Source organism: Candidatus Uhrbacteria bacterium CG10_big_fil_rev_8_21_14_0_10_50_16, from assembly GCA_002774875.1.
Classification (GTDB): domain Bacteria; phylum Patescibacteriota; class Patescibacteriia; order UBA9934; family UBA11717; genus UBA11717.
Genome location: PCYM01000002.1, coordinates 1 through 102,167, shown reverse-complemented (window position 1 = coordinate 102,167; position 102,167 = coordinate 1). Strand labels below are relative to the sequence as shown.

The window sequence follows — 102,167 nt, the reverse complement described above, 5'->3', positions numbered from 1 at the left end:
AAAGATTGGGTCGACGCCCAACACGGATTATTTAGAAGCAACGTACCTCGCTCCTACATTGCTAGATTCCTTCACCGACGAAGTCTGAATCAAATCAAATCGTGAGCAAAATCGAGAGTTCTCTCTGCGTGTCCCCACGAGTACGCCGTACAGACCTTGGCATAAACGAAGCTCTTCTGTAGAGCGAAGCCGTGTAGCCAATTGAAGATTCAACATGAATCGCCACAATTGGCACACATCTGCAGCGACGCGGAGTGATGACAGAGGTCTTACGGCGCACGCAGTGCAGACACGATGCTTTTTGCCTCCTTTTTGGCGAAACAAAAAGGAGAGAGAAAGAATAAATAGATTGTTTGCTGAATAAATAAGATTACTTCGTGAAACTCGCAATGACGACCGAGACTGTTCTCCGCTTTGCTGTAACGAGGCGCAATGGAAATCAAGCTATCTGACCCCAATTAATGAACAGGGGAATGTTTCACGTGAAACAGCACAAATGAAAATTTCTTCATTTGACAAGGATTGTCTAGACAAACACAAGGTTATTCACTCTTTGGTGTTGTATCGGTGGATAAGCTGTAGATAACTAAGGTTAGCAGAGAAATGTTGACGCCAAATTGTCGTCAACCCTATACAATTATGCTAATATTAGCAGTATATAGGGTTGACTTTGGGCCTATTTTCTGCTAATATAGAGGAAGCAATGCATATGAAGTGGTTACAAACAGCCCTAACTGTGCTTATTCTCATGGTTGTGTTCACTCCCGACGCTGGGGCGCTCATGACCTCTACGAATTATCGGCTTTACGGTGATTCTCTAGGTTCCGTTGGAGGAAGGGGGACAAGTACAAACTATTTACTCGACGGCACGGGTGGCGAGTCCACAATCCCCGGCGAGGGTTCGAGTACAAACTATACGTTGCTGGCCGGCTTCCAGTCTCTCGCTGAGCACCCCACGTTCACGTTTTCTCTTTCTGTGAGCTCCCTGAGCCTCGGTGCACTCACTGTAGGCTCCGTAAATACGGCATCCTATACTGCAACTACGTCTACAAACGCTGCCCATGGGTTTACAACCTATGTCTATGAGGATGGAGATCTACGATCTGGTGCAAACACGATCGACGATGTTGCAGACGGATCCGTGACCGCAGGATCCGAGGAATACGGAATTGCAACAAGTGGAACGTACGCATTGCTCGGAGCAGATACGGCTATTACCACCTCATCACTTGCTACCGCAAGCTACACAAAGTGGATTAATGGTGCAGAAACAACCATTACGCATAAAGTTGCTCGCGGAACGGGAACGTTGGCGGGCACTTACTCACATATAATTACGTATATGAGTGTTGGAAACTTTTGATACGTGGTCTCGGGAGTCCATGATACATGGGTTGCCGAGACACCGTATCGACCTGTCCAAAGGGTCCTTGCCTTGTCGCCTACGTTGAACGTAGAAGATGCGTTCCTTCCACAATCTTTACATTGTTGCCTGTTCGTTTCCTTGTCTTGCGTGGAAGGGGACCGAGCAAGGCGACAATGCTCAACAGGAGAATCCTTGTATTCTGCATGTGCAAAACACAGAGATTCGTCCGCTGAACAGACAGACTTCACATAAAAACGAAAAGAAATCAAATCAAAATTCGTTGTCGGTGGAGCACGTCTCAAAAGAAAACAAAAAGAAAATCGTTTCGATCATTTACACGCTGTATGCTCGTTTTAGGAATCCATTATGACCACACGATTTACAATCTTACTGCGTATTGCAGGTGTTGTCCTATTTGGAGCCGTTATGTTTCCAACTGGGGTGTTTGCGTTAACATTCACTCCGGAGCGGTATGTAACAGAGGTGTCTCCGGGTGTTCCTCAAGTGGAGGAACTCACACTTCTTAACGAGACAGGCGAGTCTGTTTCCGTTGTACTCGAACCCGTCGATCTAGACACGAGTATGGCAGCTGAGGGTAAGGCTACTTTCCTTCTCAATACTGCAGGTTCTCTGGCTACATCATGGATTTCCGTGTCTCCCGATCAGTTTGTGCTAGGGCCGGGGGAGTCGAGAAGCGTTGATGTCACGCTGACTGCACCCGTAACATCTACGGGAAGCTTATACGCTGGTATTGCGACTACGTTTCGTCCTGTGCGCAGCGACGAATTGGGTGACGTATCTCTTGTGAGCGTCACGGGACCATTGATCTTTGCCGCGGTTATGCAGAATGACAGTGTGCGAGATGGATCCGTTACAGGATTTACGACGCGTGGTGGGTCCACGTGGTTCTCTCATCTCCCTGTTTCTTTCGAGGTTTCATTTGCCAATAAAGGAACCGTCTATCTGGTACCCAAGGTTACACTCGAAGTACGCGACGTATTCGGTCGCCTAACCGAACGTATTGATTTGAATGAGGGTCAATACATTGTACTTCCACATACGAGTCGCGACATCACACTAGACTGGGATACGAAGTTATCAGAGGAGCGTATCTCAGGAATTGGCCGCGAACTCGCATCACCCCTCATGGGGCCGTTCACCGTAACGGCGCAGGTGTCCTATGACGAATCAGTTTCCGACTCTGTTCAATTGACGCTCTGGTTTTTTCCTTGGAGGCTCTCGTTCTTGTTGCTGCTCTTACTTGTAGGGGTCGTCGCTGTGCGAAGACGATTGCGTCGCGTATGAACTGGCGATCTCTACAAGCGTTCTTGCTAACACTCGTTGTCATTGCAACACAGTCGATGTTCATCGCTCCTGTGCAGGCAAGTATTCTAACGAGTGCAACATTGCAACTTTCAACACACGCAATTAGTACGATCGCAGACCATACGTTTGCCTTTGTTACGCCCTCGGGTGTTGAATCGTCGACGGATACGTTGATTGTTGATTATGCAACTGGGTTTTCTCTTGGGTCTGTAGCATTTGGGGATATTGATCTTGCCGTAGATGATGATGGCGCCTGTGATGGTCCTTGGGGTGATAAAACATTAGCGTCCTCTGCGGGCGCTGGTACCTGGGGTGCTTCTGTCGCAGGACAAATCATTACATTTACAGCGCCAACCGATGCTGCCTTGGGTGAGATCACTGCGGGACGCTGCGTACAAATTCAGGTGGGTACGCATGCCTCTGGTGGTGTTAATCAAGTAACAAATCCGGGGTCCGCAGCTTCTTACGAAGTTGATGTATACGGGACCTTTGGAGACCATGCGCTCTATGCCGTAGGAATAACAGGAACTTCTGGTCTTCCTGTGACGGCCGTCGTTAGTTCTGGTGGTGGGCCATCGTTGCCACCGCCTGTCGGTGATACAACCGGGCCGGTTATCTCTAACGTGCTCGTTTCCAATATCACGACAACCTCGGCGACCGTCACGTGGTTGACCGATGAGGCTGCTTCTCGCGTGCTCTCCTATGGAACAACACCATCCTACGCATTAGGAAATCTGACGGACGGTGCATTCCGCACGGTTCACACGCAATCGTTATCAGGATTGCAAGAGAATACAGGTTATCACTTCCGTATTCTTGCAACGGATAACTCGGGGAATGCAACAACGAGTGGAGATTATACGTTTTCGACACTCGACCTGACGCCGCCTGTGGTTACCGTTTCTGTCATTAATATTACAGAAACAACAGCCGACATCGTTTGGACTACAGATGAAGCGACGACAGGGGTTGTGACCGTAACGGATGCAGGCACTTATCCTGACGCATCGCTTTCAACGGCACACACGGTTTCTTTAACAGGTCTCACTTCTGCAACGACCTACAATGTGCAAGTTGCCGCTCAGGACGCGTCAAACAACACGACCGTTAAGAACACAAGCTTTACAACACTCACCGATCTCCCACCTTCTAACGTAATGAATTTTACGGCGACGGCAGGAGACACGGTTGTAACACTTGCATGGACAAGCCCAACCGACGCCGATTTTGCGGGAGTAATACTTGTTTATCGCACGGACCGGTTTCCAACAGATCCAGCCGACGGAACAAGTATCTATACAGGGTTTAATACGTCATTCCTTCACACAGGATTAACGAATGGTCAGAAATATTTCTATACCATTTTTGCAACGGACGCAGCTCGCATGCTTTCTTCAGGAGCTACGGCTTCCGCGACGCCATTTACGACGGCTACACCCATAGATACGACACTTCCACCTGGTGACACAACGTTACCTGTTGGTGACACGACACTTCCACCCGGTGACACAACGTTGCCACCTGGAGATACGACTCCTGTTACTCCGCCCGTCGTAATAGTGCCAGGTGATACGACGCCACCGTCGGTGCCTGTGATTACTCCGGAACCAGATTTGCCAGAGCCGGAACCTTCCGTTCTGATTCCTGTGAGTGAAGTAACATTCATGGTTGCACGTGATGCAATTATGTTGCGGCCAAGTAATGATTTACTCCATGTGTTGGGTGGGCGCCCCTTAGCAATCTCACTCAACGTTGCAAACGCCCCTTCGACAATCACATCGGTTGACCTTACGGCTTCCAATGGGTCCTTTCTCATGAATCCAGCGACGCTTCTCGTAAGCCGATTTGATACAAGTCTTGTCGCCGTGGAAAATGAGTCGTTGTATGTTGCTCGCGTGGTGACACCTCTTGAATCTGGACCGTTGACGATCGCGATTCATTACGTGACAGGTGAGACGCAAGTACTTACCTATCAATTAAACGTACGCGCAAATGGAAGTGTGATTGCCGATACGAGTAAGGAGTATCTCTCTGACGTTGCTGTGTCGCTCTATGAGCGTCTTGGCAATTGGCAGTTATGGAATGCCGTAGAGTATGCACAAGAAAATCCGTTGCAAGTCGATGGAAATTACGCTTGGTATGTCCCAAATGGAACGTACCGCGTGCGTGCACTCAAAGAAGGTTATAGCTCCGTTGACACAGTTGCCTTACAGATCGAAGACAACATTATCAACGTGCCGATTGTGTTAATCGAATTACTGCCGCCAGTCGATACCATGATTCAAAATGGAGCATCTCCCTTGTCGGCAACCGTTCAACAGCTCAATCAGTCAATTCGTATCCTGCGACAAAATCCTGGCGTGATCTCTGTATCTCGCTATGCGACGCCGGTGGTTGCCGTGTCTGCCGCTTCAACCGTGGGAATTGTGCTCGCAGCCTTTAATGGCCTGCCGTTCCTGCAGTATCTCTTTACCGCTCCGTTTCTCTTGTTTAAACGACGACGCAGAAAGCAGTGGGGTGTGGTGTATGACAGCTTACGCAAAATACCTGTGGATCTTGCAATTGTTCGTCTCTTGGACGGGCAGTCAAAGCGTGTGCTCAAAAGTCAGGTAACTGATAGACAGGGACGCTACCTCTTTATTGTAAAGCCAGGTGTGTACCTTCTACAGGTAAGCAAAGAAGGATTTACCTACCCAACAGTCATCCTTGCGGATCTCAAACGAGACGGAGAGTACTTGGACCTCTATCATGGAGAACCTATTTCCGTTACCGAAGCCGATGCCGTGGTTGCCGCCAATATTCCTTTGGACCCAGCGGGCGAAGGAGTAAAGACGCCAGCAAAAATCAAGCTCGATCGTTTGGCACGCCGTGTCATGTACGCTCTCTCGTTGATAGGTCTTGTGGTCGCTCTCATTGTCGCGTTCCTTCATCCAACGACGTGGACCGTGGCCGTCGCGTTGATTCAAGCTCTTTCCTTTGTCTTGTTTGTTCGCATGGCGATCCCCGCACGTCCTAAGAGCTGGGGCATTGTCTACGATCGACAGACGCGGAGACCACTCATAGATACGGTCGTTCGCATCTTTGATCCTACGTACAACAAATTGTTAGAAACGCAGCTTACGGATAGCCGTGGGCGATACGCGTTCCTCGTAGGACCAAACGAGTACTACACAACGTACGAGAAAGACAGCTACACCAAGCTCGAGGTGAGGCCGATCGATCGTACAGATACCAAGGAAGCCTCTTACGTCTCGGTAGACGTCGGGCTGACCAAAAACACACCATCTTAATATGAACATTCAGCACACAATCCAAACAGCTTTCCGGCGCGTGGCCTTTACGGTCTTGCTTGGAGTGTTTGCATTGTTGTGCTTGTCGCTGTCCGTGTATACCACGCACGCCGCGTTGGATGTTCCGCAGATTCTTACGTACCAAGGTCGGCTGACAGACGATAGCCGTATTACCGTTGACGATGCGACGATTACGATGAAGTTTGCGATCTATGATGCATCTTCTGGCGGAAACTGTTTGTGGAGCGCCGGAGATAATGATGCGAACAGCGCGACAATTGATTGTACGAGTAACACGCCGGATCTCGGTATCAGTGTTCCTGTTGTCGATGGGATGTTTACCGTGTTGCTCGGCGACACAACAGCGAGCATGAATGCATTGCCCGACACCTTGTTTGATAATAACTCGACGCTCTACCTCGGAGTTACCATTTCTACGGATTCAGAAATGACGCCACTACGTAGAATTGGATCTGCAGCGTTTGCCATCCAGGCAGGGAATGCAGATTTGCTCGACAATCTTAATACAGTCAATAGTGGGTGTACAACGGCCTGCGTTCCTGTAACAACGTCTGCCGGAAATCTTGTTCTTACGGGTGATCCACAAAGCACACTTGTAAGTGGTGGAACGCTCTACATCAATCCTGCTACGGCAGGTGCGGGAGAGGCGCTGTTTGGTATTGCGGACAACGGTACAACACGATTCCTTGTCGATACGGAGGGAGATACAACCATTAAAGGTCATCTTGGTATCAGTGGGTCGGCATCCTCGGCGAATTCCGTTCTCAATTTTGGAACAACCTACATGGTAGCTGTTGCTGGAAATCTTAATGGGGCAATATCTGATCTTACGTTCGAAGGAGACTTGAGTACGGATACAGCCATTGGCATTGAAAGTGACATTACCGTAAGCGACACTGTTGCAACGGATCGCCTCAGTGCTGTGCGAAGTTTTTATGCAAATGATCAATATTCCGGAGACGGCACGACCGGCTCTTGGACATCTTTTTATGGTGCGCTCAATGTTTCCAATGGTACTGTTACCGATGCACAAGGTGTGGATGCAACGGTGACGGCCGACGGGGGCATTATCACAACCGGACGTGCGGTGCGCGGAACTCTTGCGCAAACGTCTGGGACGCTTTCTACCGGATACGGAGGGGCTTTTTCTACCAGCGGCACCATCGCAACGAGTTATGGTGTGTATGGAGACGCGAGTGCCACAGCTACGTCTAATTACGGTGGTTATTTTAAAGCAACAAACGGATCAAAGGATTACGCCATTTATACGGCTGAAGGTCTTGTTCATATTGAAGGAGACTCCGTCGCAACATCGCCTAACACCTCAACCACCGATGGAGAGTTGTACGTGTTTGGTGATATTGAGAACGATGGAAACATCGACACAAACGGTCACTTGGCGCTTGTAGGAGACACACCGAGCACAACGAGCATTATTTCTGCAACAGAAACCTTTACAGGTGCTTCTGAATACCGTGGCTTAGACCTCGACATCACTGCCGAGAGTGCACAGGCGCATTCCGGTGTGCGTGTAGATATTGGGATCAATGGTGCGCTAAACAGTGGAGGACGTGTAAACGGAGTCGCGTCTGTTGTAAATGTGGACGTTGATTCGGGCGCCTCGAACGACGCACAGGAAATTAATCAGTTCAATGGGTCGACAAGCTATCTCGGCACAGGGCTTACTGATGCGATTAGCGGATTTAAATCTGCCATTTCTCTTGATGCAACGGGTGATGCGACAACGGTGTATGGTGTTAACTCCTCCGTGACAACGACCAACGCGGGCGCAGCAATTACGAGCGCCTATGGTGGGTACTTTAGCCTCGTTGCCGGTACAGGATCTATCGGAAAAGCCTTTGCCCTCTATGCAAAGGCCTCGGGTGCTACGACAAACTTCGCTGCCTACACTTCTAACGGACAGGTCTGGATCGAGGGAGACGACACACCAACGACAGCTACGTTCAACGATGTTGCAACTCATGCAGACGGAACACTATTCGTGCAGGGAGATACAGAAATCTTTGATGGTTCGCTGTGTGTGGGAGATGGTGGTGCGGGTGCATCAAGTCCTGGAGGAAACTGTGCAAACGCTGCAGGAACGGATGGGGTGATCTACTCTGTCAACACGAGTGTTACACAGCATGACGTTGCCGAGATGTTTCCTTCTTCCCAGTTTTTAACGGCGGGAGAAATTGTCTCTGTTTCGTCGACCAATACAGAATTTGTTGAGCGAACGGTTGGAAAGAAAATAGTTATCGGTGCTATCTCTACATCCCCAGGACTTACACTCGGATGGGAAACAGCACAAGATAATTATTACCCTGTAGCTCTTACCGGTCGTACACCAATTAAAGTAAACGGAGAAGGTGGAGCAATCGCGATTGGTGATCGTATCGCTATGAGTTCAGTCGCAGGAATTGGAAAGAAGGCAACAGAGGCGTCTGAGATTGTTGGTATCGCCATGCAGGCGTTTAACGGAAAAGGGCAGGGTGCCATTGTCTCGTTTGTGCAGCCACACTATTGGGACGGTATTGATCACACAAGTGTTGCCGAGAAGAAACCAGAGCCTAAAATCAACACATCCGCTGTGCTCGTGATTGAGGGAAATGCCATGAGCAACATCGCATCACTAAAGGGATACAACTGGTCCGTGGATATGAACGGAGTTTTTGCAACGGAAGGGTCCTACCAGGTACTTATTCGTGGCAATGACGCACATAAAACAACCACCTATTCCACACTGAGCTCGCAACAGTTCGTAACGCTTGCGGGAACAACGAAAATCTCAGGGATGATGACGGAAATCAGCTTTGCCAAGGTTGATCCGGCGTTTGCGAATACAATTCAAGCGGACGCTCCAATTGTTGTTACGGCAACCATGTCCAATGGTAGCGGAAACGTATGGATTCGTGAGAAATCGACTAACGGATTCCAAATTTGGCGTGATGGTGGGTCGGGTGATGAGGTTGATTGGATCGTGATGGCGTATAGGAACGGGGTTGTCCCAGAAAAAGTAGAGGAACCTGCAGAAGAACCGGTCGTAGCGCCAGCTGAGGATTCCGCACCAGTTGTTGAGAATGATCCAATCGACGCCGTGGATGAGACGTCTGCAAGCGATGCGGAAGAGGTTGCTATCGAGCCAGTCGATATGAAACCAATAAAGGTCGTAGAGCCGGTTGTTGATGAATCGGACCCAGTGGACACCTCCGTTCTTGAGCCTGAAGTAGACACAACTACAGACGACACAGAAACAGTTGAGGAAACGGATGCATCGATAGAGGTGGTAGTCGATCCTGTCGATGTTGTCCCTATAGAGACGCTCCCAGTTGAACCGAAAACCGTTACAGAGACACTTACGGAGAATCTCTAATCCGCAAGAAGCAAAACACACCGTACAGGTGTGTTTTTGTTCGTGTTATACTTTGATTATCTATGCCTACTACCAACAAAAAACTACATGCGTTACGTAACCGCCTTCTCTCGTGGACGGAGGGCGCACGCGCGAGCTCTTGGACGCTTATTACGCTCCTTGTTTTGATGCCTGTAACGGTCATGCCGATTTTTGCGGATTTATTTGGGCCAATCAAACTTGTCCTACTTTATGTTCTTACGTCATTTGCCGCTTTTGCCTGGATGGCACATGTCTACAGAACGCGCGCGTGGTTCCATCGGGCCGGATGGATGCTGTGGTTGCCAGGGTTCATGTTTTTTGGCGTCGTAATCTCTGCTATTGCTTCTTCTGCAGGCTTTGCTAGCTGGATTGGTGCTACGGGTCAAGGATTTACCTCCGTTGCGTCCGTGCTCTGTTTATTATTTGTTTATTCGTTAGCATTAGCGGAAGGAGAAGGTTCTACGTATATTCGTCGATATTCACTTGCAGCCATGGTTGGCATTCTGCTTGCCTGGGTTGTTTCCTTTCTGGCGATTGCGGGTGTGCCTGTGATTGGTATGCAAACGTTCTCTGGGTTTAGCACAACAGGCACGTTTGAGTCGCTAACACTGCTCGGCGTTGCTCTCTCGTTGCTTGCTGTTGGTATTTGGGTTTCTCAAGATACAAATACGCGTGACACATGGCTGCCAACACGTGGATGGCGGATGGCATTTGGGATTGTAGGCGGGGGGCTACTCATTTGTACTGCAATTGGCATGATCCTCACGGATACGTTGCCTACACAGGTCGCTCTGCTTGTTGGAAGTGGCGTCTTTGTGGCTCTTGGACTCTTTGATCCAAAATCATTTGCAAGGCCTGCGCGTGTACTGGCTCCGATGTTGCTCTTTGCATTCTCACTTATCCTACTCATTGTTCCAGTTCCATGGACAAGCAGTATTCCTGTTGAGGCAATGCCAAACTACGTCACAACGGCAGCTATTGCGATAGAAACATTAACGGTTGATGGGCCGTTTGGATCGGGCCCTGGAACATTTGGGAATGATTTTTCCCGCTTTAAACCAGGATTTGTCAATCAATCACCGTTTTGGAATATTGCGTTTGACCATGGTGGATCTCATCTTCTGACACTGTTAGCAACATGGGGGCTGATCCCGTTTTGTCTCCTTGTACTGTTTCTTGGCTGGGTCTTATCCAAAACGCTCGTGGCCCTTATTTGGAAACATAACAAGGAAGATTGGCAAACCATCGCGGTTCTCGCGAGCGTTTGGATAGCTCTTACAACAGGTCAGGTTCTGTATGCTTCGGATTTGCCGATTCAACTCGTGTTCTGGCTTGTTACCGGATTACTTTTGGCGCACCTCATGAAGAAAACGACCGTCATCCAAGTGCAAGCGCATAGTCGAAGGGCATTGCTTGTTGCATTTGGCTTTATCGGCTTGGGCGTACTCTTTATCTTTGCACTTTTCTCCTCTCTTCAATGGATGACGAGTGAGGTATTGATTGCGCGTGCCATACAGGTACAACGTTCCGGGGGTTCAGCAGAGGAACTTGTGAGTCTCGTTGGAAGCGCAGCTGGCACAAGCCGTTGGAATGCTGGATACACGCGCGCACTTGCAATAGCACACGTGAGAAATCTCAATACACTTGCGGGGGGAGACGTGACGGAAAACGCAGAGGCCATGACGCACGCCGCTCAATCGGCAATCGCGATGGCACAACAGGCGATTGCTTTAGACCCGGCAGATGTAAGAAATGTTCGGGTAGCTGCAGATATTTACACGGCATTAATACCGATCATTGCCAATTCTGATGTTAAGGCGGTGAATGCACATCGTTATGCACGTAATCTTGACCCAGCGAATCCGTTACAACATCTAGCACTTGCACGGGCTCTCCTGACTGTTGTTGATCGGGCTATAGACTCACTGCCTGCGGGTGAGGAAAAAAATCAGCTCCTTACGGATCTCCTTGTAGAAGCAGAACATGCCGTTAATGAATCGCTCACCCTACGTCCAACTTCTGCTGGCCTGTACACGCAAGCGCTTGTCTATGATCGACAAGGTAGACTGCCGGAGGCGATAAAGCAGATCGAGGTACTTATTTTACAAACACCAAACGACGCTGTTCTCCGTTTTGAACTCGGTGTGGTTCAACTGCGTGCTGGGAATAAGGTAAAAGCAATACAGGCGTTTGAAGGGGCGTTGAAATATGCGCCGACTTATGCGAACGCAAAGTGGTATCTGGCCGGGCTGTACGAGGAAGAGGGGAGAGTTGACGAAGCTATAACACAGTTGCAAGATTTGCTTGTAATGAATCCCGAGGATCGAACGGTAAAGGATAAACTTTCCTTGCTCGAGCGTGGCTTGGCGGAGGCAATGGTTGTCGAAGATCTTGAGCCGCTAGTCGTTGAATAGATTGATTGACGAGATCAGTTAAGAGCACCAGCATTGCAAGATGTTGGTGTTTTTAGTCTGCACATGTCTGTGTGTTGGATCTCATTTAAGCCGGATTTGCCACGATCGTATGCATTTACACGTAAATTATTTTGTGGGTGATAAGAGAACAAGTGATCAATAAAGCTGTCTTCCGAGTGCGAAGGGTTCTGGCAAACGTTGTGACGAGGGTTTTGTATAAAAAGGGGCTCAGTACTTTAAGTGAGCATGCATCATCTAGTAATGTAGAAGCGAAGGGTTGTGTTTAGAAAAAGGGACAATCATATAGAGACGTACAAGACTTACTCCTGACCAGCTGTCTTCTGAGTGCGAAGGCACGAAGACGTGTCTCTACTTCCGAGTCCTTTGTAGACACAACCCGAGCGACCCTTGATTTGTGCCCCCAATCTGCTATACTCCTGCGGTATGTTATCAGTCGGCATCGTCGGACTACCAAATGTTGGCAAGTCTACACTCTTTCGTACACTCACAAAAAAGCAGGTCGACTGTGCCAATTTTCCGTTTTGCACCATCGAGCCTAACGTTGGCGTGGTAGAAGTGCCTGACGAGCGACTAAAACCTCTTTCGAATGCATCAAAGTCTGAAAAGTGCATTTCGGCGGCCATTGAGTTTGTGGACATTGCCGGTCTTGTGCGTGGTGCGTCTAAAGGCGAGGGGCTTGGGAACAAGTTTTTGGGTAATATTCGCGAGGTCGACGCTATTTGCCACGTGGTTCGTTCGTTTATAAATGAGAACGTGGTACATGTAGACGGAGCGGTAGACCCTGTGCGAGACGTCGAGACGATTGAGTTGGAGCTTGCACTTTCTGATCTTGAATCAATGGAGCGTCAGATTGATCGTCAAAAGACCAAGATGAAGAGCGGGGCAGACAAGGATGAAAAGAAACGTTTGGAACTCATGGAGCGTATCTATGCGGTGCTCGCAGAGGGACGTATGGCCACAACCGTGGAAATGACGGATGAGGAACGCACTATGGCAAAGTCTCTCTTCCTTCTCACGGGCAAGCCAGTGATTTATATTGTGAACGTGAGTGAGCAAGACGCTGCAGACCCAAACTGGGTGTCGCCGTTGGGAGAAGGCCGAACGGCATTACCTATCTGTATTCAGTTAGAGTCGGATCTTGTGGAATTGTCTGAGGAGGAGCGTGTAGAGTACTTAGAGGCGGTTGGTCTCAAACAAACAGCGCTCGATCGTCTCATTCGTACCGCATTTGAGACGTTGGATTTGATCACGTACTTTACGTCGGGCGAAAAAGAGACACGTGCTTGGCAGATTCCACGCGGGCTTAAGGCCCCACAAGCCGCAGCAGTGATTCACACGGATTTTGAGAAGGCGTTTATTCGCGCCGAGATTATTTCTTTTGAGGATTATGTTACGCTTGGTCGTGTTGGATCGCGAGAAGCGGGACGTGAGCGAATTGAAGGCAAGGAATATGTGATGCGCGATGGAGACGTCTGCTATTTTAGATTAAACAGTTAGTATGGATGCCTTCTTTATCCTTGGAACGCAGCGAGACATTGCGCGCGCCGAGATTCAAACAATTGTTGGCGATGTGACCACGGTTGTAGACGTGGAGGATGTTCTCATTGTCGGCGGATTTAGCGGCAACCTCACGGTTTTGCAGAATCAATTGGGCGGCGTTGTAAAAACAGGAGTGATTCATGCGTCGGCTAAGGATCAAGATGAGTTGATAGATGTTCTCACGTCGCTTATTGCAACCCTGCGACCGGGGGACACAAAAATTAAGTTTGGTGTGAGCGTATATCATGGCGGACATCGTGGAAAACTGACGGCATTACGCACGCAATCAGAACGTATTGGCCTAAAAGTAAAGAATGCCCTTAAAGCACAGGAGCGATCCGCGCGTCTTGTGACATCTAAGATTCCGGTATTGTCCTCCGTTATCGTCAAGAAGCAAAAGCTCATGGAGGAGGGGATTGAGTTTTGTTTGTTCCCACAGGCGGAAGGGATTTTGGTCGGTATCACCGAATCTGTGCAGGACTTTGAGGAGTGGGGAGCACGCGATTTTGGTCGCCCAGAACGTCACACAAAACGTGGCATGTTGCCGCCAAAACTTGCGCGATCTATGATCAATCTCGCAGGTGGAAATGTGGAGGATACGTTATTGGATCCATTTTGTGGTGTTGGAACGGTGTTAACCGAGGCGCTGGCGCTGGGATACAAGCACCTTATTGGAAGTGACGTGGACCCATTGGCTGCAGAGGCGACACGCGTTAACGTGGCGTGGGAGTCAGAGCGTACGGGTGTGGAGGCAGATACACGTATTTTGCAAACAAAGGCAGAGGCGATTGGAACGTTTGTGGCGCCAAAGTCTGTGAACCTGATTGTGACAGAAGTGTTTTTGGGCAAGCCGCGCACAGGGCACGAGGATCGCATCTCGCTTGAGAAGCAGTTGGATCAACTCTTGGAGATTTACACAGATAGTTTCCGTGCGTTTACATCGATTTTAACCGAGGGTGCCAAGGTGGTGATTGCACTGCCTGCCTATGTGGTGAACGGAACCGTCATTGAACCGCGTTTTGTGGAGCGAGCACAACTGTTTGGCTTTGAACTGTTGCCGTTTAAAGGTGTAGAAACAACTCGATTTGGCGCATTGCGCTACGGACGAGAGGATCAGTTGGTGTTGAGAGACATCTATCGATTTACCTTTAAACAATAGGGCGCCTTCTGGGCGTTCTTTTGTTGCGGCATGTATTTATCTCCCATCTCTCCTACCAGACCCCGCCGACTTGACAGAAAAGGCCAAAAAACGTATTCTCCCACCGACTATTACTAGTCCATAGCCTCGTTCGCGAGGTTTCCTACGACCCTTAAGCCCGTAGGACGAACATTTACTATGATGACGTACGAACTCATGTACATCATCCCGGCTACCAGCACGGAGGAAGAGGTTGGGAAGCTCAAGGATGAAGTGTCAGCACTCGTCGCAAAGCATGGAACAGAATCCTTGCGAGATGAGTCCTTTGGTAAGCGTAAACTTGCCTATCCGATTCGAGGTATTCGATACGGATACTACGTACTGGTCTGCTTTACGGCAGAGGCAAGTAACGTAGCCGCATTAGACGAAGAATTGCGTCACGATGCCCGTGTGCTCCGTCACATGATTGTAAAAGCGCTCCCAGGTGCCGAGAAGGCGGAAGTAGCTTTGCCCGAGTACGAGATTCCAGAGATGGGACGACGTCGTAAGCCGGGTACATCTAGTGATGCACCCGCACGCACGAAGAAAACAGAAGCGGAGGTAGAGAAGGCCGTTGAAGAGACAAAAGAAGTAACGGAAGAAGCCCTCGCAAAGAAGATCGACGAGATTCTCGAGTCAGACACAGAAAAACTCTAACCGTTTCCGTCTCAATTCAATAACCTCATTCTTACAACTATGATGAGCCTTAATCGCGCGCAACTCATTGGTAACCTCACACGCGATCCAGAATTGCGCACAACGCCTTCTGGTCAGTCGGTAGTGAACTTTGGTGTTGCAACCAACCGAGCCTTTACCGATCGTGAAGGAAAGAAGCAGGAGCAAACAGAATTCCATAACATTGTTGCTTGGGGAAAACTCGCGGATATTATTTCGCAGTACTTAACCAAGGGACGCAAGGTGTTTGTAGAGGGACGTTTGCAAACGCGCGAGTGGGAAGGACAAGATGGTGGAAAGCGTCGCACCACAGAGATTGTGGCAGATAGTATGATCATGTTGGGTGGTGCAGGTGGTGCGTCTACAAACCTGTCAGCTGCAGCCGGATCCACACCGTTTGACGATTCCCAAAGCGAGCCTACAAGCTCTGCGCCTTCTCCAGACCACATTGAGGAAATCCAAGTTGAAGATATCCCATTCTAATATGAACAAAATTCCAGGAAAGAGCGTGCGCAAGCCGTTCACCTGTCCCAAAGCGGACGAAATTGATTACAAGGACATTGGTCTTCTCCGACGTTTCCTTTCTAGCTACGGAAAGATCGTTCCTCGCCGTCGTTCCGGTATCTCGGCAAAGCAACAGCGTGCAATGGCCCGTGCCATCAAGCGAGCACGTATCATGGCGCTCGTCCCATTCGAGAACAAATAAGCATGACGGCCCTCAGCGGGCCGTTTGTTTTTCATGAATACAAAAGACAAAATCATTTTACGCGACAAGGTAGATAAAACGGTTCGAGCGTTTTTTGAGTCGCGTTGTTATTTGGAAGCTCAGACCCCGCGATTTGTGCCGTGTCCGGATATTGAACCGACATTGTCGCATTTTGAGTCTACGCTGGTAACGGCCACGGGCGAGATGTATAAGGGTGCCATGATCACCAGCCCGGAGTACGCACTGAAGAAGATTGTGTCGGCAGAGATTCCGCGAATATTCGAGTTTGCACGTGTCTTTAGAAATCATGAGCCCTTGGACAAGACACACAATCACGAATTTACCATGTTGGAGTGGTATCGATTGGGCGCAACACTTGCCGAGGGAATTGAGGAGACTATTCAACTCGTTGACGCAATGACGTTTGCCATTACAGGCGGACATACCATAAAACGGGATGAAAAAACGATCTCCATGAAGCCGGAAGATTGGACGATTATAGATGTAGAGGAACTCTTTAGACGTCACTGTGGGATGGAGACACTGTCGCAGGTCACGAAGCAGGATTACCAAGCGGCGTTGGATAGGTTGGACATGGACTGGCAGCCAGACGACACGATCTCAGATCTCTTTCAACGTCTTATGCTGAATCGTGTGGATCCGGTGCTGCGCGAATCGTCTGTGCCGATCATTATCCAACATTACCCGTCGCATGAGTCGACACTTGCACAGATTAATGCAGAGGGGTATGCCGAGCGGTTTGAGGCCTATATTGCCGGATTAGAACTGTGTAATGGCTATGCAGAGCTTACCGATCCGGTGGAACAGCGTCGCCGATTTGTGGAGGAACAGCGAGAACGCGAACGGTTAGGGAAAACATTGTTCCCAATCGACGAAGCTTTGTTGGAGGCGTTGAAAAAGATCGATCAGCCGCTCTTTGGAAACGGTCTCGGGTTGGATCGGTTGATTATGGTGCTGGGTGGGTATACGAGTATCGAGCAAGTGCTCTTGTTCCCGGGGATTCAACTCTTTCCTCCAAGGAATGATTGAGGCGATGATCATAAATAATTAGCATGAGTGTATGGCAAACGTATCAGAAATTGGAAAAGGATCTGTCATTCGATGGAAAGATGATTTGTGGGTAATTAACGAGTTTCAACATGTGAGCCCCGGAAAAGGGTCTGCCTTTACGCGCATTAAGCTCAAAAGTATTGCAACAGGGAAGACCGTAGAAAATACGTTTAAAGCTACCGAGCAATTGGAGTTTGTGGATGTGCAGCGTAAGACCATGCAATACCTTTATGGAGATTCCGAGGGTGTGACACTTATGGATTTAGTGTCGTACGATCAAGTTGTCGTTGGAAATGATATTTTGGGAGACGACAAAAAATACCTAATGGAAGGATTACAAATCAGTGTGTCCATGTACAACGACCAGGCGATCGCCATTCAGCTTCCAAAGAAGGTGGAATATGTGGTGGAACAGACGCAACCGGCAGTAAAAGGGGATACAGCTTCTGGAAATGTGCAAAAGGACGCAGTGATGACCAATGGATTACTTGTGCGTGTGCCAATCTTTATTAAAGAAGGAGATAAATTATTGATCAACACAGACACGTGTGAGTATTCTGAGCGCGTAAAATAGACAAAGTGATGCCCCGGCCTTGAGAGAGGTCGGGGCTAGTTTTTTTCCTCCAGAGACACGAGCCAACGATCAATTTGCTGCCAGCGCTCCGTGAGTTGGGGTCCGTAGGCGCTGGCGGAATCGGGAAGTTGCCCGTTCACGAGGGTGACGTGCGCATGATGTGTGCTGCCCACTACTCGCCAGGCGTCCAACTCCGTGTGCTGAGGCCGGGTCATACCGTGGGCTACTTGTATGCGCAGGGGAGCGTAGCCGAGAACCTCTTGCAACAGGGAACAGATGGTCCAAGATCCTCCAGGCCTAGGTTGCAGGACGCGTTGCCAGTTGGCGCTCAGTTGCATGTTCTGTTCCTGTCGCTTGGCATCGGTCGGACGTGTGCCGTCGCAGAGAATCACGTAGACGCGGTCTCGTGAAGCTTGTCCTTGCTGGTGGATGTAGTCCTGGATGGCGCCGAGCGCCTGTGTGCGGTCGCTGCGGTCGATCAAGATGATACGACCGATCTTCTGCATCGTCCGGACGATCAGCCACTTGGCCAGCCAGTGATCCGTCAGCTCGATCTTGCCCACGAGCACTACGTTCCTGGAAACGTACTTGAGCGCCGTATGGAACCCTAGAAACATCTCCATGAACGAGCCGTGATTCATCTCCACGACTTTGGACGTCTGCGTGGCGAGAGCATTCGCGTCATCTTGTACGCGGCTGGCGATCCCCATACACACGCGATAGACAGGCAGAGCGATTGATTCCAGCCACAGAAACGGCACGAGTACGAACGGGCTGTCTCGCGAGGTGTCGCGGACAAACCTCTCCCTCACAGGGACTCCTACCAAGATGACGGCGGCGTAGAACGCGGTCACGAGGACTCCTACGGTCAGGCCAACGCACATACGAACAAACGCACAAAGTAAGCGAATTGTTTTCATGTTACCTCCGTCGCGAACGTACCAATTTTAGTCACATGCGTCAAGACATATGGGTGCCTTATTGATTCAATACAAACCAAAACACGGGATGATTCCCGTGTTGGTGTGCACGACAAGGCTAGTAGCGGTTTAGGCGTCTTCGTTGCTGGTCTCCCCTGCTTCTTCCTCTGAAGGCTCTACCATGTCTTTGATCGCCTTCTCTGTGGCAATACGCACCTCCTTTAGAAGTTTTGGATTGGCGCGCAAAAAATGCCGTGCGTTTTCTCGTCCTGTTCCTAATTTCTCCTCTCCAAACTTGTAGGTGTGTCCTGATTTTCCAATAGATCCGTACTCGACTCCCAGTGTAAGCAAGTCTCCCGACACGGAAATTCCTTCGTTATACATGATGTCAAACTCGCAGGCTCTGAATGGTGGAGCAACCTTGTTTTTGACAATCTTACATCGTACGCGGTTGCCGATAATCTTCTCTCCTTGCTTAATTTGTGCCGCACGTCGAACCTCAATACGAATCGACGAATAAAACTTAAGAGCGTTTCCACCCGTTGTGGTCTCTGGGTTTCCAAACATCACGCCAATCTTCATGCGGATCTGGTTAATAAAAATCACGGTTGTTTTGGACTTGGAGACGATACTTGTGAGTTTACGTAGCGCCTGACTCATAAGTCGCGCCTGTAATCCCATGTGGTTTTGTCCCATGTCTCCCTCAATCTCGGCCTTTGGTGTAAGGGCGGCCACGGAGTCAATGACAATAACGTCCACCGCGTTGGATCTAACAAGCGTCTCTACGATCTCTAATGCCTGCTCACCCGTATCGGGCTGGGAGATGAGCATCTCGTTAATATTAACGCCGATCTTTTCTGCATAATCTGGGTCAAGCGCATGTTCTGCATCCACGAACGCAGCAATTCCTCCTTCCTTCTGCACCTCTGCCACAATGTGCTGTGCAAGCGTGGTTTTACCAGAGGATTCTGGTCCGTAAATTTCAATGATTCGACCACGAGGAACACCTCCAACGCCTAATGCTAAATCAATACTTAAACACCCTGTAGAGATTGCGTCGACCTGAGAAATTTTCGCTTCACCAAGTCGCATAATGGATCCATCGCCAAATCGTTCGCGGATTTGAGAGAGTGCCTCTTCTGCCGCTTTAAACTTAGCTTTTTGGTCCTCCTTTTTGTCTTTTTGTGCCGTTGCCATATGTTTGTTATGTGTAATGGGGAGGGTCTTTGTCGATACTTTACAGCAAAACCCCCGACCTCCCAAGGGGAGAACGGGGATAACCTCTGTGTCAAGATCGTGGTTGTGAATAAACTCCTCTACGGCGCGCGGGCGGATCCAATATCTTCTAAGAAGACAGTACGGCGGATTGTTTGGGGTTGTCCGTACTTCTTGCGGGCAATAACTTCTATGGTATTGAGCCCGCGAGTAAGAGTGAGCCGTGTCTCAAATCTTCCAGTTGGATCGGTGAGTACGGGATCGTTGTTGACGGTAATTTGTACCTCGCTGTCCGTCTGACCGGCTACGGTAAGTGACGCAATGGTTGTCTGAATATCTTGTTGAGGTGTGTCGAGCAAGAGGTTTGGAGGTGCAAGTAAATTGTGCAGTTGGAACCCGATGTAGAGAAATAAGAGTCCAATGACGCAGGCAAATCCGGCGGCCTTTGCCCATGTTCGCCATTTGCGAAGAAGACGTTTTCCGGTTCTTTGGCGCGGAATGCGGAGTTGATCAGTGACCGCCGAGCAACTCCCACACTCCTCCTCGTAGCGCGCAAGAAAATAGGTAGCGTCGCCATGGATCGCAAGGACGAAAAGCTTTAAGAAGTGTTTTGCGTAGAGAGGGTCGGGTAACAGGTGATAGGCATCCGCCTCAAATGCCTCCAAATATTTACGTTGAATCTGTGTTTGTGCGGCAACGACGTCCAAAGAGATTCCTTGTTTTTTTCTCAAGGATTTGAGAGCTGCACCCGTTGAGGCGGTCGATAATTGTCGGATCAAAAAGGCCATATATTGTTTCGTTAAGAAACAATCTTAGCGATCATCCTCATCCTCGTCTTCCTCCTCAAACGCATCGTCTTCATCGGAATCTTCTTTATCTTCATCCTCATCTTCAAACCGTTCATTTCCACCCAAATATTCGTCGTCTGTGTCGGAATCCTCATCGGATTCTTCTGTATCTTGATCATCCATAAACACGCCGTGCGGCTCCTCTTCCGTGTTCGCGTCACCTCCATATAATTCATCGACAGAACTGATAAGCACTTCACGTGGCTTGGACCCTTCTTGCCCGCTGATTGCCCCGCGATCCTCTAAAATATCCATAATGCGTGCGGCACGAGAATATCCAATCTTGAGTCGTCGTTGCAACAAAGATGTGGATGCTTTGCCGGATGCAATTACCACCTCTAGTGCATCCTCGAGCAATGGATCATTATCCTCTCCATCCAAGACTGTCTGGCCGTTTTTATGATCTTCCGTAATATCGTAGTTATAATCTGGTACGGATTCATCTTTCAGCGCTTTAACAACCGCCTTAATTTCCTTGTCGGACAAGAAAGCGCCCTGCATACGTCGAGCTTTAGACAAACTTGGACTCATAAAGAGCATATCTCCGCGTCCAAGCAGCTTCTCTGCTCCGGCATAATCTAAGATCGTGCGTGAGTCTGTTTGCGAGGCCACGGCAAAGGCGATACGCGTTGGAATGTTGGCCTTAATGGTCCCCGTGATCACATCAACGGATGGTCGCTGGGTTGCAAGAACAAGATGAATTCCAACGGCACGTGCCATTTGCGCGATTCGCACAATCAACGCCTCCACATCTCGGGACGCCTGCGCCATGAGGTCCGCTAACTCGTCAATCACAAACACGATGTAGGGCATCTGCTCGTCATGTTTTTTGTTGTAGTCGGCGATGTTGCGCATACCGGCGAGGGACAAGACGTCTAATCGACGTTCCATCTCGCGCACGGTCCACTTAAGCGCATTAATTGCGTCTTCCGATTTTATGATCGGTGGCACGAGCAAATGTGGGATGCCCGTGTAGGCAGGTAACTCCACACGCTTTGGGTCCACCATAATAAACTTAAGCGTGTCCGGTCCGTGTTGATAGAGCAAACTCACAATAATATTATTCAAACACACAGACTTTCCAGACCCTGTCGCACCCGCCACGAGTAAGTGAGGGGCCTTCTCCAATCCTGCCACCCAGGCTTTTCCGGTAACGTCCTTTCCGAGCGCAAACGTGAGGTCCGTGTCAGCTTTTCTAAATGCCTCCGAGTCAATGAGACTGCGAAGAGAAACGGGAGCAATGGTTTTATTTGGTACTTCGATTCCAACGAGTGAGCGCCCAGGGATCGGCGCTTCAATTCTAATAGGATGTGCTGCAAGTGCAAGCGCTAGGTCATTTTGAAGCGCAACGATGCGGGCGATTTTAATCCCGTGTGCGGGTCGTAATGCATATTGTGTAATGGTCGGACCAATAGCCACATCCACCACCTCTACCTCAATGCCAAAATCGGCAAAGGTCTTCTCCATGATTTCCGTATTCTTCTTAATGTTTCCAGAATCTGGCTTCTTGGTGCGGTCCTCTAATAAATCAAGGGGGAGCTCCGTACGTTTTATGCGCTTTGTTATAAGCACGGTCTCTTCTGCGCCCTTTTGTGCGCGTGCAACAAGTGCTTTGAGACGCCCTCCTTTCTTGACAGGGGCGTCGTCCTCCAACTCTTCCTCATTGTCTTCTGCCTCCTCCAATTCTTCTTCGACGAATTCCTCAAACGGCTCCTCTTCTTCGTCCTCTTCCTCTCCCTCCTCATCTTCCCGACGGAAGCTTGCAAACAAGAGGGCAAGATCTTCCCAGGACGCATGCAACATGAGCACGAGACCACCGGCAAGGAATGCGCACGCCACCACAAAAGTTCCCCAGAATCCAACGGCCATCGTGCCGAGTTGCTGTACAACGAGTCCTAGGTATCCGCCACTTGCGGCGAGCACTTTGTCACTAATCTCTGCATGGTTGAGGGTAAAAAGATCAATAATGCCGGTAAGCCCGAGGAAAAAAACAATACCACCCACATAAGTCCACGAGGTGACACGCTCGCTATTTGGCATAATCAAACCAAAGGCAAAAAGAACAAGTGCCAACGCTGCTACGAGCCGCGTCCATCCAAACAAAAGTGCCATGGCCTGGTCAATGTATCCGCCTGCAAGACCCGCAAGTTGGAAGGCGGATAAGATCATAATCACGCCGGTTGTAAGGAGCACAATAAACATGAGGCCACGCTTTGTTCCGTTGGATAACTGGCTAAGGAATCCTCCACGTGATTTTGATGAGCGTTTTCGGCGTCGTTTTGCCATAGACAATAAGAGAAAGAGAGGTGATGGGGTAAATGAAGATCCTCGTAATGTGCGTATTCTAGCAAAATTTTGCGCGAGCAGAAAGTGTGTCAACAACTATCTATAATACTTCTACGATCAAATTACTTCGCCAGGCACCCTTATCTTCAAACACATGCGTTTTGAGAAGATTCGCGCTGTGGCTCCGTCTTTCAAAACACACGTGTTCTCGGGTTGCGACAGGGCTGGATTTGATCTGATCAGATCGTCTGTAGAATCTTGCTAAATAAATAGGATGACTTCGCGGAACTCGCAATGACAACCAACACAAAACGAAGCCCCCTCACTGCAGTGCAGGAGGGGGCCGGTCGTAGTCTGATCTGACTCAACCCAGGACGGGGAGCCTGTTCTCTCGCACGTGATCAGGATCGTGCGGAGGTTGGGAGCGGCTGGGGGCTCAGGCCTCGTTGTTGGGCTTGGGCTTCTTGCCCTTGCCCTTCTTCTTGGCGGCGGGCTCGTTGGACGAGCCCGCCGACTTCTTGGTCCCCCCGATCATGGCGTTGGCCATGATCCCGAACTCCTCGGGCGACTTGTGCTCCCAGGACTCGATCAGGCGGTCGGTGACCGACATTGGAGTCCGTGCTCGGAGCCGGCGGGTGGTCTTCTTGGACCCCCCGCCCTTCTTCTTCTTGCCCCCGCCGAGCGCCTTCCTGGCATCGGCGTCGGAGCGCTCCTCCTTGAGCTTGCGGGAGCTCAGGGAGACGCTCCCCTTGCTCTTGCGAGGTGAGGCGGGCTCGAGCTTGATGCTCTTGTCCGCCACGAACGAGACCGTGGCGGAGAACCGCGTCACGATCTCCCACCTCTGCCACACTTCCCAGTCGGTGGGGAGGATGGAGAGGTCCTCCAGGAGGGCGTAGCCCACCCAGGGGCGGAGGGGGACGTAGCCCATTTCCTCCACCAGTTGGGCGGGATCACTCCCACCACGGGGGGCGTAGACCAGGAAGTGGAAGGCGCCCCCCTTCTGCTGGGGGATCTCCTGCCCGCTGATCGGGCAGGTGCCGTCCTGCTTCAGGATCCGGTCCACCCGGTAGGCCCCCTCGGGGGTCTGCCGGGTGTTGAAGGGGATCAACTTGACCCCGTTCACGGACCGGTTGGCCCAGTTGATGTCCTGGAGCACCTTGGCCTGTTCTTCCTTGCGGCCCTCGTCCGTGAGCTCCGCGGCGACGGCGACCACCGTCGTCTTGTCGTAGTCGGTGGCGTCCAGGCAGAAGGCCCAGTCGCCGATGAGGGCAATGTGGCCCCAAGCCACCTTGCGGCCCTCGAGGGATTCCTTTCCCTCGAACTTGTCGTGGAGCCTGTCCCAGTCCACGCCCCCGTTGGGGTGGCGGGCGATCTTCCGCCCGCCCTTGACCACGGCGCCGCCCGAGAGGCGGCGGCGAAGCTCATTCTTGAGCTTCGTGTAGCGGGCGACGCCCACCAGCTCGTTCCTGAGCCGGTCGGTGACGGCCGAGGCCACTGGCGCCCACAAGGGGAGGATCCAGACCTTCCCCTTGGGGTTCCGGTTGATCAAGATCCGATCGTAGTGCACGGCATGGGGGCCGTGCAGGACCATCGCGTCCACCATCCCCCGGAGGGGGTGGTTGGAGTTGAGCGCCCGGAGGGCGTTCAGGATGGCGCGGCCGTCCATGACGACCGAGTTCTCGATGGTCTCGATCCCCTCGGCCACCACGCGGGTGGCAAAGGGGCCGGACTTGACGTAGGCCTCCTCCAGGAAGATGCCGGCCATGTGGCCGCCCTCCTTGAGGAACTCCTTGGCCAGCGCCACGAGGGCGACGACCAGTCCGGGGATGATCGCGGCCCGGGCCGCGAGGTTGGCCGCGTGTGCGGCGGCCTTCTTCTCCCGTTCCAAGCGGGCCTCGTCCTCGACGATGTCCGCCACCTGGGCGGAGCCCGTCTTGATCTCGATCTTGGCCGCCGGGGGCGCGGTCGCGGTCTGGACCACCTCGGCCTTGGGTGCCGGGACGGGGACGGAGGCGTCCACCGCCAGCCGCCCCGAGGGGACGGCGACGGATCCGCCGAAGATGTCCGCCACCTGGGCGGTCACCCTCGGCTCCTTGGCCGCCGGGCGCGCGGTCTGGACCACCTCGGCCTTGGGAGCCGGGGCGGCCGTGCTCACGGGCGCGGTCTTGGTGATGAACCCCAGGCCGGACTCTGTCCGGACTACCTCGATCCCCGAGGGGAGCGCGAGGCGCGTTCCGATCTCGGCGACCTCCAGCAACCCGAGGGTCCGGATGTCCCCGAACGAGAGCCCGGTGGGCATCTCCTCGCTGACCTCCTCGTTGTCCGCCAGGCGCAGGCGGATCGGCATGGTCTTGCTCATCTCCCTCTCCTCTTCCACGGCATTGCCGCAAAACGTGCCGTACACGCGGCGACGTATCAAAAAAGCCAACTTCCCCACCACGGGGTTGCAGGCTAAATATGGAAAGAACGCTCGTTCTCCCACCTCAACACAGAAAATCGCCAAAAACGACAGGTTTCTGGGGTGAAGCGGGAAACGCCTGCTGTATCACAGCAGATTGAAGGGGATGAATGTAGGTTTACCAAGGTAATCTACATTCGCGAGGCATCTGTTCGGAGAGAGTGAGTGAGACCCAGTTTCACCGATAGATGACTCAAGAACACTGTCGCCATGCTAAACGAATCTAGCCGGTTTCCAACGCTCCTCTTCCTCCTTCAATCTAATGTTATACAGGTTTTAATGAACGGCCGAATGTACCAGAAAAAGCAGATTTTGTCAAGGTATAGTTATTCGCCTAGTATTAGCTAAATATTGATTGTTCTTGACAGAATACTTGCTCATGTTTGACAAATGTGTCTTTTCGCTATAGTATTGCAACGCTCTTGACGGATCTGTCTTGGTCTGCTGATCCGAGCGGACTCAGGTCAAAACTCACTAAATCCTAACCCCCATTCAGTGAGTTTCATCCCCATGCTAAACGCTCTATCCGCTTTCGTGGCGAAACGGATATTCAGCGTCGCTGCACCAATATTAGGCAAGTAACAGCTGTTTTCCCTTGTTGAAAACAGGTTTTTTGTTGTTCTGTCCACCTTTTGGTGGATGGACATGCGTAGAGCGTAGGGTGCCACCGGTAACTCATAACTTAAAGCCCGGTATGATTTTTAAACGTCTTCCTATTCAGGAAGCAGATCGTCGTGTATTCGGAGCGGCTCCAGATGCCATGGAATTGCCATTTTTGGCAAGTATCCAGCGCGATTCTTACGAGTGGTTCCTGACCGACGGTATTGCGGAACTATTTAAAGAGATTAACCCCGTCACGGACTTTATTGGCCGAGACCTGGAGTTGACTCTCTTGGATCATTATCTCGACGAACCAAAATTCGACGAGGTTACCTCAAAAGAGAAAAACGTAACGTACGAGGCTCCTTTGCGTGTGCGTGCGGTGCTTAAAAACCTTCGTACAAACGAGGAAAAGGAGCAGGAGATTTATTTGGGTGACCTTCCTGTTATGACAGGTCGTGGAACCTTTATTGTTAATGGTATTGAGCGCGTAATCGTTTCACAACTCGTGCGATCAAGTGGGGTCTTCTTTACCTCCAACGCAATTCGCGGACGTCGCTACTACGGTGCAAAGATTATTCCAAACCGTGGTGCTTGGCTCGAGTTCGAGACAGATGCAAACAACGTGATTTGGGTAAAAATCGACAGAAAGCGTAAGGTGGCTGCCACGGCCCTCTTGCGTGCTTTTGGAATGGAAGATGATGCGACGATTCTCAAAGCGTTTGAGGCCGTAAACACGCATCCAATGGCGGACTACATCGAAGCAACCATTAGTAAGGATGCTTCCAAAAACGGGGATGAGGGGTTAAAGGAGGTATACAAGCGTATTCGACCGGGAGACTTGGCAACCGTGGACAATGCCCGTCAGTTGATCCATTCCATGTTCTTCAACTTTGATCGTTACGACTTTGACAAGGTGGGACGTTACAAGTTTAACGTACGTTTTGGAAAGTCGACTGCCAAGGAAGACGTCGCGCCAGAATCAAAACGTATTTTGTCGTTGAATGACTTATTGGAAGTATTGAGCGAGATTATTCGTCTTAACATTACGCAAGATCCACCAGATGACGTGGACCATCTTGGAAACCGTCGTGTGCGTGCTGTGGGAGAGTTGGTGCAAGGACGATTCCGTATCGGTCTTGCGCGCATGGAGCGTATTGTAAAAGATCGCATGTCCACACATGACATTGATACATTGACTCCTGCTCGGTTGATTAACGCACGCCCTGTGATTGGTGCGGTTCGTGAGTTCTTTATGAGCTCGCAGTTGTCTCAGTTCCTAGATCAGGCAAACCCATTGGCGGAGTTGGAGCATAAGCGACGCTTGAGTGCCATGGGACCAGGTGGACTCACGCGTGAGCGTGCTGGATTTGAAGTTCGTGACGTGCATCCTACGCACTACGGACGTATTTGCCCAATTCACACACCTGAGGGTCCTAACATTGGACTTGTGGGTCACTTGGCAAGCTATGCGCGTATCAACGAGTATGGATTTATTGAAACGCCTTATCGAAAAGTTGTCCAAGACAGTAAGGGTGCACGTGTTACAGATGAGATTGAATATTTGAACGCCTTTTCTGAAGAAAAGACGGCAACAACCATCGCGACCACCAAGATGACGGAGGATGGTTACATTATTAAAGACTACGTAGAGGGTCGAGAAGGTGGAGAGCCTCGATTGATTGCACGCGAGCGTGTGCAGCACATGGACGTCTCTTCCAAGCAGATTATTTCTGTTGGAACAGCGTTGATTCCTTTCCTCGAGCACGACGATGCAACGCGTGCCTTGATGGGAACGAACATGATGCGTCAGGCTGTGCCTACCGTGCGACCAGAAGCCCCTATTATTGGAACGGGCGTAGAGGCGCGAGCCGCACTAGACTCTGGTCACGTGGTTCGTGCAACAGCGTCGGGTGTTGTTACAGAAGTAAGTGGCTCGCATGTCGTTGTAAAGGGAGATGAAGGGGACACGCGCTACCGCCTTGCAAAGTTTGACCGTTCCAACCACTCGTCTGGCATGAACCAGCGTCCGATTGTGAACGTGGGAGACAAGGTTGCAACAGGTGCGCCGCTAGCAGATGGTGCTTCAACCAAGAACGCGGAGTTGGCATTGGGTCAAAACCTCCTTGTGGCCTTTATGGCATGGGATGGATATAACTTTGACGACGCCGTGATTGTGTCGAGTCGATTAGTAAAAGATGACACGCTTTCCTCGCTCTATTTGTCACGCCACACGTTAGAATTGCGCGACACCAAGTTGGGACCAGAAGTGCTTACGGCCGACATTCCGAATGTGAGTGAAGAAAAGATTAAAAACTTGGATAGCGAAGGCATTATTCGCGTCGGAGCAGAGGTAAGTTCTGGAGACATTCTTGTTGGAAAGATTACGCCAAAGGGAGAAACGGAATTATCCGCAGAAGAAAAATTGCTCCGTGCGATCTTTGGAGAGAAGGCGCGTGATGTGCGAGACACCTCACTCTACCTAGACCACGGTGCCCATGGAAAAGTGATCGACGTTAAAATCTTCACACGTGAAGATGGAGATAAGTTGGCACCAGGGGTGATCCGATCCGTTGAGGTGACGATTGCAAACTTGCGAAAGATTCAGGTTGGAGACAAGGTGGCTGGACGTCATGGAAACAAGGGAGTTATTTCCCGCGTGGTTCCACAAGAGGACATGCCATTCTTGCCAGATGGAACACCGGTGGATGTGATTTTGACCCCGTTGGGAGTTGTGTCTCGTATGAACTTGGGTCAGATTTTGGAAGTTCACTTGTCGCTTGCGGCAAATGCACACGGTTACCAAGTGGCGACGTTGCCAATGAACGGCGTAAAAGAGCACGAGATTCGATCCGAGCTCGAGCGCGCAGGATTTAACGAAAACGGACAGCAGACGCTCTACGACGGACGAACAGGTGTGGCATTTGAGCACCAGGTGACGGTTGGATATATGTATATGCTTAAACTCGGACATATGATCGAGGACAAGATGCACCAGCGGTCCATTGGTCCGTACTCGCTTATTACACAGCAACCGCTTGGAGGAAAGGCCCAGCATGGAGGTCAACGATTTGGAGAAATGGAAGTTTGGGCATTGGAGGCCTATGGAGCCGCACATACGTTACAAGAGATTCTCACTATCAAGTCCGATGACGTTCCGGGGCGATCAAAAGCGTATGAGTCTATTATCAAGGGAGATAGTGTTAAAAAGGTCAACATCCCAGAGTCGTTCAACGTGTTAACACGCGAGTTAAAGGGATTGGGATTGGACGTGGAACTCCTGCGAGACGGTACTAAGATTCTTGAGCCGCACGAGCGTGATCAAAACGATCATGATCGTGACCGAGCCTAACCCCCATCACTATGGCGATGTTTAGAGAAACATTGAAGGCGACGGACTTTGATTCGATCCGATTACGCGTGGCGAGTCCAGAGGTCATTCGTGAATGGTCCTATGGTGAGGTAACAAAGCCGGAAACCATCAACTACCGCACACAAAAACCAGAAAAAATGGGATTGTTTGCGGAAGAAATTTTTGGACCTTCTAAGGACTGGGAATGTTATTGTGGAAAGTACAAGAAAATACGATACAAAGGAATTGTTTGCGACAAGTGTGGCGTAGAGGTGACCTATGCATTAGTGCGACGTGAGCGTATGGGTCACATTGAGCTTGCTGTTCCTGTATCACACATCTGGTTCTTGCGTGGCGTGCCTTCCAAGATTGGAACGATTCTTGATTTGTCCGTTCAGCAATTAGAGAAAGTGATTTACTTTGCGCAGTTTGTGATTACCGACGTGGATGAGAACGCGCGCACCATGGCCTTGGAGGAATTACAGGCAGAGTACAAGAACAAGCGCAAGATGATCGAAGGAGAGTACAAGCGCGATTTAGATCGTGCGAAGACCAACCTCGAGGGAACACCAGATAAGCTAAAATTAGAGGATGCGCGGTTGCTTGAAATTCGCGACCACAAGTTGGAAGAACTGGAAGGAGACTTTGTGATCGTGGACAAGGAGCTGAAGGACATGCGTCCCATGCAGTTGATTGGTGAGACCACCTACCAAGATTGGTCCATTCGCTATGGTCACATTTTTGAAGCGTCTATTGGTGCAGAAGCAATCCGAAGCTTGTTGCAACGCATGAACCTCACTGAGACGATCGCGTTGTTAGAACAGGAAGGGAAAGAGGCTGGAAAAGCAAAATCGGATCGTATTATTCGTCGAGTAAAGCTTTTAAAAGCATTGGAGATTAACCATATCCGCCCAGAGTGGACCGTCATGACGGCTGTTCCTGTGATTCCGCCAGATTTGCGCCCAATGGTGCCGCTGGATGGCGGGCGATTTGCAACGTCGGATCTCAACGACTTGTATCGACGTGTGATTAACCGTAACAACCGTTTGCGACGATTGCAGGGATTGAACGCGCCAGAGGTGATTCAACGTAATGAGAAGCGCATGTTGCAGGAGGCGGTAGATGCCTTGTTGGACAATAGTGCGCGTCACAGTAAGACAGTAATTGCCGCAACAGGACGTAAGCGTCAGCTTAAGTCGCTCTCAGATAACCTTAAAGGAAAGCAAGGTCGCTTCCGACAGAACTTACTTGGAAAGCGTATCGACTACTCGGGACGTTCCGTGATTGTTGTAGGGCCACATCTTAACTTGGGAGAGTGTGGAATTCCAAAGCGTATGGCATTGGAGTTGTTTCGACCGTTTGTAATCTCCAAGTTGATTCAACGCGAGTACGTCTATAACATTCGTAGTGCAAACCGCTTTATTGAAGCGGATCGATTGGAAGTTTGGGATATTTTGGAAGAGATCATTCGTGATTCCTATGTGTTGTTGAACCGTGCTCCGACGCTTCACCGTTTGGGAATTCAAGCCTTTCGACCTAAGTTGATTGAGGGAAAGGCGATTCAGGTGCATCCATTAGTGTGTGACGCGTTTAACGCCGACTTTGATGGAGACCAAATGGCCGTGCACGTGCCACTTACAAAACAAGCACGTATGGAGGCCAAGCATTTGATGCTTGCATCAAGTAACTTGCTTAAGCCGTCTGCGGGAGAACCGATTACGCGTCCTGGAAAAGACATTGCTTGGGGATGTTTCTACCTCACCATGATTTTGGACGAGGAACAGAAGCCGGAAGGCGAGCGTAAAGAATTTGCCACGCCACGAGATGCGTTCTACGCGCAGCAAGCAGGAAAAATTGGCATGCGTGAGTTGGTGACCATGGTGGTTCCAGGATACGGGCGTATGGAGACAACCGTTGGACGGTGGTTGGTGAACCAGTACATCCCAGAGGTCATTGGTTATCGCAATGAGACGCTTGGCAAGAAGCAATTGTCCGCAATTGTCCGTACGGTTTTGGAGAAAGAAGGAAAGCCTCGAACCGTAACGTTGCTTGATGGTCTTAAGAACCTCGGATTTAAGTATTCAACACTCTCCGGATTTAGCTGGGGAATGGGAGAATTGCCAGCGATTCCAGAAAAGCCAGAGATCCTTAAGGAAGGAGAGCGAAAGGCATTGGAGGTGGACGAGCATTTCGCACAAGGACTACTTACACACTCTGAGCGACACAGCGCGATCGTAAAGATTTGGACGGACGTAAAGGATCAGATTGAGATTTTGTCACGCGACGTGCTTCCAAAGCGCGGATCGGCGTACACAATGATCGAATCTGGTGCCCGTGGAAGTTTGGGACAGTTGACGCAGATGATCGGTATGAAGGGATTGGTGTCGTCGGCGTCTGGAGAAACCTTGGAGCTACCTGTCAAAGGATCTTTTAAAGAGGGATTGGATGTAATGGAGTTCTTTATCTCCTCTCATGGTGTGCGAAAGGGACTTACGGACACGGCGCTTAAAACGGCAAACGCCGGATACCTCACACGTCGATTGGTGGATGTGGCGCAAGACGTGGTTGTGGTGACGGACGATTGTGGAGATACAGAAGGTGTCGTGCTCACCAAAGAAGAATCAGATGAGATTGGAGAGCCACTTACGGTGCGTATTCTCGGTCGTTACGCATTGTCTGATATCAAGAAGCCGGGAACACGTAAAGTGGTAATCAAGGCTGGTGAGTTGGTGGTAGAGGATCATATCCGTGAGATCGAAGAGGCAGAGGCCGAGTTACAAGAGGCACATGTGCGATCCGTGGTGAGTTGTCAGCGACGTCGTGGATTGTGTATCAAATGTTATGGATATGACCTTGCACACAACAAGGTCGTGAAGATGGGAACAGCGGTTGGCATTATTGCCGCGCAGTCCATTGGAGAGCCTGGAACACAGTTGACGATGCGTACCTTCCACATGGGAGGAGTTGCCGGTAAGGACATTACGCAAGGTTTGCCACGTGTGGAGGAGTTGTTTGAGGCACGAACGCCAAAGCATCGCGCGCTTATGACAGAGGTTCCAGGAACCGTGGAGATTGTGACCACAAAGCGTGAGGTTCTGGAATCCAAGACGGGTCAAAAGATTGTAGATACGCGACCGGGACAAAAGATCATTATGATTCATCACGCGATGATGGACGTAAAGATTTACAAGTGTGGTCGTGGTGGAAAGGTAAAAGTTAAGGATGGCGACACGGTAAAGGCGGGAGACGTGGTTTGTGAGAAGCCAAACGGTGAGCAGCACGTTTCTGAGGTTGATGGAGTTGTGAAGATCGAAAAAACGCATGTGCACGTGATGTTTGAATCACAGCAGTCGCGTGAGTACTTGGTCCCAGCTGGATTTACCGTGCTCGTGAAGGATGGAGATGAAGTAGAAGCGGGTGACGAGTTGACCGAGGGTCACTTGGACCTCCAGTTGCTCTATGCAACCAAGGGACGTAACGCCGTTGAGCGCTATGTGTCTAAGGAAATTCAATTCATCTACGCGTCACAGGGACAGAAGCTCAACAACAAGCACATTGAGGTGATTGTGCGACAAATGTTCTCGCGTGTGCGTGTGGCAGATCCTGGGGACACCGATTTGTTGCCAGGCGAGATCTATGAGCGTTCTACGTGGTTGATTGCAAACGATCAGCTCAAGAAGAATCAGAAGCAAGCGACGGTTGAGGAGATGTTCCAAGGAATCACCAAGGTCTCGCTTTCTACGGACTCATGGCTGTCTGCTGCATCGTTCCAAGAAACATCACGCGTGTTGATTAACGCCGCCGTTACCGGAAAGGTGGACGAGTTGCGTGGACTTAAGGAGAACGTGATTATTGGAAAACTCATCCCAGCAGGTACAGGCATGCTGCCACTTGAGGAAGATCCAGACTTCATGGAAGATCCTGAGTTGTATGAGGTTGTGACACCGGAGCCTCGTGCGGGAGACGTGATCGCCGTTGCCGATGAGATCATGGAGGCCACAACCAAGACGATTGGTGAGTTACCGGAAGGTGAGGTTTCTGATGTAGAAGACGTCGTAGAAAAGGACGTCGAAGAGATTGAGGAAGATACAGAGGACGACGAGGAGCCAACAGAAGAGGTACTTGCGTCCGTGGACGAGGAATAAAACAAAGAAGCGCTTCGGCGCTTCTTTGTTTTGTGCAAAAGACCACGTCGCTCCCGGTTGATCTCAAAGTTTGATACAATGAAACCATTATGGAATCATTTACACCCCCAACATCAGCATCGCATGGCGCACCGTGGTACTTGGTGATTATTCTCATTGTGCTTGCGCTTAGTGCGACGGGTGCGGCCATCTGGTTTGGTGTTCACCAATCGGATTCCTCAGATGTCGTTGTCACATCCTCGAATCCGCGATCGGAAGAATCAGATGCAACAAACGAGGTCGCATCGGATATCGTGGAAGAAGGGTCTACGGAATCCGACAGTACACTCCCTGGATTGGGAGAGTTGTCGGCAACAGGGCTTGATATTACGTATGATGTTGACGCACAGACGGGTCAGGGATATAAAACGGCGATGCAAAAGCTTGTGGCTGGCATGTTCGAACAGGCGCGAACGTGTGAAACATCTTCTGTCTCATCTTACGGTCTACCGTTTACAATAGCGGATGTTGCACAAAACAACTATGTGCCTAGAATCAATGATGCGGTCTTCACACAAAAAATCGTAAAAACGGCTAACAACCTGAACGGTAATCAGATTCAACTTTGTAAGTTTGGTACGGAGGTTTATGCCTTTGTCAAAAACGGAGAAGGATATGGCCATCCGATGATGTGGAACGGAAATATATTTATTCGTTATCAACCGCTCAGTGGTGTTATGGAGGATGGGTACTTTTTAGGTGACTTCCTTCCTCATCAAACCGTCGTGGGAACAAGTCGTGGAGACATGAGAAATGTTTGGTGGAGCTACTACATCCTGGATAGTGCTACACAGGCAACGGATATGGTAGAGACGTGTGTAGACTCACCGGCGACGGATACGTCCGGCAACGAGATTATCGGTAAACGACACATGTCGTGCGAACGCGTTTGGAATCAGTAAGAGTAAACCCCGCGCCTTGTGCGTGGGGTTTTTGGTTGGAGTGACAGAATAGCCGCAGATTGGTAGGATACAACCACTATGAAAGCATTTTCCAACAATATTGTGTATGTGGATACAGAGTTTACGGACCTCAACCCCTACACAGGTGAGATTTTATCGGTGGGCATGGTTAAGCCAAATGGGGAGGAATTCTATGTGGAGATTGCCTATGAGGGAGAGATACATCCGTGGGTTCGCACCAATATTTTACCAACGCTCACGGGAGAGAATATCTCGCGCGACGAGGCAAAAAAGAAGATTGCAGATTTTTTGGGAGCAGGGAAACCACACATGGTAGCATTCGTCCCGCAGTACGATATGGTGTACATGGTCAAGCTTTTTGGAACAGAGTCACTTCCCTTTCATTGGATGCCGATCGATTTTGCCTCCATGCTCTTTGGCGATGGGCAAGACCCGGGTCAAATGCGATCCGAGCGCCGCGGCGTGTTGATGCATTATTTGGGATTAGACGGTAACGACTACCCAGAACATCACGCGCTCAGTGACGCACGCGCGCTCAAAGATGTTTGGGCAGCCATGGTGCAGTAACATTTCTATTCATTGTTAACTCCTCGCTATGTCTGGACATAACAAGTGGTCCAAAATCAAGAATAAAAAGGGGGCAGCCGACGCAAAACGTGCGGGTGCGTTTACAAAAATTGCAAAAGCGATCGCGGTGGCCGCGCGTGAAGGTGGGGGAGACATGAGCATGAATTTTAAGCTGCGCATTGCGGTCGACTCAGCCAAGGCGGCCAACATGCCAAACGACAATATTGATCGCGCGATTAAGCGTGGAACTGGTGAGGGTGAAGGCAACGTGATGGTGGAGGGATTGTATGAAGCGTACGGCCCAAAGGGTGTCGCGTTTGTCATTTCGACGTTATCGGATAATAAGAATCGAACTGTGGCAGAGGTTCAAACGGCGCTTAAGAAGTCGGGAGCTACGCCCGCAGAACAGGGGAGCGTGTTGTTTAATTTTGATCGAAAAGTCGTGGTGGTTGTAGCTCGTAACGCCGAGGTTGTCTCACCCGAGGACATGGAGATTGCGTTGATTGAGGCGGGCGCAGAAGATATTGAAGAAAGTGATGAAGGGTGGATTGTTACGGGTGCGATCGATACGTTTAAAGCGTTGATCGATGCGTTAGAAGCTATGAACATTAAGCCAGAAGAGGCGAGTTTGCAGTACGTGTCCAAAATGCCCATGGAGGTAGATGAGGAAGCACATGAAAAAGTGGAGAAGATCACCGACGCGTTGGAGGATTTGGATGATGTGCAGGAGGTGTTTACGAATATCAAGTAGGGTGTTGGCCAATAGAATGAACACAACACCTAAAGTTACGCTCGGGATTGATCCAGGATACGACCGCATGGGGTATGCGGTTATTGTTGGTGATGTGGGACAGGAAACGTTGTTGGATGTGGGGTGTATTCAAACGGAGAAGACGGACACGCATGCAAAGCGATTGAGTGTGATTGCAAGGGAGGTTCGCGGGTTGTTTGATACACATCACCCCACGCGCTTGGCGATTGAGACATTGTTTTTTTCTAATAATCAGACCACGGCTCTGGCGGTGGCCGAGGCACGCGGCGTGGTGTTGGCAATCGCCGGTGCGTTTACAGTAGAGGTGATTGAGTTGGGACCTGGGCAAGTTAAACAGTCCGTCACAGGCAATGGAGCAGCAGACAAGCAGCAGGTTCAGGAAATGATAAAGCGAATTTTGCACCTAAAGGAGATTCCAAAACCAGATGACGCTGCCGATGCTGCAGCTATTGCCTGGGCTGGGTTGGTTGGGTAGTGATTGTTAAAAATGGCGCCGTTTTAGGCGTTTTTTTATTGTTTTATACGCGAACTATTGACAAAATGGTATTTTAGGGTATAAAGGTTAGGTCGAACGGAAGGAGGACAGTATGAATCTATGTATGTAGGCAGCGGAAGCTCTCTCCGCAAACGCCTACACCCCCCCACTCGACATCTTCGACCACACCTTCCGCGCACGGCTCGCGCCGCGCTGAAGGTGAAAGAACTACCGACCTTGGACAAAGAGGATCATTTGAGGTGAGAAAGCACCTGCGGTAGTTAGTCCACACGGGGTACGTTGGTTGGTCAGCCACGTACGGAGAGACCTGTGGAGCGCGCGACTTTTGTATGAAACGCGCTTAGGGTATTGCAGACGCTAGGTGACCATCGGAAAGGGCGTGCGAGGTCCTGGTTACTCAAGCGGGTAGGGTGTAAAAAGCCCAAATCTATGTCAACGTACGTGAACGGCGGCCATCCGAGGCTGCCGTTTCACTTTTTTATGAGGGATTGGCAAAATGGCTCTCTACGATGAGTTACCTCATAAGAACAATGAATAGTAAGGCCAACTGGATCAACTCTTGCAAAAAAATGACCTATTTGTTATAGTTGCCTACGAAAAAGAACATGCGGGTATAGTATAGTGGCTTATTATGCGAGCCCTGCCTGCCGGCAGGCAGGCTTCCAAGCTTGAGATGAGGGTTCGGGGATTTACATCTACGAAAACAAAATCCGAGCTATGATAACTGTCTATGCGCTGGTGAGTGAATTTGATGGGACTCTGTACATAGGAATGTGTAAAGATCTTGATCGACGATTAAGTGAGCACAATTCCGGAAGAAATCGATCAACAAAACACAAACGGCCGTTCCGTGTTATTCTAACGGAAACTCATCCTGACTTTATAGTAGGTCGCATTCGAGAAAAGTGGCTGAAGTCGGGAGAGGGAAGAAGGTACATTAAACAATATGCGGGTATAGTATAGTGGCTTATTATGCGAGCCTTCCAAGCTTGAGATGAGGGTTCGATTCCCTCTACCCGCTCCAACGAAAGGCACCCCGAAAGGGGTGTTTTTCGTTGCAGGGTGGGAGAGCATATGCCATTAGTCTTTGTGCAACACGTTGGATTTAAACACACGTACGATTGTTGATTCTCTTAGGAATTTTTCCTCTCCGAGCTCGATAAGTCTGCGTACAAGATCAATATTAGACACACCCGACATCTTCCAGTTGTGATGGTAGAGACTCCCGGGGAGCGTGTTCACCTCGTTAACGAATATGTGCTCTCGCTTTGAGTTAATAAGGAAGTCAACGCGTGCGGTGCCCGTGCATCCTAGAACGCGATAGACTTGTTTTCCCAGCTCTTCTACTTTGTGTGCAAGATCTGATGATATTTTTGCAGGGACTTCACTATAAGCGCTGTTACCTCCCGATCCTTTTTTCCCGCCAGACAGATATTTGTCTTCAAAGTTAAAAAACTCTGTCTTGTTCAAAGGTCGCTCAATGCTGGCAACCTGGGGCTGGTCATTCCCCATGATTGGAAGCGTGACCTCAATGAGATTGTCTACACTCTCCTCAACCAGCACTTTGTCGTCATAATGAAATGCGACTTCAATAGCGCGTTTGAGTTCTGTTTGATTCTTTACTTTTGTAATAGCAATAGATGAGCCAAGGTGTACCGGCTTTACAAACAGTGGCCACGTTAGTCCGGCGGTCTTCTTGATGCAAACGTCCATATCGGATAGCCATTCTTGTTTGGTAAACCAAACATACGGCACAACTGGGATGCCTTCTGCTTCTGCAATTTGCTTGGTGAATACCTTGTCCATGGCAACGGCAGATGCGGCAAGATCGCAACCGACGAACGGAACGTTTGCCATGCGCAGAACCCCCATGAGACTCCCATCTTCGCCGAACGTTCCGTGCATAGCTGGAAATACAATGTCGACTTTTACAGTCTTCGGGATGATGCCTGGAAAAATAATAGACAAAGCATTCCCGAGTGACAGTTGAAGAGGCTTTAATTTCTTGAGCTTGCCTTCAATACCACCTTTCCTAAAGTAAGCCATATCGTTCATTGCTTCATCGGAATACCAATCACCGTCCTTTGTAACATAGATAGGTAGGATGTTGTACTTGCCCATAGCAACAAGTGACTGGATGATGGGCGTGTGGGCCGTGATAATAGAGACGTCATGCTCGGCACTTTTCCCACCAAAGATTACTGCGATTGTTTTCTTGTTAGGCATATTGATCGGGCCAATCGTTTTGAAGAAGAATAATGTCGCCCTTCACGGTCATGCTAGGCAAGGTTGCGTAGGCTTTGAGAGCATCATCGAACCAAATAATTTCTCCCTTGTAGTTGGCTTCTCGCAACCCTTGCTCAATATAGGGGGTGACAGAGTTGCTTATTAGTACGACGCGCTCTATCTTCGCGCTAGCGAGCTGATGGCCAATCTTCATGTGAACCTCTTTTGAGCGCGAGCCCATCTCCACGAGCCCGGGCGTTACATAGAATCGACGACCCTTGAGGGTTTTAAGAAAGTCGATGACGACACGTACTCCGTCGGGGTTACCGTTATAGCTGTCGTCAAGCGTTGTAATACCGCTTTCATCAACTCTTGGTTCGAGGCGATGCTCAAATGGTTTTGTATTGGCAACGCCGGACTGAATGTGTTCGTTTGTTAGGCCGAGCTTGTGAGCGATGTCGACTGCCGCGACTAATGGACCAATCTGATGCATGCCGAGAAGTTTTGATTTGAGCTTGATCTGTTGGTCATCCTTTGTGAGCGTGAAAGATGTGCCCGATAGGTCTGTTGCTGGATTATGTACGTGCCAGCTCCCAATTCCATTTTGGTCATAAAGGATGTGAGATTCTTTTGCATATGTGCACGCAATTTGACTCTCTCCATTTATATAAACTGGTTGCGATGGTAACGCCTCGGCTAACTCAAAGATCGTTTTGGCGGTTTGCTTTAATGTTTTAAATTTCTGCAGGTGTGCCTCATTGATTCCAGTAATGACCCCGATGTCGGGTTGCACGATCTTGCAAAGCTTTGCTACATCACCCGGGTAGTATTCTCCCAGCTCAAAGATCAACACTTTCTCATCTCCTTTGAGTGTTTTAACAAAAGCGCTAACGCCTAGCGGCGTGTTGTAACTATGTGGAGGGGCTGCAACGTGCTTACCCTCAGACAAAACGGTGTGGAGCATTTCTCTCATGGATGTTTTTCCGTAACTACCAGCAATAGCAATTTTTACCCCTTTGTGACGTGCCATTGTTTGCGTCGCACGCCAGATTATGAGTGCTTCGATGGGTTTTTGTACAAATAGTTTGAGAATAAATAGGGGGATCGTGATTATGTACGCCAATAGAAACGGAGACAGCATGAGTACGAGGATGCCTAAGAGTTTTGTAGCAATAGCTGACCCATAAACAGAAAGAGAAGTGCCTAACAGTATGAGCGCGAGCCAAAGAAGTCTGCCAAGGTACAGGAGAGCAAGCGCTTTGTGCGATTGCTTAAGTTGCTTGCGCTTCTCGACCTTACTAAAGTCACGCGTTCGGTGGAGCCAGTTGATGTAATCACCAATGTTGTATTCCGTGGCTTGGAGCATGTATACGAGTGAGCGTAAGAATCGAGGACGATAGCGAGATAGAAAAGAGGTAGTCATAGGAAATGTTTTATGGCTCTTGCGACGGTACGGGACTGTTCCTGAAAGACAAAATGACCGGCGTTTGGAATAATGCAAAGCTCAGAGTTGGGGATACTCTGCTTGAAGGCGTTTGCCTCTGTAAGTGGTGTTTCGGCGTCCTCCTTACCCCAAATAAGCAACGTTGGAGTACGTACTTTCTTTGCATCTGTTCCAAGATGTTCATTGACTACATTAACGAACGTGTCTTTGAGCGCACCGGCTTCCGTATAGTCCTTGCTTGCACGTGCGCGTCGCATTACGCGCTTCAACGTATTTCGTGCAATCGAAAAAGGCGGGATCGAAGTGACGATCTTTCCGATCTTTATGATTCCCGTTGCCAAGTATGCGTGCTTGGTCTCCTCTGCCAATCCAGCAGAAGCAATTAACACTAGTTTCTTGGGAGAGATTTTGAGCGTTGCAACTGCCTTAACGGCGATCCTACCACCAAATGAATGTCCAATAAGGACATCTGGATTGTCTATGTCGAGCTTTATTAGAAACTGACGAACAAACGCAGCGTAGTCCTCAACTGCCCATGCCTTAGGAGGGTTCTCGCTCTTTCCGAAACCGGGCAAAGAAAGAGATATGCACCTATTGTTGGAGCTTAGGATATTTGTGAGTGAGCTGAACGAACGCGCATTTGTACCCCAACCGTGTAGCAAGAGGATTGTTGCGCCTGCTCCGTTATCCGTATATTCCGTATCAAGGTTATTTACAATGATCTGCATAGATTAATAGTCCCTTGATAACGGTTGTGAGCTGCTATCAAGTCTTGTTACTTGTATTTAATTGTTTCCAAATCTGCTCAAACATCCAGCGCTGCGCATCTGCAAACTCCTTTGACTGAATAATAAAGCCAATAACGCCAGTTTGCTCATTGAATGAGAGCATCGCGACCTTATTGCCGTAGATGTAGGTTTCATTATTAAATGGGGCATCACCTTCTATTACAAGAGTTTCACGATGATTTTTTGCATCGGAGCTTTGGATCTTGCGTGCCTCGAGAGAGTCTGTCGCAATGAGACGCAGTGTGATGTTTTGCGAGAGTCGCTGTTGAATAAAGCTGTCATGCTCCTCTCGTGAAAAAACCTCAGCCTCCTCACGGAAGTTGGACATGAGGAGAAGCTCAAAGCCCGAGCCCGACAAGATATCGTTCTTTATCTGATGGAGACCGTCGTTTCCAGTAAATACTTGCAGAACGGGGCGGTCATTACGACTGCCATACTGTGCGAGGAGTTCCGGCATTGCTTCTTCGATAGACTCTACCTGCCTTCGCATGCGGCGGATCTCGGTGCGTAGACGAGCAATGACGGCCTTTGGTTCGCGTGTCCAAACCACCTTTCGTCTGCCAACCGTCTCCTCCTCCATGAGACCTAGCTCTTTGAGTTGCTCGTAGGCGATGTATGCCGAAGACCTATCCATCTTGGCGGTCTTGGCAATCAGTCCAACGGAAGAACGACTCAGCTTGTAGCTCGTTAGAAAGAACGAAATGGCGTTCGGGCTTGCATGCAGGTGTTGTAGCGCCGTTTTGATTGTGTTGAGCTCACTCATAAGATAGGGGATTATGCTCACTTGGGGAAATAAAATCTACTTACTCATGTATGTAACTTAGCAAAGTACTGAAAAAAGGGCAATGCGTGCTTATCGAGATGTAGAGGATAATTCTACGGCATAAGTCATTAGTGATCACCTGGTAGAAATACTCAACCTATATCACTATCCTCTCAAATATTCGCCTGGCGTATCAATGATGTTTACTGCGAGACGAACAAAAACAAGAACCGCCCACCGAGTGACGTCGCCCTTCATCGACGTATCGATGGGGGTCGGTTCTTGGTTGGGCGGTCAGATGTATCTCATCTTCTTCACCCGTCGCATCTCCTCACGCAGGAAAACATGTTAAAAAAATGCGGGTGTTTAAGAGAGACAGCTATTTTAAAACGCAAAACCCCGGACCTCCAGACCGTGATTTTGCACGGGGGTGGTTCGGGGCGTAGGTGGAGACATGTAGCAAGACATGTGCTCCGAAGGGTTCCTGCTTGCTCAGGATTTTTTTGGGGGGCTAGTAGCGGGCGCCGTAGAGCCGACGATCGAGCTCGAGCTCGATCTTCTCGCAACGCCGATCGTTGGCGGTCTTCCTCCAGTCGCGGCCGAACGCCGCCACGAAGGCGGAGTTGGCGGCGACGCGGGGGCCGCTCACCCCCGTTCGGTAGAAATACCCACCGAACTGCCCGTAGGCGTATGTCCACCGACCGAAGTCGGCGGGCTCGGCCAGGTCCGCCTGCAGGAGCTCGTGGATGAGCTCCTGCCGGGCCGCCTTGTAGGCGGCCTCGGCGTGGCGGGAGGCCTGTCGTCGCTCCTGGTAGGCGGCCTCGGCCGCCTCCCGGGTGACGACATCCACGCGGCCGTCCAGACGGCCCCCCAGGCGGAGGGTGGCCCGGATTCGGCCGTTGATCAGGAGCTTGCGCTCCCCAACGGAGCCCCCGATCTCAAACCGGCCGTCCACGAGGAGGACGCACCCGGCCTTGTTGGCCAGACGGTCCTCCATCCTCTCGTTGGCCGGTGAGCGACCCATGGCCACCCTCAGAGCGGTCCTGGCGGCATCGCGCCGCCGCCCCTCCTCCTCGCGGGGGGCTCCGCTTGTTCTGCACCACTCCCACGAGGGGAGATCTGCCTCTGCGGCGAGGACCTCCTTGATGAGGATTTCCCATTCTCGCGCCGGGAGGCGCACCATGACGTTGGTTTCCTTTTCCATCATCACTCCGTGGGGTGGTAAGCCCCGTTCATAGGTATCTCGCTTGCACGAGACCGATCCGTTATCGTCTTTCAGAATGCTGTATGAATCAGCGTTCCGGATCGTCTGCGCGTTAGGTGAACCTATTCCACCTTTGGCGTAACAATCTTATACCATAAAAAACACCTTTTGTCAAGAGGTGACCATGGAAAAATGGCTAATTTTAGCCTAAAAGAAAAATAAGATAATCAAGTCTCAGGTCGTATTGTTTATAAATAAATGCCGCCGCCCTAGGTTTGTTGGGCGATGAAAATTAAATAGAAATGTAGCAAAAAAAGCCAAATCCCACCAGAAGAACAGATGGGATTGACGTAGGGATTTTGGCTCAACCCGAGAACCGGGGAGCTGGGGAGCACGATCGTCTTCTTACAGCAGGTTCAAGAGAAACTGCCGGAAGGCATCCGCGTCCAGGGTGTTTGCGTCCGGAGTGCCGCGCTGCCGGAGCTCGCTCAGGAGCAGATCGTCATTGCGACGGATCTCCTCGGCAACGTCTTCGAGCCGTCTTGAGGACGGGAGGACGTCGCGGATCCACCACAGCAGATCATTCTCCCCGATGGGGCAGATCTCAAAGCGGTCTCGCCACCGGTCCCGCTGGCTCAACCGCGACGCGTCGCAAAAGCTCCACGTGATCGCCAGGTTGCCGATCCAGACCGTCTCGCTGCCGCCGGAGCGCTTGGCGAAGGAACGGTGCACCGTGTACGCGGGCACTCCTTGCTCCACGAACGCGAGCAGCCGAGGATCCTTGCGGACCTTCCGCGGTGCCTTCTGCAGCCACACCTCCAGATCAATCTCCGTGGGAACACAGCTCTTGTCACACGGCTTCACACGGGCAGACACCCACCCCTCCGACCGGGACAGGAGCACGTGCTTGCCGTTGATGCAGACGTACAGATCCATCGCATCGTAACAGTCAGAAAGTCCGAACAGGCGCATGGTGACCTCCAAAAGTTGTAGACTCCATACAATCCTCGTGCAGCAAGGACTCTATGCAGTGCCCGAGAATCAGTTGACCTCAGGCAAGGGGGCGCGTGACCGCCCGGAGCGATGGCTTACCCCGTTCTGGACGGGACCCGATTGCGTGGCTCAAACGCAAGGGGTCTGCTCGCGAGGGCGAGGGGTGGAACAGCCTTTGCCGCGTGTTCCGATCGCGGGCTGGGGTTTACGTTCTGCGTCGGATCACCCGCCGCCCTCCTGTTGCCGCCACGTCCACGTCGCTGTGCCGTCCTCCTCGGCGCAGCTCATCGGCGCGGTCAAACACGGACCGGCGAACGGGGGTCGTCTCGGACTCGGCCAGCTCCTTGGCCCGCACCGGCAGGTTGGTCTCAACGCGCAGCGTGAGGCCGTCTACCGTAATGCGGACATAGAGCTTGCCGCAGGTGAAGCTCAGACCCTTGCCATTACGAAGACCTATCTCAACCACATTGAGCTTGTTCATCGCACACCTCCCAATCTCTTGTTGCGTACATTGATTAACTCTCAGAATCCTTTTCTGCCTAGAATTCTGTAGAGTGCCCGAGAAGTGAATCTTCTCAGGCCTCGTACGTATACCTCCTACTGGCAGCCGCGACGCATTGCTGTTCGTCTCTTTTGTGACCAATTTGTGCTGGTGAGAGCACATGGTCGTGAGGCGCCAGAAGTGCCGTCAATACCACCTGGGGTATTTGACACTTCCTTTCCTCCATAGAACCTTCGTTTTGCAAAGACTCTATGCAGGGCCCAAGAAGCGATTCTCCTCAGGCCACGGAAGCACCTCCTTTCAGTAGAGACTTGGGTTTTCTCGGATGTCCCGCTGAAGCTGAACGGTGGCAGACACCACGCCGGGAACCTCCTCCTGTCCAAACCGCGCGCGAACGCGGTCGAGCATTTGAGGCATGGTTCCCTGCGCCACGACCAGGTAAACCTGATCGGGGAACATGCGCCGGAGCCACTTCAGGTACCGCGGGGTGCCGACCTCGAACGTCCTATCCAGCTTCTTGATCCTTCTCCCGGAGGAGGGGATCTCGAGCTCAGATCGACGCCAGCTACTGAACAATGTGTATCGACGCATGGAACCTCCTCGTTCTCCTCCGAGAACAGTAAGTGAGTTGTATCCTCCACAAAAATGCCATACAGGATCGCGCCTTTGTGGAAGACCCGAGCAGTGCCCAGGTCCACGTTGTGCAGGAATTTTCAATCAAGATGGGACCTGCAGCCCGGGGGTTTTGCCTGGCTAGGGCAGGGTGTTTGCGGCACCCTTTTACGCTCGTGTGACCCACGAGCGTATGAGGACTACCGGTGCGCGCGGCGGCGGATTACGACACAAGGTCGCTTCGCCTGCAGCTCGCGATCGGCCTTTTCACGGGCCTCACGCTTGAGCTGCTGCGGGCTGGTGGTAAACCAGACCGCGCCGTGACGCACCACTCCGTAGCTGGGGGTGATGGCCATCGCTCCTCCTCCACGAACAGCTCGAGTTACTCAAGCAGTTTGTGGAGCGTCCGAGCAAGCAGAATTGCAAGCTCGGGCGCGAAGATAAGGTGGGAATAAGTAACGCAAGTGCTTACTCCCGCGGCTGGTTGCCTTCTCAGGCTGTGCGAGACGGTTGCGACCGCCAACCAGTCTTTGACCCTTCCGTGTGTCTTCCGCCCGTCTGAGCGGAAAAACCCGATGGAATTCGGTCGGCTGATGGGTGTCAGCCTTAGGAGTATGCAAGTTCTCAACTTCAGAATCCTGGCTGGCCGGCCTGGGACTCCTGGTTGAGCGGACGGAATGGGGGGCGCCCAAACCATCCGCCTTTTTATCCGGATCATCGCCGTGCAGATGACTGACACGAACGATTCACCGGTTAGGCCCTTCCTTGCATACAACCTGATCGCCATTGCCCCAGCAAACCAACCCGGTGGTTGATTGGTCGCGCCACTCGGGCGCGATGCCGGTAACAAAATGGTTGCGATCAGTTGAGGGCGTAGCCCAAACCATTGCTGTGCAAACGTGGATTGGAGAATCCACTGTCCGCACTCACTCTTGCAGGGTTCCAACCCGCAAGCACCTATCAACTCCAGTACCGATCCTGGAGGGGTCTCCCGACCCAACGTGGATACGTCATGATAGGCGTGGCGCTATGAATGCTTTCGCATCCCCATGGTGTTACCGCCATGAGTTTCCTCCTGTTACCAGGAGTTATCTTTGACCAGATGGTCTGGGTGTGCCAAGCACCCACCCTGTTTTGCCGTCCCACCGGCAACAGAGTTCTTGTGCGGATTGGACAGGTTGCGTCCTCTGCCGCGGATCTCCCGCTACCAGCTATAGCATGGCGTCTATGTGGTGCTAGCGAGAGATCCGCGGCGGGGCCGCGTGGCGGGGACACATGTGTCTCAAACGGTGTTGTAGACCATGGATCCAGCCTTTTTAATCCAGATTGCCGTACGTTGTAGTGCCGTTACATGAAATTTCCTACAGCCATACGCACATTCCAGGAGAACGATCCATATCGATCGTCCTTTGTTCTTGCAACGTAGTTGTTACAAGCCCTGTTTCACTGTTTGTTTGTAAGATGCATGGATCACTGAGGCGTTGTGCTCTATCAGTGAACAAAGCAGATTAACATGGAAGAGGCATTGTGTCAATCCATTGTTGCCAGAATTAAAATAAACCGCTTAAGTTAGCGGTTTATTTTGTACGCTTTTGGCGGACAACTCACAGTAAATTTAAGATTATTTAGTACGTCGCAGGCGAACAAACACGCCTCTTACGCTTGACAAAGCCGCAAAATTGTGGTATAGATGGTTTTGATTGAACGCGCTCATGCGTTCATCAAACCTGGAAAGGGGTACGCCATGTTCGGCGGCTAGCCCCCCCCACAGCCCTCCGCCGGGTGAAAGACCCGGCCGGAAGTCGCGTACCACGCGACTCCAACCACGACGCCCCCTCGGCGTCGCATCTACAAGGACAGGTCTTCACAGAGACCTTAACTTTGTTGGAAGAATAGCTTCACCAGCCATGGCCACAGGAGGGCACCATGAACGGCTGAGAAGCGCGGAGAGCGGGGTGCGGCGTCGGTTCTCCGACGTCCGCGCCCCGCGATCCGCCAGATCTTGTGACCGCGATCCGCCCACCTGGCAGGTCGCGGTTTGTTATTTGCTTATAGACCAGGCGGCTTCAAACATGACACGGGCAGTTTGAGAAAACATTTCACTTTGAATGATAATTGCCATAATGGATCCCTTAAATGAGGTGAACACAACTCGGTCGCCATAAATCCAGATGTCGCCGTGAAACTCACCAAATGAATTGTTCAGTTGTCGAAACGCTACGCCTTTACGATGTTGATAATTTTCTCGTACATTTCCCGTATGTAGGAGACGTATATCTTGCCGTGATGGATCTGATACATTGTGAGCTTCGGCAAATATTTTTTTAACCTCTGGTGTCCCGTCGTGCACGGAATGATACACATCCTGAATATTTACAAACTCGTAGATGGAAGGAGGATTGACGGCCTGTACGTCCGCAAATAAGTTGCGCAATGCCTCGGGTCCCTCGTAAAATCGAATAAACGGCTTCTCCCCAGGTGAGAGGCTTTTCATTTCCGGCACGGCCTCTTCCATGAGTTCAATCTTATCTCGCATTTGTCGCGATTGTTTGCGGAAGTAACGCAGCGCGTCCTCAGGCTGCTCGATTGTGAACACCGTTTTTGCTCCCTTTTGAAACGTCGATAACAATCCCTTCCCTTTGAGCGCATTAATCGCATCGTACGTGGCCGTGCGTGAGACACTCGCCTTGCGTGCTAATTCTTGCGCGCTCGTGGGCCCCAACTCCAACCCCGCAAAGTAGATTTTTGATTCCACTTCACTCAACCCAAGTTGAATAAACGTGTTGATCCATTTGTTTAACATAGTAGGCTCAGTATAACAGAGACGGTGAGGTATACTAAAGCTATTATGTCACAAAGACTTATCCAATGGTTCGTACAGCTCGTCCAGTCCTATTTCTTTCTTATTCTTTTGGCTCTTGGAGCAGGCTTGCTTCTTCCTGATTCCGCAATAATTTTCGCACCCTTTGCGACGCTTCTTTTGCAAATCATCTTTTTTCTCACGAGCCTCAAGCTCAATCCAACAGAGATTTTCCGCACGGTCAGAAATACAAAGATGTTGATTGCGGCAAACGTGTTTATGCTCTTGCTGTTGCCGTCCGTTGTGTATCTGTTGGCGCAATGGATTGTGCCGGAATTTGCGATTGCGCTCATGCTTCTTGCGGCAATGCCAACGGGCATGACAGCACCTCTCCTCTCGGAGGTTGTAGGAGGTAAAACAGATGTTGCACTTGTCCTTACTCTCACAACGTCCTTGCTAGCACCGTTTACGATCCCGTTTGTGATTGGTATTTTTGCGAGCACTGCCGTTACCGTGAGCGGTGTGACGATGTTTTGGAGTTTAGTGAAGGTGATCGTTATTCCGTTTGTTCTCGCACAGGGTGTTCGATCGTTTTTTCAAAAGCACATTCAGAAAATGGCATTTACCTTTAAGCCGATCTCGCTTCTGCTACTCGGCATGTTGATTGCGGGCGTTGTGGCAAAGCAATCGCATGTCATTTTGACCAACCTTGATCAAACACTCCTCTCACTCGTTATCGCTTTGTTCTGTTTTATTAGTTTGCTACTGGTGGCGGGCTACTTTGTGGCGTACTGGCGTCCTTGCAATGATCGTACAGCCGTTTCCATTTGCATGACGTTTATGAACTTTACACTGGCTATTTATCTTGCTGGTCTCTACTTTTCCGATCCAAACGTACTCCTTGCAACGGTGCTCGTAGTATTCCCGTGGGCAATTATGTTGCTGCCGTTTAGATTTGTGGTCCATAAGTATCTTTGTAAATAAAGAATTTTGAACGTGTAATGTATGAGTGAATACAAAGGTGGGTCATCTGAGGAAGAGCGATTGCGTGCCATGGGGAGCGATCGTCTTTTGGCAGATCTTAAAAGTAAATATCGACAACCGGTACAGGTATTAGAAGGAGAGGTACAGAAACCAGAACAATCAGTAAAACCCTCCTTGGTTATCGGTCATCTGCGAGCAATGCAAGAACGGAAAGGTGAACTTGCTGCGTTACCATTTGAGTATCCTATGATTCCCGAGCGGGAAATGGAGGGGCTAAGTCATGTTTCGCAAGAGGTGGAACGTCTACGCGTGAGAACCGTTAAACGTTTAGTAGGTCTTAAGCGAACATCTGACGCGTATCGTCGTATTACCAAAGAGGCCGTGGATGATATCGCAGCATATTTAGACAAACAGTCCGTGTGGCGCTACAAGTTTGCGACTCAATCTGGGGGTGCACCAGGTGAGGTGTCCGATACAATTCGTCCAGATGATTCGCTGTACTATCTGTCTGAGCACGGCGCGTCGATGCGGCTCAAACGGTTGGCACTGTATGACGATAACCTGGCCTGGTGTCATGTGATTCAACCGATGATGGAATTGACACTTTTTGTAGAGCCTCAATCAAAAGGGGAGAGCTTCTCTCGGGTTCCGCTCCCAGGATATTCTGTAAGAGATTTTGAGACGCCAGAATTTGCGGATCGACTGAGAGACGAGGAACAGTTGTCGGGTTATGTATCAGAGTTGCGTGTGCACGAGGATCACGGTGTTCCAAAACTCGTCTCAAACATCCCAGAAAGTACATGGGACCACTTGGGAGATCCGGTGAGTGTCATTATTGATACCAATCAGTCATAACCAGACAAACACCCAGAAGTCTCAACAACCGAGTGTTTTTTTTGTCTTTTAACACCTCCTGTACTTGACCAAAACGGCATTTCCAGCTATACTCCGCCGGTATTGATTCTTTGCACCTAATATGGATTTTCGAAACATCGCCATCATTGCTCACGTTGACCACGGTAAAACGACACTTGTGGACGCCATGCTTAAACAGTCTGGTACCTTTTCTGATCGGGAAATTATTGAAGAACGCGTGATGGACAATAATGACTTGGAAAAAGAACGCGGAATCACCATTTACGCAAAGAATACGGCTATTATGCTTGGCGAGACCAAGCTCAACATTATCGACACGCCAGGTCACGCAGACTTTGGATCCGAGGTGGAGCGTGTGCTTAAAATGGTGGATTCCGTGCTTTTGCTCGTGGATGCCTACGAGGGTCCTATGCCACAAACCAAGTTTGTGTTGCGCAAGTCGTTGGAACTTGGCCTCAAGCCGATTGTGGTGATCAACAAAATCGACAAACCCTCCGCACGCCCAGATGAGGTGGTGGATATGGTGTTTGATTTGTTTAGCGAATTGGGTGCAACAGATGAACAGCTCGATTTTAAGTACATTTACACTATCGCACGAGACGGGATTGCCGTTACGGATCCAAGGGTACAGGGAACCGACTTGCAACCGTTGTTTGATTTGATTTTGGCGACCGTGCCACCAGCACCGAGCGAGAATAGCAAGCCAATGCGCATGCAGCCGGTCAACCTCTCGTACGATAAATTCGTTGGTCGTATGGCTATGGGTCGCATCGTAGAGGGAACCATGAAGTCAGGAATGTCCGTTGTGGTTACAAAACTCGATGGAACCAAGGAAAATCAAAAAATCACCAAGTTGCAAACTACGATGGGTCTTGTTAAGCGAGACGTGGAAGAGGCCTATGCCGGTGACGTGGTGACTATCGCCGGAATTCCAAACATTAACGTAGGAGAGACCGTAGCACAAGACGCTACCGTGGAGGCGCTACCTGCGATTCACATCGACCCGCCAACGTTGACCATGGATTTTATGGCCAACAGTTCGCCGTTCGTTGGAAAAGATGGAAACCTGGTTACGTCCCGACAGATTCGAGAGCGCCTTGATCGCGAGTTGGAGACAAATGTTGGATTGCAGATTACGGATTCCGATACTGGTGAAGCGTTCCATGTGAGTGGACGTGGAGAAATGCACCTTGCGGTGTTGATTGAGACCATGCGACGCGAAGGGTATGAGTTACAGGTGAGTCAGCCACAAGCAATTATTCGGATGATTGATGGTGTAAAAGAAGAACCATATGAGTCCGTAACAATTGATGTGCCAGATGTGAGTGCGGGCGCCGTCATTGAAGCGCTTGGAAAGCGAAAAGGCGAGATGATCAACATGGAAAGCCGAGACGGATTTACGCGACTTGAGTACGTCATCCCTACGCGTGGATTGCTCGGATACCGTATGGATTTCGTGACGGCCACCAAGGGCGAAGGAACGCTATCGCACATTTTCTCGCATTACGGACCGTACAAGGGAGAGATTGAGAAACGCACAACGGGATCCATTATCTCTGGAGTTACAGGTAAAGCACTTGGATTTTCGCTCGCCAACCTCCAGGAACGAGGAACCTTGTTTATTGAGCCTACCGTTGAGGTATACGAGGGAATGGTGATTGGGGCAAGCGCCAAAGAGAGTATGACCGTTAACCCATGTAAGGGAAAACAGTTGTCCAACATGCGTTCCAGCGGTGCGGACGAGGCACTTAACCTCACGCCGCCGTTGGATATGACGCTTGAGCGTGCACTTGAGTACATTGTAGAAGACGAGTATGTGGAGGTAACGCCCCACTTTACGCGTATTCGTAAAAAGTACCTCACAGAGGTGGATCGCAAACGTCACGGTTCAAAAATGTAAATACAAAACCCGGGAAACCGGGTTTTTTGGTAGTTGCTTGTCGCAAACGGGCAACCGCTCTATACTAATACCATATGAACCAAACAACCAATTCAACGGCTCGGGACGTGTTCTTGTACCTCCTTGTGACCGTTACGCTTTATACGATTTCTGTGTCGGCTATCTCGACGTTGTTTCAATATGTGAACCACTTTTTTCCGGATCCGGTGAATAGTTTTAATAATGTTTCAGACGTCCTACGTGTTTCTTTGTCTGTTCTGATCATATTTACGCCGGTTTACGTGTGGGTTGCGTGGTTTTTGAACAAGGATATGCTGGCACACGCGGGTAAATATAGCCTGGCGATTCGTAGGTGGTTGATTCATCTCACGCTATTTGTGTCGGGGATTACTATTATGATCGATCTCGCGACGCTGATCTATAATTTTCTCGGTGGCGAGTTGTCCATGCGGTTTGCGCTTAAAACCCTCTCCGTATTAATTGTTGCGGCTGCGGTCTTTGCGTATTACATTTGGGATATCAGACGCGAGGCTAAGGCAATGCCTGTCAAGATGATGTGGTTGGCACGTGTCACGTTGGTGCTGTTGGCAGCAAGCGTGATTGGCGGATTCTTTATCATGGAATCTCCCGCACAACAGCGTCTAGAAAAGTTAGACAACCAGCGTGTTACAGACTTGTGGACCGTGCAAGGAGCGGTAGAAAACTATTGGTATGAACAAACAGCACTTCCAGAATCGCTTACGGGTGTCAACGTATACCTTACGTTACCCGTGGATCCACAAACGGGTGAGGGGTATGAGTACAATCGGTTGACGGACACGACCTATGAACTTTGTGCCACGTTTACCTATGCACCAACCGCGGACATGGGATACTCACGACCAATTCCTTATGGAAGTGGACTCGCCGAGCGTGACTTTTACGCGCATAAAGTTGGTCATGACTGCTTTACCCGCGACGTTTCTCGGCTCAAGTAGTTTAAGAAAAAAACAGGTCCTACGCGGCCTGTTTTTCTGTTTGGGAGGTGTCTTGTTGATCAAAATGTTTGTCGATAATGGAACGAGCAATGTCTTTGTAGCGAGACTGGACGATGGTATCTTGTCCGGTCGTAACCTTTTTTTCATTCAAGTCGCCATCTAAGCTATCACTGCGTTTTGTTAACCCGTTGTCTTTTCGCCATTTATAGAGGGCGGCAGAAGGTGAGTCCCCCTCGTAAAAAACGACTTTACTTGGTTTTTGGTCCGGGTGCGCCTCGAATCGTTTGTTCCAATACTCTTGAGAGGGAATCGTCCTTTCTGCCGTTTTATAATACGCGCCCATTTTAATAAGGGCGTTATTCATATCCTCGACTACTTGGTTGTTTGGATCTGGTTCTGCAGCAAGGGCTTTTTGAACTCTCTCTGATAAGACGACGAGAGGCACAACGTCATAGAGTACATCCTTGGCTGTTTTATCAGAGATACCCAGTGCCTCTTGAATGTTTTTCCTTAGCTCGGTTTCTATCTCTTTTTTTCTCCACACTCTTTCTGACGGTGGAAGAGAGTAGGATTCATATTCTTTTTCTCTGGATGCTGCTGCGAGTTCAATAATGACTCCGGATTCAAGTACCGATTTTAATTGTTGTACACGTTCCGTATCAACGATAGGGTTTTTGTCCGTATCGAGTTCATAGCGAGAGCCTGTTTCTGGATCCACGGCTGCTTCTTTTGGCAGGAATGTGACTCCTGCATCAATTGGGATGCCTTCCTCGTCTTTTTGCCAAACCCACAAATCATTTCTTACTGAGTCTTCACCTGCTTCTGTAAGATCGCGACCATGCCCCCCGCCAAACTGGAATTCGGATGCAATAAGGGCAGAGGGAAACGCAATAAAGACTTCATTATCTCGTTCGGATCCGTAGTAGGCATCGGCCACCCATTCTGTGGCAAAATGAACAGCGCTATGATCGGCAAAACTATTCCAGCCTTCTCGTTGGGTTAGTTGATCAAGATGCGCATAGGCTTCTTCTTTTGTCGCAAAGGAGTCTAATTTAAGCTGTTTTGCAATCGCGTCATCCTTTTGATCACCTTCGAGTTTAATACTGATTGCTGACTGTAGCCGACCTGTTTCCAAGACACTATCAAACGCTGCATGATATTCCTGTAATCCAGAGGTATGGTAACTAAGCTCGGCATGATCTCGGATGCCGCGACGGCTAACGTGTGTAACCATTTCGGAAGGGAAGCGGCGCAGCAGGTCCACATAGCTCTCCATATCCATATCGGCAAGCTTGTCTGCCCTAAAATACTCAGCTACATCGTCCATGGAAGCCTCACGATTTTCCCAAAGAGCTTTCTCGTCCTCGTAGTATTGATTCAAAATATCGTGAGCCGATGGGACATCCGTCTTCTGCTTGGCGACATACAGTTGTTCCTGTGCCTTATTGACGGAGTCTTGAGCAACGTACAGGCTGGATTCCCCCTCGCCTTGTTTTGCTCGTATCTGTGCAATCTCTGCCTTTACTTGTTTGATTTGTCTCCAATTCCAAACTTCCGCGAGTTTACTGGTTCGCAATTCTTTAAGTTGTTGTTCCACAGTGGAGAGTTCTTGCGCTGCCTCTGTAAGGAGTCCTTCTTCTATGCGTGATGCCTCCGAACGTCCGTTTTCTATCTGCTCGGCGAGTTCTGCAAGACGCTCCCTGCGTTCTCTGTCTTGCGTGCGTGCCTCAACGAGCTCTGCAGCTTTTGCACTGCGGACTTCTGCAGCTTCGGGTCGCTTCTTGGCTTCTTGTCTCAAAAAGGCGGAGGGCTTTTCCATAGGACTCAAGTATAGCAGGTTTTTGTTGATTGACAATATACCATATATGATATAAAATGTTTTTACTATGCAAACCGAACAAAAAAAGATTGGTGCCTTTATTACGGAACTACGTAAACAGCAAGGCATGACGCAGGCAGACCTCGCGCGTCAACTCAAAACAAGCCAAAGTGCCGTAGCGCGGATTGAACGGGGAGAACAAAACCTGAGTGTGGACACGCTTTCTCGGATTTCTCGCGCGCTCAACTATCAGATTGTGTCTCTTGGGACAGGTGCACTCAACTTTCAGATTGTGGGTGGCAAAAAGCTTAAAGGATCGGTGACCATGAGCACATCTAAGAATGCTGCCGTGGGTTTGCTGTGTGCGTCATTACTCAATAATGGTGTCACCACACTCAGGCATGTGCCTCGTATTGAGGAAGTCTATCGGCTTATTGAGGTGTTGGAGAGTATCGGCGTAAATGTAAAGTGGATAGAGGGGAATGATCTCAAAATTACACCGCCAAAAGAACTTAATCTTGCTGGGTTAGATGCAGAGGCGGGTGCGAAAACTAGGAGCATTATTATGTTCATGGGGCCGCTCATGCATTGGACAAAATCGTTCGATCTCCCGTATGCGGGTGGTTGTAAACTAGGAACGCGCAGCGTACACCCACATTTGGAGGGGTTAGAGAAACTCGGGCTGCGTGTGCAGGTCAAGGAAAGTGTGTATCACGTGGAGGTAAAACGCCCTAAACCGGCTGAGATTATTTTGTCGGAGGCGGGCGACACGGTAACGGAGAATGTGCTGATGGCGGCGGCAAAAATAGACGGTATAACCGTAATCAAATACGCGTCAGCAAACTACATGGTGCAGGATGTGTGCTTTTATTTGCAAAAACTCGGTGTCAAAATCGAAGGAATTGGAAGCTCTACGCTGACCATCCACGGAAAATCGGAGATCAATATGGACGTTACCTACGCGCCAAGCGAGGATCCTATTGAGGCTATGTCATTTTTAGCGGCGGCGATTGTTACGGATTCGTCTATCACGTTAAAACGCTGTCCCATTGATTTTCTTGAGCTGGAGTTGCTCTATCTTTCCAATATGGGATTTAAGTATGAGATCAAAAAGTCGTACCTTGCGGATAATGGCCAGACGCGATTGGTGGATATTCAAACGTTGCCCTCGGTTCTGACCGCGTTGACCGATAAGATCGCGCCGCGTCCATACCCGGGGATTAACATGGATAATCTTCCCTTCTTTGTTCTGATTGCATGTAAGGCAAAGGGACGTACACTCATCCACGACTGGCCGTATGAGAACCGCGCGATTTATTACACGGAGCTCACCAAAGTAGGAGGGAAGGTGACGTTGTTAGATATTCATCGTGCGCAGGTGGATGGTCCGGTCGCCTTTACGGCCGCTGACATTACTACGCCACCGGCGCTGCGTCCGGCGATGTTAATTCTTATTGCTATGTTGTCGGCAAAGGGAACATCGATGTTGCGAAACGTCTATTCCATTAACCGTGGATACGAGGATATCGCCGAAAAGTTCAGTAAGCTTGGTGCCAATATCAAAGTGGTTAGGCAGTTGTAGTGTTCGTTTTTTGCTGCGTTTTTAAAACACCCCTAGTGGGTGTTTTTGATTCCAGTTTTGCACAGATCATTAAGCGGGCAGGCGGCACAGTTTGGTGTGCGGCCGCACACATCACGACCAAGCAAAATTAAGTACTCGTTGAGATCAAGATAGTCTTTGGGGTCGGCAATGGCGTTGAGCTCTCGTTCAATTTTGGCGGTGTTCTCTGTTTTTGTCACCCATCCGATGCGTGGAGCAATGCGCTTTACATGTGTGTCGACGGCAACACCTACGTTTATCCCAAAGGCTTTTGCCATAATGAGATTTGCCGTCTTATTGGAGACGCCGGGGAGCTGCATGAGCGCATCATAATCCGCGGGAACGTTTCCTCCATGATCGCGAACAAGGATCGTGCCGATCCCTTTAAGATAACGTGCCTTAGAATTATAAAATCCCGTAGATCGAACAATCTGCTTGAGTTTCACAAGATCCGCCTGTGCGTAAGCCGCTGCTGTCTTATACCTTTTAAAGAGCACCCTTGTGACTTGGTTAACGCGCTTGTCGGTACATTGGGCAGACAGTACGGTTCCCATGATCAATTCCAATGGGTTAGACCAGTGCACAAAATCTGTTGGCGATTTTTTGTATCGCTTCCGTAGTCGCCGTAGAACTTCTTTGTAGGATTGTTGAGAGGCGATCATGCTTTTATCTTAGCAAGAAATGGACCGGGTACAAAGACTTACACAGGTGCAGCAATCGAATAGAGAAATCCATTTGGACGTATGTGTTCCTTACGAACTTGAAACAGAATGACGCCGTTATGGGTAGCGAGCTCGGCCGTGCTGTGGCCATGTGAACCAATATATTCACGACATTTAATAGGCGCCCAATTGTGGGAAGCACGCGGTGCAAAGGTGAAAGTAGCACTCTTTGCTTTACCCTGCGCGACGATTGTATATATTTGCTGCGAAGGTACGGTAACGGCTGCACCGTTGGGGATCACGCCGATTCCTTGTAGCATATTCAGAACGCCTTTGTAAGCTTTATCCTGTTGTAAGAGATTGGACCATTGTCCTGTTTCATAACAAATACCTATGCCACCTGATCGATCCACATAGGCATCCGTTGTTCCAAGCTCTTTACCCATGAAATGATTTGAATCAATGAGAATACGTTGCACTGGAGCGAACCGTGTTAGTGGGGAGTGTTTTTCAGGGTTTAGTCCAAAGCAGAGAAACGGCTCTGACGGAAGACTTGTCGCATGGAGATCTATAAGATAATCCGTTTTTGCAAGAAGTGGTGCGAGCTCCTGAGCTCTAAGGACATCTCTTGATCGCGGCTGCGGATCTAAAAGACGCTTTGCTGTAAAGACGCGATTCATGTTTGTGTTAGAATCGGGATCTGCAGAACGAGATCGTCGTTTGTACGCCTCCGGATTTCCAATTCCTAAGTTGACGGTGCCATAAAAAAGTTGTGAATCAAGATAGTTACGAAGGCGCTCAACAATTCGAACACCCCCTGGTTCATCGCCATGGGTCGCTCCAAGAATCGTCACCGTGGGACCAGGTGAACTGCCAGTGTGTGTTGTAATAGAAGAAATAGGCATAGAAGTAAGCTGCCTGGGGTTTCCCCCAGGCAGGGGCGTTAGATCGTCGTAATACCGACGAGTGAATGAATCCTTTCTACCCAATCAATGATCTCGTCTGGTGACTCTGTCATGCCGAAGATACGTACCTCTACAGTTCCGTAACTGGTGATGCGAACCAGGTCGTAACAGGAGGCGAGTTGCTCGACTCCAAGCGCACGCATGCGTGCATGCCAGCCTTCTGGAGATTCGTAATGTGGCGAGGTTCCGATTGTATTAGGCGCATTCGATCCCATGGTGAAGGCTAACACCTCACCGTACAGTCGCAGCCGCTCACCGTTGCTGTGGTCAGAGATGCGAGCAAGCTCCACGAGGGCATCGCAGAGCAGATCATGACGTTCCACGGCTTCATGGAGAGACCCACATCCAATGTGCACATGGACACCCGCTACTCGATAGGCAGCCATGAGAACATTCTCCGGGAGACGTTCTTGTAGATGTCTGTACTTCGGATGCGTAACTCGTACGACATCATGAGGAACGACTTCGGATGCCGCAAGCCTGCACCCGATTGATGCAGCTACGCGTGTTCCACGGTTCTGAGCACTAGCCAGGTCGGAGCGCAGTGTTGCGAGCCGTCGATGAGGCACAGTACGATCCTCTACCTGACACGCAGAGAGCTCTGGCGCCCAGCGATCTGGGTTGTGTCCGAGTGAACGTTGGAGATGATGCATGCAACGAAGAAATGAAGGTGAGAGGGGAACGGCACATTCATTCTGGTTGAGCGTAAATTCACGCTCAATGCCGACATGGTCGCGCCAGGCATGTTTGAACAAAGGGGTTAGATCCATGAGACACTCCTTGCGTGGGGCAAAAAACCCCCGCCCAAAGACAACAAGACGTTGTCTGAGGACGGGGGTTCTCCACCACCGCGGTACCACCTCAATTCCTTCTAAAAAAAGAAGGCTCTTTCATGTGCTCCGTAGATACACATTATCCCAAGGTTACGGGGGATGCCGGACACGCACAAAAGCACGCGTCATCTCATCGAGTCCAATTTCTTCTTATTCTATGATCCGGCTTCCACCATCCCGGATTCGCTTTGCAGGGAGTAATAAGAGTACTACTTCTCGAGTCATTGATTTTGTTGTTGTAAAAGGACTACCTATACGCTACAGACTGCACGTTTTTTTGTCAAACAGTATGCCCCGCCTCCCAGGATTGGGAAGCGGGGCATAGCAGGGGTTGTCAGACGGAGATCGTGGCGTAGAGCTCGTCGTCCTCGACGACGAGCTCGAGTGCCATCCCGGCATACCGCCGGGTGCTGCCCCACATGAGGCTCACCCGGCGGTGGGACCCCCGCAGGAGCCCCTCCAACGCCTGGGGGAGGGCTCTCGCGTGACGGCGCATTTGAACCGTCACACCGCGGATGTCCGCGGTGTCCACCGTGCCCGGGTGGGCGGACGGCTGTCCGGTCCATCGGATCCCCCAGAGGGGTCCGATGCGGGACAGCTCGACTCCGTCGCCGAAGTCGAGCTTCGACTCTGTCACCTCCAGGAGGAGGTGGAGGGCCTCCTTCCAGGGGAGGGTGGTGATTTCGCCAGCAACAGTCACGTTCACGTTCTGCATGGATCCTCCAAGATCCGGGGGTTTGGAAACTGCTGCCGTTATAACACGATTTTGGTGTTTTGTCAAGGTATTGCGCCCTATTTTTTTAAAAAAAATGCCAGTAAATACAACAAAAACACCACCTTTCGGTGGTGTTCATGATGGTCGGGCTAGCGGGGCTCGAACCCACGACCTCTTGGTCCCAAACCAAGCGCTCTAGCCTACTGAGCTACAGCCCGATCCGCGCATAACGAGCAAAGGCGCCAGGGCCTTTAACATCTCTATGACTCATCAGCGGAGGCATTATGCCACAAGCCCATTCCTTTGTCGAGCCCTAAAAGCTGTACCAATTAAAGTCGTCCGATCGGTCGTACATCATGCCGATTGGGTAGGAGTCAACAAGGTCTACGAGGCTAGGATTAAAGACACTAAACAGGCTATAAACGATCACATCGTCATCGATCCCATAGAAGGCTAGATCATTTTCTGAGATCTGTCGTTTTACGCCGTTTCTGATATGCCACACTACAAGATTCTGGTCCCGCACAATGCTGTCATCTGGGTGAACGTAGGAAAGATCTTCTCCCTTGGTGTAGCGCGGCCAATCCGTGGGAGCAATATCACGCACGCGCTTTGCCCAGTCTGGTCCGTAGTAATAAAGTGCCGTTGTCTCGTCGGGGATACGTCGCAAGACACCCCCTTGTTCTACGGCGTAGACGTCCGGTGTACTTTGAATTTTCACAAGCCATGTCCCTTGATGCATGGGCATTGCCGCCCCAAGGGGAATGCTTGCCATCTCACTTGCAGAGATTTCTTCTACATCGTCAAACCCAGGAAACCAAGAAAAGTAGATGGTCTCATTGGAGAAAGGTCGACGCTTTCCTTGTGAATCGATCGCGTAGACAGCGGTGTCATATTGCGTTGATGCGTTGTGATCATCTGTGAGTTTAACAAGACGAGGATAGCCGATTGGACGATCTAAGGGCTCTGGAGCAGGCTGTCCGGTAAGTGCGTCGTCTGTCGTGGAATCCACGGGTGTTACAGGCTCGCTGATTGGATCAACCACAGGATCTGATCCGGCAGTTTCGATCCATACGGCGTCAATGCCAAATAACGGATCATCTGGAGAGATGTGAATGCGATCAAATGTCACCCCATCTGGGTTTTGAATCGTCTCGATACCCGTTGGGGCCGTTCCTACAAAAATCACGATCGCCGAATGCTCAATACTCGCTCCATTCATAAAATTAACCGTCATGGAATAGAGGTCGTCGGAGGGGGCCGTGTATTGAAATGAGACGTCTCCAGTGGAGGTTTGAGGGAATCCTGGCTCCACCCAGGAGGTGGAGGAGGTAAATGTGGTAGAAGCCCCGTCTGGTGCTCCTGTAATCGAACTTGGGGCGTTGACCCCAGAACTGACGGCAACGTGGCTGTAGAGGCTCTCCGCGTGCCCTGGTGAGGGAAGAAGCAGGAGGGAGAAGGATAGGAGGGTGAGGAGGTGTTTCATATCTATCATTATTGCACTCTTGCCATGTTGGGGCAATACTGATACAGTAGCGCCGTTACAACGGGCGTGTAGCTCAGATGGTTAGAGCGCAGCACTGATAATGCTGAGGTCCCAAGTTCGATTCTTGGCACGCCCACCAATCACTTTCTTGTGTATAGAGATTGATCACGTATTTTACAGGATTTGTTTGCGCGTTCCATACGAGCGAAGTGCATTGAAGGCTATCATGGTACGGATGCAAGTTAGTCGTGCATATGTGAGCGAAGTGTGTTTGATGAGATCTTTTTAAAGCTATGAGGAGCAAAGTAATACGTACGAATATGTACGTTGTCGAGCACCGGAATGGCTGAAAAAAGAGATCGCGAACACACAAGCGGAACCAAAACGCCGGGGTAGCTCAGTGGTAGAGCAGTGGCCTGAAGAGCCACGTGTCGTCAGTTCAATTCTGACTCCCGGCACCACCAGATAAGTAAAAACCACCTTTATGAGGCGGTTTTTTGTTTGCCTATTCTCTCTGCTTTTGAAAGAGCGCGATCCAGTAATTGCGCTTATAGCGTTGATTGGCAACTACAGTGTACCCGGTTACTTGCTTAAGGGTAACAAGGGTGAGCCGAGGAAATGATTCAATAAGTTCCTTTTTTGTTAGAACACGTTCCGTAAGATTTAACCCTGGGAGAATATAGGTGCTTGGCTCTGGACCTGGATACTCTTTTATCAGCCGCTTGGCATTTGCATCACCCTCCATGGCAAACGTTCGTACAAAAAAATATCCGCCTGGTTTGAGTATACGTGTCACCTCATTGATGTAGGTAGAGCGCTGAGGCTGCATGAGGGCGTGCGAGCTTGTGACATCGAGAACAAGATCTATCGATGCGTCCTGAACAGGGTAGGGTTCACCAATATCACGAATAGAAAAGGTGGCCGTACCTGGATGATCTGTTTGATTCGCCGTTGCAATCTGGATAGCAGAAGGGGAGATGTCGTAACCGATCGCGGTTGCTCCCTTGTCCGCAAAAGCAAGTGCATGTCTGCCAGTGCCGGTACCTAAATCAAGGACGTGCGCATGGGCAAAATCAAACTTCAGTTTCTTGAGCTGTCGCAACAAAACGCGGACACAGGCAAGCGGTTCCAGATTCTCGTGAATTAGTTGATGTTGTCGATATTCGTGTTCCCAGGGGTGCATAGTCATTCTATCCTACGGTGTCTTATTGAGCGTGTCAAAGAAACAAAAACTCCTCATGCCTCAACATGGGGAGTTTATTTATTGTGTGCTACGTGATTGCAACGTCTACTTGCCGCGGTACTGCGCGGACTTTGATTTTAGTCTCGAGAGACTGATCTTGATGTACAAGACCTCGACCAACGTATAATTCCGTTGAAAGGAGGTGATCCATCCACAGCTTCCGCTACGGATGCCTTGTTACGACTTTACCCCAGTCACTGGTCCTACCTTCCGCCGCCAAAAGCGACGTTCGGGTATTACCAATTCCCGTGGTATGACGGGCGGTGAGTACAAGACCCGAGAACGTATTCACCGTGGCGCGCTGATCCACGATTACTAGCAATTCCGACTTCACGAGGGCGAGTTGCAGCCCTCGATCCGAACTGAGATAGGGTTTAAGGATTGGCTCCGCCTTGCGGCTTGGCTACCCATTGTCCCTACCATTGTATCATGTGTGTAGCCCTAGGTGTAAGGGTCATGCTGATTTGACGTCGTCCTCACCTTCCTCCTACTTGCGTAGGCAGTCTTCTGTGAAAAATATAACACAGAACGAGGGTTGCGCTCGTTACCCCACTTAAGGGTACACCTCACGGCACGAGCTGACGGCAACCATGCAACACCTGTATAGCACCCTCGAAGGCGACTCTGTTTCCAGAGCTTGCAGCTATATGTCAAACCTAGGTAAGGTTATCGCTTATCGTCGAATTAAACCACATGATCCACTGCTTGTGCGGGTCCCCGTCTATTCCTTTGAGTTTTAGTCTTGCGACCGTACTCCCCAGGCGGGATGCTTAACGCGTTAGCTTGGTTCAACGGCACTGGAAGGGTCGATACTTCCAATACCTAGCATCCATCGTTTACGGCGTGGACTACTGGGGTATCTAATCCCATTCGCTACCCACGCTTTCGTCCCTGATCGTCAGGTGTGTTCCAGTAAGCTGCCTTCGCATTTGGTGTTCTTGCTGATATTAACGCATTTTACCGCTACACCAGCAATTCCGCTTACCTCTCCCAACCTCTAGTTGTGCCGTATCACACGCGGCCTTGATGTTGAGCACCAAGATTTGACGTGTGACGCGCATAACCGACTGCGGACGCTTTACGCCCAATTACTCCGGATAACGCTCGAGGGCTCTGTATTACCGCTGCTGCTGGCACAGAGTTAGCACCCTCTTATTCCTAAGGTACCGTCACGAATTCGTCCCCTAGAAAAGCCATTTACACCCCAAAGGGCTTCATCTGGCACGCGGCGTCGCTCCATCACGCTTTCGCGCATTGTGGAAGATTCTCGACTGCAGCCTCCCGTAGGAGTCTGGGCAGTGTCTCAGTCCCAGTGTGGCGGGTCATGCTCTCACACCCGCTATAGATCGGAGCCTTGGTAGGCCATTACCCTACCAACTAGCTAATCTAACATAGGCCCCTCTCGAAGCACCTGAGTTTTACATAGGGAAATCCGTAGACTCTCTATGACCATCGAGTATTAGCCATCATTTCTAATGGTTGTTCTCGACTTCGAGGTAGGTTACCAGTGCGTTACTCACCCGTTTGCCACTCACTACCGAAGTAGTTCGTTCGACTTGCATGCCTTAGACACGCCGCCAGCGTTCATCCTGAGCCAGGATCAAACTCTCAGATAAACACTTACGAATGCTTAATAAATTAAACATTCAATAAATATCTGTCAGTTGCCTTCTCGGAGTAGAGAAGGACTTGAAATAGACGTTACAATCACGTAATGCACAATTGTGAAAGATTGAAGTCATGTGCGTCTTCCGAGACAAATCTCAGAAGTGCAGGATGAGCTCCAACTTTGCTTCCTTGTAATGATCCTTGACGATATTCAACTACCGTTGGCCAGGGGCCGAATGAGGTCGGTAGAGGAATCACTCCAATGCGACGGAATTGTAATACAGGCTGAAAATCTTGTCAAGGATTCTTAAAGGCGAGAGGAAGCGGGCTAGAGAGGTATTGGTAAGAGCGAGGTTGTGGATCAAAATATTCAATAAAAGCTGTTATAAAAAGAGTTCGGCCGGCGCCCGTGGGGCGTCGGCCGAAGAAGGGGTGAAGGATCCCTGCGGGGGCTGGAGCAGACGGGCGCCTAGCTCCCGCAGATGATCGTCGAGACGAGGGACGGGCACTGCCCGTCGATCGGCAAGTTGGCCAACATGGCCGACTCCTTTCTGAGCCGAAGCTCGTTGTACAAAAACAAGCATACAGAATGGCAAACGAGATTGTCAAGAAAAAACGCAACAAAAACAAGACCCGCACGTTTGCGTGCAGGTCTTGTAGCGGTTGCATGACTAGATGGTTAGATCATCAACGGTTGAAGTGTCGATATCATCATCCATTCCAGCCTCGTCTTCTTGAACCTCGGGTTCCATCTCGTCGCGTCGGCGATGTGTGGATCCTTCCGGCTCAATGATTTTGAGGGTCACACGGGCGTTGTTCTTGGCTCCCACAATTCGGAGAAGCGTTCGAATGGAACGCGCGGTTTGACCACTGCGTCCAATCACATACCCCATGTCTTCTGGGTTTGTGTGAAGTGTAATAAGCACCCCACGTTCATCCACGGTACGCTCTGTGCGTACGTCATCTGGATGATTGACGATGGCTTTCACCACGTCCTCGACAAACTGCTGATCTTGCTCAGCCATAGCGTTTCGTTACGTCTAATAAGAATCTCCCTGACGTCTGTCAGTGCAAGCATGATAGTATAGAGAGGAATTACACGTCAACTCACGTTATGAAACAGCAGCAATTTGATCCAAACGAATCCTACGAGGCGTTTAGAGAACGTGTGTTTGGGCCGGCCTACATGGTGTGGCATGAGGGTGGACCAGATGTGGAGCAGATTCGGGCTATAAAAGATCCACAGGAGCGACTTCACACGGCAAAAATGCTCACACGTGGAATTGTTGAGGAAAAAGACGTGGATGCGATTCCGGCGTGGGCAGTGTTTGATGCACAAAAAGGAGTAGAGGTCATAAAACCGCTTGTTGCTCACGGAGAGAAAGGTGGATTTATCGCGGCACTTGCGCAATTTCTTTTTCAATATGATTTAGAGGCGACGGAGAAGGAAAAGACCCTGTATCATGATTTGATCATAGGGATGGTTACAGAAGATCGAGGAATTCACGCTCTGGATACGATTATTGCGGCGCGCAAGCTGCCGATTGACCAAGAGATTGTGGATGCGTTGCTGGACCGTGTGGCTCATGCACCCGGGTATTTAACACGCTATCATGCCGCAAATTCGCTGTTAGAGCTTGGAAACATTGAGCCCAGGGGGATTGCTGATCACAAGGATATTTTTTCCCTGATTGTTCCTCGGCTCGACGTAAAACAGCACGAGCTCAAACCCAACGATGCGGACTGGAAGCGTCATAAACAGGCTGCAGATCTACTAAAAGCACTGCTACAGGTATGAAAATACAAATTCTCACATTGTTTCCTGAGATGGTTCAGCCCTATTTGGACGGGTCGATTTTGGGGCGCGCACAGCGGATAGGGATCAAGCTTGAGGCTGTGCAATTACGTGATTTTGCAGAGGGGAAACACGCGCAGGTGGATGACACGCCCTATGGTGGGGGCGCGGGAATGGTTATGAAAGTGGAGCCAATGTATGCAGCACTCAAAAAGCTCAAACCGTTTTTAAAGCGAAAGAGCACGTATGTGATTATGACTTCGGCGGCAGGGAAGATGTTCACGCAGAAGGATGCCCAGCGTCTAGCCAAAGAGTATGATCATCTTATTTTTGTGTGTGGCAGGTACGAGGGGGTGGATCAGCGGGTGGAAGATCAACTCGTGGATGAGTCATTTTCTGTGGGAAATTATGTGTTGACCGGTGGTGAGCTGCCGGCGCTCACGATGACGGATGCGATCGTGCGCAATATTCCGGGTGTATTGGGCAATGATGATACGCTCACAGATGAATCACACAATGAAGAAGGCGTGTTGGAATACCCACAATATACAAAGCCGGAGGAGTTTAAGGGCTGGCGCGTTCCGGACGTGTTGCTGTCGGGGAATCATGCGGAGATTGCCAAATGGCGAGAGGAACATCGGAAAACAGGGGAGACATAGACCCTCGCCATATAGCAATCTTCGAGAGTTCCCTCCGCGTGTCCCCACGAGTACGCCGGTAAGACCTTGGCATAAACGAAGCTCTTCTGTAGAGCGAAGCCGTGTAGCCAATTGAAGATTCTGTATGAATCGCCACGATCGGCACACACCTGCAGCGACGCGGAGTGTTGACGTGGGTCTTACGGCGCACACAGTGCAGACACAATGCTTTTTGCCTCCTTTTTGGCGAAACAAAAAGGAGGGGGGAAGAATAAATATAGTTATACAAAAACGAGCTCGGATGAGCTCGTTTTGGGTTATTCTGTAACGGGTTCTGCGGGAGCCTCTTCTTCTGGCACCTTTGAAGCAACCTCTGCAGGTACTTCTTCCACAGGTGCTGTCTCTGCAGCTGCCTTTGCCTCTTCTGCAGCAGCTTTCTCAGCCTCAGCCGCCGCCTTCTTGGCTTCTGCTTCTGCCTTCTTTGCCTCTTCTGCGGCTGCAAGGGCCTCCATCTTCTCTGTGTTCTTAGCATCCAATGCACCCTGTCGCTTTTTGCTGATGGTGATGGATTTTACCTTTTCGCCCTTGATTACGTTCAAGCGAATGAGTAAGTTGCGAACGGAGTTGGTTGGTTGTGCACCGACACTTACCCAGTACTGGATACGATCCTCTTTAAGAACCGCTTCTTTGGTACGAGGGTTATAGTGTCCGACGATCTCGTTATGCTTTCCCCATGGGTCACGAGTTTTTTCGGTTACCACCACGCGGTACTGTGGGGCTTTCTTCTTTCCTGTGCGTTGAAAACGGATAGACAACATGTAATTGATAGATAGGAATAGATACAAACAGGTAGATAATGACCAACGAGATATTCCAGATTAACTGGCGTTGGACCATCTGCCTTCACGACGGATCGCGAGAGTGGTGTGAGAATACGAGAAATACAAGAAAATGTCAAGCATGAGCTTGTAAGAGCGTGTTTATCGTCTTTGTTTTCTTAAACACCGCTCAAAAAAGACTGATCGGCGCACCCTGAGAGGGCCGCCGATCAGAGGAAGAAGTGTTGTGCTCAGATGCCGGGATCGAGCAGGTCGCAGGCGCGACCCCAGCCGAAGACGATCTGGAGGCTGATGGGGCTGATGGGAGCGTACACGATAGGCAGGCCCTTTCGTAACCTGGTTTCGAACACGGAGGGAGAAGGCCTCAAGTGTAGGAAAAACCTAAAAAACTGTCAAGAAAAAAACCACCCGACTAACGCCGGGCGGTTCCTTGTTGCTCAATTTCCTCTAGTTTGACCGATATCAGTTGCGAGATGCCGTCACTTTGCATGGTGACACCGTAAAGGGCGTCGGCGGCATGCATGGTAGCTCGGTTGTGCGTAATAAGTACAAACTGTGTCTTTCCGGCGAGCTCTTCTACAATCTCTGCGAATCTCACCGTGTTTGCCTCGTCCAACGCCGCGTCCACCTCGTCCAACACCACAAACGGTGACGGATTAGTGGCCATAATGGCACTAATGAGCGCAATGGATGTGAGCGCTCGCTCGCCACCGGACAAGAGATTGATACTCTTGAGCTTTTTCCCGGGAGGCGTGGCCTGAATCTCAATTCCCACAACGCGCTCGCCTTCCTGCTTACTCATTGGAGGAGCCGCATCTTCTGCGTCCTCCGCTGTAACGGAATTTGTCTCATCTGCCGACGTCTGCGCGAGATCTTTAGCTTTTATCTCCACAAGTGCACATGTCCCCCCGCGAAACAGGATCTTAAAGTAATGCTCAAAGTGCTTCTGAATCTCCTTAAACGTTTTATTGGATTGGCTTGTAATCTGCGCATCTAATTCTTTGACGATTTTCTCCGTGTCGTTGAGTGCCTGTACGAGATCCGCAATCTGCGTGTCCAAGAAGTCATGTCGCTCCTTAGCCTCCTCAAACTCGGCAACCGTCTCCTCGTCAATCCCGCCAATAAGATCTAATTTGTGTCGCAGTTGTTGAATGACTGGGTAGAGTGCATCCGCATTAGCCTGTTCTTTAGAAGCTTTTGCCTCGGCCATACGTTCACCTAGTACCTGACGCATGTCTCGTTCCAAGTCCTCAGCGCGTGTCTCTATCCGTGCAAGTGTGACACGGTGTTCATTGAGGCGTGATTCGAGGGCATGCAGTTTTTCCTGTGCCTCTAGCATTCTGTGTTGTAGAGCAAACAGCTCTTTTTTCTCCGATTTTGAGGCCGATGCAAGGTCTGTCATGGCCTGTTTGAGCGTTGTGAGCTCAATCACGATCTTGGCATCTTCGGTCTTAAAACGCTCCAGTTGTTTGAGAATTTCTGGGTCTGGTGTGTGCTCGACAGGTGCGGGTTTTTGCAAACGATTCAGTAATCCACTCGACGACGCCTCGGCATGGTCTAGATCTTGCTCGGTGAGCGTTCCGTCCTTTAATTTTGCCTTGAGGTTACCTATGCTACTTGCAACCGCGGCAATTCCCTCAATAATCTTGGTGAGGGGAAGCGGTGTCCAGCTTGTGGTAGAAGCCGCCCTTGCCAACTCGAGAGATTTTTCACGCTCGAACCGTTCCTCGCGCACATGGTTGCGTTGCTCCTGAAGAACCTCGTATCGCCGTTGGAGCTCGGAGAGTTCTTCTAATCCCTGCTCGGGAGCGTTCTCTTGTTTTTCTGCAAGCTCGAGTGCCTTAAACTGTTGGCGTTCGTGTTCAAAAACCGCTTGCTGCTCTTTTACCTGTGCCTCGTGAGTTGCAAACACAGCGAGCTCTGCTTGCATCTTGGATTGCAACTGATTCCAGAGGGATCCATAGTAGGCAAGTTGCTTGAGGCTGAGCTCACGCTCCACTTCTTCTCGCTCGCTGAGTCGACTAACCAACCGTTTAAGTGTTCGCAAACGTGGTGCCAGCTCCTCTAATAGGAGCTCCGCCTGGCCCAGATTATCGCGTGTTCGATTCAACTTCAGTACCGCCTTATGACGCTTGAGTTGGAGTGGTTTAACGCCGGTCGCATCGTCAAAAAATGCCTTTCGTTCCTCGTAAGATGCGGCGAGAATGTGATCGATTTGTCCTTGGTTAATAATGGCGTAACTTTTTTGTCCAACGTTTGCCTGAGCCAAAAGCATGTGTACGTCCGAGAGGCGAGAGGATTGGTTGTTAATGTAATATTGAGATTCTCCGTCGCGGTACAGTCGTCTGCTAATAGAAAGCTCAGATGCATCGACCCCCTCTACCGTGTCCGCCTCACCAAAAAGCACCGTAACCTCTGCAAACCCAGAGCGACCTTTTCCGTTAGAACCAGAAAAAATCACATCGTGCGCCGCTTTGCCTCGCAATGTCTTCATGCTTTGTTCTCCCAAAACCCACCGAAGGGCATCGGCAACGTTACTTTTGCCAGACCCGTTTGGTCCAACGACAGCTGTGACGCCTCGTCGATCGTGCGTTGGTTGAATGAACTGGATGGTTGTTTTCTTTGCAAAGGTTTTGAATCCCTGCAAGGTAAGCTCTTTCAAATACATGGCCAGATTATAGCAGATTGTGGGCGGTCGTGAGAAAGGGGTGGGATACGATTCCATAGAATGACCCATGGGACGAGCTTTATAAACCCTAAACGAGAAAACGTATTCAAGGTGCTAGGCTCACGATCGTAGATGGTAGATTGCAAAGATTTGTTCTCTGAACGCGAAGGATTCTGGCAAACGTTGTGACGAGGGTTTTGTGATCGGGGGGCTCCGCAACCAAATAAGAATGTATCATCAGGTAATGTAGGAGCGAAGGGTTGTGTTTACAAAAAGGGACAATCGGATAGAGACGTACAAGGCTTACTCCTGGCTAGCTGTCTTCTGAGTGCGAAGGCACGAAGACGTGTCTCTACTTCCGAGTCACTTTTTTAAGCATAACCCGAGCGACCCTTGACGGACACCTCAAATCAACGTATGCTGCACGGCTTATGACCATGATTGAGACATTTGAGCGAGCCAAGCGATTGATCGACCCAGCCGATCATGTTTTATTGTTGACTGACGAGCGCTCTGACGGTGATACGTTTGGGTCCAGCTTGGCATTCGCGGAGTATTTACGGGGGCAAAACAAGCGCGTAACGCACGTGGCAGGGTCTGCGATTCCAATCTCTTTACGATTTTTGCCAGGAATAGAACAAGCTACAGAAGACCGATCTGTGATCCAGAATCCAACGATTGATCTTGTAATTGTTTTCGACTCCTCACGCGAATCGTATGTGAAGGATATCCTTTCGCTGCTCCATCGGTCTGTCTCTCTCATTTTGTTTGACCATCATGCAAGTAACTCCCTGTTTGGTGAGGTGAATGTGGTACATTCGGACGTCTCGTCTACATGTGAAGTAGTTTTCGAATATTTGCGTCACCACAACATACCGTTATCGCGTGACATGGCAAAATGTTTAATGACGGGTATCCTCACAGATACGGGGATGTTCTCCAACCCCGTAACAAATTCCGATGCGATTGATCGTGCGAGCGCTTTGCTCATACAGGGAGGAAACATTAAGACAGTGATCGACAACATTGTGCGTCAGATGGGCGTTGAGCAATTACAGCTTTGGGGCATTTTGTTAAGCCGACTTGTGTATCATAGGGAATTTGATACAGCGATACTTTGGGTCAAACAAGAAGATTACGATCTTACCGGCACCGGATCGGAAATCATTGGAGAACTCCATGATTACCTGCAGGCAACGCTCCATGTAAAGGTGATTTTTTTCCTGAAGGAACTCTCAGATGGGATGGTAAAAGTGAGTATGCGATCTATCAATAATGATGTTTCGCGCATTGCGAAGCAGTTTACGGGCGGAGGGGGTCACCCCGGTGCGTGCGGATTCAGTGTAAAGGGTGTGATCAAGATTGTTGACGACTGTGTTTGTGTGGTTTAATTTTGTTAAAATCGTTCACGCGTTACGTGAAGATCTGCTATAATCTGCACACGACCTTTTACTGTTCAACATCTATATTCATATGAGTTATTTGATCCCAACCGTGATAGAGAAAACCGCCAATGGAGAGCGGGCGTATGATATTTACTCACGCTTGTTAAAAGATCGCATTATTTTCTTGGGCGGTCCGATTGATGACGCGGTGGCTAATACGATTATTGCGCAGTTACTCTTTTTAGCCAGCGAAGATAAGGCAAAGGATATTCAACTCTACATTAACTCGCCGGGTGGAAGTGTCACAGCGGGTCTGGCTATTTATGACACGATGAATTACATTAAACCGGATGTTTCTACGATTTGCGTGGGAATGGCGGCGAGTATGGGGGCGTTTTTGCTCTCGTCGGGGGAGCCGGGAAAGCGATTTTGTCTGCCAAGCTCAGAAATTATGATTCATCAGGTGCTCGGTGGAACACAAGGGCAGGCGACGGACATCAAGATTCATGCGGAGCGGATTCTTAAGATGAAGGATGATCTCAATAAAATCTTGGCAAAAAACACCGGTCAACCACTCAAGAAGGTTACAGATGACACAGAACGTGACAACTTTATGACCTCGGAGGAGGCAAAGAAGTACGGTCTCATTGACAAGATTATCAAATAAAGCAAACGCCCTGCCGGAGATCCGGTGGGGTGTTTTTGTTTGGATTACGAGCAAAATGTATGTATTTCCTTATAAATTATCCACAGGTGTGTTAAAATGCTTCCTGCAATGATTCGAGGAGCCTCGCTGACTTGACAGGATGGCCTTCGCGTGATACCTTTCCCAGTCGCTAGCGGCGACCTGTGATTTTCCTCTCGTCGCCAGCGTGCACGACAAGCATGGAGTTTACTCGCAGGATGACTCAGGCTCCGGCTCGACTCTTCCTTGTATTGTAAGCTTCTTGTACGCTGGCGACGGGTGGAAATTTTTTACACGTTTGATACAACGTTGAGACAAAAAAAACACGCACCAAGAGATGCGCGTTTTTATTTTTTATTCTACGGCGATCGGTTCTTCTACCGGAGCGTCGATAATCGGAGTCTCAGGTGCAGGCTCGACAGACTCTGGAATCAGATTACCGTCTGGATCAAGCCTATCTGCCGCCACACCTACAAGACATGATGCGGGTAGGGCACGGTAATGACTCTCATACACGGTTTTCTCCACGGTTCCATCTGGTCGCTCCACAAAATAGTTGAACGTGGTGTTGGCGCCGGGATGTGCCGACTGACAACGTTTAACGCCAGGTGCCAAGCTTGTGGTATAGGTGGTGACAGCGGGTCCTGCCGAACTCCAGTTGAGAACAACAGGAGGCGAGTAGTAACCCTTACGTCCGTCGTTGGTTCCCCAGAATGTAAAGTAGAGTTTGCTTGTGGCCATGTCCATTTCGGTATTAAGGAGGATGTAATGACCTGTGTCGTTAATGAATTTAAAGTCAGGAGCGGGGTCGTAGAGCGTCGCGTCTGTTCCTGGGTTGCCGTTGGTGAGGTCGTTGTAATAGCTGACGACAAGCGAATGGTTGCGACGCGAGGTAATGGTAAGCCCGGAATTCATGACAGCGCGGAAAGCGGTAGACCCAATCTGACACAACCCTCCGGCAACCTCTGGAATAATCTCATCACCTTTAATGACGAGCTCAGGCAAGTAACCGTCTGCAATCGTGAATGGTCGCAAGTGCTCCAGGAGCGAAGTCTCCTCACCAGGTGCAATGAGCATTCCATTTAATTTACTCATGCCGTGCTTAATATTGGCAATACGATTGGCGGGACTGTTGTGAAAATCGGAAACACCCACGCCTATAATCTCACTAATGCCGAGATCGTTCACTTCATTGGTGGTAATGTCGGCTTCTGTGCGTTCTACAGAAATAGCGATTGGTTCGTTGGAAGGAACGACAGAACTAATTGGCGTAAATGTACTTAGTCGGTCTATAAGTGCAAGTCGAACGGCATCCGTATTTACGGCGCGTCCTTCGATGCTTGGCGTAAACTCCTGCACACGATCATTTTCCATCACGAATCGTGCGTTGCGCGCATCGATGTTGATGTCCTGCGTCATGGTTTCAAACAGTGGTAGCGAGTCAGGAACCGAGAGCGCTATGCGATCATCTGCTGTGCGTTCAAGTTGGAGTGTATCCGCAAGGTCGACAGCCTCGAGGCTATAAGAAAACGACTCGAATCGACTTGGTTCGTAGATAAAATCAAATGGCGCGGCCTCCAAAACGGCCATAACCTGATCCACACGCGCACTCGCTTGTTCGGTAGTAATCTGGGGGTCCTCATCGACGAGAGCAATGCGTACCTCTGAATTATTGAGCTGCGTCATCATGGAAGTAAACGCATGAATCGCGTCGTCCACATTGAAAGCGCGACCAGAATGACCCTCTACAACCTGCACATCCCACACGTCATCGACATGGGTAATTGTAAAGGTAGGTTCCTGTGCGGGGTTGTAATAATCCTCAAACGTTTTTAACAGATTTGATTCAATGGCCTCGCGATTTGTCTCCACATGGATTGGCATAGAGGGACGAACGAGCCCCAAAAACGCCATGTCCCAGGCACGCACAAATAAATTCCGTGTGCGTCCCTTGTTGAAGGCGTCTTGAACAGATAGGGCGACATCTAAGGTTACGAGATCCTGCGTAAGATCTGGGTCGGAAGGAGAAAGAATCTGCAAAGGAATGGTGCGCGTTTCTCCGTTGATGGTGATGGATGCTCCTTCCTGAATGAGCGCGTCGACGCGTGTATTGACGGCTGTGAGCCCTGACTCATAGGAGAGACCACCGAGCGGTACGGTTGCAACAATACTTCCTGGAAAAAAACGATCGTTATACGCGTAGGCATAACTCACGCCGGCAATAACAATAACCGAAACAATCAACAGACTACCAAGAACACTGATAGCAGCGAGGCGTTGTGTCTTATTCTCCTTGAGGTTGATCTTCATGTGTTGGGTTGAGAACGGTGTTGAGGAGAGACTTGGCAATCTCATTGCGTTCTTCTTCTAAGCCGGCTTTTGTAAAGGGAACGAGGTAAAGGGTGTCACCGAGGGAAATCTCTTGAAATTCGGATTTTGGCCAGGTAAGGGAGACATCGTCTAGGGTGAGCTCCATGGTTGAATCGGTGAGATTGGTAACAATGGCGGGGCGTGCGTGCGACAACATATTAACGTTCGGTTACAGGTATAGATGCTCCTCCTTTGTGCTCCTTGGGTAAGGTGATCGTTAGGATTCCGTCTTTGAGTTCTGCCTGTGCGTCTCCTGGCTTGATGTGAGAAGGGAGGACAACGGTGCGGGAAAAGGCTCCCCAAAAACACTCTTCGTAATGCATAGTGGCCGTGTTTGTGCGTGCGTCGCGTTGGCGGGTTCCTCGGATGGTGACCATGTCCGCATTTACAAAGAGGTCCAAATCACTTGCAGAAACACCGGCAATGGCGGATTGGATAATGATTTGATCCTCTGTCTCAAAAATATCAACAGAAAGCTGACCTTCTACAACGTCTGCCCAATCCTGCTCTTTTGTGCCAATGTGTAAATCCATAGGTACAGTATATAGGAATTATGGCGGGGATTCTAACTTCTCTGTGGATGATTGACAGAAGGAGAAAATGAGAATAGTATCTGCGAGCTCGAAATGAGAGCACGGAGATGAGTCATGCAGTCGCAGGGACAGGGCGAGGGACAGCAGGGAGACGGTCAGAATAGCGAGGCGTCGCCGAATCGCGCTGGTGTGACGATGGGACGAGGTCCCAGAGTCTCGAACGGCGATGAGATCGACGGGCTTCTCGGGGCGGATCCGCATGCTTGGCGTGCGGCTGTTGGAGTGACGAGGGACGTGCAAGCGCGGGCGGACTGCATGCGCTGAGGGCCAACAACAACGTGGAAGGCCGCGGGATTCTCACCTTGAGTCCCGCGGTCACGTTTTTTAGCTGATAGAATCAACAGAACTTAGAACTCACAACAAAGTATGAAAACCCCAGAACGCGTGTACAGAAAATTAATTCTTGTCTGCCTCAATGACAGACCTGACGGCCGTGCGTGTTGCATGCAACGAGGGGCAGAGGAGGTGTATGACGCACTTAAATTAGGATTTGCAGAGGCGGCGTTTGATATTCGTGTAAGTCGCACCGGGTGCTTGGGGCAATGTAGCACGGGCGTCACCGTGGTCGTGATGCCAGACAATGTGTGGTTGGGAGACGTGCGTGTAGAGGACGTGCCAGAACTCGTGCGGTTATATTCGGGGGAGGCGCCGAGTCTTGACACGATGATGGATTTTTAAAACCTTCATCATGAGTAGATGGCAGGTGTTGACATATACCTGTTTTTTTGTTTGTATGGTGGATGAGCACCGGATTCTCCGGAACGCTTGCTGGCATGTAGTGCCCAAGGAGGAGCCATGAAATCATCTTTACCACCGCCGGACGACTGTTCGCCGGAAGCGGTTGCGGCGCTTCATGCGCGCGTTCGGGAACTGCAGACTCAGCTCTTGGATGAGCGACGGATGTCGCGAACCGACTACCTCACGGGGTTAATGAACCTCCGTGGAATGGAAGAGACCTTGTTGCGTATGGCGGCGACGTGCATGCGAGAGCGAAAACCTTTGAGCGTGATCTTTTTAGACCTCCAAGGGTTCAAGCAGATCAATGACACGTACGGTCAGCCCACGGGAGACCATGTGTTGCGGCACGTGGGGAAGGTTCTGGGCGCCGTCTACACGGGCGACACGGACTCTTTGTCCGTTCTGCGCCCATTGGATGCGGCGGCGCGCGTGGGTGGAGATGAGTTCGTGGTCTTATTACCAGGTGCGGATTTTGAAGTGACACGGAGGGTTGCGCAGCGTCTGGAGTTTGTGCTGGGTGAGAAGGAATTCGTCGCGCTCAATACGCCGTTTTGGGGTTTGGGTATCCACAGGGGGATTGGCACGATCATCTCCCGAGAGGATCTCAAAAATCCCATAGCCTCGCTCTACCAGCCGGTGGCGGCGGCGATGAGCGCGAACAAGCGAATCAAGAAGAGCCAACAGTGAACAACGGATCGGCGTACCCAAGAACGGGGTGCGTCGATCTCACTTTTTTTAAAAAATTGACGCATCTGCGAGGCCAGTAACGGAAGGTTACATGGACGCGGATGCGTATTAGAATCGAACGGAAGTGAGCGATACGGTCTCGCCATTGGCCACGGTTACCGTGACGGTCTGCGTCTGGACCTGTTGATCCAAACAGGCGCCGCAGTGAAACACGAGCGTGTGTTTACCCGCGGAGACCATGAATCCGTGAACAGGAGTCACGCCAACGGACTGTCCATCGACATCTACACGCGACCATGGTCGGCTGTTGAGAACCAGTGTTCCTGTACCTGTTTCCACGGGCGCGGGGCTCGGTTGTTGCCGAGTGGCTCGCGGGGACGTGGACGCCGGGCCTGGTTCTACCGCCAAGTTGGGAAGAACCCCTAAACCTGGCAAAGTCGACGAGGCGACGTGCGACGCTTGAGGTGATGCAGTAAGCTCAACTGGCTCTCGTGGCCAGATGAGAGCGATCGCTACCAGCACAGGAACGCCGATTGCCAAGCCACCGACCCATACCCTGTGTGACGGTTGCACCGGAGCCGGGACCGTGACATGCACGGTAGGCTCGGGGGCTGCCACGGGCGCCAGTTGTACAGCCGGACTTGCAAGCTTGGGCGTCTGTTGTTGACGTGTGGGTCCCGGAGTGGGAGTTGGGGAAGGGGATGGTTGATGGCTGTCTTGCGGTGCCATTCCCTTGATCCATTCCACCAGCGTGGGCCCGTCCAACTCAGCTCTTGCTTGCTTGAGCGCTGTTTGCATGTCCTGTGCGCTTGCGAATCGATCGCCGACGTTGGCACGAACACACTTCCTCAGGATCGTCTGGATGGCGGGAGAGTGCACGTTGAATCGATTCTGCACAATGGGTTGCTCGCACTGGAGAACCCGATTCAGGATCTCGAGAAGAGTTCCTACTGCCAGCAACACCTCACCCGATAGGAGTTCGTGCAGGATGATTCCGAGTGCAAATAGGTCACTGCGTCCGTCCAAAGACTCACCTCGCACCTGCTCCGGTGACATGTAGACAGGGGTTCCCTTGGTGACATCGGCGTTGGTGGTCTTGTAGAGACTGGTGTCCGACTTGGCGATACCAAAGTCGAGCAGCTTGACCTCTCCTGCCCGGCTCACGATGATGTTGGCTGGCTTGATGTCGCGGTGCACCAGGTGCATGGGGGTGTCGTGCTTGTCCGCAAGACCGTGCACATAGGCGAGACCCTTACAGACCTCTACCAGAAGTTCCAATGCAATGGTTACGGGGAGCGGGGTGCTCGTCTTGCCGTTTGGCTTGAGGAGCTGATCCAGCGTCCATCCATCTACCAGCTCCATGGCCAGGTAGTACTGACCTTCTACGCGATCGAACCCGTAGATCTCCACCACGTTGGGGTGCTTGAGCTGACCACCTAGCCGCGCCTCGTTGATGAGGGCCTTCACAAAACGGTCGTCTTCCGTGACGCGCTGGTCGATCACTTTGAGCGCAACAGACTTCTCAAACCCTTGTGCCCCGCGCTGAATCGCGAGATAGACCTTGGCCATGCCTCCTTCGCCCAGGAGGCGTTGGAGCTGAAACGGTCCAAACGTATCGCCCAGGTTGGTCACGTTACCTCCCTTTACCGGCGTACCGGTATAGATGACTATTGGTGCGTTAAAATGACGCTCCTCCACGCCGAATATAGCAATCAGGGTGGATTCGTCAATGGATACGCGGAATAGGATTGACAGACCCTGTGGAATGTCGTATATTCTCCGCGCTCTGGCATTGCATTTGCCTGTAAGAGGAGCAATACCATGGCCCCATCGTCTAGCGGTTAGGACGTCAGGTTTTCATCCTGGAAATCCGGGTTCGATTCCCGGTGGGGTCACCAAAAAAGCCACCAGTATATCTGGGGGCTTTTTTGTACCGCAGGGACGGGCTCAAGTGTGGTTTTAATACAACAAACAATCTCACTACCCAAAGAGCGACGCCAGACGCTCTTTCAGCGGTCATTACCCTGTAATGACAAGCTGCATCGTGGTTTTAATAAATATAAATGGGTCTTTGGCGTCCTCTGGCATCTCGATGCGTTGAGAAGATATCTAATAAATCTGAACCTCGTCGTTAGGAGCGTTAGTGATTTGATAAAAAAGTGCTAAGATTAAGAGCATGCCGACCAGAAATCAACATGTCGTAGCGCAGATGCATCTTCGCCACTGGGCTGACGAAAACGATCAGGTATTTGCTTATTTGATCCCTGAGAAGAAATCACTCATCACCTCACCAAGAAATATCTGTGCCCAGAGAGATTACTATGAGATGAATGCACCTGTGGACCTTCCTTTTACGATAGATGAAATGCTAGCAGACGATATTGAGGGTCCCGCAGCCGCACCGCTCGCAAAGCTAGCAACATTAGATGTTTCGGATATATCGGCTGATGAACGTGAAAGCCTTTGCTATTACTTTGGTTTCCAGGCTGTACGCACGCCTGTCAGTCATGAACAGATGAATAAACTCGCCCTAAAAGATCATCGCGATCGCGCTTTGAGCATATTGAGTGACAAGAAAAAATTTAGAGAGTTTGAAATCGACTGGAAAGCAGAGAATCCAGGCAAGGGATTACCGAGTCGAGAGGAGTTATTGAATACACTTGATCCATCTAGTGGTATCACATGGAAAGTTGAAGGTAATGATCATAATCTCAAATTAATGGCTATGATTGGTCCACTCATGAAGGGTGAATACAGCAAACGACGATGGACATTACTTGTGGCGCCGAGTGGGAGACAGTTTATTTGTAGTGACAATCCTTTAGTTACAACTACTGGCTATACTACTTGCGGTCCGATAACAGAGACCGTCATACCAATAGGTCCACGATCTACTCTACTAATGGAAAAGAGTTATCAATTTGATGGCATTTCAGTCGCGATCGTAGACCATCGTATCGTTAGAGAAGTAAATAAACGAGTGGCCTTTCATGCGGGTCGTTTTGTAGTTACCGCTAACCAAAGACTCCTTAACAGAGTCTTAAAAACTCGCGAGGAAAATTCGAAGGTCATCGAAGAAATAAAGACAAGGAATCTAGGCGAAATAATTAAGAGCTCGAACCTTAGATCAATTGGTCAAATGCTTAGCCGTTAGGTCCAGCAAGGAACCCTTTCACATCCCCGTTTTCCCAGATCGGACACCGTTCACCCCTTCGTCCCTCTGTACTAATTTTCGTCAAAGTCAGCGTCATGGTCGTACTGTGATGTTCGGAGTCATCAGAAAATACTACTTCTGCTAGTAGGTCTACGCGTCCGGCGAGGTTTGAAATTCTTGGTCGTATAGGTCGCTTTGGCCGATCTGTGCTTTTCACCTCTACCCGATACCACTTGTCGTTTTCCTTGTCATGCACGGCGCAGTCTGTCGCCTATTTACCTGCCCCGAAGACTTCGTAGCCTTCGCGTGCAAAACAATAGCGGACATAATTTTCCGCTGCATCTCCCAACCAATCGTGGGAGCCATTTTGTTTGTAGGTTGTCATAGCGCTTTGGTAGGATTTATTCGAGCGGACAGCACAAAACCCGCTGCCAGCTCGTGGGATTACTCCCAACGCATGCCTTTCGACATACGACCTACCAAAGCTCGCTGACAACGGGGTCAGTGCTTTGGTAGATTTTTATGCCATGCTGTGACTTTCGTAACAGTTTAGGCTATATTGTAGGCATATCGTATGTGTTTTCTAGTATTTTATCAAGTTAGGTATGGACAAAGAGATAGATCTTGCCATCGCATGGGCATTGTCTTCGAGCTGATCTTGGTTTTGTGAAGAAGGGGGTGCGTCTACTCGGTGGGCGGTTCTTGCTTTATACAGCCCACCCACCATTGCCAGAACCCCCAGATTTTTGTAAACTCAAGCTCTTCTATGGCAACGCCTACCGACATTTCTCACATCGAACTCCTGGCACCCGCAGGGTCCTACGAGGCGCTCCATGCCGCTATCAACGCCGGGGCAGATGCGGTCTACTTTGGTGTGGATGGGTTTAATATGCGCGCAAACTCTTCTGCGCACCTTGGCCTAGCAGACATTCAGGAGATCAGCACGCTTTGCCATCAATACAACGTCAAATGCTATTTGGCGCTCAACACGCTTGTGTATGATCAAAACTTGGAGGAGATGAAGCAGGTGATAGACGCGGTAAAGCTGGCACAGGTGGACGCGGTGATTGCGTTTGACCTCTCCACAATCGCTTATGCAAAGTCGCAAGGAGTCGAGGTTCATATTTCTACACAACATTCCATTTCTAACATCGACGCCGTAAAATTTTTTGCTACGTGGGCGGACCGAGTCGTGCTTGCGCGCGAACTCACGCTTAAACAGATCAAATCAATCGTTGACGTGATTAAAACGCAGGACATTCGCGGACCAAAGGGTCGGTTGGTGGAGGTGGAGATTTTTGTGCACGGGGCCATGTGTGTGGCGGTGAGTGGAAGATGCGGAATGAGCTTGTACATGTACAACACGTCGGCTAATTGTGGGTCGTGTAGCCAGCCCTGCCGTCGCGCGTACACGGTCACGGACAAAGCAACAGGAAAACAGTTAGACGTAGACAACGAGTTTGTTATGAGCACGGAGGATTTGTGTACCATTGGCATGCTTGATGAGATTGTAGCGTCTGGTGCCGTGTCTTTGAAAGTGGAAGGGCGTGGAAAGCCGCCAGAATATGTAGATGTGGTGATTCGCTGTTACAAGGAGGCACTTGCGGCCATCGGCGATGGGTCGTGCACAAAGGAAAAAATCAGCCAGTGGAACACGCGGTTGGGAACGGTGTTTAATCGTGGATTAAGCGATGGATTTTATCGTGGATTGGCCTACAAATATTGGAGCCAAGGATCAGATAGTAAGGCCACCACAAAAAAGGTCTTTGTGGGAACGGTGTTAAATTACTTTCCCAAGTTAGGTGTGGCCGAGATTCGCGTGCAGGCAGAAGGATTTACGGCGGGCGAGCCTTGTGTGTTTGTGGGAAAGACGACCGGGTTTGTGCGTCAAACGCCGGAAGAGATTTGGTGCAACGATACGCATGTCACCACGGTCAATAAGGGTGAGGACATGACGATGCAGGTAACCGCACGCGTTCGCAGAGGCGATACGTTTTATAAAATTATGTCCGCCGGGTAGGAGTTTTTTATTTTGTGAAAATAAGTACCGTCTCTGGGAGACTTCCGAAGAAGATCCTGGGGTGGAGCGGGGTCGCCGATCCAGGTGAACGTGTCGGGATAGTGTCCAGCTTTATCAAGACGCGCGTCTGCATGAGCTTGTGCTTGCAGAGCAGGCAGAACAATATTCTGTGACACAGGAACTCATCCTGGGTGTTGAGCTGCAGATAGGCAGCTCGGTTGTAGATAACACGTGGAGACTAGCCCAAAATGGGCGTTCCGTTAACCCGTAACAAGGAATAGTGTAAAAAATAACGACCCGCTCTGCAGACCACCGAGATTGGTGGGGATGCAGAACGGGCGTCGTCAGGGGCTCCAAGAGCCTAGGGAGCCGGGCGCAGCTCCATCACCAGAGCCGACGTGGCTCCGTAGCGCGGTCGACTCGTGGTGCCATCCCACCCACCACCCACGTAGCCGACGAATCGGACGCGGAAGCGGGAGTCGGGCAGGAGCACCTCCACGCCGCCGCCGCCCGTGAGGGAGGGGAGCGGGATGGGGGCACTGACGCCGTAGCTGTTGATGTCCAGCAGTAGATCTAGTAGCAGGAGAGGGCGAACCCCCACCGGCGACCAGAACCGGTACCACACACCCAGCCCTAGGGAGACCAGGTCTCCGAGGACATTGGTGCCATCCGGGAGGGAGACGGACGTGAGCCCCAGGTTGCCCTGAATGGCCACGCCGAAGCCGTTGCGGATGTGGGCATCGAGCGCCAGGTGGACGCTGGCGTAGGTGGCCGGGCCGAAGCCCTTGAACCCACCGCCTGCCACCAGCGCCAGTTGACCCGGCGTGGTGTCCACCGTCTGGAACGGTTCCACGTGAGGCCGGCGGACCGGACCGTCATCATCATCGCCCTCCTCTACAGCGGCGGTGTAGGTCGGCAGATCCACGGGGAGTGGCACGCCTTCGCCATCCGCTTTGTACAGAAGCCCCAGTGGAGGGTCCTGCGCAAGATCCACGACACCCATCGACCGCTGACCGTTGCGGGTCATGAGGCTGAGAGTTGTGGCCACCACCAGACGTTGCGCCTGGGAGCGCTGTTCGGGGAAGGTGAGCAAGGCCTGCGCCCAGCTCGCGCCATCCACGAGCAGAAGGACCTGGTCAACGCCGCCCTCAGGGACGCTGAACACACGCGTGTACTCCATACCCTGGAACTTCCACTGGAGCAGGTGCAGGCCGGGGTGCAGGTGCATCCCCTCGGCGTAGGATTGGGTGTCTACCGTCAGAGCGTCGAACGCCCCGAGGGTCACCACTCGCATGGCGTCGTGGTTCACCTCCCCTATTTCCTCCTTCACCAGGGCCACCTTGGCCTCGGCATAGGCGGTCTGTGCCGCCGGCGGGTAGTCGGCGTCCCAGGTGTGACCCGGAGATGTGTGGAGGGCGTTCAGAAAGAACGGCCGCGCGGCATCGATGCCGGCGGAGTGGTTGTTGGCAGTCTCGTAGGCCAGATACCCAGCCACGAAGTTATACCGCCAGAACGTTTCTTCCTCCAACCGTTCGTTGAGGCAAGGGAGGCTAACCTCTCCGAGCGTCATTAGCGCCGTTGCAGCCTTTCCGTACGCGAGTGCATCCATCTGATCGATGATGCTCGCACCACGACTGTTGGCGACGAACTGGTCCTCTGCCTCCATGGCGGTGTAGGATCCACGATCCGTGCACGGGTGAAACTCGGGGTCCGCACCGCTCACCAGCAGAAGGTTGCCCGGCTGACGGTAGAGCGTGTTGACGCCCATGTTCTCACAGACGGAGTCTGCGTTCGTGTCCACACAAGCTTCCATCACCTGCCGGTTGGGCAGAGCGGTCTCAGCGGACGTGGGCGTCACGCCACCACCCGTTGCGCGGGTAAAGGCCTTCACGACCTTGGGCACCATCTGCGGCTCTCGCGGCTGACCCACGAGCACCAGAGTGAGCGAATCCTGTCCGAAAGCGGAGGCGCTCATGGCCACCACCAGCAGACAGGCCATCAAAAGCCGTCCTACGTTCATCTCGATCCTCCTCGCAGTTGATCCTTATTTCTAAGGATGATGTGTCCGTTTTTTCTCGCTCAAGGCGAGAGGATAACCTACGACACTGTGGACGTTTTGTCAAGAGGGAGGTGCTATACTTGAATCACTATTATTTGTGTATTCATACATGTTTTTTCAAATCATTATTTTGTTAGCAGGATTCTTTGCTCTCATTGTGGGCGCAGATCAGCTGGTAAAGGGTGCATCGTCGATTGCCAAGCGTTTTGGTTTCTCGAACCTATTTATTGGACTCACGGTTGTTGCCTTTGGCTCCTCAGCTCCTGAGCTGGCAGTTAATATGTTCGCGGCCGCAGGTGGCAATCCGGATATTGCCTTTGGAAACGTGATCGGCTCCAACCTTGCAAATATTTTGCTGGGGTTGGGGCTTGCGGCACTTGTGCGACCATTGGTGGTAGCACGCTCTGCGGTCTGGCGTGAGATTCCGTTTGCGATTTTGGGAGCTGGTGTGTTGTTTGCGCTGATGGTGGATGGTCCTCTCTCGGGAACGGAAAATATTCTCTCGCGTGGAGAAGGCATTGCACTCATTGCATTCTTTTTTGTATTTTTGTACTTCACGATTAAACCTATGTTGGTTAAGAGGCGTGAGAGTAAAAAAGATAAGGATCTTATTTTTGTTGTAAAACAACGGACGGGAGTATCGATTGCCATGATTGTTGGAGGACTTGTTGGATTGATTTTGGGTGGTGAATTGATCGTAGAAAGTGCAAGTGCTTTGGCGCTCTCGCTTGGGTTTAGCCAGGCATTTATTTCTCTTACCATCGTTGCTGCCGGAACGTCCCTCCCTGAAATTGCTGCAACCATGATGGCGGCATACCGTGGACAAACGGACATGGCGATTGGGAACATTGTTGGGTCGGTCACCTTTAACACACTTTGGATCTTGGGCGTCACGGCGATTATATTGCCGGTTCCTGTTTTCCCAGGTGGTCTGATTGATGTCTTCTTGGCGTTTGCGGCAACAGCAATACTGTTTCCATTCATGATCAATCAAAAACGGACGGGCGAATTGAGTCGATGGGAAGGCGCCTTGTTTACAATCGCCTATGTTGTGTATCTTGGGTTTACAATTTGGCGAGGATAAGGTAAAAACGGCGCATGAAGATCCTCTCCATAGAAACGAGTTGTGATGAAACTGCCGTCGCCATTGTTGAGGGCGACGGAACATCTTTTGTGGTTGTGGAGAATCTTGTTTCCTCACAGATCGCCACGCACCAACAATATGGCGGCGTGGTGCCGGAGGTTGCCGCACGTATGCATGTGCCTGTTTTGCCGTTAATGATCCAAGCGCTCACGCAGTGGAAGCAAGGGGATTTTGATGCGGTGGCGGTAACTACGGGACCAGGGCTTGCAACAGCACTCCGTGTGGGCGTGGAGACGGCAAAAGCATTGGCGGTCACATGGGGTGTGTCGCTTGTCCCGGTGGATCATATAGAAGGGCATATCTATGCAAACTTTTTGGATAGCTCTGTGGAGGCGAGCGCGTTTCCGATTCTCTGTCTCGTGGTCTCCGGTGGGCACACGGAGATTGTGCTCATGAAGGACCATGGAGAGTATGTTTTTCTTGGTCAAACCCGAGATGATGCTGCGGGGGAGGCCTTTGATAAGACGGCCGCACAGCTTGGGTTGAGCTATCCGGGTGGTCCAAGTATTGCCAAGGCGGCGCTCGGCGGAGACGCTACGGCGATTACGCTCCCACGACCCATGATCAACTCGGGAGATTTGGATGTATCATTTTCTGGTCTCAAAACGGCTGTACGTAATCAAATTCGATCACACGCAGAGTTGACACCGACGATTATTGCCGATATTGCCGCCTCGTTTCAACAGGCGGTGGTGGATGTACTGGTGACAAAAACACGGCTTGCCGCGGAACAGTACGCACCAAACACGGTTATGCTGTGTGGAGGTGTATCGGCAAACACGGAGTTGCGACGTCAACTTATGGAAGCGTTTTCCGATACTTCTGTCTCCGTGCTTGTGCCGCAGATCAAATACACCACGGACAACGCTGCGATGATTGGAGCGGCGGGTTTGCGGGCTTTGGTAGATGGACGCGTGGCCATGGATCCGTTAATTATCGACGCCGACCCCGCAAAAATTTTGGGGGGACAATGGAAATGGGAGCTATGAGGTGCATAACACACAAGGTAGAAGAAATGGACGTGCTCGCGGCAGAGATGGTGGATCAACTTATTGCTGCGCGCGTGATTTTGTTGCATGGAGATCTGGGCGCCGGAAAGACCACGTTTGTTCAAGGAGTAGCAAAGGCGCTTGGCGTGACGCGTCCGGTTAAGAGTCCAACCTACACGCTCGTGAATGTGCACCAGGTGAATCATGCGGTGATCGCAAATCTCGTTCACGTGGATTTGTATCGAATAGCTCGCGTTGATGCGAATGAAATGCGACAGATTGGATTGGATGAATTACTCGCCGATCCAAAAAACCTCGTGATGATCGAATGGCCGGAGCGCCTCGACACACCGCTTTCTGGCCTAGACCTTTATCTATCACAAGATGGTGACACACATGTGTTAGAAACAAAAACAGCCCCGTAGGGCTGTTTTTTTAATGCTTGTTTGCGTAGATCGTCCTTCGGATATCTACCTGTTGTCCTTGCGTTAACACCTCGTAATGAAGTTTAATGTGATCCACGGCAGTATCGGGAAGATAGAGAACCTCCTGAAAGTTCTGCGTATTCATGACATCAAAGTAATCCGCTTCGGTTGTAAATTCGTATGTGTAAGCGTGTGGTGTAAAGGGATACACAGGAAGTGCGTCGTGATAATACACCTTGGGATCGGACATGGAACGAAACGGAACACCACGAGGAGTGTCTAAAACACCCGTGTGTTGCATGGGTGCCGTAGTAATATCGGCGACGTACAGATTATTGTCGGCTCCAATCCAAGCAACCTCTTGTGAAGAAATAAAGCGTGGTTCGTGCAGGGTCACTGGGTTATTGGAATTTTGTTCACGCGCGGTGAATCCAATTTTCGTCAATGTGCTTCCTTGTGATACATAGACACCTTCATCAATTTGACCGGTAAACATTTCGTTTGCCTGATCGGTAACAATGACGTACTGATCCGACACAGAATAGACGGATGGCTCGCTAAATGATCCAGTGAGATTTGTCCGTACGACATCTGTTGGAGAGACGATCTCGAATCCGGCTGCTACGAGGTTTGATGCGGGACCAGAAACCGAGACAATATGATTATTGATCACACGGAGCCATGCATATCGTGCGCCCGTTTTTTGTTCAAGAGTATCGGCTGTTACAACAACGGTTGCTTGTAACGTGTAGGGATTCAAAAGATACCAGTTAAAATCACCATCGGTTACAAGAAGTTGCCCATCCTTTATTTGAACAAGGGATTTTGTCCCGACTCCTGGGCTCGTTGAACAAGATTCGCACCAGCGAGTCGTTGGAAACTTGTAGTCGGTTGCAACGATTTTATGCTCTACAAACGAATAGAGATACACATTGGTAAACGTGTCTGTGAGAGGCAAGAATCCTTGATTGCGTAGGGAGCTCCCCCCAAGTGGATGTGAGAGTCTTTCTGTACGCGCATAAGTCAACTGACTGTCCGTAAATTGATCTGCGGGAATTTGATCGATCATTGAGTTGATCAAGGTGCCCGTTTGATACTGCGCTACGGAGTAGCCTGGATACTGCCAGGTTGCACTTGCGCCGATCCAAAGTTCATCGTTGGTGTTCCACGATGGGGTAATGGGAGCGAGGGACGTTGCCGACGCCGAGGCAATCGGCTGTATAAACGAGAACAAAATCGCCACAATGGCGAAGAAAGAGATATGGGATCGCATAAGCATATCTAAGAGTTATGTGTGATGTTTACCCTAAAAAGGGGGTTTTGTCAAGGGTTCCTCGGGCTTTGTATAAAAAGGACACTCAACGTCTCCTGCGGACGTCCCATTGACGCAGTTCATAAAACACCCTCGTAAAACTCGGGGCCAAGCTGTTTTATAAACTGAGCCCCTTTTTATACAAAACCCTCATCACGACGTTCGCTAAATCCCTTGCACGCAGAAGACAGCTAGCCAGGAGTAAGTCTTGTGCGTCTCTATCCGACTGTCCCTTTTTCTAAACACAACCCTTCGCTCCTACATTGCTGGATGATACTGGTGTGGCTAAAGGGGACAGGCACCCTTATCCACATACGTGCAAATCTCTACGATCGTACGTGTTTGACCATGAGGCTTCAATCAATCGAGTTGTTGATCTTTTGCGCTGAGTCTGTGGGCCAGCGAACTGTGACGTAAAAAAACACGCATGCCGATAGGGAAATGCGTGTTGGGGTACCTATTGAATTCTTGCAAGTGCCACCAGCGCCGCCGTGTCGGCACGGAACTGATACGCTCCCAATGAGACAATCTGTGCGTTTTGACTCACGGCAAAGTCGACTTCATCTTGGGTAAATCCACCTTCTGGTCCAACAAATAACGTAACAGGTTTTTGCGTAGGCGCACTATCGACGGCACTCGCGTGTGTGCTGTAAACGACCGAATTTTCTGCTGCGGTAAGGGCATGGTGATACGTCGCAACATCGCGAAGTTCTGGGAGCCAGGCACGACCACTTTGCTCTGCAGCTTCTTTGAGAATCGCGTTCCATCGAGGCGGATACGTTTCTGGACGTTTAATAACGCGCTCGGTAATAATGGGAATAATCGTACTTACACCCAGCTCGGTAGCTTTTTCTAGTACCCAACGCATACGATCATTTTTTAAGATGGCCATGGCGAGTGTAATATCTCCACCACGTGGCTGTGTTGCGCGAGTTTGAATTGGGATGAGAATCCCATCCTTGTTGCTATGGGCGATCACTCCTTCATACACATTTCCAACACCGTCAAAAAATCGTACGGCGTCTCCTTTGCCAAGTCGCAATACACTGGTCATTTGGCGATACAACTCACCGATGGGAATACAAACCGCATCCTCGCGCACGAGGGAAGGGTGGATATGAAATTGTCGCGCGTTATTGATCTCCATATTAGTTGGCGGCTACGCGGAAGATTTCTTGCACAGATGTCTGACCATCCATTGCTTTTAAGATTCCATCTTGCTCCATAGTCACCATCCCTTGTTGATTGGCAATCTCACGCATGTCGGCGTCTGATACCGAGCCAGATCGAATGCGTTCCCCCACGATTTGATCTACCACGAGAATTTCATACACACCGACGCGCCCCTTATACCCACCGGTACACGCAGAGCACCCTTGTGGATTAGCTGCCATGAATGTTGCCGTTGAGAGGTCTGGTTTCTCGCCAGAAGCTTCTGGAATTGCTTGAATAATCTTGGTCACGCGTGCGGTCTCCTCGGGCGTAAGTGTGGCAGGTGTGGCACACGTTTTACACAATCGACGAACCAACCGTTGCGCCATAATGATGCGCAGGGCAGGTGCCAAAAGCGCGGGCTCCACTCCCATAGAAAGAAAGCGAGGAACAGCGCCAGCAGCGTCGTTGGTGTGAATGGTCGACAGTAAGAGGTGACCCGTAAGCGCTGCCTGAATGGCCGTGTCGGCTGTCTCCTTGTCGCGGATTTCTCCCACCATCACAATGTCAGGATCTTGTCGCAAAATGGATCGCAACCCTCCACTAAACGTATAGTCCTTGGTGTGATCAATCTGACTTTGGTTGATGCCCTCCAACTTATACTCAACAGGATCTTCCAACGTAATGATTTTAACGTCCGTTGTATTAAGGCGTTTAAGAATCGCATACAGCGTGGTGGTCTTACCAGAACCTGTAGGACCTGTGGTGACAATCATCCCGTTTGGTTTGACAATCTCCGCTTCCAATTTCTTGAAAGCAGCTTCTCTAAACCCAAGCTGCGAGAATTCGAGTCCAATGGAACTTGGCACAAGCAAACGCATCACGACGGATTCACCATAGGCGGTTGGCAGGGTAGACGTACGCACATCTACTTTCTCACCTTTAATAAAAATCGTATAACGACCGTCCTGCGGCTTGGCGGTGACGTTGAGTTTGAGTCCCGCAATAAGTTTGATGCGGTTGACGAGATGTTCCCATGTGTCCTTATTGATCTTAGCGATGTCTTGCAGGACTCCATCGATACGATAACGAATCGCCACATCATTTTCCTCGGCCTCGATATGCACGTCCGATGTTCCAATTTGGAGTGCACCTGCCAACATGGCGGCAACAAGATCCGTTGTATTGGCCTTGTTGAGAATTCCTTGAATATCTGCTGTTGTATGAATCTGTGCTTGAAACGTGTTAAGTTCTTCTTCGCTAATTTCCACACCCCCCTTGGCCGCAATAATTCTTGGGAGGGCTGCGTAGAGCTTCATTCCCTGATCAAAACTTTGTTGTGAGGTGAGATAGAGCGCGGTATGTGCACGGTTTCGTTCGCCAATTTGAAAACTCACTTCTTTTACATCGTCGTTGGTTGGGTTGATTGCAGCGATTCTAATCTCCTCTCCCTGTAACAAAAACGGAATCATTTGTAATTCACGCGCACGTTTTTCTGGGAGAAGTCGTAGCGCCTCTGCATTTACGGGGAATCCTTTTAAATCAATATACCCAACGCCAAGACCCGCCGCTTTTTGTTCGGTGACCTTTTCGATCTGCTCCTCACGGATGGCTCCCATGCGTTTTTGCAACTGTTCTTGTGTGGTGGGCTGATTGGGTTGTGAAGGGACCTTGGGTTGTGGCGTATTGCCTCCCATCAAGTCCTCTATGGATCCTGTTCCGTTGCTCATAGGTAATACGTTTAGGATTTACGGAAGACAAATTGCAAAATAGCGGGGAGGTGCTTTCTCTCGATGTTTTTTGCTAAATGTGACCACGTGGCAAAGTTGTAGCTTGCAACGATACCGGCAACAAAAAGTGATCCAAGCAAAAAGACGACAAGCTCCAGGAGACTACCAGCTCCTTGATTTCCCGTTGCAATAAAGACCCATGTTCCGATCGCGCTCGTGAGTAGACTCAAAAGCTGCACGGCAAATACGAGGAGGGTCATTGCAACAGCATTGATCACAAAGAGGATGAGGTTGTGCTCAAGGATAAGCGCTGGTGATCGCCAGGTTGCCTTCCACGCCTGTTGAACGGCTGGGAGAAACCGTTGACCATCGCCTGCAATAAACTGCAAAATCAACATTTTTATGGTAAGCACATAGAGTATAAGAAGCCCGTCGATGATCATAATGGGCACGGTAAACCAGAGAGCATGCGGGCCGGTGATCCAATCGAGCGCTTTACTCATGTCTAATACAAGTAAAAAGACGGCAGAAAGCGACGCAAGGTGAACCAGTGTCATACGAGGCCATTGTGTAAGCGCATGACGGAAGGCTTCACGTAGAGAAACCTGTTTGCGAAGTCGGCTATGACGGTGTGTGACATGGATCAACGCGGTTTGACACAGGATTGCGCAGGCAAGCACGGCAATCGTAACCAATAGCGCCACAGGGTGCGATACGAGGGAAACAATTGTTGGTCCTATAAGATCTGGCGGGAGCACGCTGTTGGTTGTGGCGGTGAGCGCGGGTGCAATACCGTGTACGCCGAACAGGAAACTGTACGCGTACAAAATACTGTCAATGAGTGCGCCAAGACCAATGATACTTGCAATAGGTGCAATGAGAAGTAGGGCGGGTTGTGATTTGAAGGTCTTCCATCCGCCAAGGAAGTGTTTTGTGTGCCAGCCGTTTTTCATATAAGCAGATTATAACATGAGTCACAGTCGTAACGGTGAAGCGCGTTTTATTATCGGTGATTATCTCACGACCTGATGTTTTGATTTAAACCAAAACCCCCACACCGTGAGGTATGGGGGAAAGGGGTTAGGACTGGGTGACGTCCTTTTTTGCGGTCGTGACGATCGCTTCAAACTCTTCTTTTTCAATTGTTTCTTTGTCGAGAAGTACGTTAACGATTTTGTCGACTTCCGTGCGATGCTTGTTAAACAGCTCGCGGGCACGATCTTGTGCATCCGATACGAGTTTCTGTACCACCTCGTCAATCTTGTAGGCCGTCTTGTCTGAGTAGTCTCGATGCTCCTGCATGTCGCGTCCCAAGAACACTTGCTCTGTGGCCTTGCCGTAGGTGCGAGGTCCAAGGTCATCATCCATGCCGTAGCGTTTAACCATGGCGTTTGCAAGCTCCGTTGCACGTTTAAGGTCATCTGACGCACCTGTTGTAATATCTCCAATCACCACGGCTTCGGCAACACGTCCGCCGAGCATCATAGCCATATCGTTGTAGAAGTCTTGTTTGCTCTCCATACGGTTGTCGTCGATCGGTAACTTCATGGTGTAGCCTGCCGCTCGTCCGCGGGAAATGATGGAAATTTTGTGCACCTCATCTCGCACGCCCGCATAGTGACCAACAATCGCGTGTCCTGCCTCATGATAGGCGGTAACGCGTTTTTCCTCGTCCGATATGACGCGGTTGCGACGCGCAGGTCCAATCATCACCTTCTCAATCGCCTCGCGCATAATCTCATTAGTAATAGCCTTGGCGTTCTCTCGTGCGGTTAAGATTGCCGCCTCGTTAAGCACGTTCTCCAAGTCTGCTCCTGCAAATCCAGAGGTGCGCTGTGCCACAACTTCGAGTTTGACGTCGTCGGCAAACGGTTTGTTTTTTGCGTGGATCTTGAGGATTTCTTCTCGCTCTTTACGATCTGGTAGGTCGATCATCACCTGGCGGTCAAATCGACCTGGTCGCAAAAGGGCAGGGTCCAACACGTCTGGACGGTTGGTTGCCGCCATTACAATTACGCCATTATTTTTTTCAAACCCATCCATCTCCACAAGGATCTGGTTGAGTGTTTGCTCACGTTCATCATGTCCGCCTCCAACACCAGCACCACGTTGTCGCCCCACAGCGTCGATTTCGTCAATGAAAATGATACACGGTGCAGCCTTCTTGGCGCGCCCAAACAAATCACGCACGCGGCTTGCCCCAACGCCCACGAACATTTCCACGAACTCGGAACCGCTCATGTGGAAAAAGGGAACACCGGCCTCTCCAGCCACGGCACGTGCGAGCAATGTTTTACCAGTTCCAGGTCGCCCCATAAGAAGCACTCCTTTTGGAATCTTGGCTCCCACGTCATCAAATTTCTTTGGACTCTTTAAAAAGAGGACTACCTCCTCCAATTCCTCCTTAGCTTCGTACGCACCGGCAACGTCTTTAAACTTTGTATCCGTGTTGGTTTTGCCCGATGGGTCCTGAGTTTTGCTTTGTCCAAAACTCATGGCTTTGTTTTGTGCGCCCTGCATCTGACGAATCATAAACCAGGCAAGCGCTCCGAGAATAATCGCCAAAATAAGCGTTGGCACCATGCGGGCGATCAATTCCTTGGTTGTATTGTCTTTGACGGTGATCTGAATTGACTGTGTTGCTTCGCTTGGAACGTCGTAATTTGAGAATAAATCCGATAGAGATTCGTTTCCTTCTTTGCGTGTAATGAGCTCTGACCCGTCTGTTGCCATAATACGCAACGTTTCATTCTCAATATCCACCGAGGCAATTTCTCCCGCCTTAACGCGTTCTATAAACGTGCTGACCCCAATCTCTTCGGGCTTAGTTTTATTGAGATTCATGGAGCTCAACAGGCTTCCAACAAGCAAAATCACAATAACGGAGTAAAGGATGCTGCGGGGATTGATGTGGAGTTGTTTTTTCTTCATAGATAGACTGTTCAGTGTGCGCCGATCGTACAGGGATTGGGGGATAAGATCAAGGGATCGACGTTATATTGTGTGTATTTGATCCTATAAAAACAAAACAAGACCCGAAGGTCTCGTTTTGATGCGTGTTTACACGGTTGTTTCCTCTGTTGACTCGGTATCTGCTATCTCGGCAGGAGCGTCTGCTTCTGCAACGACTTCCTTCTCTTTCTTTGCGCCCTTTACACCTTTCTTTAAGGCTTTGAGGCTGAGTCCAAGACGATGCTTGTCTGGCTCCACGGAGACCACGACGAATGTCTTGCGCTCTCCCGCTTTTCCAAGAGAATGAATGTCGGTTACAGGCTTGGTGTCCAACTCGGAGATGTGTGCCAAACCGTGAATGTCACGATCCAACTCCACAAAGAATCCAAATGGGTTGACCTTGAGAATGGTCCCTTCAACTTTGTCGCCCACGTTGTACTTCTTGGCTACGTTCTCCCATGGGTTCTCTACGAGTTTCTTCATGGAGAGGAAGATCTTGCTTCCCTCGATGCCAATAATTTCTGCCTTTACCACGTCTTCTACCTTTACAAAGTCACTTGGGTGATCAATACGTTGCCAAGCAATCTCGGAAATGTGTACGAGACCCTCTAAGTAAGCCGCCTCGTCGGTTGCCTCCAAGGGGAACTTTACAAACACACCAAAGTCCGCAATGGCGGTGACGCGTCCCTCTACCTGATCTCCGATCTTGTACTGGGAGATAATGCTCTTTTGCTCCTCTTCCCAAATAGCCTTCTCGGACACGATCAACTTGTTCTCATGTTCGTTAGCATCTAATACCTTTACCTTAAACTTCATGCCGACGTACTCCTTGAGTTTCTCCAAGATACGCGTCTTGGATCCACCGGACACACGTGGGTAATGCTCTGGGGCCAATTGGGATACAGGCAAGAAGCCATGGAGGTGATCCAACTGAACGAGCAGTCCACCTTTGTTTGCGTCGAGGATCTTGACGTTGGAGGCCTCTCCACTATTCAACAACTGTTGAACGGTCTCCCAGGCCTTTACCTCCCCTGCATACTTAAAGGAAAGTTCTACCTCTCCATTTTCATTTTCTAAGTCAATAACGGTTCCCTCGATCGGCATACCGACCTTGAGGTTGCTGTAAATGTCACTTTCTGCAAACAGTTCTCGTCCGCGAACAATACCGGTGGTAAGACCGCCGATGTCTACGCGCACTTCTCGGTTGGATGCAAAAACAATGGTACCTGTAACAGTATCACCTAGTTGAGGGATGACAGGCTCGTGTTTCTCGAGCAATTCTGCCATTTTTGAAGAATTTGTTGCCATACTTATGAGTTGTTCATCCGCTGGCACGGATGTGGGTTATGAATAAGGATTCGGCCGGAGTGTAACAAAATGGGGGTTTTGCGTCAAGAGAGGAAGTTGATATCAAGACAGAACAGTAAACCAATGTAACCGTGCTATACTTTTTTTATAAATTTACGAATTGATGTATGGCCCACGAAGCATTTTTGATGGAACTTGAGTTTGGCATTAAACACCTTCCGCCTACCATCCCCGAGGAAGAGCAGACACGCATTCAACAACGATTTGAGGAGTTAAAGGTCTTGGGAGATCAGGTGACGGAGGAAGCGATTAAGGAAGCGATGATTGAAATAGGGAAAATTGAATGGCCGTATCGACTTGCGTATAAAGACATGGTGATGATGTGTTGCTCGCATACGCAGCATGATTTATTCCTCAAGGCGTTAAGTCCTGCAACGAGGAAGAAGGTGATGGACATGGGAGGGAATGATATTACGGTTCCGGAGCTGATTCATTCGTCTCTCTTTGAAGAGAAGTTTTCCCCCGAGGAAAAGTACGAGGTGCAAGAGTCGGCGCTTTCGGCACGCTTGCAAATGCACGACTATATGGAGGAGCAGATCAAAAATCGTCCAAATGATTACGCAAAATCGTTAGAAAAGGCACGCGCGCAGCAGGCAAAAATAGATGAGGCGATTGAGCAATTGCGGGCGTTGGCGAAGGTGGATCTGCATTGGCAGCCGGAGATTGAGGGAAAGATTGATCAATTATGTATGGGGTGGTCCATCTCGGAGCCAGATGTGTCGGTTGAGGATGTTCTCCATGAAGTGGAATATTGGAAAGGGACCTTGGCGGCGTCGGAGGAAGAGGAGGGGAGTGATGCGTCGGATGTCTAGGTTTAGATGCTTAGCCATTGACACGTACGTTCTGAACAAATGTTTCAAAACACCGACGATCGTCGTTTGGTCTATTTGAAAAATATAAATAGAGAGATTTTGAGCAAAAGCCTCGCAAGAGCCCCCGTCTATTCTGTCCCTTTGCGCCCGGATGTGCTAAACTATTCCCACAAATAGGAGGTTCGAAAACCAACGCAACCACAGAAAACGCTATGATGATTAGCTATCACGGGCTTTCATGCCTCAGTATTACCGCCAAGCCGATCAGCGGAGAAGTGACCCTTGTTACGGATCCGTTTGACGCCAGCGTGGGAATCAAACCCCCAAAACTTTCGGGGGACATTGTTTTTTCTAGTCAGGAAGGTGCTGAGCACGGCAATACCGCGGAGGTGGCTGGTTCGCCGTTTTCAATTGCCATGCCGGGTGAATATGAGGTAAAGGGTATGATGTTAGACGCACGCGTAGCTCCAACAAAAACCAATCCTAAAAATATGATCTTGCGCGTGGCAGCAGGTGCCATGACGCTAGGTTTTTTGGGAGGGTTGGATCGACCGCTTAAAGATGAGGAGATCGAACTTTTGGAGGGCGTGGATATGTTGGTACTGCCCGTGGGTGGTAATAATGTCATGACCGCCAAGATTGCGGCCGAGACCGTGCGCACGATTGAACCTCGTATTGTTATCCCTGTCTATATGGCAGAACCTGGACTCAAAGAAGCCCTGGATCCGCTTTCTGTATTCATGACAGAAATGGGACCCGTACCGACCGAGGAGACCACAAAATATAAAATGACCAAGCGCCAGTTGCCACAGGAAGACATGCAACTTGTGCTAATTAAGCGCTCCTAACATGGCTCAAAGTCCGCTCTCACGTCTTACAGCCCAGGAATACGCGGCGCGACAACGTCTGTTGCGTTTAATTCTTGGATTGATGGGTGTGCTGGTGGTCGTTCTCATTATTGTGCAACTAGTGGCCGTGGTGCCAAAGAGCGCGCAGGCGATTGACGATGCGGTGGAACAAGGCAAGGGGGCAGTGGGGGACATCTCGCTGCAGACAGACGCCATTAAGGCACAAGGATCGGCGATTGCCGCCGCAGGTGCAGCCGCACGGGACAGCTGGTTTATGATGTTGATTCAAGAATCGGTCCTACGCAAGGTAGCCACAAAGATTGAGCAGTTGCCGGACGTACCGATCGTTGAAGCGGAGATTATTACGGAGGAAACGGTGCCAGTTATCACAGAAACAGATCCTGTTCCCACGGAGGAGACAGCAACACACGCAACGCAATAAGTATGGCAAAAAAGACAGAACAAGAATTAGACAAGGAGGGATTTGAACTTGGAGGGCAGCTTGACGATCGCTCCATCGTTACCGAGATGAAGACGGCGTACTTGGACTACGCCATGAGTGTGATTGTCTCGCGCGCATTGCCCGATGTGCGTGACGGATTAAAACCTGTGCATCGCCGCATTTTTTACGGTATGTGGAAGTTGGGATTACGCGCTGGTGGACGTTACAGAAAATCTGCAGCTGTGGTTGGAGAGGTGATGGCTAAGTACCATCCGCATGGTGACGCGTCCATTTACGACGCGCTTGCACGTATGGCACAGGATTTTTCCATGCGCTATCCGTTGGTGCATGGTCAAGGAAACTTTGGATCGTTGGATGGAGATTCGCCGGCTGCCATGCGTTACACGGAGGCAAAACTCCAATCACTCGCCGAGGAGTTGATGTGGGATATCGAGAAAGAGACGGTGGATTTCCAACCCAACTACGACGGAGAACACATGGAGCCAAAAGTGCTCCCGGCTAAGCTGCCAAACTTACTATTGAATGGCGTGTTGGGAATCGCGGTGGGAATGGCAACCAACATTCCTCCACATAACTTGCGAGAAATTTGCGGGGCAATTTTAGCGTTAATCGACAACAAAGACGTAACGATTGACGACCTCATGGAGCACATTAAGGGGCCAGACATGCCGTCGGGTGCGATTGCCTACGACGTGCAGGCCATTAAGCAGGCGTATGCAACCGGTCGTGGAGGTATTGTGTTCCGAGCGCACACCGAGATTGAGGAAATGAAAAATGGTAGTTACCAGATTTTGGTCACGGACGTGCCGTACCAGGTCAACAAAGCAAGCATGTTGGAGAAGATTGCTATGTTGGTTCGTGAGAAAAAGATTGAAGGAATTCGTGACTTGCGTGATGAGTCCAACAAAGACGGAATTCGCGTGGTGATCGAACTTAAAAAAGATGCGTATCCTCGCAAGGTGCTCAACCGTCTCTTCCAAATGACGCAGATGCAGACCACGTTCCATGTCAACATGGTGGCGTTAGTGGATGGAGTACAGCCCCGTCTTCTCAATCTTAAGGAGATGTTGGAGGAATATATTAAACATCGCAAGGTGATTGTACGACGTCGTACCGAGTTTGATTTGGCACGTGCCAAGGATCGTGCGCATATTTTGGATGGGTTGATGATTGCACTTACCAACATCGACAAGATCATTGCGACCATTAAAAAGTCCAAGGACAAAGATGAAGCACGCGTCAACTTGATGAAACAATTTAAGCTCTCTGAGTTACAGGCAATTGCGATTTTGGAAATGCGTTTGCAACAGTTGGCAAACTTGGAGCGTTTGAAGATTGAGCAAGAGTTGGCAGAGAAGATGAAACTCATTAAGGAGTTGGAGGCTATTCTTAAGTCGGCGCAAAAGATGTTGGCTGTGATCCGTAGTGAGGTGGAGGAGATTGATGCAAAATTTGGCGACGAACGTCGTACGGAAATCGTCAAACATGGCGTAAAGGCGTTTAGCATGGAAGATGTGATTCCAGACGAGGAGACCATTGTAATGATGACGCGCGATGGTTACATTAAGCGTATCTCGCCAGACACCTTTAAGACGCAAAAGCGTGGAGGGAAGGGCGTGATGGGCTTGTCCACCAAGGAAGAAGACGTGGTAGATAAAGTCTTTATGACGAGCACGCATACACACCTACTCTTCTTTACAACGTCGGGCCGGGTGTTCCAAATGAAGGCCTACGAGGTGCCGGAATCGTCTCGTACCGCCAAGGGGCAGGCGCTGGTTAATTTCTTGCACCTGGCACCAGGGGAGGAGGTGACGTCGGTGTTGTCTATGGATCGCGACGACGACGCCAAGTTCTTGATGATGGTCACTAAGCGTGGAACTATCAAAAAAACGCCGTTGAGCGAGTTTGAGCATGTGCGCAGCAATGGATTGATCGCCATTAAGCTTAACCAAGGAGATCGATTAGAATGGGTCAAACCATCCAACGGAACGGACGAGGTGGTATTGGTGACGCACCAGGGTATGGCGATTCGATTTAGCGAGGCGGAAGTGCGAGCTATGGGTCGCGTGGCGGCCGGTGTGCGTGGAATCAAACTCAAAGGAGAAGACATGATTGTGGGTATGGCCGTGGTGGATGGCAAGCTCACTGCCAAGGGATCGATGGAGTTGTTGGCGATCATGCAAAATGGGTACGGAAAGCGCACCAACCTTAAGGAGTATAAGTTGCAAGGACGCGGCGGACAGGGCGTAAAGACGGCCAATATTACCGCCAAGACCGGACCAATTGTAGGGATGCGCGTTATTAACACCAAGGACTTAACGGACATGCTTATTATGAGCGCACACGGCCAGGTGATTCGTACCAAGATGAGTACGGTAAGCGTGCTGGGACGTGCGACTCAGGGAGTACGTATTATGCGATTTAAGAAGGATGGCGATAACGTGGTGTCGATTGCCGTGATTGGTGAGGCAGAAGGGGACGAATAGGGTAGTCGTTATTTCAAAACAGGCCTTTCGGGGTCTGTTTTTGGTTGTGCTCTGTATCACATTCGTCGTAGGTAGGACAAATCCGATCTAGTTTTTGTCTTAAAAAATAGAGTGAATGAGAAAGGGTGGATTGACATATACCCGTATTTGGGGTATAAGAGCGCTACCCTAACGATGCAGATTCGTGTCGGATAACAGGGTATAGATGGCACATTGGCACAAACCGTGCCTTGGAGGAAGCCATGAACCGGTTGTTGATCTTGTTCGTTTGTTTCAACATCCTGGCGGGATGCCAGGAGCCGCCGACTGTGGTGGTCAACGTGCCAGCGCCCGTGGTCAACGTCACGGTTCCGCCGCCGGAGGTCATCGTGGTCTCGGACGACGACGACTCGGCCACGGACGACGACGACAGCGCCGAACCGCCCACTCCCGAGCTCGTTCCGTCCACCTTCACCATGTTCGTGACCCCCTCGATCGGCCAGCAGCCGGTCCAGGTGATCGAGGGTCCGGCTGGCGTGATCATGGGCTCGATCGCCTTCACCTTCGAGGGCGGGTACCAGGAGATGTACAGCTTCCCGCTGAGCATCTTCCATCGCGCGGCGTACAACAACGTGGAGGAGCCGTTCCTCAACGAGCTGGGTGGCGTCACGGGCTGTACCCTCGGGTTGCCCAATGGCAACAACATGGAGCTGACGGCAGACGGCGGCCCGGGCTGGTGGGTGACCCTGCCGGAGCCCTTCGTTCACAACGGTCCGGAGAGCACCACGGTGCGCTTTGACCTCGACTGCAACATCGACGCGCCCACGGATGGCGACGCGGACGCCTACGCGCTGGGTGTCAACGCGACGGCGGTCGTCGCCGTGGTGGATGCGGACGACAACCTGGTGGACGGCTCGCTGTCCAACAACGGACAGTGGCTCTACCCCAACTCGCCTGAGCCCTCGGGGCTCTACCCGTCGTTCTATGCCGTGGTAGATTCCCCGATGGAGCCCATGGCGCCCACACTGACTGTCTCGCCGGCCGATTGGTGGCTGGCGGGGCTTCAGATCCCCCAGTCCAACCTGACTCCGTTGCGGTTCAACGTGACGGCGGAAGGGGACGACTGGCAGGTCTATGGCGCGGACCTCAACGTCTACGTCACGGACATCTTCTACAGCAGCTGGTCGCGATGCGGAGGACCGTTGGGACAGCCTGACGGGATCCGGATCCGGAACGCGGACGACCCCTCCACGACCCTGGGCAACTTCAGCCCGGCGCCGACGTCGGCTGGGACCTGTGCCGACAATCCCGGAAGCATGATCGGGTCGGCAAACAATGGGACCATGAACACCATCGTCCCTATGGGGACCACGGTCACCTTCGAGGTGCTGGTGGATGCGAGCTGGGCGGCTCCGTCCGCCAGCGAACTCCTCCAGGTGGGACTGGCTGGGATGACGGCCAGCAACCTGAGCGGCGCACCCGCCGTGATCCAGGGGATCCCCCTCAACGGAGCCATTATCTGGTTCTAGCTCCCCATCGATGATGGGTTGAGCCAAAAACTCCCTTACGTAACCCCACCGACCTGTTCGGTGGGGTTACTCGTTAAACCACAAAACTGAATAGATCGAACACTTTCCCCAAGGAATTGACAAAAATCCGTCCTACTGCTATGCTCCAGTCACTTAACTGAATGCTATGTCTGTCCCAGCCCATCGAAAATCATCTTCCCGCACCAAGCGCGGTCGTTCTCACGCGGCTCTTACCCCTCTCAATTTGGGAGCCTGCCCAGCGTGTAAAGCGGTTGTAAAACCTCATCACGCCTGTGCAAAATGTGGTGCATACGCGGGTCGTAGTGTAAAATAAGGGCCTCAGGCCCTTTTTACTTTTCTCACGCTCTTTTATGTCTAATCGACACTTGGCTCGAACGCTTACCATGCAGGCGCTGTATCAATGGGATTTTCTCAAAGAAGAGACGCCCAACCTGGACGAGATTATTGCGTACATCAAACAGGAATTTGCTCCCAACTTTGATGATCACGATTATGTAGAGTCTACGTTCCGTGGAGTGATTGAGCATGTGCAATCGATCGATGAAACATTGAATCAATTTGCCGCAGACTGGCCGGTGGACACCATGACATTGGTGGATCGCAACGTGTTGCGCATTGGTGTGTACGAGTTGTTATTAAATAAAAAGATTCCCTCTAAAGTCGCTATTAACGAGGCGATTGAGATTGGCAAGGCGTTTGGCGGGGAAGCATCGGGAAAGTTTATTAACGGTGTGTTGGGTGCAATTTTTAAGGATCAGGTAAAGCAAGGACTTATTAAAGAGGTAGACTCGGCCGATGTGCAGGCAGAGGAGCCCGCAGAATAAAAAAATTATCTTCTATGGAAAAAGATCTCTCTCCATTGATGAAGGCCCTCGGCGTGGAGTTTCAAAACGTTGATACGCTACGCCAAGCGCTTGTTCATCGCTCGTATCTTAATGAGCACTCAACCTTTCCACTCGAACACAACGAACGATTGGAGTTTTTAGGGGACGCGGTATTGGAACTTGTGGTAACGGAGAATTTGTATAACAACTATCCAAACCCAGAAGGCGAGATGACTAACTGGCGCGCGGCGTTGGTAAATGGGGAGCGTTTGGCAGACGTGGCGATTAGCCTGGACGTGGAACCCTTTTTGTACATGAGCCGAGGTGAGCGCAAAGACACAGAGAGTAAAGCGCGACGCTACATTTTAGCCAATGCAATGGAGGCGATTATTGGAGCAACGTACTTAGACCTTGGATGGGATGCCGCAAAGGGATTGATTGAGCGAGCTGTGCTCGTGCACTTGCCTGAGATATTGGAGAAGAAGCTTTACATTGATTCTAAATCGCGATTCCAAGAGTCGGCGCAAGAGCAAACAGGCATTACACCAACCTACAAGGTATTACATGAGGAAGGCCCAGACCACGCAAAAGACTTTACCGTGGGTGTGTATTTGGGGAAGGAAAAGATTGCAGAGGGGAAGGGGACCAGTAAACAAGAGGCGCAAACCAGTGCCGCACTTGCCGCGTTGGAAGCCAAAAATTGGTAAAAAATTGAGCAGCCCCGCGTGGGCTGCTTTTCGTGAGATGAGGAATCAGAACAGGTGGATCCCGCGGCCGATCAGGCCGATCACCCAGAGCAGGTCGAGAAACCATACGACCCAGCGGGCCGTTGTGCGGAAGGGGTGAACCTCCTCGTTGCTCGGCAAGTTGCCGACAAACGTGCCAAAGATGACGGAGATGATGAAGATGATCAAGCCGTACCCCGACCAGATCACATCGGGGTCGAGCGTAACGGTGAAAGAAGCCAGAATAAAACCAAGCATGGGGAATTCCTCCTTCAAACACGTTTTATCAATAGAATGGGGAGGGTGTCAAATAAACACATAAGATTAATGTTGTATATTGAGTACACACCAACGCAAAAACCCACCTTTCGGTGGATTCTTACGTTGGTGCGCGCAGCAGGATTCGAACCTGCGACCGTTTGGTTAAGAGCCAACTGCTCTACCAACTGAGCTATGCGCGCCTGGGTGTTGGATGAGGGATTCGCCCTCATCTCTCAGCTCTGCAGAGCTTCGGGATCGGGTCCGGGCCTCGTGGTGCCGTCTGCTGACGTCACATCACTCCGGCCGTTCTCATCTGTCACA

Annotated in this window: 83 protein-coding genes, 6 tRNA genes and 1 rRNA gene; 52 read left to right on the top strand and 38 right to left on the bottom strand. The window is 50.5% G+C overall.

The window, feature by feature from the left end:
* Positions 1–748 precede the first annotated feature (748 nt).
* The 13 genes from COV06_02145 (at position 749) to efp (ending at position 17,574) form a co-directional block, all read left to right on the top strand.
* Positions 749–1,363: a hypothetical protein gene (locus COV06_02145; GenBank protein ID PIR47773.1), complete on the top strand. Its 615-nt coding sequence runs from the start codon at positions 749–751 to the stop codon at positions 1,361–1,363.
* A 97-nt stretch (positions 1,364–1,460) separates the two neighbouring features.
* Positions 1,461–1,736, top strand: a complete 276-nt coding sequence (locus COV06_02140) for a hypothetical protein (GenBank protein ID PIR47772.1) — start codon at positions 1,461–1,463, stop codon at positions 1,734–1,736.
* The gene (locus tag COV06_02135) at positions 1,733–2,671 is read left to right on the top strand and encodes a hypothetical protein (protein PIR47771.1); all 939 of its coding nucleotides are present in this window, start codon (positions 1,733–1,735) and stop codon (positions 2,669–2,671) included. The genes COV06_02140 and COV06_02135 overlap by 4 nt, the downstream gene beginning before the upstream one ends.
* Positions 2,668–5,982, top strand: coding sequence for a hypothetical protein (locus COV06_02130; GenBank protein PIR47770.1), 3,315 nt, complete (start codon positions 2,668–2,670; stop codon positions 5,980–5,982). The genes COV06_02135 and COV06_02130 overlap by 4 nt, the downstream gene beginning before the upstream one ends.
* Position 5,983: 1 nt before the next feature.
* Positions 5,984–9,376 (top strand): hypothetical protein, encoded by a 3,393-nt coding sequence (locus COV06_02125; protein PIR47769.1) that lies wholly within the window; start codon positions 5,984–5,986, stop codon positions 9,374–9,376.
* 62 nt (positions 9,377–9,438) lie between these two features.
* Positions 9,439–11,811 (top strand): hypothetical protein, encoded by a 2,373-nt coding sequence (locus tag COV06_02120; protein PIR47768.1) that lies wholly within the window; start codon positions 9,439–9,441, stop codon positions 11,809–11,811.
* A 444-nt stretch (positions 11,812–12,255) separates the two neighbouring features.
* Positions 12,256–13,329 (top strand): redox-regulated ATPase YchF, encoded by a 1,074-nt coding sequence (locus tag COV06_02115; GenBank protein ID PIR47767.1) that lies wholly within the window; start codon positions 12,256–12,258, stop codon positions 13,327–13,329.
* A gap of 1 nt (position 13,330) precedes the next feature.
* Positions 13,331–14,530 (top strand): hypothetical protein, encoded by a 1,200-nt coding sequence (locus tag COV06_02110; protein PIR47766.1) that lies wholly within the window; start codon positions 13,331–13,333, stop codon positions 14,528–14,530.
* Between the two features lie 177 nt (positions 14,531–14,707).
* Positions 14,708–15,205, top strand: coding sequence for a 30S ribosomal protein S6 (gene rpsF, locus COV06_02105; GenBank protein ID PIR47765.1), 498 nt, complete (start codon positions 14,708–14,710; stop codon positions 15,203–15,205).
* Between the two features lie 39 nt (positions 15,206–15,244).
* Positions 15,245–15,706, top strand: a complete 462-nt coding sequence (locus tag COV06_02100) for a single-stranded DNA-binding protein (protein PIR47764.1) — start codon at positions 15,245–15,247, stop codon at positions 15,704–15,706.
* A 1-nt stretch (position 15,707) separates the two neighbouring features.
* On the top strand, positions 15,708–15,929 hold the full coding sequence (gene rpsR / locus COV06_02095) for a 30S ribosomal protein S18 (GenBank protein PIR47763.1): 222 nt from the start codon (positions 15,708–15,710) through the stop codon (positions 15,927–15,929).
* 33 nt (positions 15,930–15,962) lie between these two features.
* The gene (locus tag COV06_02090; GenBank protein ID PIR47762.1) at positions 15,963–16,979 is read left to right on the top strand and encodes a hypothetical protein; all 1,017 of its coding nucleotides are present in this window, start codon (positions 15,963–15,965) and stop codon (positions 16,977–16,979) included.
* A 31-nt stretch (positions 16,980–17,010) separates the two neighbouring features.
* On the top strand, positions 17,011–17,574 hold the full coding sequence (efp, locus tag COV06_02085; protein PIR47761.1) for an elongation factor P: 564 nt from the start codon (positions 17,011–17,013) through the stop codon (positions 17,572–17,574).
* Between the two features lie 35 nt (positions 17,575–17,609).
* Here efp and COV06_02080 read toward each other — a convergent pair whose 3' ends face one another.
* The 4 genes from COV06_02080 to COV06_02065 all read right to left on the bottom strand — a co-directional run bounded on the left by COV06_02080 (position 17,610) and on the right by COV06_02065 (position 22,240).
* The gene (locus COV06_02080) at positions 17,610–18,494 is read right to left on the bottom strand and encodes a hypothetical protein (GenBank protein ID PIR47760.1); all 885 of its coding nucleotides are present in this window, start codon (positions 18,492–18,494) and stop codon (positions 17,610–17,612) included.
* Between the two features lie 129 nt (positions 18,495–18,623).
* On the bottom strand, positions 18,624–19,691 hold the full coding sequence (gene recA, locus COV06_02075) for a recombinase RecA (GenBank protein PIR47759.1): 1,068 nt from the start codon (positions 19,689–19,691) through the stop codon (positions 18,624–18,626).
* Positions 19,692–19,810: 119 nt separating this feature from the next.
* Positions 19,811–20,497, bottom strand: coding sequence for a hypothetical protein (locus COV06_02070; GenBank protein PIR47758.1), 687 nt, complete (start codon positions 20,495–20,497; stop codon positions 19,811–19,813).
* A gap of 24 nt (positions 20,498–20,521) precedes the next feature.
* Positions 20,522–22,240: a hypothetical protein gene (locus COV06_02065; protein PIR47757.1), complete on the bottom strand. Its 1,719-nt coding sequence runs from the start codon at positions 22,238–22,240 to the stop codon at positions 20,522–20,524.
* Between COV06_02065 and COV06_02060 the strand changes: the two genes are divergently transcribed.
* Entirely contained in the window at positions 22,188–22,565 is a 378-nt protein-coding gene (locus COV06_02060; protein PIR47756.1) for a hypothetical protein, read from the top strand. The two genes, COV06_02065 and COV06_02060, sit on opposite strands and share 53 nt — an antisense overlap.
* Before the next feature lie 714 nt (positions 22,566–23,279).
* Here COV06_02060 and COV06_02055 read toward each other — a convergent pair.
* Complete coding sequence (locus COV06_02055; protein ID PIR47755.1) at positions 23,280–25,190, bottom strand: hypothetical protein; 1,911 nt, start codon at positions 25,188–25,190, stop codon at positions 23,280–23,282.
* On the opposite strand from COV06_02055, the gene COV06_02050 reads away from it, so the two are divergent.
* Entirely contained in the window at positions 25,189–25,368 is a 180-nt protein-coding gene (locus COV06_02050; protein ID PIR47754.1) for a hypothetical protein, read from the top strand. The genes COV06_02055 and COV06_02050 overlap by 2 nt on opposite strands.
* A 397-nt stretch (positions 25,369–25,765) precedes the next feature.
* Here the strand turns inward: COV06_02050 and COV06_02045 are convergent, their stop codons facing one another.
* The gene (locus COV06_02045; GenBank protein PIR47753.1) at positions 25,766–25,948 is read right to left on the bottom strand and encodes a hypothetical protein; all 183 of its coding nucleotides are present in this window, start codon (positions 25,946–25,948) and stop codon (positions 25,766–25,768) included.
* A gap of 47 nt (positions 25,949–25,995) precedes the next feature.
* On the opposite strand from COV06_02045, the gene rpoB reads away from it, so the two are divergent.
* The 8 genes from rpoB (at position 25,996) to COV06_02005 (ending at position 37,219) form a co-directional block, all read left to right on the top strand.
* A complete protein-coding gene (gene rpoB / locus COV06_02040; protein PIR47752.1) occupies positions 25,996–29,253 on the top strand; it encodes a DNA-directed RNA polymerase subunit beta in 3,258 nt (1,085 codons plus the stop codon).
* An 11-nt stretch (positions 29,254–29,264) separates the two neighbouring features.
* Entirely contained in the window at positions 29,265–33,398 is a 4,134-nt protein-coding gene (gene rpoC, locus COV06_02035) for a DNA-directed RNA polymerase subunit beta' (GenBank protein PIR47751.1), read from the top strand.
* Between the two features lie 89 nt (positions 33,399–33,487).
* Entirely contained in the window at positions 33,488–34,339 is an 852-nt protein-coding gene (locus COV06_02030) for a hypothetical protein (GenBank protein ID PIR47750.1), read from the top strand.
* A gap of 78 nt (positions 34,340–34,417) precedes the next feature.
* Positions 34,418–34,927 (top strand): hypothetical protein, encoded by a 510-nt coding sequence (locus tag COV06_02025; GenBank protein ID PIR47749.1) that lies wholly within the window; start codon positions 34,418–34,420, stop codon positions 34,925–34,927.
* A gap of 28 nt (positions 34,928–34,955) precedes the next feature.
* Positions 34,956–35,678 (top strand): YebC/PmpR family DNA-binding transcriptional regulator, encoded by a 723-nt coding sequence (locus COV06_02020; GenBank protein ID PIR47748.1) that lies wholly within the window; start codon positions 34,956–34,958, stop codon positions 35,676–35,678.
* Positions 35,590–36,174: a crossover junction endodeoxyribonuclease RuvC gene (locus COV06_02015; protein ID PIR47747.1), complete on the top strand. Its 585-nt coding sequence runs from the start codon at positions 35,590–35,592 to the stop codon at positions 36,172–36,174. The genes COV06_02020 and COV06_02015 overlap by 89 nt, the downstream gene beginning before the upstream one ends.
* Before the next feature lie 738 nt (positions 36,175–36,912).
* Positions 36,913–37,158: an endonuclease gene (locus COV06_02010; protein ID PIR47746.1), complete on the top strand. Its 246-nt coding sequence runs from the start codon at positions 36,913–36,915 to the stop codon at positions 37,156–37,158.
* Positions 37,144–37,219 (top strand) — tRNA-Gly (locus tag COV06_02005). The genes COV06_02010 and COV06_02005 overlap by 15 nt, the downstream gene beginning before the upstream one ends.
* 56 nt (positions 37,220–37,275) lie before the next feature.
* On the opposite strand, the gene COV06_02000 is transcribed toward COV06_02005, so the two are convergent.
* The 6 genes from COV06_02000 to COV06_01975 form a co-directional block, all read right to left on the bottom strand.
* Positions 37,276–38,421 (bottom strand): hypothetical protein, encoded by a 1,146-nt coding sequence (locus tag COV06_02000; protein PIR47745.1) that lies wholly within the window; start codon positions 38,419–38,421, stop codon positions 37,276–37,278.
* Positions 38,414–39,844, bottom strand: coding sequence for a hypothetical protein (locus tag COV06_01995; GenBank protein ID PIR47744.1), 1,431 nt, complete (start codon positions 39,842–39,844; stop codon positions 38,414–38,416). The genes COV06_02000 and COV06_01995 overlap by 8 nt, the downstream gene beginning before the upstream one ends.
* A complete protein-coding gene (locus COV06_01990) occupies positions 39,841–40,593 on the bottom strand; it encodes an alpha/beta hydrolase (protein PIR47743.1) in 753 nt (250 codons plus the stop codon). Before COV06_01990 ends, COV06_01995 begins: the two co-directional genes overlap by 4 nt.
* 37 nt (positions 40,594–40,630) lie before the next feature.
* Positions 40,631–41,416 carry a hypothetical protein gene (locus COV06_01985; protein PIR47742.1) on the bottom strand — a complete coding sequence of 262 codons (786 nt, stop codon included), beginning with the start codon at positions 41,414–41,416 and terminating at the stop codon, positions 40,631–40,633.
* 511 nt (positions 41,417–41,927) lie between these two features.
* A complete protein-coding gene (locus tag COV06_01980; GenBank protein PIR47741.1) occupies positions 41,928–42,623 on the bottom strand; it encodes a hypothetical protein in 696 nt (231 codons plus the stop codon).
* A gap of 402 nt (positions 42,624–43,025) precedes the next feature.
* Positions 43,026–43,592, bottom strand: coding sequence for a hypothetical protein (locus COV06_01975; GenBank protein ID PIR47740.1), 567 nt, complete (start codon positions 43,590–43,592; stop codon positions 43,026–43,028).
* On the opposite strand from COV06_01975, the gene COV06_01970 reads away from it, so the two are divergent.
* A complete protein-coding gene (locus COV06_01970; GenBank protein ID PIR47739.1) occupies positions 43,591–44,166 on the top strand; it encodes a hypothetical protein in 576 nt (191 codons plus the stop codon). The genes COV06_01975 and COV06_01970 overlap by 2 nt on opposite strands.
* Before the next feature lie 2,602 nt (positions 44,167–46,768).
* Here the strand turns inward: COV06_01970 and COV06_01965 are convergent.
* The gene (locus tag COV06_01965; protein PIR47738.1) at positions 46,769–47,530 is read right to left on the bottom strand and encodes a hypothetical protein; all 762 of its coding nucleotides are present in this window, start codon (positions 47,528–47,530) and stop codon (positions 46,769–46,771) included.
* A 45-nt stretch (positions 47,531–47,575) separates the two neighbouring features.
* On the opposite strand from COV06_01965, the gene COV06_01960 reads away from it, so the two are divergent.
* The 4 genes from COV06_01960 to COV06_01945 all read left to right on the top strand — a co-directional run bounded on the left by COV06_01960 (position 47,576) and on the right by COV06_01945 (position 52,264).
* Positions 47,576–48,511 (top strand): hypothetical protein, encoded by a 936-nt coding sequence (locus COV06_01960; GenBank protein ID PIR47737.1) that lies wholly within the window; start codon positions 47,576–47,578, stop codon positions 48,509–48,511.
* A gap of 21 nt (positions 48,512–48,532) precedes the next feature.
* Complete coding sequence (locus COV06_01955) at positions 48,533–49,366, top strand: hypothetical protein (protein PIR47736.1); 834 nt, start codon at positions 48,533–48,535, stop codon at positions 49,364–49,366.
* Between the two features lie 121 nt (positions 49,367–49,487).
* Complete coding sequence (typA, locus tag COV06_01950) at positions 49,488–51,287, top strand: translational GTPase TypA (GenBank protein PIR47735.1); 1,800 nt, start codon at positions 49,488–49,490, stop codon at positions 51,285–51,287.
* Positions 51,288–51,361: 74 nt separating this feature from the next.
* A complete protein-coding gene (locus tag COV06_01945; GenBank protein ID PIR47734.1) occupies positions 51,362–52,264 on the top strand; it encodes a hypothetical protein in 903 nt (300 codons plus the stop codon).
* 19 nt (positions 52,265–52,283) lie between these two features.
* On the opposite strand, the gene COV06_01940 is transcribed toward COV06_01945, so the two are convergent.
* Positions 52,284–54,083 (bottom strand): hypothetical protein, encoded by a 1,800-nt coding sequence (locus COV06_01940; protein ID PIR47733.1) that lies wholly within the window; start codon positions 54,081–54,083, stop codon positions 52,284–52,286.
* Positions 54,084–54,150: 67 nt separating this feature from the next.
* Here COV06_01940 and COV06_01935 point away from each other — a divergent pair, with 67 nt between their 5' ends.
* A complete protein-coding gene (locus COV06_01935) occupies positions 54,151–55,665 on the top strand; it encodes a UDP-N-acetylglucosamine 1-carboxyvinyltransferase (protein PIR47732.1) in 1,515 nt (504 codons plus the stop codon).
* A 32-nt stretch (positions 55,666–55,697) separates the two neighbouring features.
* Here COV06_01935 and COV06_01930 read toward each other — a convergent pair whose 3' ends face one another.
* The 6 genes from COV06_01930 to COV06_01905 form a co-directional block, all read right to left on the bottom strand.
* Entirely contained in the window at positions 55,698–56,345 is a 648-nt protein-coding gene (locus tag COV06_01930) for an endonuclease III (GenBank protein PIR47731.1), read from the bottom strand.
* Positions 56,346–56,383: 38 nt separating this feature from the next.
* Positions 56,384–57,250: a hypothetical protein gene (locus COV06_01925; GenBank protein PIR47730.1), complete on the bottom strand. Its 867-nt coding sequence runs from the start codon at positions 57,248–57,250 to the stop codon at positions 56,384–56,386.
* Between the two features lie 38 nt (positions 57,251–57,288).
* Positions 57,289–58,080 (bottom strand): hypothetical protein, encoded by a 792-nt coding sequence (locus COV06_01920; GenBank protein PIR47729.1) that lies wholly within the window; start codon positions 58,078–58,080, stop codon positions 57,289–57,291.
* A 397-nt stretch (positions 58,081–58,477) separates the two neighbouring features.
* Entirely contained in the window at positions 58,478–58,858 is a 381-nt protein-coding gene (locus COV06_01915) for a hypothetical protein (protein ID PIR47728.1), read from the bottom strand.
* A 141-nt stretch (positions 58,859–58,999) separates the two neighbouring features.
* Positions 59,000–59,076: transfer RNA gene (locus COV06_01910), tRNA-Pro, on the bottom strand.
* A gap of 95 nt (positions 59,077–59,171) precedes the next feature.
* The gene (locus tag COV06_01905; protein PIR47727.1) at positions 59,172–60,344 is read right to left on the bottom strand and encodes a hypothetical protein; all 1,173 of its coding nucleotides are present in this window, start codon (positions 60,342–60,344) and stop codon (positions 59,172–59,174) included.
* Between the two features lie 62 nt (positions 60,345–60,406).
* Between COV06_01905 and COV06_01900 the strand changes: the two genes are divergently transcribed.
* A tRNA-Ile gene (locus COV06_01900) sits at positions 60,407–60,483 on the top strand.
* 247 nt (positions 60,484–60,730) lie between these two features.
* Positions 60,731–60,805, top strand: a tRNA-Phe gene (locus COV06_01895).
* A gap of 44 nt (positions 60,806–60,849) precedes the next feature.
* On the opposite strand, the gene COV06_01890 is transcribed toward COV06_01895, so the two are convergent.
* The 3 genes from COV06_01890 to COV06_01880 all read right to left on the bottom strand — a co-directional run bounded on the left by COV06_01890 (position 60,850) and on the right by COV06_01880 (position 64,220).
* Positions 60,850–61,533: a hypothetical protein gene (locus tag COV06_01890; protein ID PIR47726.1), complete on the bottom strand. Its 684-nt coding sequence runs from the start codon at positions 61,531–61,533 to the stop codon at positions 60,850–60,852.
* A 188-nt stretch (positions 61,534–61,721) separates the two neighbouring features.
* Positions 61,722–63,197: ribosomal RNA gene (locus COV06_01885) — 16S ribosomal RNA — on the bottom strand.
* A 669-nt stretch (positions 63,198–63,866) separates the two neighbouring features.
* Complete coding sequence (locus COV06_01880) at positions 63,867–64,220, bottom strand: RNA-binding protein (GenBank protein PIR47725.1); 354 nt, start codon at positions 64,218–64,220, stop codon at positions 63,867–63,869.
* A gap of 89 nt (positions 64,221–64,309) precedes the next feature.
* Here COV06_01880 and COV06_01875 point away from each other — a divergent pair, with 89 nt between their 5' ends.
* Together COV06_01875 and COV06_01870 are read left to right on the top strand one after the other, a co-directional pair.
* Positions 64,310–64,993, top strand: coding sequence for a hypothetical protein (locus COV06_01875; GenBank protein PIR47724.1), 684 nt, complete (start codon positions 64,310–64,312; stop codon positions 64,991–64,993).
* A complete protein-coding gene (locus COV06_01870) occupies positions 64,990–65,649 on the top strand; it encodes a tRNA (guanosine(37)-N1)-methyltransferase TrmD (GenBank protein ID PIR47723.1) in 660 nt (219 codons plus the stop codon). Before COV06_01875 ends, COV06_01870 begins: the two co-directional genes overlap by 4 nt.
* A 296-nt stretch (positions 65,650–65,945) precedes the next feature.
* On the opposite strand, the gene COV06_01865 is transcribed toward COV06_01870, so the two are convergent.
* Together COV06_01865 and COV06_01860 are read right to left on the bottom strand one after the other, a co-directional pair.
* On the bottom strand, positions 65,946–66,446 hold the full coding sequence (locus tag COV06_01865) for a 30S ribosomal protein S16 (GenBank protein ID PIR47722.1): 501 nt from the start codon (positions 66,444–66,446) through the stop codon (positions 65,946–65,948).
* 433 nt (positions 66,447–66,879) lie between these two features.
* Positions 66,880–69,204: a hypothetical protein gene (locus COV06_01860; GenBank protein ID PIR47721.1), complete on the bottom strand. Its 2,325-nt coding sequence runs from the start codon at positions 69,202–69,204 to the stop codon at positions 66,880–66,882.
* Between the two features lie 362 nt (positions 69,205–69,566).
* On the opposite strand from COV06_01860, the gene COV06_01855 reads away from it, so the two are divergent.
* Positions 69,567–70,526: a hypothetical protein gene (locus COV06_01855; protein PIR47720.1), complete on the top strand. Its 960-nt coding sequence runs from the start codon at positions 69,567–69,569 to the stop codon at positions 70,524–70,526.
* Between the two features lie 82 nt (positions 70,527–70,608).
* Positions 70,609–71,187 (top strand): ATP-dependent Clp endopeptidase, proteolytic subunit ClpP, encoded by a 579-nt coding sequence (gene clpP / locus COV06_01850; protein PIR47719.1) that lies wholly within the window; start codon positions 70,609–70,611, stop codon positions 71,185–71,187.
* A 372-nt stretch (positions 71,188–71,559) separates the two neighbouring features.
* On the opposite strand, the gene COV06_01845 is transcribed toward clpP, so the two are convergent.
* The 3 genes from COV06_01845 to COV06_01835 are packed head-to-tail and all read right to left on the bottom strand — an operon-like array spanning position 71,560 to position 74,108.
* Positions 71,560–73,560: a hypothetical protein gene (locus tag COV06_01845; GenBank protein ID PIR47718.1), complete on the bottom strand. Its 2,001-nt coding sequence runs from the start codon at positions 73,558–73,560 to the stop codon at positions 71,560–71,562.
* Positions 73,490–73,732 (bottom strand): hypothetical protein, encoded by a 243-nt coding sequence (locus tag COV06_01840; protein PIR47717.1) that lies wholly within the window; start codon positions 73,730–73,732, stop codon positions 73,490–73,492. The genes COV06_01845 and COV06_01840 overlap by 71 nt, the downstream gene beginning before the upstream one ends.
* 1 nt (position 73,733) lies before the next feature.
* Positions 73,734–74,108, bottom strand: a complete 375-nt coding sequence (locus COV06_01835; protein ID PIR47716.1) for a heat-shock protein Hsp20 — start codon at positions 74,106–74,108, stop codon at positions 73,734–73,736.
* Between the two features lie 114 nt (positions 74,109–74,222).
* On the opposite strand from COV06_01835, the gene COV06_01830 reads away from it, so the two are divergent.
* The 3 genes from COV06_01830 to COV06_01820 all read left to right on the top strand — a co-directional run bounded on the left by COV06_01830 (position 74,223) and on the right by COV06_01820 (position 75,593).
* Positions 74,223–74,432, top strand: a complete 210-nt coding sequence (locus tag COV06_01830; GenBank protein PIR47715.1) for a hypothetical protein — start codon at positions 74,223–74,225, stop codon at positions 74,430–74,432.
* Positions 74,433–74,612: 180 nt separating this feature from the next.
* Positions 74,613–74,846 (top strand): hypothetical protein, encoded by a 234-nt coding sequence (locus tag COV06_01825; GenBank protein PIR47714.1) that lies wholly within the window; start codon positions 74,613–74,615, stop codon positions 74,844–74,846.
* A gap of 117 nt (positions 74,847–74,963) precedes the next feature.
* Positions 74,964–75,593, top strand: coding sequence for a hypothetical protein (locus tag COV06_01820; GenBank protein ID PIR47713.1), 630 nt, complete (start codon positions 74,964–74,966; stop codon positions 75,591–75,593).
* A gap of 108 nt (positions 75,594–75,701) precedes the next feature.
* On the opposite strand, the gene COV06_01815 is transcribed toward COV06_01820, so the two are convergent.
* Complete coding sequence (locus tag COV06_01815) at positions 75,702–77,291, bottom strand: hypothetical protein (GenBank protein PIR47712.1); 1,590 nt, start codon at positions 77,289–77,291, stop codon at positions 75,702–75,704.
* Between the two features lie 125 nt (positions 77,292–77,416).
* Here COV06_01815 and COV06_01810 point away from each other — a divergent pair.
* From COV06_01810 to COV06_01800, 3 genes are all read left to right on the top strand, one after another.
* A tRNA-Glu gene (locus COV06_01810) sits at positions 77,417–77,491 on the top strand.
* A gap of 278 nt (positions 77,492–77,769) precedes the next feature.
* Complete coding sequence (locus COV06_01805) at positions 77,770–78,747, top strand: hypothetical protein (protein ID PIR47711.1); 978 nt, start codon at positions 77,770–77,772, stop codon at positions 78,745–78,747.
* A 766-nt stretch (positions 78,748–79,513) separates the two neighbouring features.
* Entirely contained in the window at positions 79,514–80,767 is a 1,254-nt protein-coding gene (locus COV06_01800) for a collagenase-like protease (GenBank protein ID PIR47710.1), read from the top strand.
* A 361-nt stretch (positions 80,768–81,128) separates the two neighbouring features.
* On the opposite strand, the gene COV06_01795 is transcribed toward COV06_01800, so the two are convergent.
* On the bottom strand, positions 81,129–82,787 hold the full coding sequence (locus COV06_01795; protein ID PIR47709.1) for a hypothetical protein: 1,659 nt from the start codon (positions 82,785–82,787) through the stop codon (positions 81,129–81,131).
* A 148-nt stretch (positions 82,788–82,935) separates the two neighbouring features.
* Here COV06_01795 and COV06_01790 point away from each other — a divergent pair, with 148 nt between their 5' ends.
* Genes COV06_01790 through COV06_01780 form a run of 3 tightly spaced genes read left to right on the top strand, consistent with a single transcriptional unit; the run spans position 82,936 to position 85,384 of the window.
* Positions 82,936–83,910, top strand: coding sequence for a sodium:proton exchanger (locus COV06_01790; protein ID PIR47708.1), 975 nt, complete (start codon positions 82,936–82,938; stop codon positions 83,908–83,910).
* A 14-nt stretch (positions 83,911–83,924) separates the two neighbouring features.
* A complete protein-coding gene (gene tsaD / locus COV06_01785; protein PIR47707.1) occupies positions 83,925–84,959 on the top strand; it encodes a tRNA (adenosine(37)-N6)-threonylcarbamoyltransferase complex transferase subunit TsaD in 1,035 nt (344 codons plus the stop codon).
* Positions 84,941–85,384 carry a tRNA (adenosine(37)-N6)-threonylcarbamoyltransferase complex ATPase subunit type 1 TsaE gene (locus tag COV06_01780; GenBank protein ID PIR47706.1) on the top strand — a complete coding sequence of 148 codons (444 nt, stop codon included), beginning with the start codon at positions 84,941–84,943 and terminating at the stop codon, positions 85,382–85,384. The genes tsaD and COV06_01780 overlap by 19 nt, the downstream gene beginning before the upstream one ends.
* Positions 85,385–85,394: 10 nt before the next feature.
* Here the strand turns inward: COV06_01780 and COV06_01775 are convergent, their stop codons facing one another.
* The 6 genes from COV06_01775 to COV06_01750 all read right to left on the bottom strand — a co-directional run bounded on the left by COV06_01775 (position 85,395) and on the right by COV06_01750 (position 93,838).
* The gene (locus COV06_01775; protein ID PIR47705.1) at positions 85,395–86,663 is read right to left on the bottom strand and encodes a hypothetical protein; all 1,269 of its coding nucleotides are present in this window, start codon (positions 86,661–86,663) and stop codon (positions 85,395–85,397) included.
* A 490-nt stretch (positions 86,664–87,153) separates the two neighbouring features.
* Positions 87,154–87,843 carry a hypothetical protein gene (locus COV06_01770; GenBank protein ID PIR47704.1) on the bottom strand — a complete coding sequence of 230 codons (690 nt, stop codon included), beginning with the start codon at positions 87,841–87,843 and terminating at the stop codon, positions 87,154–87,156.
* Between the two features lies 1 nt (position 87,844).
* Positions 87,845–89,578, bottom strand: coding sequence for a hypothetical protein (locus tag COV06_01765; GenBank protein PIR47703.1), 1,734 nt, complete (start codon positions 89,576–89,578; stop codon positions 87,845–87,847).
* An 11-nt stretch (positions 89,579–89,589) separates the two neighbouring features.
* A complete protein-coding gene (locus COV06_01760) occupies positions 89,590–90,531 on the bottom strand; it encodes a hypothetical protein (protein PIR47702.1) in 942 nt (313 codons plus the stop codon).
* Between the two features lie 127 nt (positions 90,532–90,658).
* On the bottom strand, positions 90,659–92,422 hold the full coding sequence (locus COV06_01755; protein ID PIR47774.1) for a cell division protein FtsH: 1,764 nt from the start codon (positions 92,420–92,422) through the stop codon (positions 90,659–90,661).
* A 216-nt stretch (positions 92,423–92,638) separates the two neighbouring features.
* Positions 92,639–93,838: a 30S ribosomal protein S1 gene (locus COV06_01750; protein ID PIR47701.1), complete on the bottom strand. Its 1,200-nt coding sequence runs from the start codon at positions 93,836–93,838 to the stop codon at positions 92,639–92,641.
* Between the two features lie 167 nt (positions 93,839–94,005).
* Here COV06_01750 and COV06_01745 point away from each other — a divergent pair, with 167 nt between their 5' ends.
* From COV06_01745 to rnc, 8 genes are all read left to right on the top strand, one after another.
* Positions 94,006–94,710, top strand: coding sequence for a hypothetical protein (locus COV06_01745; protein PIR47700.1), 705 nt, complete (start codon positions 94,006–94,008; stop codon positions 94,708–94,710).
* A gap of 212 nt (positions 94,711–94,922) precedes the next feature.
* Positions 94,923–95,558, top strand: a complete 636-nt coding sequence (locus COV06_01740) for a hypothetical protein (GenBank protein PIR47699.1) — start codon at positions 94,923–94,925, stop codon at positions 95,556–95,558.
* A 1-nt stretch (position 95,559) separates the two neighbouring features.
* Positions 95,560–96,000: a hypothetical protein gene (locus COV06_01735; GenBank protein PIR47698.1), complete on the top strand. Its 441-nt coding sequence runs from the start codon at positions 95,560–95,562 to the stop codon at positions 95,998–96,000.
* A gap of 2 nt (positions 96,001–96,002) precedes the next feature.
* Entirely contained in the window at positions 96,003–98,507 is a 2,505-nt protein-coding gene (locus COV06_01730) for a DNA gyrase subunit A (protein PIR47697.1), read from the top strand.
* A gap of 230 nt (positions 98,508–98,737) precedes the next feature.
* Complete coding sequence (locus COV06_01725; GenBank protein PIR47696.1) at positions 98,738–100,015, top strand: hypothetical protein; 1,278 nt, start codon at positions 98,738–98,740, stop codon at positions 100,013–100,015.
* A 166-nt stretch (positions 100,016–100,181) separates the two neighbouring features.
* Positions 100,182–100,349, top strand: a complete 168-nt coding sequence (locus COV06_01720) for a 50S ribosomal protein L32 (protein ID PIR47695.1) — start codon at positions 100,182–100,184, stop codon at positions 100,347–100,349.
* A gap of 37 nt (positions 100,350–100,386) precedes the next feature.
* A complete protein-coding gene (gene nusB, locus COV06_01715) occupies positions 100,387–100,860 on the top strand; it encodes a transcription antitermination factor NusB (GenBank protein PIR47694.1) in 474 nt (157 codons plus the stop codon).
* A gap of 14 nt (positions 100,861–100,874) precedes the next feature.
* Entirely contained in the window at positions 100,875–101,567 is a 693-nt protein-coding gene (gene rnc, locus COV06_01710; GenBank protein PIR47693.1) for a ribonuclease III, read from the top strand.
* A gap of 45 nt (positions 101,568–101,612) precedes the next feature.
* On the opposite strand, the gene COV06_01705 is transcribed toward rnc, so the two are convergent.
* Both COV06_01705 and COV06_01700 read right to left on the bottom strand, forming a co-directional pair.
* Entirely contained in the window at positions 101,613–101,843 is a 231-nt protein-coding gene (locus tag COV06_01705; GenBank protein ID PIR47692.1) for a hypothetical protein, read from the bottom strand.
* 127 nt (positions 101,844–101,970) lie between these two features.
* Positions 101,971–102,046, bottom strand: a tRNA-Lys gene (locus tag COV06_01700).
* Between the last annotated feature and the right edge of the window lie 121 nt (positions 102,047–102,167).

Excerpts from the sequence above, each read along its gene's own strand:
- COV06_02145 (PIR47773.1), top strand. The coding sequence starts at position 749 with ATGGTTGTGTTCACTCCCGACGCTGGGGCGCTCATGACCTCTACGAAT.
- COV06_02140 (PIR47772.1), top strand. The coding sequence starts at position 1,461 with ATGCGTTCCTTCCACAATCTTTACATTGTTGCCTGTTCGTTTCCTTGT.
- COV06_02135 (PIR47771.1), top strand. The coding sequence starts at position 1,733 with ATGACCACACGATTTACAATCTTACTGCGTATTGCAGGTGTTGTCCTA.
- COV06_02130 (PIR47770.1), top strand. The coding sequence starts at position 2,668 with ATGAACTGGCGATCTCTACAAGCGTTCTTGCTAACACTCGTTGTCATT.
- COV06_02125 (PIR47769.1), top strand. The coding sequence starts at position 5,984 with ATGAACATTCAGCACACAATCCAAACAGCTTTCCGGCGCGTGGCCTTT.
- COV06_02120 (PIR47768.1), top strand. The coding sequence starts at position 9,439 with ATGCCTACTACCAACAAAAAACTACATGCGTTACGTAACCGCCTTCTC.
- COV06_02115 (PIR47767.1), top strand. The coding sequence starts at position 12,256 with ATGTTATCAGTCGGCATCGTCGGACTACCAAATGTTGGCAAGTCTACA.
- COV06_02110 (PIR47766.1), top strand. The coding sequence starts at position 13,331 with ATGGATGCCTTCTTTATCCTTGGAACGCAGCGAGACATTGCGCGCGCC.
- rpsF (PIR47765.1), top strand. The coding sequence starts at position 14,708 with ATGATGACGTACGAACTCATGTACATCATCCCGGCTACCAGCACGGAG.
- COV06_02100 (PIR47764.1), top strand. The coding sequence starts at position 15,245 with ATGATGAGCCTTAATCGCGCGCAACTCATTGGTAACCTCACACGCGAT.
- rpsR (PIR47763.1), top strand. The coding sequence starts at position 15,708 with ATGAACAAAATTCCAGGAAAGAGCGTGCGCAAGCCGTTCACCTGTCCC.
- COV06_02090 (PIR47762.1), top strand. The coding sequence starts at position 15,963 with ATGAATACAAAAGACAAAATCATTTTACGCGACAAGGTAGATAAAACG.
- efp (PIR47761.1), top strand. The coding sequence starts at position 17,011 with ATGGCAAACGTATCAGAAATTGGAAAAGGATCTGTCATTCGATGGAAA.
- COV06_02080 (PIR47760.1), bottom strand. The coding sequence starts at position 18,494 with ATGAAAACAATTCGCTTACTTTGTGCGTTTGTTCGTATGTGCGTTGGC.
- recA (PIR47759.1), bottom strand. The coding sequence starts at position 19,691 with ATGGCAACGGCACAAAAAGACAAAAAGGAGGACCAAAAAGCTAAGTTT.
- COV06_02070 (PIR47758.1), bottom strand. The coding sequence starts at position 20,497 with ATGGCCTTTTTGATCCGACAATTATCGACCGCCTCAACGGGTGCAGCT.
- COV06_02050 (PIR47754.1), top strand. The coding sequence starts at position 25,189 with ATGGTCTTGCTCATCTCCCTCTCCTCTTCCACGGCATTGCCGCAAAAC.
- COV06_02055 (PIR47755.1), bottom strand. The coding sequence starts at position 25,190 with ATGCCGATCCGCCTGCGCCTGGCGGACAACGAGGAGGTCAGCGAGGAG.
- COV06_02045 (PIR47753.1), bottom strand. The coding sequence starts at position 25,948 with ATGTCCATCCACCAAAAGGTGGACAGAACAACAAAAAACCTGTTTTCA.
- rpoB (PIR47752.1), top strand. The coding sequence starts at position 25,996 with ATGATTTTTAAACGTCTTCCTATTCAGGAAGCAGATCGTCGTGTATTC.
- rpoC (PIR47751.1), top strand. The coding sequence starts at position 29,265 with ATGGCGATGTTTAGAGAAACATTGAAGGCGACGGACTTTGATTCGATC.
- COV06_02030 (PIR47750.1), top strand. The coding sequence starts at position 33,488 with ATGGAATCATTTACACCCCCAACATCAGCATCGCATGGCGCACCGTGG.
- COV06_02025 (PIR47749.1), top strand. The coding sequence starts at position 34,418 with ATGAAAGCATTTTCCAACAATATTGTGTATGTGGATACAGAGTTTACG.
- COV06_02020 (PIR47748.1), top strand. The coding sequence starts at position 34,956 with ATGTCTGGACATAACAAGTGGTCCAAAATCAAGAATAAAAAGGGGGCA.
- COV06_02015 (PIR47747.1), top strand. The coding sequence starts at position 35,590 with ATGAGGAAGCACATGAAAAAGTGGAGAAGATCACCGACGCGTTGGAGG.
- COV06_02010 (PIR47746.1), top strand. The coding sequence starts at position 36,913 with ATGATAACTGTCTATGCGCTGGTGAGTGAATTTGATGGGACTCTGTAC.
- COV06_02000 (PIR47745.1), bottom strand. The coding sequence starts at position 38,421 with ATGCCTAACAAGAAAACAATCGCAGTAATCTTTGGTGGGAAAAGTGCC.
- COV06_01995 (PIR47744.1), bottom strand. The coding sequence starts at position 39,844 with ATGACTACCTCTTTTCTATCTCGCTATCGTCCTCGATTCTTACGCTCA.
- COV06_01990 (PIR47743.1), bottom strand. The coding sequence starts at position 40,593 with ATGCAGATCATTGTAAATAACCTTGATACGGAATATACGGATAACGGA.
- COV06_01985 (PIR47742.1), bottom strand. The coding sequence starts at position 41,416 with ATGAGTGAGCTCAACACAATCAAAACGGCGCTACAACACCTGCATGCA.
- COV06_01980 (PIR47741.1), bottom strand. The coding sequence starts at position 42,623 with ATGATGGAAAAGGAAACCAACGTCATGGTGCGCCTCCCGGCGCGAGAA.
- COV06_01970 (PIR47739.1), top strand. The coding sequence starts at position 43,591 with ATGGTGACCTCCAAAAGTTGTAGACTCCATACAATCCTCGTGCAGCAA.
- COV06_01975 (PIR47740.1), bottom strand. The coding sequence starts at position 43,592 with ATGCGCCTGTTCGGACTTTCTGACTGTTACGATGCGATGGATCTGTAC.
- COV06_01965 (PIR47738.1), bottom strand. The coding sequence starts at position 47,530 with ATGTTAAACAAATGGATCAACACGTTTATTCAACTTGGGTTGAGTGAA.
- COV06_01960 (PIR47737.1), top strand. The coding sequence starts at position 47,576 with ATGTCACAAAGACTTATCCAATGGTTCGTACAGCTCGTCCAGTCCTAT.
- COV06_01955 (PIR47736.1), top strand. The coding sequence starts at position 48,533 with ATGAGTGAATACAAAGGTGGGTCATCTGAGGAAGAGCGATTGCGTGCC.
- typA (PIR47735.1), top strand. The coding sequence starts at position 49,488 with ATGGATTTTCGAAACATCGCCATCATTGCTCACGTTGACCACGGTAAA.
- COV06_01945 (PIR47734.1), top strand. The coding sequence starts at position 51,362 with ATGAACCAAACAACCAATTCAACGGCTCGGGACGTGTTCTTGTACCTC.
- COV06_01940 (PIR47733.1), bottom strand. The coding sequence starts at position 54,083 with ATGGAAAAGCCCTCCGCCTTTTTGAGACAAGAAGCCAAGAAGCGACCC.
- COV06_01935 (PIR47732.1), top strand. The coding sequence starts at position 54,151 with ATGCAAACCGAACAAAAAAAGATTGGTGCCTTTATTACGGAACTACGT.
- COV06_01930 (PIR47731.1), bottom strand. The coding sequence starts at position 56,345 with ATGATCGCCTCTCAACAATCCTACAAAGAAGTTCTACGGCGACTACGG.
- COV06_01925 (PIR47730.1), bottom strand. The coding sequence starts at position 57,250 with ATGCCTATTTCTTCTATTACAACACACACTGGCAGTTCACCTGGTCCC.
- COV06_01920 (PIR47729.1), bottom strand. The coding sequence starts at position 58,080 with ATGGATCTAACCCCTTTGTTCAAACATGCCTGGCGCGACCATGTCGGC.
- COV06_01915 (PIR47728.1), bottom strand. The coding sequence starts at position 58,858 with ATGCAGAACGTGAACGTGACTGTTGCTGGCGAAATCACCACCCTCCCC.
- COV06_01905 (PIR47727.1), bottom strand. The coding sequence starts at position 60,344 with ATGAAACACCTCCTCACCCTCCTATCCTTCTCCCTCCTGCTTCTTCCC.
- COV06_01890 (PIR47726.1), bottom strand. The coding sequence starts at position 61,533 with ATGACTATGCACCCCTGGGAACACGAATATCGACAACATCAACTAATT.
- COV06_01880 (PIR47725.1), bottom strand. The coding sequence starts at position 64,220 with ATGGCTGAGCAAGATCAGCAGTTTGTCGAGGACGTGGTGAAAGCCATC.
- COV06_01875 (PIR47724.1), top strand. The coding sequence starts at position 64,310 with ATGAAACAGCAGCAATTTGATCCAAACGAATCCTACGAGGCGTTTAGA.
- COV06_01870 (PIR47723.1), top strand. The coding sequence starts at position 64,990 with ATGAAAATACAAATTCTCACATTGTTTCCTGAGATGGTTCAGCCCTAT.
- COV06_01865 (PIR47722.1), bottom strand. The coding sequence starts at position 66,446 with ATGTTGTCTATCCGTTTTCAACGCACAGGAAAGAAGAAAGCCCCACAG.
- COV06_01860 (PIR47721.1), bottom strand. The coding sequence starts at position 69,204 with ATGGGTCATTCTATGGAATCGTATCCCACCCCTTTCTCACGACCGCCC.
- COV06_01855 (PIR47720.1), top strand. The coding sequence starts at position 69,567 with ATGACCATGATTGAGACATTTGAGCGAGCCAAGCGATTGATCGACCCA.
- clpP (PIR47719.1), top strand. The coding sequence starts at position 70,609 with ATGAGTTATTTGATCCCAACCGTGATAGAGAAAACCGCCAATGGAGAG.
- COV06_01845 (PIR47718.1), bottom strand. The coding sequence starts at position 73,560 with ATGAGATTGCCAAGTCTCTCCTCAACACCGTTCTCAACCCAACACATG.
- COV06_01840 (PIR47717.1), bottom strand. The coding sequence starts at position 73,732 with ATGTTGTCGCACGCACGCCCCGCCATTGTTACCAATCTCACCGATTCA.
- COV06_01835 (PIR47716.1), bottom strand. The coding sequence starts at position 74,108 with ATGGATTTACACATTGGCACAAAAGAGCAGGATTGGGCAGACGTTGTA.
- COV06_01830 (PIR47715.1), top strand. The coding sequence starts at position 74,223 with ATGCAGTCGCAGGGACAGGGCGAGGGACAGCAGGGAGACGGTCAGAAT.
- COV06_01825 (PIR47714.1), top strand. The coding sequence starts at position 74,613 with ATGCAACGAGGGGCAGAGGAGGTGTATGACGCACTTAAATTAGGATTT.
- COV06_01820 (PIR47713.1), top strand. The coding sequence starts at position 74,964 with ATGAAATCATCTTTACCACCGCCGGACGACTGTTCGCCGGAAGCGGTT.
- COV06_01805 (PIR47711.1), top strand. The coding sequence starts at position 77,770 with ATGCCGACCAGAAATCAACATGTCGTAGCGCAGATGCATCTTCGCCAC.
- COV06_01800 (PIR47710.1), top strand. The coding sequence starts at position 79,514 with ATGGCAACGCCTACCGACATTTCTCACATCGAACTCCTGGCACCCGCA.
- COV06_01795 (PIR47709.1), bottom strand. The coding sequence starts at position 82,787 with ATGAACGTAGGACGGCTTTTGATGGCCTGTCTGCTGGTGGTGGCCATG.
- COV06_01790 (PIR47708.1), top strand. The coding sequence starts at position 82,936 with ATGTTTTTTCAAATCATTATTTTGTTAGCAGGATTCTTTGCTCTCATT.
- tsaD (PIR47707.1), top strand. The coding sequence starts at position 83,925 with ATGAAGATCCTCTCCATAGAAACGAGTTGTGATGAAACTGCCGTCGCC.
- COV06_01780 (PIR47706.1), top strand. The coding sequence starts at position 84,941 with ATGGAAATGGGAGCTATGAGGTGCATAACACACAAGGTAGAAGAAATG.
- COV06_01775 (PIR47705.1), bottom strand. The coding sequence starts at position 86,663 with ATGCTTATGCGATCCCATATCTCTTTCTTCGCCATTGTGGCGATTTTG.
- COV06_01770 (PIR47704.1), bottom strand. The coding sequence starts at position 87,843 with ATGGAGATCAATAACGCGCGACAATTTCATATCCACCCTTCCCTCGTG.
- COV06_01765 (PIR47703.1), bottom strand. The coding sequence starts at position 89,578 with ATGAGCAACGGAACAGGATCCATAGAGGACTTGATGGGAGGCAATACG.
- COV06_01760 (PIR47702.1), bottom strand. The coding sequence starts at position 90,531 with ATGAAAAACGGCTGGCACACAAAACACTTCCTTGGCGGATGGAAGACC.
- COV06_01755 (PIR47774.1), bottom strand. The coding sequence starts at position 92,422 with ATGAATCTCAATAAAACTAAGCCCGAAGAGATTGGGGTCAGCACGTTT.
- COV06_01750 (PIR47701.1), bottom strand. The coding sequence starts at position 93,838 with ATGGCAACAAATTCTTCAAAAATGGCAGAATTGCTCGAGAAACACGAG.
- COV06_01745 (PIR47700.1), top strand. The coding sequence starts at position 94,006 with ATGGCCCACGAAGCATTTTTGATGGAACTTGAGTTTGGCATTAAACAC.
- COV06_01740 (PIR47699.1), top strand. The coding sequence starts at position 94,923 with ATGATGATTAGCTATCACGGGCTTTCATGCCTCAGTATTACCGCCAAG.
- COV06_01735 (PIR47698.1), top strand. The coding sequence starts at position 95,560 with ATGGCTCAAAGTCCGCTCTCACGTCTTACAGCCCAGGAATACGCGGCG.
- COV06_01730 (PIR47697.1), top strand. The coding sequence starts at position 96,003 with ATGGCAAAAAAGACAGAACAAGAATTAGACAAGGAGGGATTTGAACTT.
- COV06_01720 (PIR47695.1), top strand. The coding sequence starts at position 100,182 with ATGTCTGTCCCAGCCCATCGAAAATCATCTTCCCGCACCAAGCGCGGT.
- nusB (PIR47694.1), top strand. The coding sequence starts at position 100,387 with ATGTCTAATCGACACTTGGCTCGAACGCTTACCATGCAGGCGCTGTAT.
- rnc (PIR47693.1), top strand. The coding sequence starts at position 100,875 with ATGGAAAAAGATCTCTCTCCATTGATGAAGGCCCTCGGCGTGGAGTTT.
- COV06_01705 (PIR47692.1), bottom strand. The coding sequence starts at position 101,843 with ATGCTTGGTTTTATTCTGGCTTCTTTCACCGTTACGCTCGACCCCGAT.